The following is a 114869-nucleotide window of genomic DNA, read 5'->3' as shown; positions in this document are numbered from 1 at the left end:
TACGGTCCGGTGATGCCCGCGCCAGCCAGGTCGGTGATGTCGGCGCACTGCCAGTTCACCCGTGAGCGCACCGAACGGGACAGCCGGGCCGCGACCGTGCGGCCCTTGTCGATGCCCACCTGGGAGAAGTCGACGGCGTCGATCTGCCAGCCGTGCGTGGCCAGCCACAGGGCGTGGCGGCCCTCGCCGCAGGCCAGGTCGAGCGCGCGAGGCAGCGCGGGCGGGGTGCCGCCGGGTTCGTCGGGTCGCAGCTGGATCCGGCGATCGAGGCCGTAGACGTACTCGACCACCGTGCTGTTCGGCGGTGCGCCCCAGATCAATTCACTATGGGCATACCTAGCGTCCCATTCCGCCGCGTCCATGCCGCCAGTCTATGGGGGCGGCGCTACAGCCGGGTGCGCATCAGGACGACGTTGTACTGGGTGTGGATGGTCGTCATGAAGTAGAGGTCGCGGCCGGTCTGGTACGGGAAGATCGACGGCGCGTAGGCGGTGGGGAGCTCGCGGGCGTCGATCAGCACCTCCGGCGCGCTCCACGGGCCCTCGGGCGACGACGCGCGGCGCATGACCACGGAGTTGAACGGGTCGGTGGTCAGCGAGACGAACTGGCCGAGGTACTCGTTGTACATCACCGACAGCTCGCCGACGCCGCCCATGATGGGCGCGGCCGCGTTGACGTCGTTGAGCTTCCACCCGCTGCCGTCCCAGTACTCGTACGCGCCCAGATTCTCGATCTGGCCTTCCGGCACGCGGGCGACGAAGGCGTCGTTGTTGCGGCCCGAACGGGTGCCGTACTCGTAGACGAAACCGCCGTCCTTGAGGAAGGCGTTCATCTGGAAGTTGGCGTTGCCGCCCTCGTCGGGGCGACGGGTGTGGCCGAGGTCGGCCCAGGTCTCGCCGTTGTCGGCGGAGGCGGCCAGGCCGGAGAAGCTGGTGGTCCACTCGCCGGGGGCGTCCCAGGTCTTCACCGACATCATCGACAGGTACTGCACGCCGTTGGCCGAGATGCCCGCGGTCGGGATGCGGCTGATCTCCAGGAACGGGATCTTCGGGCTGGGGATGAGATCGCGCGCCTGGCCGACGACATCGCGCACGACGCTGTCGAAGAAGACGCCGCCCGAGGGGTCCTTGGTGTGGCTACGGACCAGGATGTTCGAGCGCCACGCCCAGGTGCTGCCCGCCAGCAGGTTCGGGAAGCCGATGCCGGCGGTGTCGCCGAAGGCGGTCAGCATCTCGCCGCGGCCGTTGTCCCACATGATCCCGAGGTCGGTGCCGAGGACGTTGTAGTTCTGGGTGTTGTTCGGGCTCGCCATGCCGGTGACCTGGAAGACGGCCTGCGTGCGCCCGTGCAGGGCGGGCAGGCCGTTGGTTCCGTTGAGCACCGGGATGGGGTTGATGGCGTTGGGATTCGCCACGGCGGGCGTCGCTCCGCTCACCAGCATGGCCGTGGCTCCGGCGAACGCGGCAAGCAGGATGGAACCGGTCTTCTTCACGGTCGTCGGAGCCTCCGGGTCACGCCGAAAATCGAGCCCGCGCAAGTTCACCTGTGTCGCGGACCACATTTCGACTATTGGGCGAATCGCAGAGATGCTAACAGTCGATCGGAGTGACGTGGGGTACATCGACTAGTGGGTCGGCATGAACAAATGATCAGTTGCCTGCCACTAGCTGCGATTCAGGGCCTTGCGCAGGAGCAATGGCACCTGGGCCGCGCGTTCGGCGGCGAACGTCGCGCGGGAATTCCGCTGCCAGGACCGGTCGAAGAGGCGCTTGGCGGCGGCGACCGCCCGCGGATCGCGGGCCGTGATCCGGTCGGCGAGGGCGGCGGCCGCGGCCTGCGGGTCGTCGGCGACCTCGGTGACCAGGCCGATCCGGGCGGCCTGGGCGGCGTCGATCTGGTCGGCGGTCATGGTCAGCAGCATGGCCTGGTCTATGCCGATGAGCTGCGACAACGTGGCGACGCCCGACATGTCCGGAATCAGGCCGTGGGCGGTCTCCATCACCGAGAACTCCGCCGTCGGCGCGACGATGCGGAAGTCGGCGGCCAGCGCGAGCTGGAGGCCGCCGCCGTAGCAGCGGCCGTGCACCACGGCGATCACCGGCACGTTGAGGCGGCGCCAGGCCCAGCAGGCTTCCTGAAAAGTATTCGTGCCACGCCATGGTCGCGGGAGAAACTCCCGGACGATAGCCAGCGGATCGCGGGTGGCTGCCGCGATATCGAGTCCACTACTGAAACTCGGACCGTTACCGCTGACGATGACGACCCGGGTTTCATTGTGCTCGGCCACTTTTCGCGCCGCGGCGACGAGATCGCGGAGCATTTCCAGCGTCAGTCCGTTGTGTTTGCCCGGCCGGTTCAGGGCGATATATGCGCGGTCGCTCTCGAAGCGGATGGTGATGTGGTCTCCCATGGGCCCACCTTACTCGGGAGTCAGTTCTCAGGTGGGTGGGACGGTGTGGCTCTGACGGCGGCGGTGCGGCATGATCCTCCACGGCTGCGCATCGGCCGATGCGCAGCGATCGAGAGGACTCGAGAGTGCGGATCTGTTTGCTCGCCGCGGCGCTGATCACAGTGCCGGTGCTATCTGCGTGCGGAAGTGGCGACGAGGCGCCCGCGGTCACCCAGGCGGAGCTGTCGAAGTCGTTGCAGGACAAGGGGTTGACCAACCCCGAGCTGGCCGACTGCGCGGCGCAGGTCTTCCTCGATTCGGGGATGTCGCAGGACGGGCTGCGGGTGATGGTGTCCAACGCGCAGTCCGGCGATCCGGCGAAGCTGCTCGGCAAGGACGACGCCGCCAAGGTGGGCGCCGCGCAGTCCGAGATCGCGGAGAACTGCGTGCACCTGGGCCGCTGAGCCGCAGGCCGTAGCGATCGCGGCGATTCGAACCCTCGTCGGGTCCGCACGCCGGTGTTGCACTGGAAACGCCGACGACAGGAGTCGCCATGACAACGGCGAGAATCGCCGACACGAGCTGGTCGCCGTCGAATGTCCGCTCATGTCGATGACAGCGCACTCGAATTGCGTCGGTACCCTTCGGGCGTGATAGGCGGCTCCACTTACACCTGCTCTCGCTGTGCCGAACCGCACGACGGGCCTCCGCTCAGCTACGGCACGCCGGCTCCCGCGTACTGGAACACCGACGCCGCGGATCAGCCCGGCAGTGTGCTCGGTGAAGAACAATGCGTGATCGCGGGATCGCACTTCTTCGTACGGGCACGGCTGGTCATTCCGATCATCGACCTCGACACCGAATTCGACTGGGGCGTCTGGGTATCTGTCAGTGAAGCCGGCTTCGAGAGGATGTCGGCGCTGTGGGACGAGCCCGAGAGAGTCGAGGAGCCACCGTACTTCGGGTGGTTGTCCACGGTGCTGCCGCTGTATGAACCGACCACCTTGAACCTGAAGACCAAGCTGCATACCCAGCCCATCGGCGACCGGCCACTCGTGGAACTGGAACCCACCGATCATCCACTGGCTGTCGAGCAGCGAACCGGGATCACCTCAGCCCGGGTTCAATGGATAGCCGAACAAATCCTGCACACGAACCCGGCGCTGGGGCACGGAGGCCCTTCCTGAGTGCTCGGGCAAGACCGACTGAAACGACGAAAGCCCCCGGTTGACCTGGGGGCTTTCGTGCTGGAGCCGATGACGGGAATCGAACCCGCGCTGTCTGCTTGGGAAGCAGAAGTTCTACCATTGAACTACATCGGCGTGCGTTCATCGAGCGCGTTCGCGACTCTATCAGACCGGTTCGTGTGCCGGTCAACTCTTTGTCGCGGCCGGGTTGGGGCGGGTGGGGCGTCGACCGGTGTTGACGGGTGGGCGGGTGGATCCGGGGCCGGATCGGTGGGGTCGTTCTACAGTGCGTCGACGGGTTCGCACAGTTGGTCAGCGTGTTGTGCGGGGTCGGGCGGGCCGCGGTGCGCGGCGTAACAGGTTCTCCGGTTCGAGGTTTCGGCTCGGTGTCGCCGGGTCGGGTGGGGCCGGGACGACGAAAGGCTGACTGAATGAAGCGGGTTCTGTTCGTTTCGGTGATCGCGGCGCTGGCCGTGCTCGGGGCGGGGTGCTCGGACGACTCCGGGTCCGAGACCGGGACCACCACCAGCAAGGCCACGACGACCACCAGCGCGACGGCGACGACGACCACCGGTTCGGCCGAGCACGCCCCGGGCTACGGCGACCCGGGGCATCAGCCCCCGGCGACGATGCCGCCGAACATGATGCCCAACCCGAACGGGGACGGGACCTGGGTGCCGTGCGAGGGCACGATCTGCACCAACCCGAATCACGGGGCCGGGCCGGACGGGGGCGGCGAGACCACCCCGCCGGTCGAGACCACCAGCCCGGCGCCGCCGAGCGGGCCCGGCGACATCGTCAACCCGACCACCACGCTCCCGCCGACCGGGCCGGGCGACATCGTCAACCCGACGACGCAGGCGCCGCCGAGCGGGCCCGGCGGCATCGTGCAGCCGACGCAGTAGCCCCCGGCGGATACCGGCCGGTGGCCTCGTCGTCAGCAGCGATTCGCCGAGGCCATCGACGCCGGTGGGTGCGGTCCCAAGGGGTGGGGGCGGTCTACCTGCGGCATCAGGCTGCTTAAACTGGGCGCGTGCTGCTCTCCGATCGTGACATCCGGGCCGAGATCGCCGCTGGGCGGCTCGGTGTCGAACCGATGCTGGATTCGATGGTGCAGCCGTCGAGCATCGACGTGCGCCTGGACGGGTTGTTCCGGGTGTTCGACAACAGCCGCTACACCCACATCGACCCGGCCCTGCAGCAGGACGAGCTGACCAGCCTGGTCGAGCCCAAGCCGGGCGAGCCGTTCGTGCTGCACCCGGGGGAGTTCGTGCTCGGGTCGACGCTCGAGGTGTGCTCGCTGCCCGACGATCTGGCCGGGCGGCTGGAGGGCAAGTCGAGCCTGGGCAGGCTCGGGCTGCTCACTCACTCGACGGCGGGGTTCATCGACCCGGGGTTCAGTGGGCACATCACCCTGGAGCTGTCGAACGTGGCGAACCTGCCGATCACGCTGTGGCCGGGCATGAAGATCGGGCAGCTGTGCCTGATCCGGCTGAGCAGCCCGGCCGAGCACCCGTACGGCAGTGCCGCGGCCGGCTCGAAGTATCAGGGGCAGCGCGGGCCGACGCCGTCGCGGTCGTACCTCAACTTCCCGTTGCCGCCCGCCTCGCTCAACGCCGTCGAGACCCGCTGAGGGGTCACCGCCAGGGCGAGGTGCAGCACCAGCGACAGCGGCGGCAGCACGTCGTCGCGGCTGGGCGGACGCACCCAGTGACAGCCCTCGCGGCTCCACCGGCCCAGGCTGGTCGGCAGCATCACCGCGCTGCCGATGCCGGGGATGTCGATATCGAGGCCGGCCAGCTCGGTGACCACCTCGGCCGGCGGCCGGGCGTCGGGTTCGGTGAGCAGGCTCCAGCGGATCTGCCTGGCCAGCACCGGACCGGCCCGGCGTTGCTCCCGTAAGGTCGCGAGCACCGACTCGGCGCGCGTGGTCGGCAGGTGCACCACACAGAGCCGATCGGTGATCGGCAGCATCACGAAGCCACCGCGCTCGCGAACGGGTAGCCCGAATTCGCGCTGGTAGCAAGACACCCAGTCATCGACAGTTCTGGCTTCCACCCTTCCAGGATCGTCGCTTCGCGTGCGCGCGACCACTGCCCCGCACCGCCCTTTCACTGCCTCAGGCAACCGATTCCGCGAAGATGTGGTGTGTCTCACTGTCGCACTCGTACTCTGGAGGCAGTGGTCCGTCGGATGAAGGTGACGCCGTGGTCGGGGAGTGGACAGGCAGAGAGGCCAGAGCTCTTCGCGATGCCAAACGAATGAGCATCCGGGAGTTCGCGGCTCATCTCGGCGTGCACGAACGACTGGTCTCGAAATGGGAGGCCGGTGGCGCGCGGGTGCGCCCGCGGCCGGTGAATCAAGCCGCGCTCGACACGTCGCTGGCTCGGTCCGACGACGTGGTCCGCGCACGTTTCTCTACTCTTTTGGCGCCCACCGGCGCCGACGCCGACCTGCTCGCTTTCGTCGACGCCGGTGCGATCAAAGGCGCTGTGTCCGAGGTGATGTCGGAGAGGGAGTTGATCATGGCGGCTGCGCACGAGGCGAGCGAGCACGCGGCTGCCGCGGAGAGCACCAATGTCGGCGCGACGACGCTGGCCCAGCTCGACGCCGACGTCCGGCGCATCGCCAACGAATACGTGCACGCCGCGCCCGCACCGATGATGGTCGAGATGCTGCGGGTGCGGCGCCGGGTGTACCGACTACTCGACGGGCAGCAGAAGCCCGGAGACACCAGTCACCTGTATCTGCTCGCGGGCACCCTGTCGGGGCTGATGGCCAATGCCAGCACCGACCTGGGGTACCTCGACGCCGCGGGTGAACAGATCAGGGCCGCTTGGGCCTACGCCGAACTCAGTGGGCACAACGGCTTACGCGCGTGGACCCGCGGCATGCACGCGCTGATCGAGAACTGGTCGGACCGGCCGCGCAACGCGGTCCAATTGGCGCGCAGCGGACAGGAATTCGCCGGGCAGGGCCTGGCCCGGGTCCGGCTGCTCAATATCGAGGCCAGGGTGTGGGCGCGGCTGGGCAGCGATACCGAGACCGACCGCTGCCTGCGCGCCGCCGAAGCGGTGGTGAGCGACCGGCGCGACGAGCTGCACGACGAGATCGGCGGCGTGTTCGGCTTCGGCGCGCCGAAGGCCGCGTACTACGCGGGCGCCACCTGCATCCAGCTGGGCCGGGCCGAGCAGGCGCTGGCCGCCACCGAGCGGGCCATCACCCTGTACTCCAGCGGCCCCGCCCTGCAGCGCTCCTACGGCGCCGAATCCCTGGCCCGCGTCGACAACGCCGCGGCCCACCTCATCAACGGCAGCATCGATGGCGCCGCCGATGCCCTGCGCCCGGTCCTGGGGTTGCCCGAGGATCGCCGCATCGCCCAGCTCGGCGAGCGGTTGGTGGGTCTGCGTCGACGCATCGCGGCCCCGACCTATCGCGATGCCGTCGAAGCGCGTGGTCTGGATGAACAGATCGAAGAATTCTGCGTCGCGACCGCCGCGCTCGCCAGTCGCGCCTATCCGTCGTAGCGAAGGGTCCGGCCGGGAATCTCGGGGAGGCGGGGGAGCCCTACCATTGATCGGGTGAGTCCTCAATCGCCGCATGTGCCGCCGCGCGTTCTCGAGCAGTCGAAGAAGCTGCAGGACGTGGTCTACGAGATCCGTGGGCCGGTACACGCACACGCGGCGCGGTTGGAGGCCGAAGGCCACCGCATCCTCAAGCTGAACATCGGCAATCCGGCCCCGTTCGGGTTCGAGGCGCCCGATGTGATCATGCGCGACATGATCGCGGCCCTGCCGTACGCGCAGGGGTATTCCGAGTCCAAGGGCATCCTGTCGGCCCGGCGCGCGATCGTCACCCGCTACGAGCTGGTGCCCGGCTTCCCTGAGCTCGACGTCGACGACGTCTACCTGGGCAACGGCGTCTCCGAGCTGATCACCGTCACCATGCAGGCGCTGCTCGACAACGGCGACGAGGTGCTGATCCCCGCGCCCGACTACCCGCTGTGGACGGCGATGACCAGCCTGGCCGGCGGTACCCCGGTGCACTACCTGTGCGACGAGGCCAACGGCTGGCAGCCCGATATCGCCGACATCGAATCGAAGATCACCGACAAGACCAAGGCGCTGCTGGTGATCAACCCGAACAACCCGACGGGTGCGGTGTACTCGGCGGAGGTGCTGCAGGCGATCGTCGACCTGGCGCGCAAGCATCGCCTGCTGCTGCTGGCCGACGAGATCTACGACAAGATCCTCTACGACGACGCCAAGCACATCTCGCTGGCCTCGCTGGCGCCCGATCTGCTGTGTCTGACGTTCAACGGCCTGTCCAAGGCGTACCGGGTGGCCGGGTACCGCTCCGGCTGGCTGGCCATCACCGGGCCCAAGGAGCACGCGGCCGGCTTCCTCGAGGGCATCGATCTGCTCGCCTCGTCGCGGCTGTGTCCGAACGTGCCCGCCCAGCACGCGATCCAGGTGGCGCTCGGCGGGCACCAGAGCATCGAGGACCTGATCCTGCCCGGTGGGCGGCTGCTCGAGCAGCGCGATGTGGCGTGGGAGCGGCTCAACATGATTCCCGGTGTGTCATGTGTGAAGCCGCGGGGCGCGCTGTACGCGTTCCCGCGTCTGGACCCGAACGTGCACGAGATCCACGACGACGGGAAGCTCGTGCTCGATCTGTTGTTGCAGGAGAAGATCCTGATGGTGCAGGGCACCGGGTTCAACTGGCCCGACAACGATCACCTGCGGATCGTGACCCTGCCCTGGGCACGGGATCTGGCGGTGGCCATCGAGCGGTTCGGCAATTTCCTCGCCAGTTACCGTCAGTGAGTCCTCACCTAGCGGGGCTTTGACCAGTGAGTTCGCGGGGTCTAGGCAACCTGGTCGCCCGTATAGATAGACCAAAACAGACCCGAGGTTCGGAATCTTGGAGTTTTTGAAGAGCTGCTAGTGCAAAAGTCCAACTTTTGTGTACAGTAGTCCTCGGCGCTTCGGCGCCCGGCCCGGTTGTCTACCCCCCCTGGACAACCGAGAGCCTCAGGTCAGCGCGCCTACCCCCCTGGGCGCCTGCCTGCGGGCGGCGGAGACATCCCCCTGCTCTCCGCCGCCCTCTCCCGCCTCCCCGCGATTCTTGGCCGGACTCAGGTGCATGGTTCGCTGCGTTCGCGGCCGGCGGTGATATCGCGGGCTCTGTCAGCCCGTTCCCGGTGAGTTACCCATGTTCTTGCGTGATAGCGGGGTTGCGTGGGGTCGTTCTTGAAAACGACATCCCTTAAGCTTTGCCCGGTGAGCGATCATCATCACCACCATCACCACGATCATTCGGGGCCTATCGCTATCGGGGCTACGGCGGCGAAGGTCGTTGTGGGGTTGCTCGGGGTGATCGGGGTGGTCGTGCTGGTGGCGGCCGCGATGTTGTGGCCGAGTGCGCAGCATGTCGAGATTCCGCTGCCGATGCAGACCATGACGGGTGGGGCGGTGCACACCGAGGCCGGTACCGTCGTGCTGCAGGACATCGGGCCGTGCGGGAGTCCCTCGAACGGGAAGGTGTTCACGGGGCAGCCCATCGAGCCGCGGGCCGCCTCCTACACCTGTCAGCGCAGCGTGATCGACATCCGGTCCGGGCCGGACGAGGGCAAGAAGACACTGTTCGAGATCGCGCCGGGGCCGGGGCAACCCGACCTGCGGGCGGGCGACAACATCCGGATCGTGCGCGCGGCCGACCCGAGCGGCACGACCATGTACGCGTTCGAGGACTACTCGCGCGGGCTGCCGCTGCTGGTGATCGTGCTCGCGTTCGTCATCGTCATCTGCGTGGTCGCGCGGTGGCGGGGGTTCCGGGCGCTGCTCGGGCTGGTGTTCGCGTTCGCCGTCGTCGTCATGTTCCTGCTGCCCGCGCTGCTCGACGGCAAGCCCGCGATCCCCGTCGCGCTGGTCTCGGGTGCGCTGATCCTCTACGTGGTGCTCTACCTCGCGCACGGGGTGAATCTGCGGACCAGTTCCGCGCTGCTCGGCACGCTCGCCTCGATGCTCGTCGCGGCACTGCTGTCCTGGGTGGCGCTCGAGATCACCAACCTCACCGGGCTGTCCGAAGAGCAGAACACCAATGTGGCCACCTACATTCAGCACGTCAGCATCACCGGGCTGCTGCTGGCCGGGTTCATCATCGGCTCGCTCGGTGTGCTCAACGACGTCACCATCACCCAGGCCTCGGCGGCGTTCGAGCTCGCCGCGCTCGACGAAGGCGCGTCCCGCGGGGAGATCTTCACCGCGGCCATGCGGGTCGGGCGCGACCACATCGCCAGCACCGTCTACACCCTGGTGCTCGCCTATGCCGGTGGCGCGCTGCCGCTGCTGCTGCTGTTCAGCATCGCCGGACGGTCCATCTCCGACGTACTCACCGGCGACGCCGTCGCCATCGAGATCGCGCGGTCGGCGGTCGGCGGTATCGCGCTGGCCCTGTCGGTGCCGCTGACCACCCTCATCGCGGTGCTGCTCGCCCGGCCGTTCGGCGCGAAGCAGGTGGTCGCCGCGCCGCCGCAGCGGGCCCGGCACGCCAGGACCTGAGCGCTACTGGCCCGGCGGTGGGAAGCCGGGCAACACCACCGGCGGCAACGTCGGGACGACGATCGGCGGCAGACCCGGCACCACGGTGAAGGTGTTGGGGCCCTGCGGCGGCGAGGTCGAGGTGGTCGGCTGCGCATTCTGCTGGGTCACCGGCGGCGCGGCCACCGTCGCGTGCACCGCGTCGGTGGTCGGGGCGGCTGCCGAAGACGGACCGGCCAGGGTCGGGCGCGGCGCGGTCGACTCGGGCACCGCCTGAGAGCCGTCGCTGGAATTGCCGCGCTCGAGCACTTCGGGGCCGTAACCGAGGCCGAGGCCGATCGCGGCGACCACCACCAGCGAACTCACTGTCAGCACGGCGGCGTTCAGCTCGCGGCGGTTGTTGCCGTTGCGGCTGGTCAGCGCGCTCAGCGGCCGGCGGCGGCGCGCGGGCGCGGTCAGCCAGGCCGGGGTCGCGTCGTCGACGTCGGTCAGCGGGGCAGGCGCGGGACTCGCGGGCGCCTGCTGGACCTGCGCGGGGCGCGCAAGCAGCGCGGCACCACGGGCCAGCGCGGTCTCCGGCTCGGCGGGCACGATCACCGGCACCCCGATCGTGCGTTCCAGCACCCTGGCGACCAACGGGATCCGGGCGCCACCGCCGATCACCAGGACCGCCTGCACCGGATGCTGCGCGCGGATGATGACATCGCGGGTCATCCGCGCCGACGACTCGATCGCCAGCATCATCAGCGCTTCGAAGTTCTCCTGCGTGAGCAGCACCAGGCCCTGCTCGCTGGGCAGCGCGACCGCGTTCTCGCTCGACAGCTGCTCCTTGGCGGCCCGGCACAGGGCGTCCAGCTCGGCCAGGCCCACCGGGTCGGCCGGATGCGCGATCCGGCCCGAGGCGATCTGCTGCTCCCGGATCAGCGAATCCAGGTAGTCGCCGCTGATGTCGCTGATCCGCTCGCACTGATAGACATCGCTGGTGCGGGCGTTGACCACGCTCACCGTCAGACCCGAACTGCCCAGGTCGTAGACCGCCAGCGTGGACACCTCGCGCATATCGGTGGTCGCGTGCGCGAAGTGCACGGCGGCAACCGCTTCGGGAACCAGCTGATAGTTGGTGAGCTGACGCCGCGCCATCGCGGCCCGGATCGCCCTGGCCTGCGGTTCGCTGCGGAAGGTGACCGTGGTGGCCGCGACCTCGGGTGCGGCGGCCAGCGTCGCGGCGATCGCGTCGGCGGCCGATTCCTCGGCCTGGTGCTCCGGCATCGAAATGGTGTGCTGCTCGAACGAATACGGCGGGACGAACCCGTGGGGGCCACCGTGCTGCGGGCGTGCGAGGCGCACTGTGCCGGCCCCCACCGATACTCCCAATACCGCGCTCATCAGCTGCCCATCTCGTTCCCTACTGCACGACATGCGGAGCCTGCACACTGGGATCTCTGCCCGGCAGCCCCCGCTTGGATCGCCACTCTACGGGGTACCGAGTCCGGCGTACACCCATCCGGCGTCGCGCCAGGTAGCGCGGTCCAGGCAATTGCGACCGTCGATGATCGAACGGGAACGTACCACCGGATCCAGATCGGCAGGCGTCAACGCCGTGAATTCGTTCCATTCGGTCAGAACCAGGACCACATCGGCGCGATCGCACGCCTCGGCGACCGAGGTGGCGTAGTTCAGCGTCGGGAACACCCGGCGCGAATTCTCCACGGCCTTCGGGTCGTACACGGTGACGACCGCGCCGTGCAGCTGGATCATCCCCGCGACGTTCAGCGCGGGCGAATCGCGCACATCGTCGGACTCCGGTTTGAACGCCGCGCCGAGGACCGCCACGTTCGCGCCGAGCAGCGAGCCGCCGCAGGCGCGCGCGGCCATGTCGACCACCTTGGTGCGGCGGCGCATGTTGATGTTGTCGACCTCGCGCAGGAACGCCACGGCGTGGTCGGCGCCCAGCTCGCCGGAGCGGGCCATGAACGCGCGGATGTCCTTGGGCAGGCAGCCGCCGCCGAAACCCAGTCCGGCATTGAGGAATCGGCGGCCGATGCGGGCGTCGTAGCCCAGCGCGTCGGCCAGCATCGTCACGTCGGCGCCGGTCGCCTCGCAGACCTCCGAGACCGCGTTGATGAACGAGATCTTGGTCGCCAGAAAGGCATTCGCCGAGACCTTCACCAGTTCGGCGGTGGCGAGATCGGTGAGCAGGAAGGGGATCTCGGCGGCGATCAGGTCGGCGTAGAGCTCGCGGATCCGCTGCTCGACCCAGGCCGACCGCTCGCGCGCGTGGTCGATGCCGAGAACCAGGCGATCCGGGCGCAGGGTGTCCTGCACGGCGAAGCCCTCGCGCAGGAACTCCGGGTTCCAGGCCACCTCGACGTCGACGTTCGCGGCCGCGCGGGCCCGTTCCCCCAGGGCCGCGGCGGTTCCCACCGGCACGGTCGACTTGCCGACGATCATCGCCGGGCGCTCCAGCATCGGGGCGAGGGTGTCGACCACGGCGTGGACGTACTTCAGGTCGGCACCGTACTCGCCTTTCTTCTGCGGCGTGCCGACACCGAGAAAGTGCACGTCGGCGTGGGCCGCGGCGTCCTCGTAGTCGGTGGTGAACCGCAGGCGGCCCGCGGCGAGGTTGCGTTGCAGCACCTCGTCCAGGCCCGGTTCGTAGAACGGCACCACGCCGTCGGCCAGTTTGGCTACCTTGCCGGGATCCACATCCACCCCGACCACATCGTGCCCCAGCTCGGCCATACACGCGGCATGCGTGGCCCCCAGGTACCCCGTTCCGAAGACTGTGCATCGCATAGTTCTGTTGGTAAGCGGCGCGCGTGGCTACGCCGCGTCAGCGAGGCAAGAGCGGGCGCAACATCTGGTGTACAGGGGGAGACATCGATCGACCGACCAGTCGCGCGGGGCCGCTACCTGCGGTGATGGGGTTCGGTGGAGTGCAAGGTTCGGATCGTGGGTGTGCAGAGTGTTCGCGGGTGTGGACGTGTCATCGGGTCGGGTGGGTGGCGCGTCACTAGCATCGAGCCGGTGCGCCGGCTGTGGATTCTCCTCGGTGCGCTGCTGCTCGCGGTACTGGTCGCGGTGGTCGCGCTGTGGCCGGTGTATGTGCGGCCGCGCGTCGACGCACTGATGCCCGCCGACGCGATCCTGGTCCTCGGCGGTGCGCACGACGGTCGCGAACAGCTCGGCTTGAAGCTGGCGGCCGAAGGCTACGCACCCCGCGTCCTGGTCTCCAACCCGTACGAGCACAGTCCGATGGTCAACCGGATCTGCCACGGCGGCTACAGCTTCGAGGTCATCTGCTTCGACCCCAGTCCCCGCACCACCCTCGGCGAAGGCCGTGAACTGGCCCGCCTGGGCACCGACTGGACGCGCGTCATCGTCGTCACCTTCACACCCCATATCTCCCGCGCCCGCTACATCCTCGGCACATGCTGGCCGGGCGAGCTCCTCTTCGTCGACCCGAAACCCCACCTCTCCCCGGCCCGCTGGGCCTGGGACTACACCTACCAATCCGCGGGTTTCGTGAAGGCCTGGTTCGCCGACTGCTGACGCGAATTCAGTTGCCAACTACTTGCCGGTATTGCCCTTTCGGTTGTTGTAGCGGGTATACGCTCGCGCAGCACTCCTGTCGGGGGGAGCGCGGTGGGGCGGTCAGAAGGCCGACCCGACGTCTGCGAGCAGGGGATATCGGAGTATGAATCATGTGACGATGGCCGGGCGACTGGTCGGTGTAGCCACGGTAGTGCTGGTCGGGGCGACGGGCTGTGCTGTCGAGACCGAATCGGGAGCGCGCACCTCGTCGGCTACGGCGCCGCCGACGATAACTGTCACCGCGGTCGGCTCATCGGGGGTCGCGCCGGCGCCGACAACGTCTTCAGCGCCGCTGGCAGTCGTCCCACCGGTGACCACGGTGCCCGCTGCCGCCCCCGCGCCTGCGGCACTGATGCCGGCGGTGGTGTGTATGAATCTGCAAGCAGCGCAGGACACAATCCAGGCTGCGGGTGTCTTCTTCTCCCGGTCCAAAGATGCCAGTGGCCGTGGCCGGGCACAGGTGATGGACCGCAATTGGGTCGTGGTCGCGCAAGAACCGGCGCCCGGGATGCCGGTCGGCGAAGCGGAAGCGGTGCTGTCCGTGGTGAAGAACGACGAATCCAGTCAGTGCTGACGGCTCGCTGAGCCTGCAACGGACCGCGTCTGTCCGAATAGGGGCGTGAGAGCGAGCGAGGCGCGGATTCTGGGGAATCCGCGCCTCGCTCGTGGTTTTCAGTTGTCAGTTCTTGCGGCCCGGGGCCTTCGCGCCCGACTTGAAGCCGAGGCCGCCGGGCTTGGCGGTCGGCGGGGCCACCGGTGGGGTGCCGTTGCCGTTGGTGGGCTCGGCCGGTTCTGCGGCGCTAGCTTCCGGTTCGGTGGCGGCCGGGGCTTCCGGTTCAGCCGGGGCCGCGGGGGCCGGGGCTGCGGCGCCGGGGGCCTTCGGGCCGGGGCGCTTGAAGCCGGACTTCATAGCCAGGCCCTTGGCGGCGACCGTCGGCTTGGTTTCGGTGGGAGCCGAAACCGGGGCCGCGGCGGGAGCTTCGGCGGCCGGGGCCACTTCCGCTGCCGGAACCGGAGCTGGAGCCGGCGCCGGAGCGGCGGGAGCCTTCGCGCCGGGAGCCTTCGCACCCGGAGCCTTGGCAGCGCCCTTGAGACCGAGGCCCTTGACCGGCGGGGCGGCCGGAGCGGGCGTGGTTTCGGCGGGAGCGGCTGCCTCGGCGGGAGCGGCCGGAGCCTTCGCACCGGGGGCCTTCGCGCCACCCTTCATGCCGAGTCCGCCGCCGGGTGCCTTGGCGCCACCCTTCATACCCAGACCCTTGACCGGGGCCGCGGGAGCCGCGGTCTCGGCGGCAGGCGCCGCTTCGGCTGCCTTCGCACCGGGAGCTTTCGCACCGCCCTTCATGCCGAGTCCGCCACCGGGTGCCTTGGCGCCACCCTTCATGCCCAGACCCTTGGCCGGCGCGGCCTCGGCGGGAGCGGCTTCGGCGGCGGGCGCCTGCGCACCCGGAGCCTTGGCGGCACCCTTCATACCGAGTCCGCCACCGGGTGCCTTCGCGGCACCCTTCATGCCCAGACCACCGCCGGGTGCCTTGGCAGCGCCCTTCATGCCCAGACCACCACCGGCCGGCGCGGCCTTCGGGGCAGCCTCCTCGGCCACCTCGGCGACCGGCGCGGGTTCCGGCTCGGGCTCGGGTTCCGGCTCGGCCTTCGGCTCCTGGACGACGAGCAGGTTCGCCGACAGCTCGGCGGCGTCGACGCGGGTGATCGAGTCGAGCATCAGCTGCGCGACGTCGACGACCTCGACACCCTCGCCCTGACCCTGCTCCTGACGCGCGGTGACACCGTCGGTGAGCATGACGCGGCAGAACGGGCAGCCGGTCGCGATCTTGGTCGGGTTGGTGGACAGTGCCTCGTCCACGCGGTCGACGTTGATGCGCTTGCCGAGTTGCTCTTCCATCCACATCCGGGCGCCACCGGCACCACAGCACATGGACCGCTCGCCGTGGCGCGGCATCTCGACCAGGGTCGAACCCGAGGCCTCCATGAGCTCACGCGGCGCGTTGTAGATCTTGTTGTGTCGACCCAGGTAGCAGGGGTCGTGGTAGGTGATGTTCTGCGACACCGAGGCCACCGGCACCAGCTGCTTCTGCCGCACCAGGCGGTTCAGCAGCTGGGTGTGGTGCACCACCTCGTAGGTGCCACCGACCTGCGGGTACTCGTTGTTGAGCGCGTTGAAGCAGTGCGCACAGGTGACGACGATCTTCTTCTTCGACTGCTCGACACCCTCGAACACCGAGTTGATGACCTCGATGTTCTGCATGGCCAGCTGCTGGAAGAGGAACTCGTTGCCCGCGCGGCGAGCCGAGTCACCGGTGCAGGTCTCCTCGGCGCCGAGCACCATGAACTTGGTGCCCGCGGTGGCGAGCAGCTCGGCGACGGCCTTGGTGGTCTTCTTGGCGCGGTCCTCGTAGGCGCCGGCGCAGCCGACCCAGAACAGGTACTCGTAGCCGTCGAAGCTGTCGGCGTCCTTACCGAAGACCGGGATGTCGAAGTCGACTTCCTTGATCCAGTTGAGGCGGTCCTTGGAGTTCTGGCCCCACGGGTTGCCCTTGTTCTCCAGGTTCTTGAACAGCCCGGCCAGCTCGGACGGGAACTCCGACTCGATCAGCACCTGGTAGCGGCGCATGTCGATGATGTGGTCGACGTGCTCGATGTCCACCGGGCACTGCTCGACGCAGGCGCCACAGCTGGTGCAGCTCCACAGCACCTCGGGATCGATGACGCCGTTGACGTCCTCGCCGCCGATCAGCGGGCGCTCGGCCTCGAGGCGGGCGGCCTCGGGGATCTTGGCCAGCGCGGCCTCGTTCGGCTTGCCGTCGGCGTCGACCAGGCCGATCTCGTCGCCGCCGGGGTCCTTGCGGCCACCGGCCAGCAGGTACGGGGCAGCGGCGTAACCGTGGTCGCGCAGCGACATGATCAGCAGCTTGGGCGAGAGCGGCTTACCGGTGTTCCAGGCGGGGCACTGCGACTGGCAGCGACCACACTCGGTGCAGGTGGTGAAGTCCAGCCAGCCCTTCCAGGAGAAGTCCTCCATGCGCCCGACGCCGAGGTTGTCGACATCGGGGTCGACGTTCTCCATGTCGAGGACCTTGCCGTTGGAGATCATCGGCTTGGCCGCGCCCAGGGCGACGCTGCCGTCGGCCTCACGCTTGAAGTAGATGTTGAAGAAGGCCGAGAACCGGTGCCACGCGACACCCCAGTTGACGTTGCGGCTGACCACGACCACCCAGACCAGCGCCGCCATCAGCTTGAAGAAGGCGAAGACGGACACGAGCGTGGCATTGGCGGGCAGCACCGCGGCGAGGTGCATGCTGACGAAGTCGCTGCTGGCGTGGGACTCGCTGGTGTATGCCAGCACCAGGGCCTTCGCGCCGAGCATGCTGATGCCCTCGACGAGCACGATGGTCTCGACGAAGTAGGCGGCGCCGAAATTGGAGCCGGAGAACCGTGACAGTCGCTCCGGGATACGGGGATGGTTCAGCTGGCGGATGGTGATCAGCACCAGCGCGCCGATGATGGTGCCGAGGGCCAGCAGCTCGTCCGCGAGGTGGTAGACGAAGGTGTTACCGACCAGCGGCCAGGTGAACGTGGGGCTGAAGATCTGCCCCTGCGCTTGGAAGACGGTGACGAAGCCGAGCATGAAGCCGACCATCACGAGCCAGTGCGCCCAGCCGACGGTCCGGAACTTCACCATGCGCGTGTGCGCGGCGAATTCCTTGACCATGGTGGTGAATCGCGGCACGAACGGCAGGAAGCGGTCCGGGGCGGCCTGCCCCAGCATGATGGTTCGCACCATCCGCCGCACTGCCAGCCCGAACATAATCCACGCGGGTACACCGATCAGTATGGAGATGATGCCCAATGTCATCGATACAGGGCTCATGCCAGGGCCTTTCGTTCACGTAGCGACGCGGTGCCGCTCGTCCCAGGACGCATCATAGTACGGTCTAAGTTACTTGCCGGTAGAGGTGGGCCTTCCATGTTACTGGCCAGTAACAATGATGCGATACCGGATTGTGTGAACATCCTAACGGTGCTGTTCAGCGGCAGGTTTAGCGGGCGTCCGGCGAGCCGCCGACGAATCGGACGGGCGAGTTCGGGGCGGCGGATCGAGTGTCGTCGCCCAGGGCTGCCGCCGGCTGCGGGCCGTCGTCACCGACTCGCGCGGTCGAGGATTCGTGACCGCCGGGCGTAGTCGGCTGGGTCGATGCCGCGCAGTCGGCAGACCTCGGCGAGCCGGCCTGTCAGCAATACATCGGTGTTCGCCAGGTCGGCCACGGTCGCGGCGCCGAGCAGCATCATCAAGTGCCGGATCCGGGCGGTCCACGTAGTGATCGCCGTGATCAGTGCCGCCACACCCCCTGTTTCCAGGATGGACAGGAAGTGCCCGGACACCCCGGCCGCGTCCGCCCCGAGTGCGAGACTGCGGACCACATCCAGGGGATTGCGGATTCCGCCCGAGGCAAGCAGCGTGATTCCGTTCGACCGGGCGGCCTCGCTCGCCTCGACGAGGCAGGCCGGAGTGGACAGGCCCCAGTCGCCGAGCAGGTCGAAGTCGTCGCCGTGCCGTCGCGCGTTCTCGATCCGCGCGAAGTTGGTTCCGCCGGTCCCGGACACATCGACGTACCGAACACCGAGGTCGGCCAGCTGTGTCACGGTGTCGGCGCTGATGCCGAACCCGACCTCCTTGACGATCACCGGTATGTCCAGCGCCTCCGTCATACGGGCGATATTGCGCGGCCACGCCGAGAAGTCGCGGTCACCCTCGGGCATCACTGTTTCCTGCACCGCGTTGACGTGCACCTGTAGCGCGTCGGCCGCCAGCAGCTCCACCGCGCGCGCTGCCATGCCCGGCGTGGCGTTGGCGTTCACATTGGCGATGACGTAGCCGTCGGGATTCTCGCTCCGCAGCACGCGGTAGGTCTCGGCCACCGCGGGGTCGGCAAGATAGGCGCTCATCGAACCCGACGCGATCGCCACGCCGGTCTCCCTGGCGGCGATCGCCAGGCCACGGTTGATCTCGCCGGTTCGCGCGCTGCCGCCTGTCATAGCGTTGACATATAGTGGCGTGCGCCAAGTCGTGCCCGCGATGTTGGTGTCAAGCGACACAACGCGCTCCGCGGTGCCGCGCAGAGCATGGTGCACGAACTCGATTTCATCGAACTGGCAGGCGCGTCGAGCGTCTGTGAATTCGCGCTGTTGAGCGACTGCCAAGCGGACGTGATCGTCCTTGCGGGTGGCATAGACCATCTGATTTTTCCATTCTTTTCAGGCGCTGGACAAAATGAACAATTCGCGACACCGGCACGCGTGTCGACACCGGCTGAACCGGTGTGTCGAAGGCTGTACGAGTTTCGGATGGGACCCTCCTTTTCGGGGCGCCGGGGGTGATTATGCAGCGACGTCGGACGGCGTGAAATTTGGTCGGTTGTCCAATCTTGGGGTCGCTGCCGGGTGGTGGCCGTTGGCGAGAGGTCGAGGTAGGGCGACCGGATCCGTAATCCTCACTCTGGTTCGGCCTCGCAAGTGAGCTTCTTGCGCCCAGTTCGTCCGAATCATCCTGTTCGACTGTGACTTTCGTCAGTTGCACACCTCTCGGTCTGTGGCGCGAGACCAGGTTTCGGCATACTTCAGCCCGGGGATCGTCCGTCGGATCCCGGGCTCGTGGGTGGCCGACGGTGGCGGATCGAACACTTGCTCGCGAGGGCTCGCTGCGATAGTTTTTTTACGCAGCTCTTGATCTTGGATTTGCAGGCTTGGCTCGAAGGACCGGGGGACTGAGTACGTGAATAATTCATCGAAACCGCCGCGCGTCAAAAAATCGGTGGAAATTGCATCGCTGATAATTGCTGGGTCTCCGAGGTCTGGGGGGGAGGACCAGGCTCATATCGAACGGCTGATGGAAGCGGAATGGCCATTGCCGCCGATTCTCGTCCATCGGCCGACCAATCGGGTCATCGATGGGTTCCATCGTACGAATGCCGCGCTGCGAAAGGGCCTCACCCACATCGACGCGTATCTGGTCGACGGATCCGACGAGCTGGCCTACATTCTCGGCGTCCAGGAGAACGTGACGCACGGTCTGCCCCTGTCCCTCGCGGACCGGCGAGCCGCGGCCGAGCGGATCATCAGCACGCATCCGCACTGGTCGAACCGGTCGATCGCCGCCGCCGCGGGCCTGTCCGCGAAGACGGTGGCGACAATTCGCAGTGGCACCGGGGACAGTTCGCAGGCGAGTCACCGTCTGGGTAGCGATGGCCGGCTTCGCCCCGTCGACACCAACTCGGCCCGGCGCACCGCCGCCGAGCTCATTCTCGCCCGTCCTGATGCTTCCCTGCGCAGCATCGCCAAGGAGGTCGGGCTGTCGCCGTCGACCGTGCGTGATGTGCGCGCCAAGCTGGTCAGCGGTTTGGACCCGCTCGTCCACCCGGAAGACGACAAGACCTCCAGTACGAAGCCGGCATCGGGGGACGTCGAGCCCGCGGAGACCAGCGGGCTCGTCGAGTCCGCACCGCCGAGGAAGCAGGTGGATATCGATGCCCTGCTGGCTGTGCTCTCCCGGGACCCGGCGCTGCGGATGAGCGTCGGCGGCCGCGAGCTACTTCGCTGGCTGCACCAGCATGCCGTCAACGGCAGTGATGCCGCGAAGATCGCCGAGGTCGTGCGGCCCCACTCCTATTACCACGTGATCGAATTCGCTCACCAGTGCGCAGCCAACTGGGCAAACATCGCCCAGGTATTGAATGCCGTGTACAAAGATTCTTTAGACAGCTCGCCGGATGCCCGCTCGGCCTGAGCTCCGCACACTTTCTTCTTTTCCCACGTTCGATGCCCGGAGGATTCTTCATGTCCAAAACAGCGGTTCTGACCAGCGGCCTGCAATACGATATCGTCGGAAAGAATCCGGAGCGTGAAGCGGCTATCGACGCAGCCACTCCGCGGGTCACGGAGTTCTTGTCCGAGATGCGGAAGCGCGGCTGCCCCGTCTTCCATCTGCAGCTCATCAACCAGCCCGACGACCCGCTGGCCGAGCGCTACGACGGCCGGGTGCCCGCCCTGCGTGGGACCCCCGGCGCCGACATTGTCCAGGCGTTTCTCGGCTCGGGTGACGTCGTTCAGGAGCGGAGCAAGGACAGCGGGTTCTATGAGACCGATCTGCACGAACGGCTCCAGGCAGCCGGGATCGAGACCCTCGTGCTCATCGGCCTGCAAACCCAGATCTGTATTCAGACCACGGCCGCCGATGCGTTTTTCCGCGGATATATCGTCGCGGTTCCGAGCGACTGCGTTTTCTCCGCGATGGAGGCCGACCGCCTGCGTGCCCTCGAATGGCTCGAGAGTTATTGCGCCACCGTCGCCGATTCCGCGGAGATTCTCCGGGAGATCGACGAGACCGGCAGCATCGCGCGCAAGGAGACCAAGACGCCATGACGCTGACAATTCAGCAGGTCCAACTCGACCATGGCACCGGCGCGGCGCTGTCCAACGAACTCGTGGCCTTCATCGCGGAGACTCTGGGCGATGTCTACGTGGGTGAGATGGAGGACAGCGCGGTCCTCCCGGCCGAGGGCAGCCGAATCGCCATGACCACCGACAGCTTCGTGGTCGACCCGCCGTTCTTCGGCAACGGCGACATCGGGAAGATCGCGGTCTGCGGAACCGTCAACGACCTGGCCGTGTCCGGGGCGGCGCCCCGCTACCTCACGCTCGGGATGATTCTCGAGGCCGGGCTGCCGCTGGATCGGCTGGCCCGCGTCCTGACGTCCATCCGGGACACCGCACGGGAAGCCGGCGTGCAGATCGTCTGCGGCGACACCAAAGTCGTCCGGGTTGGTGAGGCGGATCAGCTCTACCTCAACACGAGCGGGGTCGGCTTCTTCGCCCGGGATCCGCTGCGGATGGACTCCGTGCGCCCCGGCGATTCGGTGATCGTGTCCGGCCCGCTCGGCAATCACACCGTCCATCTGCTGTCGATCCGGGAGGGCCTCGGGTTCGAAAGCCGGGTCCTCAGCGACTGCGCACCGCTCAACGGCATGATCGACCACGTTTTCGCGGCCGTGCCGGACGGGGCGATCAGGTCGATGCGTGATGTGACCCGGGGTGGACTCGCCGCGGTGCTGCACGAGTACGCGGGCCGGGTGGACAAGGCCATCACGCTCGACGAGCCGGCGCTGCCGATCCAGCATGAAACCGCGATGGCGGCGGACATGCTGGGGATCAACCCGCTGCACTGTGCCAACGAAGGCTGCCTGGCGATCTTCGCCGATCCGGATGCGGTGGACGACATCCTGGCCGCGCTCCACAGGCACGAGTACGGCAGGCACGCGGCGGTGGTCGGCCGGGTGACCGGCCGCGACGGCGCGGCGGTCCTGCTCAGGGACGCCGACGGTCGTGAATCGACACTGCAACCTCTTCGGGGTGCAGAGCTGCCCCGGCTGTGCTGACCGGCCGCCATGACCGGACAGGCAACCTGGCAGATCAGGGTGAACGGCGTCGTACAGGGAGTGGGGTACCGCCCGTTCGTCTACAAGCTGGCGCGCGAACGGCAATTGGTCGGATGGGTCCGCAATGACCCGGCGGGCGTGCTCATCGAAGCGAGCGGCAGCGTCCCCGCGCTGGAACTGTTCACCGCGGAGCTGTCGGATCGGGCCCCCGAGCTGGCCAGAGTCGATCGAGTAGCAGCCCTCAGCAGGTCGGTGGGGCGGTCGTCCGCGACCAGTTTCGACATCGTGCACAGCGAACACACCGGTGCGAAGGTGGCGCTGGTCCCCGCCGACACGCATGTGTGCGCCGACTGTCTGGCCGAATTGCGGGATCCTGCCGACCGGCGATACCGCTATCCCTTCATCAACTGCACGAACTGCGGACCCCGGTACTCGATCATCCGCGCGCTGCCGTACGACCGGACACACACCACCATGCGGTCCTTCATCATGTGCGCGGAATGCGAAGCGGAATACCGAAATCCGATGAGCAGGCGGTTCCATGCCCAACCCAATGCCTGCGCGGACTGTGGGCCTCGGCTGTTCCTCGCCGATCGGCAGGGAACCGTGCACGAGGATCAGGACGCGCTGCGGCGTTGCGTACGGGAGCTGAGCGCAGGGCGCATCGTGGCGATCAAGAGTGTCGGTGGCTTCCATCTCGCCGTCGACGCGACGAACACCGAGGCGGTGGACTCGCTGCGCCGGCGAAAGCGCCGGGATTCCAAGCCCTTCGCCGTCATGGTCCGTGACCTGGACACCGCCCATCTGGTCGTGGAACTGTCCGCCGCGGAGGAAGCGGTACTGCGGTCACCCGCGCGGCCGATTCTGTTGGCCCGCAAACGACCTGGCATCGTCGCCGACGCGGTGGCACCGAGGAATCCGAATCTGGGTGTGATGCTGCCCTCGGCGCCGCATCATCACCTGCTCCTCGACGAAGCCGGCTCCGGCATTCTGGTCATGACGAGCGGCAATATCTCCGGGTATCCGATCGTGCATCGCAACGAGGACGCGCTGCGGCACCTGTTCGAGATCGCGGATGCGATCCTCTATCACGACCGTGAAATCGAATCCAGAGTGGACGATTCCGTCGTCCGGCTTTCGACCCATCCGGAGCTGGACGGACCACTGCAGACCTTTCTGCGGAGGGCGCGCGGGTACGCGCCGTATCCGGTGGAGGTCGCCGGTCCGTTGCGGCCGCTGGTCGCCTACGGTGCCGAACTCAAGACGACGGTGGCACTGTCGGCAGGCTCCCGGGTATACCTCAGTCAGCACATCGGCGACCTGAAGAACGATGAGACCTTCGCCGCGCACCGCCAGACCGCGGCGCACCTGGCCGCGCTCTATGACCTGCGGCCCGCGGCAGGCGTGTACGACATGCATCCGGATTTCCGCACCAGCCAGGCGCACCAGGGGATCGGCGAACCGGGCGCTCCGATCTTCGTGCAGCACCATCACGCGCACATGGCGGCGTGTATGGCGGAGAATCAGCTGTCCGGGCCCACGATCGGTGTGGTCTTCGACGGTGCCGGTTACGGCGCCGACGGCACCATCTGGGGCGGTGAGTTCCTGGTCGGCGACTTCGACGGGTTCGACCGCGTCGCCCACCTGCGGCGTCTCGCGCTGATCGGTGGTGACCAGGCCGTGCGTGAGCCGATCCGGACCGGGGTGGCGATCGCGCTGGATACCTTCGGAGACATCGACGCTGCGGTGCGGGCGTTCCCGGAACTCGGGACGCTCGACCCCGAACGCCGACAGGTCTACGCGACGATGCACGCCCGGAACATCAACTCGCCCGAGGTGTCGAGCATGGGCCGGCTCTTCGACGGAGTCGCCGCCCTGCTCGGCGTCTGCGCCAGGGCCGAGTACGAGGCGCAGGGCCCGATCGAATTGGAAGGCTTGCTCGACCGCGATCTCGACATGCGCACCGGGTACGAATTCGCCTACAGCAGCGGCGAAGTGGACTTCCGGCCCGCGATCCGCGCGTTGGCCGGCGACCTGGCCGCCGGTACGCCGCTGGGCGACATCAGCCGCCGGTTCCACTCCGGTGTGGTCGCCATGGTGCGCAGGCAATGCCGGGAGATCGCCCGTGCCACCGGCATTCGGCAAGTCGTGCTGTCCGGCGGAGTGTTCCTCAATGAATTCTTGCTGGTCAACTGCCTGGTGCAGCTCGCACGCGACGGCCTGGAGGTTTACAGCCACCGTCAGGTCCCGCCCAACGACGGTGGTATCGCCCTCGGCCAGTTGATGGTCGCGAACCGGACTCAACAGGAGTGAATGATGGGTTCCTCGAATTTCGCGGTCGTCCTGCCGTTGGCGCTGGTGCTGGTGATGTTCGGGCTGGGACTGACGCTGACGCCGAAGGACTTTCAGCGGGTGCTCCGGCATCCGAAGGCGGCGTCGATCGCACTGGCCTGTCAGCTGGTACTGCTGCCGGCTGTCTGCCTGCTGCTCGTCGTCCTCTTCGGGCTGACGGGAGTGCTGGCAGTGGGCATGATGCTGCTGGTTGCCTCGCCCGGCGGTACCTCGGCGAATCTGTTCAGCCACCTCGCGGGCGGTGACGTAGCACTGAATATCGTGCTCACCGCGATCAATTCGGTGGTCGCCGCCTTCACGATGCCGATCGTGATCGCGTTGTCGGTCACCGCGTTCATGGACGACGACGCGACGGTTGGGCTGCAAACGGCCAAGTTGGTGCAGGTCACCGTCGTCGTGCTGGTGCCCGTGGCCATCGGGATGTGGACCAGGCACCGGTTCCCCGGCTTCGCCGAACGCATGGGCAAACCGGTGAAGATCGCGTCCATGGCGGTGCTGGTGATGGCGGTCGCCGTGGCGGTAGGGTCCGAATTCGACACGCTGCGTGCGAACTTCGGCCGTCTCGGGTTGATCACCCTGCTGCTCTCGGTCCTGAGCCTGTCGATCGGGTACTTCGTACCGCGCTGGTTCGGCATCGATGTTCGCCAGGCCATCGCCTCGTCCATGGAGATCGGCATCCACAACGCGACGCTTGCCATCGCGGTCGCGGTGTCGGCTCTCGGCAGCGAAGCCATGGCGGTGCCCGCCGCGACCTACGGCATCGTCATGGGCGGCCCGGCCGCAATCGCGGCATTCCTGCTCGCGCGCGCGGCCGAGCCCGCCGCCGAACCGGTGGATTCCCGTACCCGGAGCACCGAACTCCTCGGCTGACGCGCCGTCCGTGGTCCCGGAGCTGTTCACGGCAGACGAGCTGAGTAGGTATCGCCAGGCCGCGCTGGAGTCGATGGAGCGGGCACACCGCTTCGCCGAGGTCGGCCTGGTGCGAACCACCGACGTGCTGCGGCTGGCGTTCGCGGTCACCTTCGCCGACGCCGGGACAGCCACCTACCAGCCACTACCCGGTCAGGATTGCCTGCCGATGCGGGTCGGTGAGCCGATCGATCCCGAGCGCCATCCACGCGTCGGTTCGATGTCGTGAACTAGTCCTGCGTGGCTTCGATGAAGAAGTCCGGAGGTGCTTGCAGGTCATGCGCCCGGAACAGGACGGCGTGCTCGACGCCCATGGCCTTGCCGCTCATCGCGGTGAGCCGCGGGATGAAGTCGGCGGGGGCGGGGTGGCCGGGGAGTGCGGCCAGGTATGCCGCGTGCGCTTCGAGCGAGGTGATGCCGCGGCGCAGTGGCTCGCCCGTGATGTCGACACCGTGGGTCACGGCGGGGCCGGTGAATCCGGGGACGAGGTACCAGCGGGCGGAGTGCGGTTCCAGGCCTTCGTCGTCGATCTGCTCGGGGAAGACCCATCGATTGCCCGCGTCGCGTAGCGCGTCGAGCGTGGCGAGCCCGGACGCGCGGTGGTCGGCTTGGTCGAACCCGAAGGGCGTCTCGATGTCGTAGCCCATGCCCAGCACGACGTCGGGCTTGAACCGGCGGATTTCCCGGCAGATGTCGCGGCGCAGGTCGAGGCCGTAGACGAGCACGCCGTCCGGATGCTCGAGCACGGTCAGGTGGTCGACGCCGACGGCGGCGCAGGCGGCTCGCTGCTCGGCGAGGCGCACCCGCGCGGTCTCGGCGGGCGGGGTGGGCATCCCGGCTTCGCCTCGGGTGAGCAGCAGATAGCCGACTTCGATACCGCTCGCGGTCCAGCGCGCGACGGCCGCGGACGTGCCGTACTCCATGTCGTCCGGGTGCGCGACGACACAGAGCACCCGGCGGAAGGACTCCTCGGGAAGGGCAGGCAATGTCATGCCCGCCATCCTCGACTATTCCGGCCGCTCCGGACAGCCCGACGCTGCGTGCTCACGGAAATCGTTTCGCGATCGCCTCCGCGATCTCGTTCGGCGCGTGCTCCTGGATGAACTGCTGCGCCCGGGGGAGCTCGACCACTTCGACGTCGGTGAAGACCGAACGCATCCGCGGGATGTGCGCCTTCGGGCGGTACACCATGTCGCGCATGCCCCACACCAGCAGTGTCGGTTTGTCGCCGAGGATGGCGGGCACGTCGTGGGACAGCTGGTCCAGCAGGGGCCGGGCGTCCCGGATCTGGCGCGCGATCACACCGAGCCCCCGCCGGGATTCCGCGGTCGGCTGCACTTCGCGGTAGTGGTCGATCTCGGCGGGGCTGAGCGTGCGCCCGAGTTCCGAGAGCAGGACCCGCTCGACGAGGAAGTTCTTCTCGAGCACCCGGCGCTGCATCGGTGGGGTGCGCATCACCCGGCTGAAGATCCGGTTCGCACGCGCTTCGAGCGGCCAGAACAGGGTGTTGCCCAAGACGATTCCCTGTACGCGGTCAGCGCGCGTGGTGATCGCGCCGAGACCGATGGGGCCGCCCCAGTCGTGTCCCATCATGACGAAGCCGTCGAGTTCCAGATGATCGATGAGTTCGCCGAGGATCACGGTGTGTTCGGCGACGGTGTAGCCGTAATCCGTTGGGCGTTCGGACAATCCGAAGCCGAGGTAGTCGATCGCGATGCACCGGTACCGGTGCCGCAGTTCCTTGATGATGTGCCGGTAGAGGAAGCTCCAGGTCGGGACGCCGTGGCAGAACAGGATGGTCGGCCCGGACCCCTCGTCGATGTAGTGGACCCGGCCGGCCGACGAGTCGAACCAGCGGGACTCGAAGGGGTACAGATCCGGGTCGGGAACGAAGTCGATCAGCATGGGAAACCTCTCTGCGAGACAAGACCGCACCTGATATACCCCGCCCCCGCAGAATAGCGCGAATCACCACTGTTCGAGATCGGCGAAGTGTGTTCAACCGGCGAAAGTCGCGGTTGGACAGATATCCGCACACCTCGAATGTCATGTATGGTCGCCTCAGCCGCCACTTCTGCGGCGCGGCCGCAAACGGGGATGCACGCTCGGTGTTTGTGAGGTCCGGGCGTGCACTAATGGAACTGCGCATGACGAGTGGGCTGTGATCGTGACTGGAACAATTTCTAAACCGACGCTCGACGAATTTCTGAACGAATCGGCGGACAAAAGAATTGATTGGGTGAACTCGTCCGATGGGTTCGCCACCAGAATTTCCGAACGCATCGGACTGTTTCTTTCCTTTGCCCGCCCGCGTACCTGCCTGCCTGGAATGCTGGCTTTCTATCTCGGCTGCATGCTGCTGGGGCTGCCGATCGATCTGGATGTCCTCATCGGCTTCCTGATCACCTTTCTGTACAGCGCGGTCGCCAATCTCTTCAACGCCTACTCGGACGTCGCCGAGGACAACCAGAACATCCCGGCCCGGCTGTACCTGCTCGGGTTGTACGGGCGCAAGCGCCTGCTGCGCAGCGCGTACGCGGTGTGCGCGCTCATGCTGGCGGCGGCGGCCGTCGTCGGACCAGTATTCGTCCTGCTCACGGCAGTCTGCATCGTCATCGCCCACCAGTACTCCCTGCCGCCGCTCCGGGGGAAGGCGCGACCGATGACCTCGCTCGGCCTCTTCGCCCTGGACGTCGCCTTCCCGTTCCTCATGGCGCCGGCGATCTCCGCGGACCGGCCCGCTATCGCCGGAAATTGGCCGTTCCTCATCATGGCCGGATATTTGTTCCTGTGGTTCGTGGCCAAGGGACTGGTGAAGAATCTTCCCGATTTCGAGGGAGATCGGGCAGCCGGTCTCGCTACCTCGGCGACAATCAGTGGAACACGGAAGCGGGCGGCGATCGCGGCGTCCGTCGCAACGGCTCTGGTGTACCTGGCGCCGCTTTTCCTGGTGACCGGCGGCCAGTACACGGAGAGATATCTGATCACGCTGGTGTGGTTCCCGGTGGTCTGTGTCCAATGCGCGCGCATGATCATGCGCGACGACAATCAGTCGGCGAACAATATGCTTCGTTTCGACATGATCGTCTCGACCGGTTATCTGTCGACGTGGGTGCTGCTTGCTGATACGTCGTTGGCATCGCTGTTTGTTGTCGCCGGATCGTTGGCGGTGATCTTTCTCATGGATGCGCTGAAACTCGATACACGGAAAAAAGAAGATATCGGGTGACGGTCCGATGGAAAGGGTGGCGGGTGTGCGCAACGTAGTCGCGTTGAACGAATATCGCTCGGGCGAGGAGGCCGAGACCTCGGCGGTCGCGATAGATTTGTCGAACAATGCGCTGCCGTTCGCGCCGTTGCCGAGTGTGCGTGCGGCGATCGCGAACGAGGTGCAGCACGCGGCGGCCTATCCCGCCGCCGCGTACGGACCGCTGCGCAGCGCGATCGCGCGCTTCGCCGGCTGCGGAACCGACCAGGTGGTCGTCGGCCCTGGCAGCGTGGGCGTGCTCGGCTACCTCGTGCGATGGGTGGCCGGGCACGGTGGGCGCGTCGTCTTCGCGATCCCGGCCTTCGACGCCTACGAGCGGGTCGTTGTCGGCGCCGGCGGTGTTCCGGTGCCCGTGCCGGGGACGCCCGGCCGGTGGCAGCCGCTGGCCTCGATGGTGACCGCGGCAGGCGACGACGCGGCCGCGATCCTGATCTGCGCGCCGCACAATCCGACGGGTGAGCACGTCAGCCCCGGCGAAGTCGAGATGGTGCTGGCCCGGGTACCCCGGCACACGGTCGTCATCGTGGACGAGGCCTATATCGAATTCGATCGGAACAATGATCCTTCGGCCGTGCTGCGGATGACGCGGCGATACCCGAATCTGGTTGTGCTGCGGACTTTCTCGAAGGCATATGGCCTCGCGGGTCTGCGGGTCGGATACGCGGTCGGGCACGCGGATGTGATCGGCGCCTGCCGTACCTTGGCGATGCCATTCGGGGTGAATCGGCTGGCGGTGGCGGCCGCCGTCGCGTCGCTGGACGTCGTCGACGAGCTTGCCGGGCAGGTGGATTCGGTCATTCGCGCGAGGTCGGAGTTCACCACCTCGATTCGCGGCCGTGGCGTCGACCTGGCCGATTCGTACGGAAATTTCGTGTGGGTGCCGATGCAATCCCCGGCGCCGCTCGTCGAGCATCTCCGCGCGTCGGGGATCGCGGTGCGGTCGTACCCGGGCTCCGGTGTCCGGATCACCGTTCCTGCCGTCGCGCAGATCGCCGAGGTCGTCGACGTACTCGCGGAGGGATACAGACGAGTGGAGGCTCTGTCATGCAGATGAATACACACCTGGGCGCCGACCTGCTGGGGCGTCCACGGTTCGCGGATGCCCTCGTGGAGCGCCTGATCCGCAACGATGTGCGCTACCTCTTCGGCATGCCGGCCGAATCGGTGAATTGCCTGGTCGACGCCGTCGGGCGACGGTCGGAGATCGATCTGATCGCGGTACGCCACGAAAGCGCGGCGTCCTGGATGGCCGTCGGGTACGCGCAGGGCTCGGGCACGGTCGGCGTCTGCTTCGGAACGGCGGGGCCGGGGGCGACGCATCTGCTGCCCGGTGTCTACGGCGGGTTGTACGACCGGCTCCCGGTGCTGGCCATCTCCGGTCAGGTCGCGCGGGCCGAGATCGGCACGCGCTCGTTTCAGGAGATCGATTCGGCGCGGCTGTTCCGCGACGGGACCTGGCGCTCGTCGGACATCGTCTCGCCCGACCAGATCGCCGTCTTCGACCAGCTGGTGCTGTCGGTGCGACTCGAACAGACTTCCGCGCACGTCGCGGTGCCGTCGGACGTGCTGAATTCACCGATCGACCGGATCGACCAGGTCGGCCCGTATCGGGTGGGTTCCACGACGGCGCCCGAGGTGGACAAGAAGCGCGTCGAGGATCTCGCCGACTATCTCTGCGCGACCCCGACGGCCATCGTGCTCGGCGCGGGCAGCCGGGAGGTCACCGACTGCGCCCACCTGCTCGCCGACGCGCTGGGCGCGCCGCTGGTGGCACTGCCCGAGTCGGGCATCCCGGAATGGTCGGTGGACCCGGCGGATCATGCCGTCTCGCCGGCGGACGCCGAGAGCGTTCTGCTGATCGGCAGGCCGACCGCCGGTGTGGCACGGTTCTTTCCGTCGGCGGATCTCGTGCTGGAGATCACCGATCTCGCCACCTCGGGATTCGACGAAGGCCGCAGGCGGATCGGCGTCGCGGGCGAGATTCCCCTGGTCGTGCAGGCGCTGGCCGCCGCCGTGTGGAGCCGCCGTTCCGGTGGTCCCACCGCGATGGCGGCGAATATGTCCGAGGCGCAGCGGGATTCGGCCGCGCCGGATGGGTGGGTGGTGCTCGCCCGACAGGTGGCGGGCGTGCCGGTCGCCGTCGATCCGGGGACGACCCGGCGGCTCGCCCGGAAGTACCTCGGCGAACACGCGGACATCCGCAGCGCGTGGAATCTCGAGGCCGAGGGTTCGGCCCTGCCGATGTCGATCGGTCTCGCCCTGGCGACGAACGAGCGCAGCTATGCGCTCACCGATCTGGCCGCGCTGGACCAGTACATCTCGGAGCTCTCCACCGCGGCGCGATACGCGGTGCCGATCACGGTCGTGTGCCGGGCCGAGTCGGGGGAGACGGTCCGCGAACTGGCGCGCGCCTTCGGTGTCGCCGGGTACTGGGCGGGCGATCCGGCCGAGCTGCGGGCGCGGCTGGCGGAGGCGGCACGCGGCGACGGACCAGCCCTGATTCTGACGTCGGCACTGGAAACGGCGGCAGACGACCGACCGGCACCCCGGGCGGAGGTCATCGAGTACGTCGGCGACTTGTTCGCGGCCGCCGCGACCAGGGGGATCGGCTCGGCGTACCTGTCCAGGAACAGTCGCGCCGCGCTCGGCGCTACGGCCGGCTCCGATCACGGCGTCGACCTGCGTGTCGTGGCCGATATCCAGGCCGCCGCCATGCGGGCCACCGCGGCCTTCAAAGCCGACGGCGCCACGGCCTGCGTCGTGGTCACCTCCCCGGCGGAACTGCTCGCACAGCTGAACGGGCTCTACGACGCGTCGTTCGACAGCGCGTCCGTGCTGCTGATCTCCGTGGAGACCGACCGCTGGCTGATGAATGCGGCCGATGTACTGGCCGAAGTCGCCGCGATCTCGGTGGTCCTGGACGGCACCGGTAAGGATCCGGCGCGCGTTCGCGACGCACTGGCGACGATCGCCGCCGGCGGCAGGGGCGTCACGCACATCCACGTGTCCCAGGACGCGCTGGCGGCGGGCGACAGCGCGGCCCTCGTCGATCTCGCGCGCACACCGGGAGTTCCGGTTTCGCTGCTCGGTCTTCCCGGCGCGACGACGGCCGCGCCGGAAGAGATTGTGCGGGCAGCGAATCTGATCGCGGGCGCCGAGGAGGTGTCGATCATCGTCGGGCGTGGCGCGGCGGGTGCCCGGCGCGAGCTCGTCGAGTTGGCGGCCCGCCTCGGCAGTCCGCTGTACTGCACCATGGGCGCGCTGGCGGCGAATGTCGTCGGGGAACACTGTGCGGGTCTGGTCGGTACCTCCGGGAACGACGACGCGATGCAGCGGATCCGCACCAGCCGGCTCGTCATCGTCGTCGGGGTGTCCTGGCGCGGTTCCGCGTTCGAGATGGTCGGCCACAACCCGGTCATCTCGGTGAACAGTGATCCGCTGACCTTCCTGCGCCTCCCGCCGGACTCGGTCGGCCTGCTCGGAGATGCCCGCGAGACGCTGGCGGCGCTGGTCGGGCTCATCAGCGAGGGCCGCGCCGTCGACTCCATCGCACCGCCCCCGGCTCGGCGTAGGGGGCCGCGCGAGAGTTCCCGGCGCCTGCGGGCGGCCACGGTGGCGCGGGTCATCGACGGCGAGCTGGCCCGGTCCGAACGGGCTGCCACCCTGAGCGTGGACGTCGGCATCAATACGCTGTGGGCGTACCGCCATGTCCGGTCGGCCCGCCGATATCTGTGGACCGCGTCGTTCGCGACCATGGGATTCGCGGTGCCCGCCGCGGTCGATGTCGCGCAACGCAATCCGGCCGAAGTCTCCGTGGCCATCGTGGGCGACGGCGGGATCGGCATCACGCTGGCCGAGCTCAGGAACGCCGCGGCCGTCGACTCGACCCTGGTGATCGTGGTCTTCAACAACAGCGCGCTCGCGGCCATCAAGTTCGAGAGCTGGATCATGGGCTGGCCGGACCGGTCGTCCGCCTTCGAAGAGGTCGATTTCGCGAGTTTCGCCCGGCATTGCGGCCTGCCCGCGGTCACGGCCCGGACCTCGAAGGAATTCGGCAACGCCTTCCGCGCGGCGCTGGGCGGCAGCGGCCCGATGCTGATCGACGCGCGGGTGCCCGCCGAGGAAGCGCCCGTGCTGGCCGGGCGCGCGCATATCCGGCAGTTCGCCGGTCTGCTGGCGGGGTGGATGCGCGACGGCAAGAGCGCGCGCAGCGGCGCCTGGTCCACCCTGCTGGCCTTCGGCGCCGAGAAGGCCGTCCGGCTCGTCCAGCGCTCGGACGAGCGTCGGTGAACAGCGCAAACACGCGAGGAGAGATCTGAATGGCCGGGACGCGCCCTGCGACACCGCAGGCAATGTTCACGAAAATAGCTCCGCGCTATGACCGGGTCAATTCACTGCTCACCCTGGGCGGTGACAAACGGCTGCGCCGTCGCGCGGTGCGCACACTGCGGCTCCGGTTCGGTGCCGAGGTGCTCGACATCGCCGCGGGAACCGCCGAGATCGGGTCGGCCATCGCGGCGGTGTACGAGGATCCGATCTCCTATTGCGCCGTCGATCTCAACGAGCAGATGCTCGCGGTCGCCGACCGCAAGTTCGCGCGGCTGCGGCGGAAGCGGCCACGCAACGACTGGCGTCTGGCGGTTGGCAGCGCGGAATCCCTGGACTTCGAGTCGTCGAGTTTCGACGCCGTGGTCATGTGTTTCGCGCTCGACGACATGGACGATCCGGCGGCCGCGCTCGCCGAGACGGCCCGGGTACTCCGCGACGACGGCCGGTTCCTGCTGATCGAGCTCGCGATGCCGGACAGCCCGATTCTGCGGGGCGTCCTGAAGTTCCGGCTGCGGCTGATCCGCGCTGTCGCCGCGGTGGTCGGTATGGATTCCGTCGCCCACATGACCCGGGAGGTGGAGCTGGATCGCGGCGCCGAGCACACGGTGGACCGCTGCGAACGTGCCGGATTCGTGGTGGATTCGGCGGACCGGCACCTCGGTGGTCTGGTCCGCGCCTACGTGTTCCGGAAGGCGGCCTGACTCAGCCCGCATCGCCGCGATCGGCGACGAAGACAAATCCCTGACAGTCCACCCGTAAGGGAAAGGTTTGTGATGTCCGAAAAATGCCCGCACGCAACGGCGCAGAAGGTGAAGGCTCCCTCCGTCACCGGAATTACCAGCCGCCGGCTCTCGAATACGCACCTGCCCGGACCGCCCGGCCATCGCGTGATGGGGTCCTACCCCGAGTACGCGAAAGACCGCAACAAGTTCCTGCGTGATGCCGTGCGCCAGTACGGCGATGTCGTCCGGATCAAGCTCCCGCTCCGGGACCTGGTCGTGCTGGGCAACCCCGACGACGCACACCAGGCGATGGGCGACACCTCCGGCGAGTACAGCAAGTTCGGCAACTATCACCCGGCGCTGGCCGAGCGGCAGAACGGGCTGTCGTTCATCGAGGGCGACCTGTTCCGGGAACGGCGCCGGATCCTCAGTCCGCTGGTCACCCGAGGCGGGCTGAAGAGCACCTTCCACGCCAACGCCGAGGCCTACCTCGAGAGCCTCGAGTCGAACATCGCCGCGGCGACGAACGCCGACGGCGTCACCGACCTGCAGGAAGCGATCTTCCAGACGCTGCTGCGCGGCGTGCTGAAGCAGACCTTCACCGAGCCGTTCACCCCGGCGGAGATCCACGACCTGCACGACGGACTCTCGACATTCACGAAGTTCCTCGGATCGACACTGAAGATCGCCGATCCGCCGAATCTGGTGCGTCCGTGGGGCCGGTACAAGATCCGCCCCTGGGCCGTGTACTCGGCGGGCAAGATCGTCAAGGACCGCGTCGTCGAACGCCAGAACTCGCCGTCCCTTGGCACCTACGGCGACGTCCTGGACGGCATGCTCGTCGGGTACAAGAAGCTCAAGAACCCGATCAGCTTCTGGGACCTGTGCTTCGACGTGGCGACGATGACCAGCGCGTCCTACGGCACGACGGCGGGCGCCATCACCCAGACGGTCGTGCGCACCTGCCTCGCCGAGGAGGCGAAGGTGCGGCTGGTCGAGGAGAGCGACACCGTCGACCTCTCCCAGCCCAGCGTCGAGTCGATCCGCACCCTGCGCTGGGTGAAGGCGTGCTTCGAGGAATCGATGCGGATGCAGGGACTCCCGCTGCTGCTCCGGTTCACCGCGACGGGCGCGAGTTTCCAGGGCTACGACATCGCGCCGAACACGATGCTCGGCGTGCCCATTTCGACGATCCACCGCGACGAACGCTGGTGGACCGATCCCGACACGTTCGACCCGACCCGCTTCTACGACCACAGCAAGCGGGTGGACGCGCCGCGCCTGCTGCACTACCTCGCGTGGGGCGCGGGTCCGCATCGCTGCACCGGTGCCCAGCTGGGATATCTGATCGCACCGTACCTGGTCGCGTTGATCTTCAACCGGTACAAGATCGAACTCCCGCCGAATTGGAAGCTGACCGAGGATCCCGGTCTCGCACCGATGATCAAGGGCGGATTCAACGTCCGATTGACTCCCCGATAATTTTGTCCGACGACGAGAAACCTGAGAGATTCGAATGAAATTCGCAGAGCGGTACGATATTGCGGCGCCGATTTACGACCGGACGGCATGGGTGCTTTCCCTGGGTGGCATCGACAAACTGCATCCGGGTCTGGTCGAGGGTCTGGATCTGACCGGCAAGAAGGTCGCCGACCTCGGATGTGGCACCGGCCTTGCCTTTCCGGCGCTGCTCACGGCGGTCGGGCCGACGGGGCATGTTATCGGTGTCGACAACAACGCCGCCATTCTCGCCAAAGCCCAGAAGCGGGTGGACGAGAACAACTGGTCCAATGTCACTCTGGTGACCGAGGATATCGCCGAACTTCCGGTCAACCGGGATGTCGATGTGGTGTTCAGCTGCATCGCCATGAGCTGTGTGCCCCATCCGTCGGAGAAATTGGCCGAGCTGCTCGCCAATCTCGAATCCGGCACCCTCGTGCGGATCATCGACGCGCTGCCCCGCACCACCGGGCTCAGCCGCTACCCGATCAACGGATACAACTTCGTGAAATCCGGCATCGTCGGATCGCATTTCCGGGAACTGCACCCGTTCGCGCAGGTGTTCCGCGATCAGCTGAGCAACGTCGTCATCGACAGCCTGCACGGCGGGATCTACACCCGGCTGACCGGCGTCAAGGCCTAGACAACGGCAGGCACGCGGCGCGCACCGACTCTCGCGGTCGGTGCGCGCGGCCGTCGGTTGCGGAACAACGTGTTGGAGGTGCCGAATTGACCATCTGTGAACTGAAGGTCGATGGCGGAAGTAAGACGTTCGGCGACAACACCGTGCTGGACAACGTGGATATCTCGGTCGACCGTGGCGAGTTCCTCGCCGTCCTCGGTCCCAGCGGCGGCGGGAAGTCGACGCTGCTGCGGGTGCTGGCCGGTCTGGAGCAGCTGACGACCGGCACGATCACCTGGAGTACGGACGGCACCCGGCCGCGCACCGGGGTGGTCTTCCAGCAGGCGCTGTTGCTGCCGTGGCTCACCGTCATCGAGAACATCGCGCTGGCGAGCCGCTTCGCGGCGCACCGCCGCGAATTCGACCCGCGATATCCGGAAACCCTGCTGGCACGGTTCGGGATGGGCGAGCTCGCGCACCGGTTCCCGGGCGAATTGTCCGGCGGGCAGGCACAGCGGGTGGCGGTCCTGCGCGCCGCGGCGACCCGGCCGCGTCTGCTGCTGCTCGACGAACCGTTCAGTGCGCTGGATCCGGCCACCCGCGTCGACCTGCAGCGATGGCTGGCCGAGCTCGTCACCGAACTCGCGGCGACGGTCGTGCTCATCACGCACGACGTGGACGAAGCGATCGGTTTGTCGGACCGGATCGTCCTGCTCGACCGGGGCCGGATTCGCCGGGAGTGGCGTGCGGTGCGCGACGGCGGCGACGCGACACTGCTGCGCGGGGAGATCCTCGGGCAATACCACCCGGATGAGGTCGTGGTGCCGTGAACGATATTTCGAGACGGCACCTGATGACCGGGGCGGCCGGCCTCACCGTCGCGGCCGGGCTCTACGGCTCGGCCGAGCTGGTCCGGAGCGCGGCGAGCGCGGGACAGCGGCGGGAGGACGCCCTGCGCGTCGGCTATCTGCCGATCACCGACGCGGCGCCACTGCTGATCGCGCATTCGGCGCAGCTGTACTCGCCGGGTTCGGTGAGCAGCGGCAAGCCCATCATGTTCCGGAGCTGGTCGGGTGTGGCCGAGGCGTTCGTATCGCGCCAGATCGATGTCGCGCACCTGTTGATGCCGATGGCGATGCAGCTCCAGCACGCGCTGGGGTCCGGTGTGCGGGTGCTGGGCTGGAACCACACCAACGGCTCGGCACTCACCGTCGCTCCCGACATCACCGACCTGGAACAGCTGGTCGGAACCCAGGTCGCCATTCCGTTCTGGTGGTCTATCCACAACATCGTGCTCCAGCAGCTGCTGCGGGCCAGGGGGATCACGCCGGTGGTCCGGCGCAGTGCGTCCCGGTCGCAGCGCACGGTCGAACTCATCGTCATGAGTCCCTCGGACATGGTGCCCGCGCTGGCGAACCGGTCGATTTCGGGATATGTGGTGGCGGATCCGTTCAACGCCATCGCGCAGATCAAGAAGATCGGCCGGATCCATGTGTTCCTGGGCGATGTGTGGCGCGAACACGCCTGCTGTGTGCTGGTCACCAGGGACGATGTGATCGCCGGGCGGCCGCACGCGGTCCAGGAACTCACCGACGCGGTGGTGTCGGCGCAGGCGCGGATCAACAGCGATCGCGGCCGGGCCGCCGAAGCGCTCACCTCCGGCAGTTATCTGCCGCAGCCGTTGCCCGCGGTGCGCACCGCGCTCGCGTATCCGAATCCGCCCTACCAATTACGGCGCCCGGAATGGTCGCCCCAGCTGGTGGGATTTCAGCCGTATCCCTATCCGAGTTTCACCCGGCGCCTTGTCGAAGCGATGCACGACACCGTCGTCGACGGTGATCGGGGTTTCCTGGACAAGCTCGATCCGAGCCGGGCCCACGCGGAACTCGTGGACGACAGCTTCGTGCTGAAATCCCTGGCCTCGCACGGCGGAACACAAGCTTTCGGGCTGCCCGGCGGCCTCGACCGAACCGAACAGGTGCACCTGCTGTGACTATCGCTTCTCCCGTTCGTGCGAAATCGGATATCCCCACCGCATCGCGGTCGGTTGTCGCGAGGCTCTGGCCGCCGGTACTGGCCGTCCTGGTCACCGTCGGCCTGTGGTGGACGGCGACGACGGTGCTCTCGCCCGAACACTCGTTGCTACGGCGGACCGCGCCACAGCATGTCTTTCCCGCGATAGCCGATCTGCATGAGCGCGGCGTGCTCGTCTCCGACGCGGGAATCAGTCTGTGGCGGCTGCTGGTCGGCTTGGCGGTCGCGACGGTGATCGGGGTGCCGGTGGGGCTGCTGATCGGCCTGAGCACGCGGATCGAACAGGCGACCTCGCCCGTGGTGCAGTTCCTGCGGATGATCTCGCCGCTGTCGTGGACGCCGATCGCCATCGCCGTCTTCGGGATCGGCAATCAGCCGGTGTATTTCCTGGTCGCGGCCGCCGCGGTGTGGCCCATCATGTTGAACACGGTGTCCGGGGTCCATGCCATCGACCGCGGGTTCCTCGACGTCGCGCGATCGTTTCATGCGACCCGTGCGGAGCAGTTGCGGGTGGTGATCGTGCCCGCGGTCCGCGACCATATCCGGACCGGTCTGCGGGTCGGCCTCGGTACCGCCTGGATCGTCCTGGTTCCGGCCGAGATGCTGGGCGTGCGATCGGGGCTCGGCTATCAGATTCTCAACGCGCGTGACCAGCTCGCCTACGACCAGGTTGTCGCCGTCATTCTGGTGATCGGCGTCTTGGGCTTCGCGGTCGATCTGCTGGCGAGTCGGCTGCCCGGGCGCACGCTCCACGGCCGTGCGGCCTCATAGCCGCCGCGACCGAGGATGACAACTGTGATGTATATCACCACAAATTTGAGCGCGAACCGCTGTTGTTCGCTGGTGAACGCAGTAATTGGCAGGTCAAACGGGCCCAGGCTGGAATATCGCCCACGAAGTCGACTGAGATTCCTTCTGGCCTCTCAGGTTTCGGTCCATTAGGCTCCAGCTGTTCTGTCTGCTGTGCCGGTCTTCACACTGCTCGGGGAGAAGTAAGGGACACCTCACGGTGCGTCCCTGCTTGACGAGTCTCGCGTGTCGCGGATCGCACGCCGAACCACACCTGATGGATTGGAACCTTAATGAACTTCCGTAGGACCACTGCGGCAGCCGCCTTGGTTATCGGTGCTATGACCGTGTCCATGGGCACCTCGCATGCTGAAGAGGCCCCGCAGGACATCAAGTACTCGGTGAAGCTGGTCGACAAGACCGTTGTCGCCACCCTGCAGAACGGCACCTTCTCGATCGTCGAGCAGGCTGGCGAGACGCCGGAGGCGCCCAAGACCAAGGTCGCCGAGATCAAGGACAGTCGGGGGGCTGTCGTGATCTCGCTGCCGATCGACTACGCGATCAACGGTGTCGACATCCCGATGAAGACCGAGGTCGCGAAGGACAACAAGATCCTGTCGCTGACCCCGGAGAAGCCCGCTGGTGTCGAGATCAGCCAGGAGACGGTCGTTCCGCAGCCGGTTCTCAAGGGCACCGAGATCGCCTCGGTGCAGGAGAACCAGAAGGCGATCAACGACTTCTCCAGCAAGTTCAGCATCGGTACCGCGATCGGCACCTTCGTCGGTACCGCGATCGGCGCCATCGTCGGTTGCGGCCTCGGTCTGATCGCCGTGCTCGCCGGCTGCGTGGTCGGCCTGCCGCTGGGCGCCACCATCGGCGGCATCCTCGGCATGATCGCGATCGGTGGCCCGACCATGGCGGTTGCCGGCTTCGAACTGCTGCAGGTGCTGCAGGCGGCCCCGGACACCTCGGTGTGGGCCGACAAGCCCACCCAGGCGGCCTCGGCTCCGGCGCCGGGTAACTGATCCCGTTCTGCGCGAATAGGTTCACCGCGAAGGCCCCGCTCCGATCCGGAGCGGGGCCTTCCGCGTTTCTCAGTCCAGTGCCAGCACCCCGGACACCGATTCCGCGCCGTCAGCGACCCCGTGGGGGCCGAACGTGCGCTCGGCGATGGTGTAGCGACCGTCCTCGCGAACCAGCAGCACGGTGCTCGCGCGGGTGCCGTGCAGATCGTGGGCGACGAAGCGTGCGGAGACGGACCGTTCGAATTCCAGGGGGATGCCGGTGTGCGGCAGGCGATCGTCGGGCGCCTCGGTGCGGTCGGCGAGCAGGGTGAAGTAGTCGTCGACGGAATCCGGCGCGGTGGCGACGATGTGGTGCAGCCCGGCCAGGCCGCCGCTGACCTTCGGCCACAGCGGCGGGGCGCCCGCGCCGAGGACCGTCGGCGCGGCCTGGGGATCACTGTGGACGGATCCGGGCACGGTCGCCACGTGGGCCGCGTTGGACAGGCCGTGCAGACCCGGCGCCAGCTCGGTGGGGCCGGCACCGCTGCGATTCGACTGCCACCACAGGCTCCGCAGATCGCCGACCAGCAGGTTGTAGCCCACGTAGGCGTCGGGTGGCGCGTCGGTCACCACGGATAGGTACTCGGGCGGGCTGTCGGAGCCACGCAGGTAGTCCATCAACAGCGCCCCGCGCGAGCGCGGGCGCGCCGGGGTGTCGCGGGGATCGCGGACATTGGTGACCGCCGCGAAGCGGGTCTCGTCGGTGCGCAGGCCGAGCCAGGTGCCCACCGCGACCGCGCCCAGATCACGCCCGGCCACCAGCCCGGGCTCCTGCGGCCAGTAGCGCAGCGACTCGGTGGCGCGGGTGTAGAACTCGTCCCGGTTGGCGGCCACGATCAGCCGGTACTCGGGGTGCGCTCGCCAGGCGAGCAGAACCAGACACATGACCCAAGCATGCCCTGGACACCGAAAAGGCCGGTAGCGTGCTGCTACCGGCCTTTCTGGCTGCTCTGTGCCTGCGGGGGACCCGCGATCAGTTGGTGCGGACCGCCAGTCCCGGGTTGTCCGACAGGACGACGCTCAGCGGCTGCGCGAACAGCTGCGGGACGTCACCGGTGATCGCGCCGATGATGTTCGGGATCTCGCAGATCGGGTAGTCGGCGACCGACGACGCGCTGGAGATGCCCAGGGCCAGGCGACCGGTCACGATCGCGCCGCCCGAGTCGCCGGGCAGGGCGCAGATGTTGGCCGAGAAGCTCTGGGTGAGCTGACGGTCGCCGACCTGCACGGTCTGGTCGACGCCGTTGATGATGCCGCAGCTGAAGCCGGTGCGCGCACCCGACTTGCAGACCGGCGCGCCGACCACCGGGGTGGCCACGCCGTCGACCGCGATCGGGGCGTTGCCCGGCACCCGGACCAGGTTGTTCTCGAAGCGGGCGCGAGCGTTGTCGTTGACCCGGATGATCGAGTAGTCCTGCTCGCCGAGCACCGACTTCTGGAAGGTGCCCAGCTGGGCGCCCGCGCGATCACCGTTGAGCTCGTAGACGGCGGCGGCGTTGCCGGTACCGGCCGAGCCGATGTCGGGGTTGCAGTGGCCCGCCGAGATGTTGATGACGTTGCCCGCGCGGTCGGTGCCGTTGAAGCCCAGCGAGCAGCGCAGCGAGCTGCGGCCGACCACCGAGGCGTAGGAGTCGCCGCCGGCCAGGGCGCCGTTGCCGTCGCCCGCGACCGGGGTGGCCGACAGGTCGACGCGCTCGCCCGCCACCGGCGGCGCGGTGACGACGACACGGGACGGGTCGATGAAGCTCGGCAGCGGCAGACCGGCCTGCTCCACACGCACCGCGATCGCGTTGTTCACGGTGTCGATGACGACGCCACGAACCAGGTTGGCGATCTCCGGCGGCGCGGCGGCCAGCCAGGTCTCGAACGCGGTCTTCTCGCCACGCAGCGCGGACTCGGTCTTGGCGACGTTGCGGACCTCGAAACCGGCCGACTGGGCGGCCTCGCGGGCCTGGTCGGCGCCGGGGCCCTGCGCGAGCGCCACGACGGCGTTACCGGCGTCGTTGAGCCAGGCGCCGGCGAAAGCCTGCGGGAACTGGCGCTGCGCGGTGGTGGCGAACGCGGCGACCTGCTGCGCGAGATCGGCGCGGCGCAGGTACTCCTCGGGCGAGATCTTCAGATCCCGGGTGACTGCCTGGATCAGCTGCGCGGGCAGGTCGGCGGCGGGCGCGGGCTGCGCGTCGGCGACTGCCATCGTGGGGCCGAACAGCAGAATCGCCGCCGAAGCGGCGATCACGGACTTCCGAGCTCTTCTCGAGCTTCGCGCGGACGGGGTGCGACCCATACGTGGCAGGAGCATGATCGAACTATATGGGCTGGCGCGGGTTATGCCTACTCGGACCGGGCAAGAGATTTCGCTCACCCGGTCCGGCTCGGCGATTCGTTGTGCGATCAGCCCGCGTTCGGCTTGGTACGCACCGAGATTCCACTACCGAGACCGCCACCGGAGGTGGCCTCGATATCGGCCAGGATCGGCCGGATCGGCACGCCGAGCGAGGCGGTGCCGCCGTACGGGGCCAGCTGGGTGTTGGCCTCGGTGCAGTTGGGCGCCTCGGCGGCGTTGGAGCCGCTGGTGATGCCGAGCGCCAGGGTCCCGGTGACGATCGCGCCGCCGCTGTCGCCGCCCAGGGTGCAGGCGCTGCTGGCGAAGCCGCGGATGGTCTTGCTGACGCCTTCGGCGGTGAACAGCTGGGTCTCCACATGGTCCGCCGAGACGAAACCGCAGGTGAAGGTGGAGGACTGCCCGGTCTTGCAGACCGGGGCGCCGGTGACCGGTTCGGCGGTGCCGGTGATGGACAGCGTCGTCCCGTTCGCGCCGCGCACCCGCGGCTGGTCCATGCCCGCGTTGATCGCGCGCTCGTTCAGCTTGATCACCGAGTAATCCAGCGCGGCGGGTCCGCCGAGCACGGCCTTGGCGAACGAGCCGACCTCGGGGCTGTTCGGGATGTCGCGCACGTTCGGCACGTAGACCGGCGCGCCGACGCCACTATCGACGTTCGGGTTGCAGTGGCCCGCCGAGATGTTGAGCGCGTTCCCGGCGGCGTCGGTGCTGTTGAAACCGAACGAGCACACGTCGACGCCGCGCAGGGTCGTGTCGTGCAGGTCCTTGGTCGCGGTGATGTAGGTGTCGCCGCCCATCGGCTTGTACTCGACCGGACCGCCGCCGCCGGGGGAGAGCACGACCTTGATGGTGGCGATCAGGGTCGGCAGGTTCAGCAGGTGGCCGGGGCCGGTGTTGGCGATGTTGAGCACCAGCTGGCTGTTGAGCGCGTCGATGGCGATGGAGCTGATCGGCGCGGAGATCTCGCGCGGCAGGCTCGAGATCCACTGGGCCAGCTGCACCAGCGCGCCCTCCAGGCCGCCGGCCGAGATCGGGGCGAGGTGGGTCTGGTAGCCGTCGGCCGCGGCGATCTTGCCCGCCTCGGCGTTGGTGACGGCGATGACGGCCTTGCCCTCCGGCGTCATCCAGGCACCGGCGAAGGTGTCGGGGTTCTCGGCGCGGAAGTCGCTCGCGTAATCGCGCAGCTGCTGCGCGCGGGCGGCGCGGTCGAGGTATTCGGTCGGGGTCATCCCGAGGTCGCGCGAGAGGGCCGTGACCAGCTCGGCGGGTAGGGCGTCGGCCGAAAGCTGAAGGGGTGCTGAGGGTTCCGCCGTCGCGATGCCGGGGCCGAACAGTGGTGCCAGGAGAACAGTCGCGGCGAAACCGGCGGAGGCTGCCTTGACTGCGGCGCGACGCGCCACCAACTTGCGCATGAAATCCCTTCGTCGGCACGAGTGATCGAGACCACCGCCGGCGGCTGTGATGTCGATCAGCGCATCACTCTAGGGCACGGGCGCGCGAAGGGCGCGGTTACCGTACCCCCGCACCGGTTCAGTTGTAGCCGGGAATCCGCATGGGCGAGGGGAGATACCCCGGCGGGTACGTCTGGAACGGCAGCAGCGGGCGGGTCGTGCTGCGGCCGGGTGTGGTCGACGGCGCGGTGGTCGTGGGTTCCGGCGTGGTCGTCGGCGGCGCTTCGGTGCTGGTCGATGGCTCCGGTTCGGGCTCGGGCGTCGTGGTGACGACCGGTGCGCGCGTGGGCGACTCGACGACCGGCGGCGGTGGCGGGGCCGGCTCGGGCGTCGGTGACACGGTCAGCGATTCCGGGCGCGCGTCGGAGATCGGCGGCGGCGGGGTGGTCTCGCTGCCACGCAGCACCATCGAGACCGCGACGCCGCCGAGCAGCAATCCGATCAGCGCGGCGACGGCGATCAGCAGCGGCGTCCGGCTGCGCTTGGGTTCCGGCGATTCCACCACCACGACCGGCAGCGCCGTGGTCGGGGTGGCCAGCGCCTTCGTCGGCTGCGCCGTTACCGGCATCGCGGCCGAATACGCCTGCGCGGTCGCCGTCGGCCGGGCCAGCGCGGGGATCACATCGGTGACGACGAGGGAGTTCTCGGTGACGATCGGATCGGGCGGCGTCGCACCCGCCCGGCGTCGCCAGCACCGCGACCAGCGCGGCTTCGGCGGCGGACGTCGCGAACGAGCGGCCGGGATCGATGCCGTCGGCGGGCGGCGGCAGTTCGTCCTCGCCCAGCAACGCCACCGACTTCAGGCCCAGATAGTCCAGGGCCTCGCGCACGCCGCGCACCACCTCGGGGGTCCACTGCGCCGGATGCGTCGCGTAGAACTCGGCGGGGCCGCTGAGATGCTCGGTGGTGAGATCGATGAGGCAGAACATCGCCGTCGCCAGCAGGTCCTCGGCGCGGTAGGCCTCGCCACCGTCGACATCGATACCCGCCGGGTCGCCGATCGCGCGGACGAAGCCGGCGATCGAGTGCGCGTGCCCGGTGGGAGCTGGTCCGCCGAGCGCGGCGTCGCCGTCGTCGGACATGTGCAGCAGCGCGTCGCGCTCGACGATCCGCACCGTACCGTCCTCGGTGACCACCGCGGCGATGCACTCGTCATCGGCGATGCGCAGGCCGACCCCAGTGGCCATCCGGTTTACCTCGCTTCGGGCGTCGATGTCGTCCGCGTCCGAGTCACACAAGCAGTGAACCGTGTCCCATGGCGCGGAGCATTGACAATAATTCCGATCGTGAGCGCGCGCCTATCCGGCGTCGGATTCGCGCGACGTGATGCTCCACGGTCTTGGCGGAAATGTACAGCCGTGCGCCGATCTCCCGATAGGTCAGACCGAGCAGCACCAGCTCGGCAACCTCGCGCTCGCGATCGCTGAGCGTGGCCGTGTCGGGGGGCCGAGGGGCAGGCCCGTCCGACCCGTGGGGCAGGGGCTGCGCCGCCGGTAGGGGCTGTTCCACCGGCTGGGCTCGCGCGCGCACCGAGCGGGCCAACTTGAGCAGCACGGTCGCGGTGGCGGAGTCGCCGACGGCGAGCGCGGCCTCACTGGCCAGGCGGGCGGCGTCCCAGGTGAGGCCGAGCTCGGCCAGCGCCGACACCGCTGCCTGCACCTCGGCGGCAGCGACCTGGCCGCGCAGCACGAGCACCCAGGTGCGGCCCGCGTCGGCCAGCGCGGCGGCCTGCTGGTCGCCGGCGGCCGCGGCGGTCTTGAGCGCGTGGGCGTGCGGGAGCAGATCGCTGGGCGATTCGTCGGCGAGCGCGGCTTGGACGCCGTACCAGTGGAACAGGTTGGTCCAGGCCGGCGCGCGGCCCAGTTTGCGCAGCAGTCCACGCGCCGCGTCGACGAGCGGTTCGATCCGGCGTACATCGCGCAACCGGATGCCGGCCAGCCAGAGTTCGCCGATCGGCAGCAGGCTCAGCAGATCGGCTTCCAGTTCGTCGAACAGCGGGCTGGCGGACTGCCACACGCGCGAGAGCGCCGCGTGGTCACCGCCGCGCCGGGCCAGTCCCACGGCGAGCGCGTGCGCGAGGAGCTGATCGCGCGGTTCGAGTGCGGCGATGTCGACCTCGGCGAGGGTGTTCGCGGCGCGCTGCTCGTCGCCGCCGAGCAGCGCGGCCCAGGCGGTGAGGACGGGTAGCTGACGGCCCGCCCCCCGGCCTGCCGCGCGGCGCAGCGCGTCGCCCGCCCGCCGGGGTTCGCCGGTGCCCAGGCACAACAGGGTGGCGATCGAGACGGCCGAGCATGGGAGATAGCGATCGTCGGTGTCGGTGTTCCCGGCCTGGATCAGCGCGGAAATCGCCGTGGCCGTGCCGGTTCCGTGCGGGTCGAGGGAATCGTGGAGCGCGCCCGCGATGAGCCGCGCGCCCGCGTCGGCCTCGGTCGGCGGCCACAGCTGTGCCGCCGCGGCCATGCGGGTCGCGCCCGCGGTGTCGCCGGCCAGCGTGAGCACCATCGAGGCGGGCGCCCAGTCGGCGCCGACCCGATCGGGCCCCAGCCAGTTGTACAACCCGGCCGCGCGGCTCACCAGGCCGCGCCGGGTGAGCACCGCCGCGCAGATACGCACGGCGGCAACGAGATCGGTGGCGGCGATGCCGTCCTCGGTGAGCAGCGGCTGGGCCAGCCGCAGTGCGGTGTCGGCGTCGCCCGCCCGCGCGGCGGCCTCGGCCCAGCGCAACGCGATCGACTCGACCGGTGTGCCCGCGGCGGCCGCAGCCGCGTAGTAGCGCGCGGGCTGCCCCGACTTCTCCGCTGTGCGGCAGAGGAATTCGGCCAGCCGGGGGTCGACCACGCCCGACTCGGCCAGGATCAGCGCCGTGCAGTCGCGCAGCAGTCCGGCGTCGATCCGCGCGGCGAGCAGGCGGCGCTGCACTTCGACGTAGCGGCGATCGCCGAGCAGGATGCGCAGCGGTCCCACGGCCGGGGTGAGCAGCAGGTCGGCATCGGTGACCAGGGCGCCTGCCCGCGCGCGGTCGATCAGATCGTGGGCGGTGGCGGTGTCGACGCCGAGGACCTCGGTGAGTTCGGTGGCGTCCAAACCGGTTCCGGTGGCGGCGATCACGAAGGTGTCGAGCAGGTCGGGTTCCGCCGCGTCGAGCATCGATCGGGTCCACGCGGTGATCGCCTCGTCGACGGCCGTCACGCAGGTCTCCAGTGACGCCGTGCGGGCGGCGGCCAGGGCCGCGACCACGCCGCCGGGAATGCCCGCCGTGAGCTGGTGGATGCGTTGCGCGAGCGGCTGGGACACCGCCACACCGAGTTCCCTGGCGAACGACGCGGTGTCCGCGCTGCCGAGCGCGCGCAGCTCCACCGTGCGGCCGTGCCGTGACACGATGTCGGACAGGGCGCGAAGTCGGGGATCATGTGGGCGTGGCTGGGTGGCCAGCACCACCGAGCGGCGGCCGGATTCGATGGCCGCGCACAGGTTTCGCAGATCGTTGGAGCTGTAGCGGTGCACGTTGTCGGCGATCAGCACGGACCGTTCGGCCGCGTCGTCGTGCACCGAGTCGGTCGTCGGGATGCCGCGATCGCGCAGATGTGAGCGAACCACGTTGAGCAGCACGGACTTTCCGGTACCGGCACGGCCACGGATCAGCAGCAGCACCGGCTGCTTGTCGGCGGTATCGAATTCGCGGAGGACGGTCCTGGCGTTGGGGAAGGAATCCAAGGCTATGTCAGCCACCGTTTCCTCCGAGGATCTGGCCCGGCAGCTGCGTGCCCGATTCGAGGGTTTCGTCGACCGCGCCACCCACGCCGTCGAGTAGCTCGCCGGGGTTCACTTGGATAGGCGGGATCTGGGGCCTGGTGGGTGCCGGGGCGGGAGCGGGTGCCGGTGCGGGCGCCGGGGCGGGAGCGGGTGCCGGTGCGGGAGCCGGGGCAGGGGCTTGTCCGGCGGGCGGTGCCTGGGCGGGCTGCTGGGTGGCGGGAGCGGGCTGTCCGGCTGCGGGGGCCGGTGCGGTGCTGTCGCCCGTTTGCGCGCCGGTCGGCGCCGGACTGCCTGCGGCGGTGGTGCCCGGTGTTCCGGCCTCGGTGGCGCCCACCGGGCTCGCACCGGTCGGCGCGGTCGTGCCCGGCGCACCGGGTCGGGTCGGGTCGGCGACGGTCGAGTCGGTGCCGCTGGGCGTTCCGGGCGCGCCGCTGCCCGTACTGGTGGAGGCGGAGGCGCCGGGCACGGGGGCCACGCTCGTCGTCGCAGGCCCTGTCGGCGCGGACGGGGTGACACCGCCGAGCGCGAGGGTGCCGGTGGCCAGCGCAGCCATCGTGACTGCGGCTGCCGCGATGATCGCCGCCCGTTTGGCGGTGAACATCCGGGTGGGGGCGGGTTCGGTCGATGGGAGCGCGATGTTCTCGACGACCGGTGCCGCCACCGCGGGCACCGCCACGACGGCGGCGGGGATGGCCTCGGTGGGCACGGAGATCGCCGCCACGTCCAGGGCGATTTCGGCCGCGCCGTGCGCGGTGCAGGAGGCCGGGTCGGCGCAGGCGGCGACCGGCAGCCCGAACTCGGTGGAGATCAGCTCGGCGACCAGTGGGATCGCCCCGCCACCGCCGGTGAGCAGCACCCGGCTGATATCGCCCATGGTGAGTCCGGCGCGGCGCACCGCGTCGTGCAGCAGGTGCATCGAGTCGAGCAGGATCGGGCGCAGCAGATCTTCGAGTTCGCCGCGGGTCAGCCGGACCTGTTCGGTGTGCGCGGCCGCGAGCAGGCCCACCGGGATCACCGTCGCGGTAATTCTGGAGAGCTCTTCTTTCGCATTTCTGCAGCGGGCGCGCAATGCCGACAATTCCGCTTCGACGACGGGGTCGAATGGATCGATATCCTGACCACCCAGTGCGTTTGCCAGAACGTAGCGCATCGTCAGTAGATCGAATTCCGTACCGGCAATCGCCGTGCTGTGCAGGGGTGCGCCGAGCATCCCGGCCTGGTCGCCGGTGCGTAACACGGTGACCGTGAGGCCGCTCGCGCCCAAGTCGTAGACGGCGAGCGCGCCGTCGTCGAGCAGGCCGTTCTCCATCTCGTATCGGCGCACCGCGGCCATCGGCTCGGGCACCAGCGTCACCTCGCGCAGGCCCGCGCGCGCGAGGGCAGCCCGCGTCGTCTCGACGGTCTGCTCCGACCACCACGCCGGGTAGCAGGACACGATCGTCGTCTCGGCGTCGGCGTCGGACAGCTCGGTGACCAGCGCGTGCGTCGCGGCGGCGACCAGATCGGCCGCATCGTGGCTGGAACCGTCTTCTGCCAGCAGGTCTACCGGGTCACCGACCCGCGACAGGTAGTCGTCGACCACCACGCCGCGCGCGTGCTGGGCGGCGTCGGCGAAGCCGGCCGAGCCGTCGGCGCCGAGCAGCAGGGCGCTGTGGTGCGCGCGAACGGTGGTTCCGGACCCGTCGGCCGTGGTGGCCGCGGCGACCGAATTCGCGGCCCCGACGGTAATGCCGAGCGCCAGCCGCTCTGTCATTGGAGAACCCCGTTCGCAGGACTTCCGGCGGACCGGAAATGGTGAGTACAGCGAGATCGCCGGGGTGGTCGGCGTCCCACTCGAACTGTCGGTTGCTAGGGGGCAGCTGTTACCTGTGCCGGGGCAAGTACGGGGAAAGTCCCCTAATCGGTGGTGTCCCCCTAACGGGGGACCCCTTCGTGAACTAGGTATTCGCCCCGTTACCTGTAACGGCGTGCGGACCTAGCGTGAAAGACATTCCGACGACAACGGATCGGGCAGTACCGCCCATGATCTGGAGGAGCTGATCTCGATGACACCCAATGCGATTCTGGAATTCATCCTCAACCTGCTGCGCGACCGTGAGGCCGCCGCGGCCTACTGCGCCAACCCGTGCCAGGCACTGACCGTGGCCGGGCTCGACGTGACGCCCGAGGATATTTCCGCCGTCGCCCCGATGGTGGCGGAATCCGCACTGGTCAGCGGCGGCTCCCAGTTGCAGGCGATCGTGGCGGCCGGTGCCGCGGCGGGCACGAGCGCCGCCCTCGCCTCGACGGCTACCGCGGCCGCCGCCGTGACAGCGGCGACCGCCGCCGATGCCCAGCTCGGCATCGGCCTCGACGTCGGCCTCGGCGCGGCCGCCTCGGCCGTCGCCGGTGCCGCGGCCCAGGTCGGCGCGGGCCTCGAAACCGCCCTGTCGGCCGTCACCGGCGCGAACGTCGACATCGATACCGGCCTCTCCACCGCCATCGGCGCGGACATCGGCCTGGACGCCGCACTGAACGGCGCAGTCGGCGCAGGCGCCGACCTGGCCGCCGGCCTGGGCGGCGCTCTCAACGGTGCGATCGGCGCGGGCGCCGGCCTCGATGCCGCGCTCGGCGCAGGCGCTGATCTCGCCGCGGGTCTGAACGGCGCGCTCGGTGCCGGCCTCAACGGTGCCCTGAACGGCGCAGCCGGCGCAGGCGCCGACCTCGCAGCCGGTCTCGACGGCGCCCTGAACGGTGCCGTGGGTGCGGGCGCCGACCTCGCTGCCGGTGTGGGTGGTGCGTTGAACGGTGCGCTCGGCGCGGGTGCCGGTCTCGACAGTGCCCTGACCGGCGCTGTAGGTGCCGGAACCGGCCTCGCCACCGGATTGGGTGGCGCGTTGAACGGCACGGTCGGTGCCGGTCTCGATGGTGCGCTGACAGGCGCCGCGGGCGCGGGCGCCGACCTTGCCACCGGCCTGGACGGCACGGTAGGTGCCGGTCTCGAAAGTGCGCTCAGTGCGGGTGCGGGCCTTGACAGTGCGCTCAATGGTGCGGTCGATGCCGGCACTGGCATCGCCGCCGGAGCGGGCGGTGCCCTGAATGGCGTGGTCGGAGCGGGTGTCGACGGTGCGCTCGATGCGGGTGCGGGTCTCGACGGAGCCCTTGGCGCAGGCGCGGATCTCGCTACCGGCCTGAGTGGCGAGGTAGGTACGGGTCTCGATGGCGCGTTGACCGGTGCGGTCGGTGCGGGTACCGATCTCGCGGCCGGGCTGAACGGTGCCGTGGACGCGGGCGCCGGTCTCGGCGGTGCGCTGACCGGCGCGGCAGGTGCCGGTGGCGCGCTCGGCGTCGGGCTGGACACGGCCCTGAGCGGGGCCTTCGGTGCCGGTGGTGACCTCACCGCCGGTGTCGATGGACTGGTGGACGGAGCCGCTGGGCTCACCACGGAGGCGGGCGCCCAGCTCGGCGGCGGGCTGAACGCCGGCGTGAGCGGAGCGACCACGGCGGTCGGTGGACTGGGTGCGGCTGCCTCGGCCGGAGCACAGGCGGCGGGCAGCCTCGGCGCGGCCGCGACCACCACGGCGATCACCGGTCTCGACGGTGCCGTCGGTGCGGGCGCGGAATTCGGCACCGGCCTGGAAACCGGGTTCGGCGGTGCCGCGTCGGCCGGTACCGGCCTGATCGGTGGCGTGGACGGCGGCTTCGGGATCGACGGACTGATCACCGGCGGCGGCGAGGTCTCGACGGGGCTGGACACGGCCCTGTCCACGACGACCGGCGCCGGTCTGCAGGGCGGCCTCGACACCGCCGCGACCCTCGGTACCAGCCTGACCGGTTCGGCCGCCACGAATGCCGAGGCCGGATTCGGCGCGGCCGTGGATTCCGGCCTCGGCCTCGCGGGTTCGGCCGCGGGTGGCGCTCAGGCGGGCTTCGACGGTCTGGCCGACGTGGGCGCGGGCCTGTCGGGTTCGGTGGCCGGCGGCGCACAGTCCGGCCTGGAAACCGGTGTCGGCCTTGTGGGTTCGGCCGCGGGTGGCGCTCAGGCGGGCTTCGACGGCCTGGCCGACGCGGGCGCGGGCCTGTCGGGTTCGGTGGCCGGCGGCGCACAGTCCGGCCTGGAAACCGGCCTCGGCCTTGCGGGTTCGACCGCAGGTGACGCACAGGCGGGTCTGGGCGGGGCCGCCGACGCGGGTCTCGGCGGCTTCGCCGACGCGGGCCTGTCCGGCGCGACGAGCAGCAGTTCGCAGCTCGCGGGCGGTCTCGGCGGCACGGTCAGCGGGGCGACCCAGGGCAGCACGGCTGTGACCGGCGATCTCACCGGAACGTCGACGACCCAGACCGACGCGTCGGGCGCGCTCGGTGGCACCGCGCAGGGGGCGGTGACCACCGCCGCGGACACCTGGTCCGCGGTCGATGTGTCCAGTGCGTTCGGCTCCGGCCTGCACGGTTCGACCCTCGGCGGCGGCGACACGTCGCTGTTCGGCGAGTCGAGTACTGTCGCCGAAACAGGTGTGGACACCCACACCGACGGACTGTTCCACTGAGCGAAACGGGCGCTGCGATGGGGACTCTCGCACCGAACGCGGTGCCGCTGGTCGCGACGATCTGGTCGGGCGCCTGGAAACGGTCGCGGTCCGGGTGCGCGATCCGCGGCATCGGATCGTCGTCACCGGCCAGCTCGGCCAGGGCAAGAGCCGGTTCGTGAACGCGCTGCTCGGGCTGGACGTGTGCCGGGTCGGTGACGACACGACCACCGTCCTCCCGCTGCAACTGTCCTACGGTGCGCAGCAGCGCGCGTTCCTGGTCCTCACCGCCCCCGGCGCCGACGAGTCGCGGGTGGAGATCCCGTTCGACGAGATCGGCGAGGTAGATCCGCGCAGCGCACTGGCCCAGGGCAGGCAGGTGGTGCGGATCGAGGCCGAACTGCCCAACCAGCTGCTGGCCGACGGCGTCGTGCTGATCGACACTCCCGGCGTCGGTGGTCACGGAAATGCTTGCGCCGCAGGTGTCCTCGGTATCGCGGCGGCCGCCGACGCGGTGCTCGTGCTCTCGGATGCTTCCACCGAGCTCACCGCGCCCGAGCTCACCTTCATCCGCCAGATCCGCGAATTGTGCCCCACGGTCGCGGTTCTGCTCACCAAGACCGACCTCTACCCGCACTGGCACCAGGTGCTCGAGGCCGATCGCGCGCACCTGACCCGCGCGGAAGCCGATGTCGCCCTGATCCCGGTCTCGGCGTTGCTGCGCGCGCACGCGCTGCGCCTGCAGGACGCGCAGCTCGGCGCGGAGTCCGGCTTCGGTGTGCTGTTCGGATTCTTGCGCGACCGCGTGGTCGCCCGCGACCAGGCCGCGACCCGTCAGGCGGTCGCCCGCGAGTTGTCCTCGGCGGCCGAACATCTGGCGCTCGCGCTGGGCAGCGAGCTGGTCGCGCTGCGTGATCCCGCGCTCGGCTCGGCCGCCGTCACCGAGCTGCAGGCGGCGCGCGCGGCCGCCGAGGATCTGCAGCGGCGCACCGCGAGCTGGCAGCAGACTCTGGCCGACGGCATCACCGATCTCGTCGGCGACGTCGACCATGACCTGCGCGAACGCCTGCGCGGCGTCGCCCGCACCGGCCAGGAGTGGATCGACGAGCACGACCCCGGCCGGCACTGGGGCGCGATCGCCGAATGGCTCACCAGCTCCGTCGACACCGCGCTCGGCGACAACCTCCTGCTCACCCATCGCCGGGCCGAATTGCTCGCCGAACGCATCGCGGGCCATTTCGCCGAAGTCGGCGCCGTCGATCTGCCCGAGGTCCATGCCGGAATGGACGACGAGCGCCAGCTCGCCAGCTCGGGTTCGCTCGCCGACCTCGAGCCGGACATCGGTTTCGCCAGCAAGGTGCTGGTCGGCATGCGTGGTTCCTACGGCGGCGTCTTGATGGTCGGCCTGGCCACCACCTTCGCCGGTCTGGCGATGCTGAACCCGATCTCGCTCGGCGCCGGCCTGATCGTGGGCGGCAAGGCCTATCGCGACGACAAGTCCGCGCGCCTGGCTCGCCGCCGGATCGAGGGCAACGCGGAGGTGCGCCGCTTCCTCGACGACGTGGCGTTCCAGGCGAGCAAAGACACCAAGGATCGCCTGCACCGCATCCATCGCGCCCTGCGTGATCATTTCGCCGGGGTGGCCGAGCGCAGCCTGCGCTCGATCGATGCCTCGCTGCGGGCCGCGCAGGACGCGGCGACGATGGCCGCGACGCACCGCGCCGAGCGCACCGTCGTGCTGGAACGCCAGTTGACCGCCGTCGCGGAGCTACGTCGCTACGCGGATTCCATGCAAGCCGAGCTGGGACGGGCCGACGGTACGGTATCTGGGTGACCCACCGTTTCGACACCGCCGCGCCCCAGGCCCAACCCAGAATCCTGGCCGAAGCGCACGAGCTGGTCGGCGCGGCGGCGCGGATACTCGGCCGGGACGAGTACGCGCGCGCCCTGCTCGCCGAGTGTGAGTACCGTCTGCGGGAGCCGCTGCGCGTCGCACTGGCCGGCTCGATCAAGGCGGGCAAGTCGACGCTGCTGAACGCGCTGGTCGGCCAGGCTGTCGCCCCGACCGATGCCACGGAATGCACCCGCGTGGTCACCTGGTACCGCGACGGCGCCACCCCGACGGTCACCGCGCACGCGGCCGACGGCGCCCGCGCCAATGTGGTCGTGCGCCGCGGCACCGGCGCGCACGGCCTCACGTTCGACTTGACCGCACTGCACTGGGATGTCGGGCGTCCCCGTGAGGTCGATCATCTCGAGGTCGGCTGGCCGTCGGCGGCGCTGGCCCAGACCACGATCATCGATACCCCCGGCACCTCGTCGCTGTCGCGTGAGGTGTCGCTGCGCACCGCGCGGCTCCTCACCCCGGCCGCCGCCGGGACCGACGCGCGCGGGTCGGCCATCGCGGCGCCCGGCGCGGATGCCGTGGTCTACCTGCTGCGCCGCCTCGACGCCACCGACGTGCAGTTCCTCGAACAGATCGGCGCCGGTGCCGGTGGCGCGGGTCCGCTCGGTGTGATCGGGGTGGTGTCGCGCGCCGACGAGATCGGCGCGGGCCGCATCGACGCGCTGCATTCCGCGCGCGATGTCGCGGCCCGCTTCGCCGGCGAGCTCGAACGGACCGGGTTGTGCCAGGCGGTGATTCCGGTGGCGGGCCTGCTCGCGTTCGCCGCGTCCACGCTGCGGCAGCCGGAGTTCGCGGCGTTCGAGGCGCTGGCCACGGTCCCCGCGGAAGATCTCGGTGTCGCTCTGCTCTCGGCGGACCGGTTCGCCCGCGCCGACATCGCGCTGCCCGTGGCGCCGGAACTGCGTGCGCAGCTGGCGGATCGCTTCGGCCTGTTCGGTATCCGCATGGCCACCATGCTGATCCGCCTCGGCGTTCGCGATTCGGCCTCGCTGGCAGCGGAATTGGCCGCACGCAGCGGGATCGATGAGTTGCGCTCGGTGCTCGAGGTCCAGTTCGGCCAGCGCGCCGAGGAATTGAAGGCACATTCGGCGCTGAGTACGCTGGACCGAATCCTCGTCGCCTACTCCGGCACCGAAGCCGACCGGCTGCGGCCCCGGGTCCGCGCCCGGCTCGCCGACGTGCACGGTTTCACCGAGCTGCGGCTGCTCGGCCGGCTGCGCACCGACGAACTCCCGCTGCCCGCACCGGTCCTCGCCGACCTCCACCGCATCCTCGGTGGTGCGGGCGTGGCGGCCCACCTGCGTCTCGGACTGCCCGCCGACGTCGACCTGGAAACCGTGCGCGCCACGGCCTTCAGCGCGGTGCGCACGTGGCGCACCCGAGCCGCGCACCCGCTGGCCGATCAGGCCACTGCCACCGCCTGCCGCGCGGCGGCCCGCAGTGCCGAAGGAATCCTGGCCGAGCTGTCGCGTCCGGTCAGATGAAGTACGCGGTCCCCGAAGAGCTTCCGGTCCCATAGCCGAGGCTCTTGGCGAACTCCCGGATCGCGATCAGCGCGTGCCCGACCGGACCGGGATCACTGCACGACCCACCGACCGACGAGAACGTGCACCCGTCATCGGCCACCGCGACCACCGGCGCACTCTCCGCCGCCGCCACCCCGGCACCCCCGAAAACCACCGCACCACTCACGAGCAACCCACAGATCCCACGCTTCAGCATCCTCCGAAACTATCCCACCGAGTCACCCACCGCCCTGCCCCCAATCCCGGGGGCCTGCCTCAGGCGGCGTGCACGCTCAGTTCGATGTGCATCCCGGCGGCCACCATGTTCACCAGTGCGTCCAAGCTGAAGAGGCCGATCTTTCCCCGCGTCAGATCGGATACCCGCGGCTGTGTCACGCCCAGCCGTTCCGCCGCCACGGCCTGCGTCCACCCCGCCGCTTCGATGTGTTCGGTCAGCGCGCTCATCATTCGGTCAGCGTGCTCATCAGTCGTGACCGCAGCCGCATGTTCTCAACGGTCGGAGTCGTCCCGGAGTAGGGCTCGTCCTCGGCGGCGAGGTCGAGAATGTCGAGCGCTTCGTCGGTCTCCGGGCGGTCACGATGTGGCGTCGGGTGCTGCGGTTGAGCGAGGTCGGCGCAAGAATGGCCCGGGGTCGGGAAGTTTTTTCGGGCGGCGGGAATGAATCGCCGCAGCTGCTGGTTGTGCAGATCGACAACATTGAGCGTGTGTGACTCAAGTCCAGGTTGACTCGCGAGGGATCTCGGGGGCAGGATTGAGCCCACCACGCTCAGTGTTACTGAGACTGTTGCCCCTAAGTTCGTCAAACAGGAGGAATCACTATGGCTCGTGCGGTCGGAATCGACCTCGGGACCACGAACTCTGTCGTCTCCGTTCTCGAAGGCGGCGAGCCGGTCGTCGTCGCGAACTCGGAAGGCTCGCGCACCACCCCGTCGATCGTCGCGTTCGCGAAGAACGGTGAGGTACTCGTCGGTCAGCCTGCCAAGAACCAGGCCGTCACCAACGTCGACCGCACCATCCGCTCGGTCAAGCGCCACATCGGCACCGACTGGAACGTAGAGATCGACGGCAAGAAGTACACCCCGCAGGAAATCTCCGCGCGCACGCTGATGAAGCTGAAGCGCGACGCCGAGGCCTACCTCGGTGAGGAGATCACCGACGCGGTCATCACCGTCCCGGCCTACTTCGAAGACGCCCAGCGTCAGGCCACCAAGGAAGCCGGCCAGATCGCCGGTCTGAACGTGCTGCGCATCGTCAACGAGCCCACCGCGGCCGCGCTCGCGTACGGCCTGGACAAGGGCGACAAAGAGCAGACCATCCTGGTCTTCGACCTCGGTGGCGGCACCTTCGACGTCTCGCTGCTGGAAATCGGCGAGGGCGTCGTCGAGGTCCGCGCGACCTCCGGTGACAACCACCTCGGTGGCGACGACTGGGACGAGCGCGTCGTGTCCTGGCTGGTCGACAAGTTCAAGGCGTCCTCGGGCATCGACCTGACCAAGGACAAGATGGCCATGCAGCGTCTGCGCGAGGCTGCCGAGAAGGCGAAGATCGAGCTGTCGTCGAGCCAGTCGACCTCGATCAACCTGCCCTACATCACCGTCGACGCGGACAAGAACCCGCTGTTCCTCGACGAGCAGCTCACCCGCGCCGAGTTCCAGAAGATCACCTCCGATCTGCTGGACCGCACCCGCGCGCCGTTCCAGTCCGTCATCAAGGACGCCGGCATCAACGTGGCCGACATCGACCACGTCGTGCTCGTCGGTGGCTCCACCCGTATGCCCGCCGTCTCCGACCTGGTCAAGGAACTGACCGGTGGCCGTGAGCCGAACAAGGGCGTGAACCCGGACGAGGTCGTCGCCGTCGGCGCCGCCCTGCAGGCCGGTGTGCTCAAGGGTGAGGTCAAGGACGTCCTGCTGCTCGATGTCACCCCGCTGTCGCTGGGCATCGAGACCAAGGGTGGCGTGATGACCAAGCTCATCGAGCGCAACACCACCATCCCGACCAAGCGCTCGGAGACCTTCACCACGGCCGACGACAACCAGCCGTCCGTGCAGATCCAGGTGTTCCAGGGTGAGCGCGAGATCGCCTCGCACAACAAGCTGCTCGGCTCCTTCGAGCTGACCGGCCTGCCCCCGGCTCCGCGTGGCGTGCCGCAGATCGAGGTCACCTTCGACATCGACGCCAACGGCATCGTGCACGTGACCGCCAAGGACAAGGGCACCGGCAAGGAAAACAAGATCAAGATCCAGGACGGCTCCGGCCTGTCCAAGGAAGAGATCGACCGGATGGTCAAGGACGCCGAGGCGCACGCCGCCGAGGACAAGGCCCGCCGCGAGGAGGCCGAGACCCGCAACCAGGCCGAGTCGCTGGTGCACCAGACCGAGAAGTTCATCAAGGACAACGAGGACAAGGTCCCGGCCGACATCAAGTCGAAGGTCGAAGAGGCCATCGCCGAGGCCAACACCGCGCTGGCCGGCACCGACATCGCGGCCGTGAAGACCGCGGTGGAGAAGCTGGCGACCGAGTCGCAGGCCCTGGGCCAGGCGCTCTACGAGTCGCAGGCCGCCGACGCCGCCGCCGGAGGCAACGGTGCGGGCCCTGTCGATGACGACGGCGTCGTCGATGCCGAGGTCGTGGACGAGCCGGTCGACACGGAGAAGAAGTGACCGAGGCCAACTCCGAACAGGAGCTGATCGAAGACATCGTCACCGATGCCGACTCCGCCGCCGACGCGGCGGCGGAGCCGTCCACCGACGGCGAGGCCGAGGCGCCGGTCAGCGACGAGCTGGCCGAGCGCACCGCCGACCTGCAGCGGTTGACCGCGGAATACGCGAACTACCGCCGCCGGGTGGAGCGGGATCGTCAGGCCAACATCGACGCGGCCAAGGCCGCGGTGGTGACCGAGTTGCTCGGTGTGCTCGACGATCTGGACCGGGCCAGGGCGCACGGCGACCTGGAGACCGGCCCGCTCAAGGCCGTCGCCGACAAGCTCGAGACCGCGCTGACCAAGCAGGGTCTCGTCGAATTCGGTGGCGTCGGTGACCCGTTCGACCCGACGCTGCACGAGGCCGTGCAGCACGAGGGTTCGGGCGCGGATCCGGTGATCGGCCTGGTCATGCGCAAGGGCTATCGGTTCGGCGACCGGGTGCTTCGGCACGCGCTGGTCGGGGTAACCGATGCCGAGGCCGTGGGGGCATCGGATTCGGATGCCGACGGCGACACTCGATAACAACGCGCCGCGAACGACGGGCCCGAAGGCGGTAGCGGAGCGTGACCACGTAGGGCCCCGAGAGCGGCGCCATACAACACGGAGAGGAGGAGATGCCCGGTGAGCCAACGGGAGTGGATCGAGAAGGACTTCTACAAGGAGCTGGGTGTCTCCTCCGGCGCCTCGCAGGACGAGATCAAGAAGGCCTACCGCAAGCTCGCCCGCGACCTGCACCCGGACTCCAACCCAGGTGACAGCAAGGCCGAGGAGCGGTTCAAGGTGGTCAGCGAGGCCAATGCCGTGCTGTCGGATCCGGCCAAGCGCAAGGAGTACGACGAGACGCGCCGCCTGTTCGCGGGCGGCGGCGGTCGCGGCTACGGCGGCGGCGGGTTCACTCCCGGTGCGGGCGGCGGCTTCTCGCAGGACTTCAACATCGGTGACATCTTCGGCCAGGCCGGTGGCGCGGGCGCCGCGGGTGACGGCGGGCTCGGCGATCTGCTGGGCGGGCTGTTCAACCGGGGCGGCGCACGCGGCGCGAGCCGTCCGCGCCGGGGTTCCGACGTGGAGACCGAGACGACGCTGGGCTTCCGCGAGGCCGCCCAGGGCGTCACCGTCCCGCTGCGGATGACCAGTCCGTCGCCGTGCACGACGTGTCACGGCAGCGGCGCCAAGCCGGGCACCAGCCCGCGAGTGTGTCCGCACTGCAACGGTTCCGGTGTGGTCAGCCGTAATCAGGGCGCGTTCGGTTTCAGCGAGCCCTGCGACGACTGCCGCGGCACCGGGTCGATCATCGACGATCCGTGCACCGATTGCTCGGGCACCGGCATCCAGAACCGCACCCGCACGATCACTGTCCGGATTCCGCCCGGTGTCAGTGACGGGCAGAAGATCCGGTTGGCCGGGCAGGGCGAAGCGGGCCTGCGTGGGGCGCCCTCGGGCGATCTCTACGTGACCGTGCACGTCAGCCAGGACAAGGTGTTCGGCCGCCAGGGCGACGACCTCACCCTGGTGCTCCCGGTGAGCTACAGCGAATTGGTACTGGGGACAACTGTTTCCGTGCCGACGCTGGACGGCCGGGTCGGTGTGAAGGTGCCGCCGGGCACCGCCGACGGGCGTATCCTGCGGGTACGCGGTCGTGGTGTGCCCAAGCGCGGCGCTGCGGGCGGCGCCGGTGACCTGCTGGTCACGGTGAAGGTCGCGGTTCCGCAGAACCTGGATTCCGATGCCACCGATGCGCTCAAGCGCTATCAGGAGGCGGAGAAGTCGGGTGGCTTCGATCCGCGTGCGGGATGGGCGGGTGCTTGATGGCCCCGCGCATCGAGCTCAGCGCCCGGAGGAGGTAGCGCAGCGTGACCATGGAGGGCGTCGGGAGAGGCGCAGATCAGGATCCGGCTCCGAAGTCCGCGTCGGGTGGGACCTCGCGTGCCGAGTTCTTCATGATCTCGGTGGCGGCTCAGCTGGCGGGTATGCACGCGCAGACGTTGCGCACCTATGACCGGCTGGGTTTGGTCACACCCCAACGCACTTCGGGTGGCGGACGCCGGTACTCGGCCCGCGACGTCGAGCTGCTGCGCGAAGTGCAGCGGCTGTCGCAGGACGAGGGCGTCAACCTCGCCGGCATCAAGCGCATCATCGAGCTCACCAACCAGGTGGAGGCGCTGCAGCAGCGCGTCGAGGAGATGAGCGCCGAGCTGGAGCAGTTGCGGGCGGGCTACCGGCCCGACCTGTCGCCGCCCCAGCGCAGCACCGCGCTCGTGGTGTGGCAGCCACGGCATCGGCGCTGAGTTCCACGTTTCGGTCGAGCCCCCGGCTCGCGATCCGCTACCGCGGTCGCGGACCGGGGGCTCGTCCGTTGGCCGGTCAACCCCCGGCGACCGGCTGGTGATTCTCCAGCAACCTCTTTATTCGTGAGCTTGCTGGTGCCACTGCCGGCCGTAACGCTGTGAGGTGGGGATATATCTCGGAACCATTACAGGAGTTTGCTGTAAGGATGCTGAATTCGGACCATTCGGAACCTGTTTCCGCAGGAGGATCGCGGCACCCCGACACACCCTCCCCGCGTGTCGCGGCACGGCGCGTCGGGTTTCGGGGTCCCGGATTCGTAGCGGAAGAGTCGCTCTACCAGGCACATTGGTGCGCGATCGATGCTTTCCCTGACAAGATCAGCAAAGCGTGAGGTAGTGTTCACCCCACTTTAACGATCTTGGGGTATGTTTTCAGGTGATACTGATGAGTACCATCTGGTTTTTAGAGAATTACATGCGTGATGTTTAAGAGTACGATTCCGAAGCTGGCAAACCTCGCCTAGACTTCTCGCATCGGCTGCTGACGAGTGTCCTCCCAGCCCGTCACTCGCCGGCGCGGCTAGCGTTCGATGGCGAAACGAGGTTGTGACACATATGGATTCGCGGACTGTCGCTTTGATCCGGACTACGTTCAAGGCGGTTGCTGCGGAAGACGGTGGGCACGAGAAGCTAGCCAGGTCGTTCTATTCGATCCTGTTCACGGACTATCCCGGAATCCGTGACTACTTCCCGGCAGCCATGGACTCCCAGCGTGACCGGCTCGTCAAGGCGATCTCCTACGCGCTCGACCGGTTGGAAGAACCGGACAAGCTGCTCCCCTTCCTGGCCCAGCTCGGGCGCGATCACCGCAAGTACGGTGTGCAGCCCGCGCACTACGTCGCGGTCGCCAACTCGCTGAAGTCGGCCATGCGCCAGTTCGCGGGCACCGAGATGTGGACCGACGAGGTCGCCAGCGCCTGGGACGAGGGCCTGGCCACCATCAGCGGCGCGATGATCAGCGCCGCCGACAAGGAGTCGACCCCCGCCGCCTGGAGCGCGACCGTGGTCGAACGCCGGGAAGTGCTGCGCAATCTCGCGGTCATCCGGGTCCAGCTCGACCAGCCGATGCAGTACGCGGCGGGCCAGTACCTCAGCGTCCAGGTGCCCGCGCGGCCCCGGATGTGGCGCTACCTCTCCCCGGCCAACCCGGCGAACGCCAACGGCGAGATCGAGTTCCACGTGCGCAGCGTGCTCGGTGGCTGGGTGAGCCCGGCCATGGTCTCGCACACCACCGTCGGCGACCAGTGGCTGCTCGGTTCGCCGCTCGGCGGACTCGGCGTCCCGCGCAACACCAAGCGCAAGATGCTGATGGTCGGCTGCGGCACCGGCGTCGCGCCGCTGCGCGCGCAGATCATGTCGATGGCGCAGCGCCGGGTGAACCCGAAGGTCCACCTGTTCGTCGGCGGCCACCACCCCTGCGACCTCTACGACCTGCAGGTACTGAGCCAGCTGGCCGTCGCCAACAAGTGGCTCTCCGTCACCCCCGTCAGCGAGAGCGACGAGAACCCCTGGTGGTTCTACGATTCCGGCGACCCCCAGGCCGACCTACCCGGCCTGGAACCCCGGATGACCGGCCAGATCGGCAAGGTCGTCGCCAGCTACGGCCCCTGGGCCGACCGCGACGTCCAGATAGTCGGCTCCCCCTCCATGGTCCAAACCACCAAGTTTCGCCTGATGGCCGCCGGCACCCAGGCCAAGTCGATCCGCCACGACCCGTTGTTCTAAGCCCGAGGTTCGCTCGGACGGGTGAACCTGCGGGGTCGATGGCCGGGATCTGCAGCGCTCGCGACGGATACCGGTGTCCGGTAGCGTCGCACCACATGAGTACTCCTGGGGGGAGCGACGGTCAGTCGTTGTCGGTGGTTCCCGACGAAGTCCGCGATGTCGGTCGGTATGTCTACGGCATCGCTGATGCGCTGCGTACGGCATTGGATTCAGCGAGCCGCGAGGTCGAGACCCTGCTCACCGGCGGCTGGACCGGGGATCTGGCCGATGACTTCAGGACCGGCTGGACCGAAACCAACGATGGCGGAACCCAGATCTGCACCGCTCTGACCAGTATGGCCGAGAAGCTGGGTATCACCGCCGACAACTTCCAGAACCAGGACACCGCAACGTCTTACAGCCTCAATATGGCTGGCCTCGATCTGACGGAGTCGTGATGGGTTCGGAGTTCTCTGTCGATATGGATCAGCTCGATCAGATCGTGGCGCGCTTGGCTGGGCTCGCCGGCTTCGTCGCCGATCATCTCGACGACATCGATGATCATGTCGCGACGCTGAAGGGCACCACCTGGGAAGGTCTCGCGGCGGACGCCTATCAAGTCGCCCATCAGCAGTGGATAGTCGGGGCGCGGGAGTTCGCCGAGGGGATACAGGACATGAGCACGGCCGCAAGGTCTGCCCACGGCCGCTATTCGACTGCGGCCGAGACCAACAAGCGGATGCTACAAGGCGGATAGCCAGGTGTCCTGGACCATTGATTCCGGCATGTACTACGACGCCGGAAAGAAGTGCCATCTGCTCGCCGACGACATCAGCCTCGCCCTGGGGCCGCTGAACTCCACCCTGCAGAACGAGTGCGGCGGGATGGCCGGCGACCACGAGAAATGCACTGACTGGACCACTACCTACGACCGGCACGCAGCGGACATCGTCACCTTGACAGCCACATTGGCCAATGCCCTGCGTCGGTACGGTGATGTGCTGGAAGCGTGCGGCTACAACTGGTGGCATTCGAACCGAGCCACCGCAAGCGGTCCCGAACCAGCGCGTCCCTCGGTGTCGGAACCGCTGTACGACTCCGGGATGGCGCTTCCCGTCACGGCGAGAGGTGACAACGGGGCGGGGTTGGACGAGGGTGCCGTTGTCGGGCTGTTGGAGAAAGTCGGCAAGATTCCCAACGGTGACGCGACCAAGCTCGTCAAAGCGCGCGATGCGTGGAAAGCGTTCGCCGACAGTGGCTATATCACCGGTGCCGCCGACCGGGTCAAAGGGGTCAACGCCAAATTCACCGGCAGCACGGACCCGAACATCATCGATGTCGAGGAGAAGCTCAACACCCTCGAACAGGCCGCGAAGTTGGTGGCCGATGCCGCCAAGGGCATGGTCACTCCGGTCTCCGAACATCACACCGCGCTCACCGACATGCGCACCGAGATTCAGTCCGCTGTCGCCCAAGCCGGTATCGAGATCGCCGCGGCGATCGGCATCACCATCGCTGTCGTCGCGGTCACCGCGGTGTTCACAGCCGGACTCGCCTCCGGCGGCGCCGCTGCGGGTGGTGCTGTCATCACGGTCGAGATTGTCGAGAGCACCGCCTTGATCATCAAGAACACGGTGACCGCCAGCCGCCTCCTCGTCATCTTCGGTACTGTCGTCGCGGCCGGCACAGCTACCGGTGGGTTCACGGCGGTCCCTGACCTCACCAACGCGGGTGTCAGCGCGGCGGTCGCGGCGATCGCGGGCTTGGCCGTCTACATCGCCGCTGACGATGCGCCGGACGCGACCGCAGGCGGCGGTGGTGCTGCGGCCGCCGGACCAGCAAACGCTGAGGAGGTCAAGGAACTTCTCGAATCGGCCACGCGGCCTGGTAATACCAAACCGCATCGTGAACTGGATACCGACGAAGAGATTCGAGAACTGTACGATCAGATCACTCGAAAGGGGGAGCCGATGGATGTCGGTAGCTACCCGGGCCGCGGTTCCCGTCTGCCGGATGGAACAGAGGTTCGTATCAGGGACACCAGTGATTCGGGAGGCGTCACCATCGATGTCAAGTATCCCGGAAGTGGTAAGCCAGTGAAGGTGCATCTACCGAAATGATGAATACTAAGCTAGAGAACTTTCTGCTGTATGCGATCGATGACGACTGGGCGCCGATCGCCGAATTCGATGCCGACGTGCAGAAAATCACGCCCGGAGAGTACTCCCGACGCCGTGTTCTGGAGGTGATCCAGGATCTGGCCACGCGAGGGTACATTCAACTCGGGGCGTTTCCAGGAGGCGGGCGATCGTGGGAGCCATGGACGGTTCCCGTCGAGGATGGGATTCGCCGAATCGCGGAAGGGTTCAACAATTCGACCGGGTATCTCGAGATTTCCGACACTGAAATTGGATCGAGCGAAGTCTTTCGTGCGGCGATCACGTCGGCTGGTCGCAAGCGCCTGAACGAGCTGGGTGACCCGTATGAAATATACGGGGATCCATGGTCCGACGACCCCCTTCTGCGGGCAGATTAGAACGAAACCGGTGTAATTCTTCACTGGGTATTCTTGGAATCTGCCAGGTGACACGTTCGGGCAGGTGCCAGGGTAGTGGCCTCTGTTCTATGCCCCCTCGGCGATGATGTTCGTCGGGGGAGTGCCGGTGTCGATGAGGCGGTCGACCGTGGTGCGGACCATGGCGGGGGAGCCGCAGACCAGGACCTGGTGCTGATCGAACGGGCCGTGCGCGGCGGCCACGTCGGCGAGGGTGCCGTGCAGCATCTCGGCGGGGGCGAAGCCGATGTCGACGCGGGAGTGCTCGTGCCATTCGTCGCGGATCGGCGGATCGTCGGGGGTCTCGACCACGGGAATTACCGTCAGCCAGGGCAATTCGCCGGACAGCAGGAACAGCATGTCCGCGGCGTAGAGGTCGCGTGGGGAGCGGCCACCGTAGAAAAGGTATGTGCGCGGCGGGTTCTCGCGTCGGGCCAGGTCGAGGATCTGGGCGCGCATCGGCGCCAGACCGGTGCCGCCCGCGATCATCACCACCTCGGTGGCCTCGGGATCGACGTGGAAAACGCCGTAGGGCGCGTTGATTCGCCACTGATCGCCGGGCTTGGTGTCGGCGACGATCGAACTCGAGCACCAGCCGCCGGGCACCGTGCGCACATGGAATTCCAGCTTGCCGTCGAGCGAGGGCGGCAGCGCGGGGGAGAGCCTGCGCCGGACGCCGGGGTGCTGGGGCACCTCCACCTCCACCGAGCCACCCGCCGCGAACGGCACGAAGTCGCCGATCAGCCGGATCACGGCGATGTCGTTGCGCAGGCGGTGATGGCCGACGACGGTGGCCGTCCAGGCCGGATCGGGAATCTCGCTCATCGGTCTCTTTCGCGAAACGGGTGGTGCGGGACGGGTTCTCAGCCGACCGGGTCGGCGGCGATGATCTGCGGCGGGGTACCGGCCCGGATCAGGGCGCGGCGGGTGTCGGCGATCATCCGCGGTGAGCCGGCGACCTGGATCTGCCGATCGGCCCACGAGCCGAAGCTGGTCACCACCGCTCCCAGATTACCGACCAGGCGACGGTACATGCCGCTCGGCGCGGACGCGGGCCGCTGCGGATACCACCACGGATCGTCGCGTTCCTCGCACACCGGCACCACGGTCAGCCACGGGTTGGACTGGGAGAGCTGCCACATATTGTCGACATCGTAGAGGTCGCCGGGGAAGCGCCCGCCGACGAAGAAGTGCACGCGCGGATTGATGCCACGCTGACTCATCTCGATCAGCTGCGCGCGCAGCGGCGCGATCCCGGTGCCGGAGCCGATGAACAGCACATCGCGCCCGGACTCCCGGTCGACGTGCAGGCCGCCGAGCGGACCGGCGATCTTCCACCGATCACCGACCTTGGTGTCGTTGACGATCGCGGGGCTCACCCAGCCGCCGCTGATCCGGCGCACGTGGAACTCGATCTCGCCATAGGGGTTCGCGGGGATCGCGGGGGAGAAGTAGCGCCACATGTTCGGCCGCTGCGGGACCTGCACCGGCACGTACTGGCCCGCCTTGAACGGGATCGGCCCGTCGGCCTGCAGCCGCACGATCGCCAGATCGTCGAGCACCTTGCGATGCCCGACCACCGTCGCGCCCCAGAACGGCTGCGACTTGTCCTCGTTGGCGCCGATCGCCATCGAGGCCGAGACGAGGATGGTGATATCGCTCCAGCCCTCGTGCAGTTCCCTGGTCCACCGGTTGCCGTGGAAGGAGCGCAGGGCCGAGAGCAACGCCCGGCCCGCCATGTCGTAGTGGTCCGCCTCGACCCCGTATTTCCGGTGGTCGCGGGCCAGTTGCTCGAGGAACTTCTGTGCGCGCTCGAAGTCCTCCAGATTGTCCAGGACATACTGCAGCGCCGTGATCAGACGCTTGGGCATCATGTCCATCGCGGGTGGGAACAGCTCCCGTAACGCCGGGTTCTGCGCGAACAGGTGACCGTAGAAAGCGCTGATCAGCCGCTCGGGACCACCGGGTGTCTCCGACACCCCGCGGAAATCGGCGCGGACCAGCGCAAGCGAACGCGCATCCACGTCGTCAAGCTCCCTTTCCCTGAAATTGCTGCGATGTGGCCCCGCCTCACGACGGGCGCCTCCTCAAGTATCCCCCGAAACCAGCCGCTGGGTGCAGGGATGCTCGTCACGGTCCCATTCGCCGGACGGATCGTAAGCCGTCGTCGGCGGGGTTGGCACGATGGCGCCGTCATCGATACGGGTCGGTGATCTTGCTCGTCCCGAATCTTCGGTCCACCGCCGCCCGGCGCGAGCCCTAGCCGCACATAGCATCGCTTGCTATCCTTGCCGATATGACCAGGATGATTACCCAAGCTGAGCTGCGCAACGGCAGCGCCGGGGTGATGGATGCCCTCGAGGCCGGTGATGACTTCATCATCACCCGCAACGGTCATCCGGTCGGCGAGCTGCGCCCGATCCGCCCGCAGCGCGACATCGGTACGGCCGAGTTGAAGGCGCGTCTCGCGCGTTTTGCCGACGCCGGCACCGCGGCGGAAGAACGTGCGGAGATCGACGCGGCGTTCGGCGCCGAGCGTCTCGATGACTGACGCTCCGATGCGGCACCCGGTCGGCCTGCTGGATACGTGCGTACTCATTGATCTCCCGCGAATCGATGACGCGAAACTTCCGATCCGTTCGCGAATCAGCACGGTCACCCTGGTCGAACTGGGGATCGGGATCGCGTTGGCGACGGAGCCGAAAACGCTTGCCCTCCGGACCGAGCGGATGCTGGAAGTAGAGCATGCTTTCGACGCTTTGCCGCTGTGTTCCGCGGCGGCGCGCCGGTTCGCGACAATGGCCAAACTCGTCATCGCCGGCGGTCGAAATCCCAAGCCGCGCAAGATGGATCTGATGATCGCCGCGATAGCCTCCGCGAACGATCTGCCGCTCTACACGAGCAATATCGATGATTTCCGCGGCCTGGATCCGGTGCTCACCCTGGTAGCGGTGTGAACGGACGGGCCTGACGAGACGGCGGAACGCCCGTCGATGATGTAGGTCATCTCGGAGTCGTGCGCTGTTCTGGTTCGGTGTGGTAGGGATCGGTGATCCGCCGGAGTTCGATCAGGGTGTTCCGCAGGTCGGTGGCGGCGGGTCGCCCCAGATGGGTGACCCACTCTGCCTCTACCTTCGATGCTGTCCGATTCGCCAGTTCCACGGCACGTCTGCCCTTCTCGGCCAGGCGCAACTGCCGGGCACGTCCGTCGCTGGGGTCGGGATGCCGTTCGAGGTATCCGTTGCGAACGAGCTGATCGACGAGCACCTTCGCGGTCTGCTTGGTGATCTGCGCCTGGGCGGCCAGTTCGGTCAGGCGCGATCCCTCCGGTCCGATCCGCGCGACCAGGCGCGCCTGCGCCGGGGTGAGCTCGTCGAACCCTCCCTCGACCAGGGCGACGAGTACCCGCCGTTCCATCTCCCGATAGGGAACGAAGAGGAGAACTCCGAGGTTGAGTGCGTCGTCGCTCATCCCACTCCTTGATCCGGTCAGTTTTACTGACTATATTAGTCAGAAAGGCTGACGAATTGGAGGCCGTGGTCATGGATGTCGATCAGCACTGGCGGATCATCGCCGAGCAGCGCCGCGCCATCGCGCACCTGCTCACCACCCTCACCCCCGCGGAGCTGGACACTCCTTCCCTCTGTGACGGCTGGCGCATCCGCGACGTCGCCGCGCACGTGGCCCTGGCCCCACAACCACCCGGTCCCCTCGGCATGCTCCGCGAAGCCGCCCGCGCCCGCGGCAGCTTCCACCGCCTCAACCACGACCTCGCCGTCCGCCACGCCGACGCCACCCCCGACCTCGCCGCCGAACTGTCGGCCGTCGCCGACTCCCGCCGTCTGCCCGCGGTCACCAACTACCGCAACATCCATTTCGACGTCATCGTGCATGCCCAGGACATCGCCCGCCCCCTCGGCCGCACTGTCGCTGTCGACCCGGCCGCGGCAGCCGTTGCCGCCCAACGGGTCTGGACCATGGGCTGGCCGTTCTGGGCCAAGCGCCGCCTCGCCGACGTCACCCTGGTCGCCGAGGACTCGCCCTGGACCGTCGGCTCCGGCCCCGAACTCCGCGGCACCACCCTCGAGCTGCTGCTACTCCTCACCGGCCGCGAGGTCACCGGCCTCGTCCGCCGCTGAGTCAGCCGGCGACCAACCGCACCGCCGCCTGCCGCGCGACCTCCCCGATCTCGAACTTCTTGCCGACGATGTGCTGGACCAATGCGGGCTCGTGCCATCCCGTACTTGCGCAGGTGACGCAGGACCGCCCCCGGCTACACGAACACCCCGTTGGTGTGGAAGTTCAACGGCACATCCCGAATCTGCGCGTCGAAGTCGTCGGTGTCCTAGCTGTGTGAGCTCGAAACCACCGGCGCGTGCGTGAGATAGGCGAGCGCTCGATCGCGGATCCGTGGGTCCGGACCGGGTCGGTTCACCACCGGTTTGCCCTCGGGATCGCGCCCGTCGAACGGGCTGGAAAGTCGAAGTCCACTCATGGTCGATCGACCTACGCGGCCGGGCTCAACCACCCTTTCCCATGCTAATGTCCCAGGTCAGAGCAGTGGACGGCGAGAAGGGGTGGGGATTGAAACGCGCAGGTACAGCAGTGATCGTGGCGGGCCTTGCGGTGGTCGGGCTGGCCGGGTGCGACTCGGGGGAGACCTCGTCGAAGGGGGCGACCACTACGGCGAAGCCGGTGTTGTGGAATCCGTGCACGGAGATTTCCGATGATGCGCTGAAGGCGGCGGGGGTGGATCCGGCATCCGAGGAAAAGGGTGTTGCCGGTGTTCCGCAGTCGGGGTGGGAGATCTGTGGATGGGATGGCCCGACCTTCGCCGTGACCGTCTACGCCACGAACAAGACTGTGGATCAGTTCAAGTCCAAGCCCGGCAACGTCGACTTCCGCGCGGTCACGATCGCCAGCCGAGCCGGGGAAGAGTTCCGCGTCGAAGGCGCTTCGAAGAAGCTCGACTGCAACGCCGTGTTCCCGGTCGCGCAGGGCGTCGTGCAGCTGCAGATCCTGAACCGCGCGAGCTTGGACGGACTGACGGATCCGTGTGTGTCATTGGCGCGAGTGGGGGAGACCCTCGTGCCGACATTCCCGAAATGAGGGGGCGGAACGGACATGGCTGAATCCCCGTATTCGGACCTGCTCGGAAAGACTCGCGCGGGCGAGGTCTATCTGAACGACGAGGCCGCCGCATACCACATGTACAAGGCTTGCGATAAGCGGCTCACAGATCTGGATTCACTTCGCGCCGTGGCTGTGCGAGCGCAGGCCGTCAGCGGCTTCGGTGACTTCGACATGGCGAGGCAGCTCGAGAAGCAGTTCCTTCGGCAAGCGACCGGCGACGACAATTCCGTCGACGCCGTCATCCTCAAAGACATCGAAGCTGTCAAACAACTGCGCGAAGTCTTCTCCCTCTCGTTCAAACGCCTCACCGGCCAGGACATCGAAACCGCCAATGCCCTCGACTACACCACCGAGCAGGTGAAGTAGATGCAACCCAACATCGCGGGACTCGACCTCCTCGGCGGCCTTCGCAACTTCGTCCTGTCCCCGTTCGGCGACGACGGTGAGCTCGATGCCGCCGATATCGCGGACATCCAGGATCGATACAACGACCAGCGCACGACCAACCGCCAGAGGGCTGCCGAACTCGGATTCGACGGTGAATACCGCCCCAACATGGTGACGAAAACCGACGCCTTCGAGGGGACTGTCGCTCAACTGCGGGCCAAGGTGGACAAGATCGACCTCGATGCCGTCAACGACCTGATCGGCGCGTGGAACGAGATCTCGACCCGCAACAGCACCTCGCTCGACGAGTTCCGCAAGCAGATCACTCGCGGCACGGCGCCCGATATCTGGTCCGGTGCGGCCGCGACCGCGGCAGCGGAAACCGTCGCGGCATACGACGCCACGGGCAAGAAGGTCACCACCGCTGCCGCGCTCACCAGAAGCAAGCTCGACGAACTCCGCACCGGCCTCGAACCGACCAAGCGCCTCGTTCCGTACGAGCCCGAGCATCGCAGTGGCCTGGACAACTTCGGCGGTCTCTTCACCGGCCGCGCCTGGCGCAATGACGATGTCGCACAGGAGAATGCGCGAGTCGAAGCGGTCCGCGTCCTGAAGTCTGTCTATGCTCCGGTGATTATCGAATCCGATACCGAGGTTCCGGTCATTCCCATCCCGAAGACGGTCGAGAACGGCGGCGGGGACCCGGATTACAACGGTGGATCGACCAAACCCAATTCGAACAACCCGAATTCGTCCACCTCGGGCACCGATCAACCGGCGACCGACCCGGCGTCCACGACTCCGGCGTCGACGACTCCGTCCGATGGTGACACCGCCGACGACGAGACCACCACCGGCGACGACACGACGACCGACGACGACACGACCGCGCCGCAGTCGACCGACCCCGGGGCGACCACGCCGGCATCCACCACGCCGAGTGGCACCGCACCGGGCGCGGGATCGCCATCCGGATCACCCGGTGGCGCAGGAACTCCCGGCTCCGGATCGCCGGGTTCGCCGGCCCCGGGCAGCGCGGTACCCGGTGGTGGCGCGACCGCGGGCACCACGGCCGCGGGCGCCCGGGCCGCGGGCGCGGGCAGCGGTACGGCAGGCCGGGCGGGCATGCCGGGCATGGGCGCTCCCGGTGCGCGGGGCGGCGGCAAGGACGACGAATCAACCAAGGGCATTCCCGACTACCTGATCACCCAGGAACACGGTGACGAACTCACCGGTCTGGACAACTTGCCCAAGCTGGTTCCGCCCGTCATCGGCGCCGACTGAATCGCGAAACCTGATGGAACAGAGTAGATCTCCCGTGCGTACCTGGCATCTCACCGCTCTAGACTTCCGCACCCTGTGGGAGGCGGCGGGCCGCGACGTCCTGCCGTACCCCTTGCATCACCGCCACATCGGCGTCGAATCCCAAGCGGAGATCCTCCGGCTGCGCAGCAAGGCCGCCGAGAGCATGATGGCCGAGTTCGACAGCGACCTCGACGCCGCCATGGCCGCGCTGCTGGCTCCCCATGCCCGAGTCGAGGTAGCGGGCGCTTCCGGCAGCACGAGAACGATCCGCGCGCACGGCGGAACCCGAGACACCTACGCCGCCTTGGCTGTTCAGGCTCCCGGTGACGATTCCGACCCGGGCGATGTCACCCTGCACCTGATGGCCCCCGAGGCCCTGGCCGCAGCGGTCCTGTCCACCCTCCCCAAGGTCGGACCCGGCAACGGTCGCGAAATCAAAGTTACCGCAGCTGAACTCGCGGCCCCTCGCCCCCACGTGCGCGACCGATGGAACCCCACCCCCGAGAACAACTCGAAACCTTCCTCGCCAAACCCACCGACACCCTCACCCACATCGGCGTCTACGCACACGCCAGCGTCGACAATCGCCACACCGAGGGTCGCGACGACTTCCAGCTCCACGACCTCACCAACGACGGCCGCTACGTCTTCTACGGCGAATCGACCTTCATCGCCAAACCCACCACTCCCACCCGCCTCCACTCCACCCTCGCCTCGATCCTCACCACTACCGCAACCAAGGCCCGCACTGGCGCATACCGCGCCCCGTGACCGCAGCGGTCCTCAACTCGCGAGCGCCGCCAGTTCCCCGGCCTCGCCACCCAGTAATCGACGCGCCCGCACCAAAAATGGTCTGCGGCCGCGATGATTCGGTCGTACCGCGTGGTGGTGTCCGGAATCCCGTAGTGCTCCGCGAACCCGGCCGCCTCCGTCTGCCCGACGGCACTGATGACGGCCGATGCCAGCGAGTCCGCATCGCGATGCACGTGCAGCACAGGGGTGGCGCGCGGCCCGAACTCCGGTGTCGTGTCGTCGAGCCCGGCCTCGTACAGCGCATCGAGCTCGTCATCGGTGGGCGTGTGATCGAGTACCAGCGTGAACTCGTGGTGACTCATGTCGATTCCTTTGTGTCGGTGTGCTGCCGCGCGAACCGTCGGATGGCATCAGCGTGTCACCGGTTGCTCGATGACGGACTACACCCCAGCGGTGCCCACGGTGTGACCGGCGAGGGGTGGCTGGGGGTCAGATGGCCAGGACGGTTTTGCCGCGGGCGCTGCCTGCGCCGAGGACGGCGGGGACGGCTTCCAGGGGGACGGTCGCTTCGATGGGGACCACCACGTCGCCCGAGGCGACGCGGGCGAGCAGGCGGCTCAGTTCCGGTCCGCGGCCTTTGGATTCGAAGTTGCCGCCGGTGATGTCGCGCTCGCGCAGGGCGATCTCGTCGGCGGCCCAGACGGTGGAGTAGGCGCGGCCGCCGCGGCGGACGAGGGTGGCGTGATCGGCGAAGTCGGTGGGGCTGCTGACCAGGTCGAAGAGGACGTCGATGCCGTCGGGGTGGGTGAAGCGGACGGCGCCGGTGACGCTTCGAGTCACGGTGGGTGGCGGGGTCGGGGTCGACGACGTTGGGGTCGGCGGGGCGGATCTTGGTGTAGTCGATGGTTTCCGCGGCGCCGAGGCGGGCGACCTGGTCGGCGGCATCGCCGCGGGCAGTGGCGATGACGTGGGCGCCCGCGATATTGGCGAGCTGGACCAGGAAGGAGCCGACGCCGCCGGTCGCGCCGACGATCAGTACCGTCTGGCCGGGCCGGATCTGCGCGGTGTCGACGAGGTCCTGGGCGGTGACGCCCGCGACCGGCAGCGCCGCGGCCGTGACGGAGGTGACGCCCTCGGGAATCGGCACCAGCGTGGCGTCCTCGGGCAGGGTCGCGTACTGCGCCCAGCTGCCGTGCCCGGCGGGTGCGGTCAGGAACTTGCCGACCACCCGGTCGCCGACGGCGAACGAGCGCACGCCTGCGCCGACCGCCGAAATCGTGCCCGCGCCGTCGACGCCGAGGATCATCGGGAAATCGATGGGCATCTTGCCCTCGAGGATGCCGTCGGCCATCTTCAGGTCGAAGGGATTGACCCCCGCGGCGTCCAGCGCGACCTGCACCTCCCCGCGCGCGGGCTCCGGCACCGGCACCTCGGCCAGTTCGGGAGTGGCACCGAACTTCTGAACCACGATCGCGCGCATCGGTCGGCTCCTCTTGTCGGGTGGTCCGGGCACCGCAATCCTAGGCGGACAGCCTTGCGACGTGCGGTGATTGATCGTCTTCGGTGGTGTCGCGGCGTAGCGTGAACACCGATTCGGTGCCCGCCGGAAAAAGTTGGAGTTGAGCGGAACAGACTCAACTTTGTGAGCGTTGAACCAGTCGATACCTGACCTACCCGAGGAGATCCGTGGACTCGTTCAATCCCACCACCAAGACCCAGGCGGCGCTGACCGCCGCCCTCCAGGCCGCTTCGGCGGCAGGCAACCCGGAGATCCGTCCGGCGCACTTGCTGGTGGCGTTGCTGGATCAGACCGATGGCATCGCCGCCCCGCTGCTGAAGGCGATCGGTGTCGACCCGGCGACAGTCGAGCGCGAAGCGGGCGACATCGCCGACCGGCTGCCGCGCGCGACCGGTGCGACCACCACACCGCAGCTCGGCCGCGAGGCGCTGGCCGCCCTGGCCGCCGCGCAGCGACTGGCCACCGAGCTCGGCGACGAGTACGTCTCGACCGAGAATCTGCTGGTCGGCCTGGCCGACGGCGACTCCGAGGTGGCCAAGCTGCTGCACCGGCACGGCGCGAGCCCCGAGGCGCTGCGTGATGCCTTCACCACGGTGCGCGGCAGCGCGCGGGTCACCAATCCCGACCCGGAAGCCAGCTACCAGGCCCTGGAGAAGTACTCCACCGACCTCACCGAGCTTGCCCGCGCGGGCAAGCTCGACCCGGTGATCGGTCGCGACACCGAGATCCGCCGCGTGGTGCAGGTGCTGTCGCGGCGCACCAAGAACAACCCGGTGCTCATCGGCGAGCCCGGCGTCGGCAAGACCGCCATCGTGGAGGGTCTGGCGCGCCGGATCATCGAGGGCGATGTCCCGGAGTCGTTGCGCAACAAGAAGGTCGTCTCGCTCGACCTGGGCGCGATGGTCGCCGGCGCGAAGTATCGCGGTGAGTTCGAGGAGCGGCTCAAGGCCGTGCTCGACGACATCAAGAACAGCGCGGGCGAGATCATCACCTTCATCGACGAGCTGCACACCATCGTCGGCGCCGGCGGCACCGGTGACTCGGCGATGGACGCGGGCAACATGATCAAGCCGCTGCTCGCGCGCGGTGAACTGCGCCTGGTCGGCGCGACCACGCTCGACGAGTACCGCAAGTACATCGAGAAGGACGCGGCACTCGAGCGCCGGTTCCAGCAGGTCATCGTCGGTGAGCCGTCGGTGGCCGACACCATCGGCATCCTGCGCGGCATCAAGGAGCGCTACGAGGTGCACCACGGCGTGCGGATCACCGATTCCGCGCTGGTGGCGGCCGCGACGCTGTCGGACCGCTACATCACCTCCCGGTTCCTGCCCGACAAGGCGATCGACCTGATCGACGAGTCGGCCTCACGGCTGCGGATGGAGATCGACTCCCGCCCGGTCGAGATCGACGAGGTGGAGCGGGCCGTGCGCCGCCTCGAGATCGAGGAGGTCGCGCTGGAGAAGGAGACCGACGAGGGCTCCAAGCAGCGGCTGGAGAAGCTGCGCTCCGAACTCGCCGACGACCGCGAGAAGCTCAGCCAGCTCACCACGCGCTGGCAGAACGAGAAGAACGCGATCGACTCGGTGCGCGGGCTCAAGGAGCAGCTCGAGGCGCTGCGCGGTGAGTCCGAGCGCGCCGAGCGCGACGGTGACCTGGGCAAGGCCGCCGAGCTGCGCTACGGCCGGATCCCCGCGCTGGAGAAGGAGCTCGCCACGGCCGAGCAGGTCAGCGGCGCGGCGCCGGACGGTGACATGATGCTGAACGAGGAGGTCACGCCCGACGACATCGCCGATGTGGTGTCGTCGTGGACGGGTGTGCCGGTCGGCCGGATGCTCGAGGGCGAGACCGCCAAGCTGCTGCGGATGGAGACCGAGGTCGCCGGGCGCGTCGTCGGGCAGGAAGAAGCGGTGCGGGCGGTGTCCGACGCGGTGCGCCGGGCGCGGGCCGGGGTCGCCGACCCCAACCGCCCGACCGGATCGTTCCTGTTCGTCGGGCCGACCGGTGTCGGCAAGACCGAGCTGGCGAAGTCGCTGGCGGACTTCCTGTTCGCCGACGAGCGCGCCATGGTCCGCATCGACATGAGCGAGTACAGCGAGAAGCACTCGGTGGCTCGCCTGGTCGGCGCGCCGCCCGGGTATGTCGGCTACGACCAGGGCGGTCAGCTCACCGAGGCGGTGCGCAGGCGGCCGTACTCGGTGGTCCTGTTCGACGAGATCGAGAAGGCGCACCCGGATGTCTTCGACATCCTGTTGCAGGTTCTCGACGAGGGCAGGCTGACCGACAGCCAGGGCCGCACGGTCGACTTCCGCAACACGATCCTCATCCTCACCTCCAACCTGGGTGCGGGCGGCGATCGTGAGCACGTGATGGAAGCGGTGCGGCGGGCGTTCAAGCCGGAGTTCCTCAACCGGCTCGACGACGTCGTGATGTTCCACTCGCTCGACGCCGAGCAGTTGGAGTCGATCGTCGACATCAACCTGCGTCAGCTGCAGAAGCGGCTCGCGCAGCGGCGGCTGACCCTCGATGTCACCGACGAGGCCAAGCAGTGGCTGGCGGTGCGCGGTTACGATCCGGCCTACGGCGCGCGGCCGCTGCGCAGGCTGATCCAGCAGGCCATCGGCGACAGCCTGGCCAAGGAACTGCTCTCCGGCGCGGTCGTCGACGGCGACACGGTGCGGGTGAGCGTGGACGACGCCACCGACAAGCTGGTCGTCGGTCGCGAGGCTGTCCACAGCTCGTGAAATATCCACAGCGCGGTGCGTAGGGACCTCCCAACGCACCGCGCTGACCTACGCTGGAGCTCATGACGAACCCGAACGATCCGTGGGGGCAACGCCCGGAGGATTCGCCGACCGAACGGTTGGGTTCGCCGGGCATGGATTCGACCAAGCCGTACGGAGGCGGTGGATTCGACGAGTGGGGGCAGCCGTCGAACCCGACGCAGGCATTACCTCCGCACGACGCGCAGTGGGGCGCCTACGAAAGTGGTTATCCCGCAGCGCAACCGCCACCGCACCAGCCGCCCCCCGGCTACGACCAGGGCTATCCGGCCGCGCCGCCACCGGGCTACCCGCCCCGGCCGCAGGACGGTGACCAGGGCGAACCACCGAAGCGGCACACCGGTCTGTGGATCGCGCTCGGCCTCGGCGTGCTCGCGTTGATCGCGGTCGGCGGCGTGCTCGCCGGCCTGGTGCTGAGCGGCAACACATCCGATGACGACAACACCGCCTCGGGGCTGACGACCAGCCAGGTGGTGGTGCCGCCGACCAACAGGCAGACCACTCCGGTCGTGCCGCCCAGCGCGAGTGGCCTGCCCGGGCTGCCCGGCCTCGGCGGTGGCGACGATCTCGGCGCCACGATGGGCAGCATCACCGCCAACACCGGCACCGAGATCACCATGAGCACCCTCGGCGGGTCGACGGTTCGGGTGCTGATCGACGATGCCACCCAGGTGATCTCGCTGACCAGCACGAAGGCGAGCGAGCTGCCCGTCGGCGACATGGTTATGGTGCAGGGCGACAAGAACCCAGACGGGTCGATCCACGCCAAGATCATCATCAGTACGGCGTTGCCGGGCGGCCCCCGATGAGCGACCCGCGCGTCGAAAGCCCGGCACTGCCGGGCGATCACGGCGACGGCTGGATAGGCTAGGCGACGATGACGGCTATGTGGTTCGGGTTAGCGGCGATCGCACTCGTGGGTGCGGTCGTACTGCTGTATTTCGATCGGGTCCAGCGACAGCGGACCGGGCACGCCCGCCAGGTGTGGGCGAAGTCCCAGGGCTATACCTATGTTTCGGTCGAGCCGGCGCTCGCCTCGACCTGGCGTCGTGGCGCGCTGGCCAAGCTCGGCTATCTCTCCGCGGTCGACGTGGTCTCCGGCATCCGCAAGGGCGAGAAGTTCGTGCTCTTCGACCTGGAAGACGCGGCGACCCTGGTGGCGGTGCGCAGGCAGATCGGTTCCGAGATCGACGTCGACATGCGGCTCAAGACCGCGTCGCCGCCGAAGGACCACGATCTGGAACTGCTCGGCGCGATCGGTGACCGGGTCGTCTTCGCGACCGATCCCGAGATCGCCAGGCACGCGGTCGATCAGCGGATGGTCGGCTTCATCGAGTCGCTGACCGACACCGTGCAGATGCTGTGGAGTGAGGGCAACTGGACCCTCGGCATGCTGCCCGTCGGCAGCGGCGCCAAGGACTGGGAGACCGCGATCGACGCGGTGCTGCGCCTGTCCGGCCTACTGCACGTGCTGCCGCCGGTCGCCGAACCGAGCGAGTTCACCCGTCCGCGCAGCAATGCCGACCAGCCGCTGAGCGCGGGCCCGCGGCCGGTCTACGACGAGGACGACTTCGACGACGACCCCGCGCCGAGCGAATTCGCGCCCGGCCGCCCGGTCACCGAGGACTACTCCGACCACGGCCGCACCCGGTTCCCCGGGCCGGACGACGATCTCGACACCGACGACCGCTACCGCGACGAGCCGGGCTTCGGCCCCCGCGGCGCCGCCCCGCAGACCGCCGCCGAGCCCGACGACTACGGCCGTCGCCCGGCGGGCAGGCCCGCCTACACCGCCGACGATTACGACCCCGATCTCGACGATCCCGACTTCGAGGATCAGCCGGCTCCCGGCCGCCGTCCGCTCGGCGAGCCGCCCAAGCGCCCGTCGCTGGCCGTCGTCCCCGAACCGCGTCCGCGCGTCGAACCGCCGCTGCCGCACGCCGAGGAGTCCGAAGCGGGGCAGCCCGGCGGACCGTTCCATCCCGGTTTCCGCCCGTACCAGGGGCCGGTACCGAAGTGACCGATAGCCCCGTGCGCCTGCCCGGCGTGCACCGTCCCGTCGCCATGATCACCGGACCGACGTCCGGGATCGGCCAGGGTTTCGCCCACCGTCTCGCCAGCCTCGGCTACGACCTGGTGCTCGTCGCCAGGAACGAGGAGCGGCTGCGCGCGCTCGCCGACGAGCTCGGCCGCCGCTACGCCACCTCCGCCGAGGTGCTGGTCGCCGACCTCGCCGACGACGAGGACCGCGCCCGGGTCGCCGACCGCGCCGCCCAGGGTCTCGAATTCCTCGTCAACAACGCGGGTTTCGCGCACTCGGGGGAGTTCTGGACCATCGAGCCCGCCGAGCTGCAGGCCCAGCTCGACGTCAACGTCACCTCGGTACTGCAGCTGTGCAGGGCCGCGCTGCCCGCGATGATCGCCGCGGCCTCCGGGTCGATCGTCAATGTCGCGAGTGTGGCCGGACTGATCCCCGGACGGGGGTCGACCTACTCGGCCTCCAAGGCCTACGTCGTATCCTTCTCGGAGGGGCTGGCGGGTGGATTGACGGGCACCGGTGTCCGCGTCCAGGCGCTGTGCCCCGGGTTCGTGCACACCGAGTTCCACGAGCGCGCGGGCATCGAGATGGGTTCGCTGCCGCAGCGCCTGTGGCTCGACGTCGACCAGGTCGTCGACGGGTGCCTGCACGACTTGGAATCAGGCAAGGTCATCAGCGTGCCCGGTGTGCAGTACAAGGTGCTCACCGCGGTGGCGGGTTTCGTCCCGCGAACCCTGGTGACCCGCCTCAATCGCGGACTCTTCAACGCGCGCGGACGGACCTAGGGCATGAGCGCTGGGCCGACAAGCAGCGCGTAGCGTTATCACCGGCCCGGCTCATGACCGAAAGGACACGCAAACGATGATCGACCAGGCACGTCAGGCGCTCACCGAGGCGGATCGCGACCAGCTGGCCGCGCTCGTGCGCGAGCTCGCGGTCGTGCACGGCAAGGTGACGCTGTCCTCGGGCAAGGAGGCCGACTACTACGTCGACTTGCGCCGCGCGACGTTGCACCACCAGGCCGCCCCGCTGATCGGTTCGCTGCTGCGCGAACTGGTCGCCGACTGGGACTTCGACGCCGTCGGTGGACTCACCATGGGCGCCGATCCGGTCGCGATGGCGGTCATGCACGCGCCGGGTCGCCCGATCGACGCGTTCGTCGTCCGCAAGGCGGCCAAGGCGCACGGTATGCAGCGCCAGATCGAGGGCCCCGACATCGTCGGCAAGCGCGTGCTGGTCGTCGAGGACACCACCACCACCGGCAACTCGCCGCTGACCGCGGTCCGCGCGCTGCGCGACGCGGGCGCGATCGTGGTCGGCGTCGCCACCGTCGTCGACCGGGAAACCGGTGCTGACCAGGTCATCGCCGCGGAGGGACTGGAGTATCGATCCATCCTCGGTCTCGATGACCTTGCTCTGGGCTAGCCTGAACAACGCCAAACCTGGATGACGATGTGGTCGTCCGGTAAGTCTGAAGGACGTGTGAGTCACCTGTGGTGAGCATTGCAGTTAACAAGAGTCGTGACAACGTTGCGATGCTCGGGATCGGTGCGTACCGACCGCAGCGCATCGTCAGCAATGCTGAAGTGTGCGAACAGCTCGACTCGACGCCCGAGTGGATCTTCGAGCGCACCGGTATCCACAACCGCCGCTGGATCAGTGGGGACGAGACCATCCGGTCGATCGCCGCTGCCGCCGGTGACCGCGCGCTGAAGAACTCTCCGATCGAGCGCACCCAGATCGGCGCGGTCATCCTGTGCACCTCGAGCTGGCTCAAGCTCACCCCGCACGGCGCGCCGTCGGTGGCCTCCGACCTCGGCCTCAACGGCGTGCCCGCCTTCGATCTCACGTCCGGCTGCGGCGGCTTCGGGTACGGCCTCGGTGTCGCCGCCGACCTGATCCGGGCCGGTTCGGCCGATTACGTGCTGGTGATCGGTGCCGAGACGATGACCGTCGGTCTCGACCCGACCGACCGCGGCACCGCGATGATCTTCGGTGACGGCGCGGGCGCCGTGGTGGTCGGCCCGGCCGAGGAGAACGGCATCTCGCCGACCGTGTGGGGCAGCGACGGCGAGAACGCCGAAGCCATCGCCCAGGACGTCGACTTCCTCGCGTACATGAACAAGGCCCAGGCCATGCAGGGCGCCGACCCCGAGGTCGAGCCGATCGGCCGGATGTCGCTGCGCATGGCGGGCCCCAAGGTCTTCCGCTGGGCCGCGGTGACGCTGCCGCGCGCGCTGTCGGCGGCACTGGACGCCTCCGGCGTGGCCAAGGAGGACATCGAGGTGTTCATCCCGCACCAGGCCAACGCGCGGATCAACGAACTGATGAAGAAGAACCTCGGCTTGGCCGAGGGCATCCCGATGGCCAACGACATCGAGAACACCGGCAACACCTCGGCCGCCTCGATCCCGCTGGCGATGGAGGAGATGCTGGTCACCGGCAAGGCGAAGGGTGGTCAGCTGGCACTGCTGCTCGCCTTCGGCGCCGGGTTGAGCTACGCGGGCCAGGTCGTCACCCTGCCGCCCGCCCCGAAGGAAACGAGCTTCTGACGTGCGAGCGCTGCGCGCCGGATATCTCGCGGCGGCGGCGGTCACCGTCTTCGGTGCCGTCACCGGTCGCGAACGGCTGCAATGGCTGACCAAGCCGCTGCTGATGCCGCTGCTGGCGGCCGACACCGTCACCAGCGGTGTCGAGCTCGACCCGGCCGAACGCCGGATCCTGCTCGGTTCGCTGGCCGCGGCCACCGTCGGTGACGTGCTGCTGATCGACCCGGACGACGACAAGCGCCTGATCGCGGGCGCGTCCTCGTTCGCCGTCATGCAGACCGGCTACTCGCTGCTGTGGTGGCGGCGCGGCGCCAGGCCGCGGGCCGCGATCGCCGCGCCCCGGCTGGTGGCCTGGGCGGGCGCGGCCGGATTGCTGAAGGCCAAGGCCCCGGTGCTCGCCGTGCCGTTGACCGCCTACGGTGCCACGCTCGGCACCGCCGCGACGCTGGCCTCCGACCCCGCGCTCGCGCCGGGCGCGCGGAACATCGCCGGGCTGAACATCCCCAACGGCGACCCACGCAGCAGGCTGGGCGTCGGCGCGCTGCTGTTCACGGTCTCGGACGGTCTGATCGTGCTGCGTCGCCTGTTCGCGCAAGACGACCGGACCCGCCGGATCAGCGAGGGCGTCATCCTGGCGACCTATGCGGCGGCGCAGTATCTGCTGACCGATCCGGCGGTGGGCACGCCTCGGCGCGGTGCCTGATACTCCCTGTCACACAGCGCTTACCTGGGTGTCCTCCGGCGGCAACACCCGCCGCGCACGCTTCGAAGATGACCGGGGAAGTGCAGTTCATCGAGGTGCACGGCTATCGCCGCGCGTTCCGGATGGCGGGGTCGGGGCCACCGCTGTTGCTCATCCACGGCATCTCCGATAGCTCGGGGACGTGGTTGCCGGTGTTCGACGCGCTCGCCGAACACTTCACCGTGCTCGCGCCCGACCTGCTCGGCCACGGTGAATCGGACAAGCCGCGCGCCGACTACGCCGTGGCCGCCTACGCGAACGGCATGCGTGACCTGCTCAGCGTGCTCGGCATCGAGCGGGTCACCGTGGTCGGGCACTCGCTCGGCGGTGGGGTGGCGATGCAGTTCGCCTACCAGTTCCCGGAGAAGGTGGAGCGGCTCGCGCTGGTCTGTCCGGCGGGGATGGGCGCGGGGGTGCATCCCGCGTTCCGGCTGGCCACCCTGCCCGGCGCGGGTCCCGGGCTGATGGCGGTGACCAGCTGGCCGGTGCGCACCGTCGTGCGCGCGGCGATTCCGGTGGTCAACGGACTGGGCGGGCTCGGTCTCGGCCCGGACGTCGACTACGTGCTCGGCCTCTACGGCCAGCTGTCCGACACCGACGCGCGCAACGCGTTCTTACGCACGATCCGCGCTGCCGCCGACCGGCGCGGCCAGTCCATCACCATGCTCGACCGCGGCTACCTGGCCGCCCACCTGCCGACACTCATCATCGGCGGCACCCGCGACACCGTCATCCCCTCCGGCCACGCCGAACGCGCACACCGCGCGTTCCCCGGCTCGATGCTCGAGATCTTCGACGGCGCAGGACATTTCCCGCACCACTACGACCCGGACCGTTTCGTGAAACTGATCCGTGCCTTCATCGACAGCACCGAGCCTGCCGTCTTCGACCCCCAACGCTGGCAGCGAACCCTGCGTCGCGGAAAGCCGATCGTCGGTTTGCCGGCGCTGGACGCGGCTCCTGGCTGATCGGCAACGCCACAACCCGGCGGGCACGGGCTGACCCGTCCGCACGCCGACGGGCAGCCGCCTGCTCAGCCGGCCATCCTAGGTCTGGCCGGAACCGCGGGGAGGCGGCAGCAGCATGATGCGGTCCCGGTTCGCCGGGTCGACGCGGATCGGGATGGTCTGCCCGATCGTCATCCGCGGTTTGTCCACCGGCATCACGTCGACCACGATCTTTCCGTGATAGGTGTCGGACCCTGGCACGGTCAGCTCCACATCGAATTCGGTGAGCTCGCTGGAATGGTCGGTGCGCGCCAGCGAACGCATGCCGTCGATGCGCGCCCAGCCCTCCAGCCCGTGCCTGCGCAGCCTGCGGTCGGCCCTGGTCGGCATCGAGGCGATCGCCATGGCGATGCCCGCGCCGGAACCGAACAACCCGACCATGATGAGGACCTGATAGGGCATCGTCCCCGGCGGCGTGTGCGGGGCGAGCCAGCCGAGCCAGACCGCGAGCGCGACGAGATACATCGCGACGACGCAGCTCAGCGCCTGAACAATGCGCGTGTGCTCCATACCGACAACCACCCGTGAGCCCTACGCCTCCAGGATAGGTCGCGTCACCGCCCGGTTCGGGGCGTCCGCGATTACGATTCGCGCATGAGTACTCCGCCCCCGCCCCAGGGATATCCCGGCTACGGGCCGCCGCCGGATCATCCGCAGGCGACGACAGTGCTGATCCTCGGCATCCTCGGCCTCGCGCTGTGCGGCGTTCTCGCGCCGTTCGCCTGGGCGAAGGGCCGCACCGTGCTCGGCGAGATCGACGCGTCGCAGGGCCGGGTCGGTGGCCGTTCGCAGGCCTACGCCGGCTACATCATGGGGATCGTCGGTTCCGTGGTGCTCGCGGTGTCGCTGCTCATCGGTGTGGCCAGTGTGGTGGTGCTCGTCATCGTGGGGGCAGCCGAATCTTCGGCGTAGCCGGGGCCCACCTAGCATTCTCCGGGTGAACGAGTCAGTGCCATCGCCCGAGGTCGAGGTCGCCGGTCCGACCGAATGGGGCGAGCATCCGCACGGGCTCGGGCCCTGGGAGCAGGAATACGGCACCCCGGTGCCCACCGACGAGCGCTACGACCCGGTGCTGCTCGCCGAGGGTGACCGGCGCAATGTCGTCGACGCGTACCGCTACTGGACCCGCGAGGCGATCGTTGCCGACATCGACGCGCGCCGCTTCCCCTTCCACGTGGCCATCGAGAACTTCGGCCACGACGCCAATATCGGCACCGTGGTCCGTACCGCCAACGCCTTCGCCGCGGCCGCGGTGCACATCGTCGGCCGGGCGGCGGTGGAACCGGCGCGGCGCCATGGTCACCGACCGCTATCAGCACCTGGTGCACCACAGCGACCTGGCCGAGCTGCGCGAATTCGCCGCCGCCGAGGGACTGACCGTCGTCGCGGTCGACAACGTGCCCGGCGCGGTCCCGTTGGAGACCGCGCAACTGCCCCGCGACTGCCTGCTGCTGTTCGGACAGGAAGGCCCCGGGGTCAGCGACGACGCGAAAGACGCTGCGGCGCTGACGGTCTCGATCGCCCAGTTCGGTTCGACGCGCAGCATCAACGCCGGCGTCGCCGCCGGGATCGCCATGCACGCCTGGATCCGGCAGCACGCCGACCTCTCGCTGGCCTGGTAGCGGTCGGTTCCTGACCGTCATGATGTGTGCATCGGCCCGGTTGTGATCGAATCAGCCTCGAATCGGTAACAGAACGGGCGCGGAAACCGGGCGGCAACTGGCACCATGGTCCTATGACCTCGCGCAGCGGCCGGCGCCCACAGCCCACTGATCGCGCCGGAACCGTGCCGACACCGGCGTTGTGGTCCGAGCGTGCCGACATGGCCGAGTCCGCGATCCTCTCGCGGCATCTGCGCATGCTGTGGGGTTGTCCCGGAACGGAATTGGGTGTCGTCGGCTGGCCGGCCACCCGGCGCGAACGCGCCTTCGCCGGCTGGCACTTCTGGTGGCAGGCCCATCTGCTCGACATCGCGGTCGACGCCGCCAACCGGGTGCCCACCCCCGCGCGGCGCAGGCGGATCGGCGCGATCGCCCGGGCCATCCGCCTGCGCAACATCACCGGCTGGACCAACCGCTACTACGACGACATGGCCTGGCTCGCGATCGCGCTGGAACGCGCCGAGCGCACCCAGGAGCTGACCACGGCCCGCCGCGGCCTGGTCGCGCTGGAACAACAGCTCTACGGCGCCTGGGACCCGGACACCGGCGGCGGCATCCCGTGGCGGGTCCGCTCGGACTTCTTCAACGCGCCCGCCAACGGCCCGGCGGGCATCGCGCTGCTGCGTCTGGGCCGGGTCGAGCGCGCACAGGAGATGGCCGACTGGATCGACGCCACTCTGCGCGATCCCGAGTCCGGCCTGATCCTCGACGGCATCCACCTGCCGTCCGGGGAGATCGAGCGGCCGGTGTTCAGCTACTGCCAGGGCGTCGTGCTCGGTTTGGAGACCGAGCTGGCCGTGCACATCGACGACGACGAGCGGCACATCGCGCGGGTCAGCCGCCTGCTGGCCGCCGTCGAGGAGCACATGACCACCCGCCTGGTGATCTCCGGTGGTGGTGGTGGCGACGGTGGTCTGTTCAACGGCATCCTCGCCCGCTACCTGGCGGTCGTCGCCCTGATGCTGCCCGGCGAGGGCAAGCAGCAGGAGATCGATCGGCGTACCGCGGCGGCCATCGTGAAGGCGTCGGCCACCGCGGCCTGGGCCAACCGCCTCGATGTCGAGGGGGAGCCGCTGTTCGGCCACGACTGGAGCAAGCCCGCGCGCTTACCCGGCGGCACGGCCGGTGCGGGCAAGTTCACGGCGGGCGGTTCCGTGACGGCCTCGGTCGTGCCGGAACGCGACCTGTCGGTGCAGCTGTCCGGCTGGATGCTGATGGAAGCCGCCTACCAGGTCACCGCGGCCGGGTTGTGAGCGTCAGCGCTCGGCCTCGCCGACGGCGCTGGGCGCCAGGTCGACATCGAAGTCCTCGGCCGGCTTGGCCATCTCCTGCCGGTAGTGGCGCAGGCCCAGGATCGTGCCGATGATCAGGCCGACGATCATCGTGCCGATCACCGCGGGCATCAGCCACGGCACCTGCTCGAGGAACTCGCCCGCGTAGTAGCCGATCAGCAGCAGCACCGGTGCCCAGATAATCGCGCCGAGGGTGCTGGCGACGGTGTAGCGGCGGTGATCCATCTTCGCCGCGCCCGCCACCATCGGGCACAGCGTGCGGACCCAGGGAATCCAGCGCGCCACCAGCACGGCGAAGAACCCGTGTTTCTCCAGCAGCGCGGTGACCTTGGCCAGATTCCTGGTGTTGATATAGCGGCCGTTCTTGCGCGCGACCAGATGGTGCCCGGTGCGCTGCCCCACGACATAGCCCACCTGATTACCCGCGATCGCGGCCATCATGGTGCCCACCGACAGCGCCCAGACCTGGGCTTCGCCGTTGGCGTGCGAGGCCATCACGATGCCTGCGGTGATCAGCATGGAGTCACCGGGCAGGAACAGCCCGATGATGAAGGCGCATTCGAGGAAGACGAAGACGAGTACAACCGTCCAGACCACGGCGGGGCCTGCCGAGATCAGTGGGTCGAAGCTGCCCAGAGCCAGGGTCGACGGTACTGCGGTCACTTGCTCAGCGGATCTCGTTCGCCGAAGCGGCCAGCTCGGCGGCGGGCGCGTCCTCGGTGGGCGCGGTACCGCGACGCTTGTCGAGCACCTTCTTACCGACGGTGATGATCGCGGGCAGGATCGAGACGAACACGATCAGCAGGAAGATGCCCTCGATGTGGTCGCGGATGAAGGGCACGTTGCCGAGGAAGTAGCCCAGCACCGTGACGCCGCCACCCCACAGCACCGCGCCGACGATGTCGAACGCCACGTACTTGCGGTAGCTCATCTTCGACACACCTGCCAGCACCGGCATGAACGTGCGCACGATCGGCACGAACCTGGCCAGGATGATGGTCTTGGGGCCGTGCTTCTCGAAGAACTCGTGCGTCTCGGTGATGTACTGCTTCTTGAAGAAGCGGCTGTCCTCCTTGCGGAAGATCGCCGGTCCGATCCGGCGGCCGATCCAGTACGCGCACTGATCGCCGGCGAACGCGGTCAGGATCACCAGGGGCACGAGCACCCAGATGGAGACCGGCGGGTCCGGCTGCGCGGCGAGCATGCCGCCGGTGAACAGCAGCGAGTCACCGGGCAGCAACGGGAACAGCAGACCGGTCTCGATGAAGACGATCGCCAGGATGGCGGGTAGAACCGCGTTCTTGAGCCAGGTCTCCTGGAGCAGATACATCGGGTCCAGCAACTGGGTCAACGCAAGGTTGTTCGTCACCGCATCGGATACCGCCAGCAAAGTCACGGCCCCCACAGTACCGGGCGAATCTGTGACATGAGTGGCCCACAGTAGGCTGACGCCTGACAGAATTGGTTTTTCGCTCCCCCACACACGGAGGTCACTGCTGTGCCTATCGCGACTCCGGAGGTCTACGCCGAGATGCTCGGCCGGGCCAAGGCGCATTCGTTCGCATTCCCGGCTATCAACTGCACTTCGTCGGAGACGATCAACGCCGCCATCAAGGGCTTCGCGGACGCGGGCAGCGACGGCATCATCCAGTTCTCGACCGGTGGCGCCGAGTTCGGCTCCGGTCTGGGCGTGAAGGACATGGTCACCGGCGCGGTGGCGCTGGCCGAGTTCGCGCACGTGGTCGCCGCGAAGTACGACGTGACGATCGCGCTGCACACCGACCACTGCCCCAAGGACAAGCTGGACACCTACGTGCGTCCGCTGATCGCGATCTCGCAGGACCGCGTGAACGCCGGCCTGAATCCGCTGTTCCAGTCGCACATGTGGGACGGCTCGGCCATCGCGATCGACGAGAACCTCGAGATCGCCCAGGAGCTGCTGAAGGCCTGTAAGTCGGCCAACATCATCCTCGAGGTCGAGATCGGCGTCGTCGGCGGCGAAGAGGACGGCGTCGAGGCCGAGATCAACGACAAGCTCTACACCTCGCCCGAGGACTTCGAGAAGACCATCGCGGCGCTCGGCGCGGGCGAGAACGGCCAGTACCTGCTGGCCGCCACCTTCGGCAACGTGCACGGTGTGTACAAGCCGGGCAACGTGGTGCTCAAGCCCGAGGTGCTGGCCGAGGGCCAGCGCGTCGCGGCCGCCAAGCTGGGTCTGCCCGAGGGCTCGCAGCCGTTCGACTTCGTCTTCCACGGTGGTTCGGGCTCGCTGAAGTCCGAGATCGAGGACTCGCTGCGCTACGGCGTCGTGAAGATGAACGTCGACACCGACACCCAGTACGCCTTCACCCGCCCGGTCGCCGGTCACATGTTCGCCAACTACGACGGCGTGCTGAAGATCGACGGTGAGGTCGGCAACAAGAAGGTCTACGACCCGCGCAGCTACCTGAAGAAGGCCGAGACCTCGATGGCCGCGCGCGTCGTCGAGGCCTGCAACGACCTGAAGTCGGCCGGTCGTTCCGTCAGCGGTTCCTGATCGGCCTTTCGCGACAATCAAACGGGGCCCGAGCTCATGAGTCTTGATGTCCGTGTGCTCGGGCCCGTTCGACTGCTGGTCGGCGGTGAGCCGGTGGCGGTCGGCGGGCCCAAGCCGCGCGCTCTGCTAGCCGCGCTCACCGTCAACCGACGGCGCGCGGTGTCTTCTGCCGTGCTGGCCGAGATGGTCTGGAACGAGGATCCGCCGGACTCCTACGCCGCCAGCCTGCAGGTGTTCGTCTCGAACATCCGCAAGGCCCTGCGCAACGCGGGCATCGACTCGGCTCAGGTCCTGCGCACCGAGGGCGCGGGCTATCGGCTCGAAATCCCGGACACCGCCTGCGATCTCGGTCGGTTCGAGAACGCGCGCGAGGCCGGGTCCCGCTGCCTGGAAGTGGGCGATCACCCGGGCGCGGCCAACCTGTTCGGCGTCGCGCTGCGGGAGTGGTCCGGACGCGCGCTGGCCGACCTGGCCGGTCTGCAGTTCGCCGACGGTTTCGCCACGGCGATGGACGAGGAGCGGCTGCTGGCCGTCTCCGCCCGTGTCGACGCCGAAATCGCCTGTGGGCGGGCGTCTTCGGTGATCGGTGAGCTGGTCTCGATGACCAACGAGCACCCGCTGCGCGAGCCGCTGTGGGGTCAGCTGATCACCGCGCTCTACCTGTCCGGCCGCCAGGCCGACGCGCTGGAGGCCTGCCGCCGGGTGCGCAATGTGCTGGCCGAGGAACTCGGCATCGATCCCGGTGCCGCGCTGATCGAGCTGGAACAGCGGGTGCTGCGGCAGGAGCCGCTGAATGTGGTGGAGGCCAAGCGCTCCGAGCAGCTCGCGGCGGCGATGACCGAGACGGTCACCGAGGTGCCGCGTTCGATCCGCAACGGCAACCTGCGCTTCGCCGACGGCCGCACCATCCCGATTCCCCACGGGGGCTTGCGGATCGGGCGGATGACCGACAACGAGCTGGTCCTCGACGACCCGAAGGCCAGCCGCTACCACGCCCACATCATGCCCAGCCGCGCCGGCCTGCTGATCAAGGACCTGCACTCGGCCAACGGCGTCTATGTCAACGAGGTACCGATCGACAGCGGCGCGCTACTCGCCGACGGCGACCTCATCCGCATCGGCGCGACAATACTGACCTTCATCGCCGTCTCGTAAAAGCCCGGCGAACTACCCACGTATCTCGCAAGCACATGGGTAACTCGCCGGGAACGGGCTAGCTCATCCCCGCACGTACCGCCGGCCGCCAGCCCAGGACGACACCCACCTGAGCCCGGCCAGAATTCGCGGGGAGGTGGTTATGTCAGGCGGACTTCGGCGACCGCGCGGCCGAAGAGCTTGCGGCCCTCGGAGACTCCGCTCAGCAGGATGGTGGCGCCACGTCGCTCCGGATCGACCGACTTGACCTTGCCGGAGAACTCGATGACGCCCGCCGCGGCAGGCGGTACCGGGACGAAACCGGAGAAACGCACGGCCAGCTTCGCGATGGCGGTCGGGTCGCCGAGCCAGTCGCTCAGGTACTGGGCGGCCAGGCCCATGGTGAGCAGGCCGTGGGCCACGACCGTCGGCAGGCCGGCCAGTTCGGCGGCGCGATCGCTGAAGTGGATCGGGTTCGGGTCGCCGGAGACACCGGCGTAGTTGGCCAGGTCGCCGCGGGTCACCTTGGCGGTGCCTGCGGGCAGTTCGTCGCCCTTGGCCACCGAGCCGAACTCGGGGACGGTGTTGACCGGTGCGAACTCGCGTTCCGGGGTGGCGGGCGCGGGGCCGGTGTGGCGGATCAGGATGTCGTCGGTCTCGACGCCGGCGATAGTGGCCGGGCGCGCGTGCATGCTGATGTTCTCGACGGCCTCGACGATGTTCGGGTCCACCTCGACACCGCGGCGGGCCACGATGGTGGTGGTGCCCTGCACCGCGATCTCGTCGTCCTGGTTGATCAGCTTGAAACCGACATTGACGAAGTCGTTGTCGGCGAACTGGCGGATCGACTCGATCTCGATCTCGGTCCTGATCCGGTCGCCGGCCAGCATCGGCCGGTAGATCTCGAAGACCTGGTCGGTCTGCAGCACCTGGGAGAGGTCGTACTCGGTGAGCACGCTGTCGAGCAGCGCCCTGGTGGCGCTCATGCCGATCACCGAGGCGAAGGTCGGTGGCGCGATGATGCCGTCGTAACCGAGCTTGCGCGCGTCGACTTCCTGGTGGTGGGCGGGGTGCGTGTTCTGCACGGCCCTGGCGAATTCTCGGATCTTCTCGCGGCCGACCTCGTAGTGATCGCGGAAACCGAAGCGCTGGCCGACCAGCGACGCATCCGGGACCACAGCTTCGGTGCCCGGCTGCGACACTGTCTGTTCCCTGCTCATGATCCGGAAAATGTTACTCGAGTACCCAACCGGATGACCAGTTATGTGTGACCCGTCATAGCGGTCACGAACTGCCGCTACGACGGGTCGACACCGCTGCTACGGGGTCCCCGCGGGGTCGCAGACCTTCCAGCTGCCGTCGGTGCGCTGCAGGTCGAAGGTCCGCGCGGTCCGCTTCGACGGATCCGCCGTGGTGTAGACGGTCGCCTCGGCCAGCGCGGTCTCGCCTGTGATGCGCACCGCATCCACGCTCGCGACGACCGGGATGGAACCGCGCTCGGTCGAGAGCTGATGCACGCCGTTGAATTGTTCGGTGGTGATGCCCTGATAGAAGTCGTGCAGCTGGCCGCAGGTGCTCGATCGCAGGTTGTCCAGGTCGCCGCTGCGCAGTGCGTCGGCGTAGTCACCGATCGCGGTGCGAACCTGGCCCTCCGGCGAATTGTCCCCGCCGGTCATCAGGGCGACCACGGTCGCGATCAGCGCGATGACCAGCACCGCCGCCCCGCCCGCGGCCAGCAACCAGCGCTTCGAGCGCGCCGGCTTGTCGGCGGGCGCTTCCCGCGGAGGCTCGATCCGCTGGGGTGGCGCGACCGGTCGCGGCGCGTCCGGCGGCGCCACCTGGCGCTTGCCCTCGGCCAGCTGCTGTGCGGGCCGTGTCGGCTGGATATCGGCCGGCGACGGCGCCGACGCGGGCTTGGGCTGCGCGATCGGCCCACGCGGCGGCGACGGCTGCGTCTCCTCGATCCCCGGCCCGTGCGGCCCGGCGGGCCCCTGATGCCCCGCCTGCCGTGGCCCCGCGGGCCCGCGGGGCGTATTCGGCGGCGGCGACATCGGCCTGCCACCCGCGGGCGGTACCACCCGATCCGTCCCCTGCGGCCGCTGCACCGGCATAGCGGTGGTCGGCGCGTCCGCCGGATTCACGATCCGCATCGCGATGGTCTGATCCTCCGACCCGGGCACCTCACCCTTCTGCAACGAAGCCGCGCCCGCCGCCGCGGCGCCCGCCGCCGCCGCACCTGGCAGCCGACCCGCGTGACCGGCATCCGCACCGGACTTGCCACCCGGTCCCTGCGCGCCCTTCGCCCCGGAACCAGCTCCGGTCTGGAACTTCTCGGTCGCATCGGCATCCACCGTGCCGCTTGTGGAAGTCGTGCTGCTTGCCGAAGTTGTGCCGCTTGTGGAAGTCGTGCCGTTCGCCGAAGCCGCGTCGCTCGCCGAAGCCGCGTCAGCCGGGTGCGCAGTGGCGGGGTCCGCTGTGGCGCCAGCTGCTGCCGAGTCGACACTTCCGGCGGAGGAGCTGGATCCACCCGCCGCGGCACCGGCGCCTGCCGGCGTGCCTGCGGCGGCATCGGTCGCCGTCGTGGCGTCAGCGTCTGGTGCGCCACCGCTCTGGGTCGCCTCGGGCTCGATCGTGGTGCGTTGCTTCGACGTCGCGTCCGAAGTCGCGGCATCGGCGCCAGTGGTTTCTGCGGCTGCGGTGCCGCTGCCCGCCTGCGCCGAGCCTTCGGGTGCGTTGGCGTCGGTGGACGCATCCGTTGCCTGGTCCGTGTTGGATGCTCGTGCGCCCGCGGCGACGGCTCCAGCGACGGCTGCGCCTGCGGCGGCGCCTGCCGCTGCGGCGGTTGCCTTGCCGGACTTCGCCTCCGGCTTCGACGGCCGATCCGCCTGGTTCATCTCGGCGGTCGAAATGTCCGCCTGGGCGGCCTTGGACTGCGCGCTCGACACCTTGACGGTGTGGTCGTCGGCCGAATCACCCTTGGCGGTAGTCGGTTTCCGGCCCGGGATCGACATCGCCGTGGTCGGTGCGTCCGGTCCGGCGAGATCACGCGGGTGCTCGGTGCCCCGGCCTGCGGCTTGCGCGCCGGTCTGATCCGCGCGATCGCCGCCCGGCAGGCCCTGCGAGAGTCCGGCCAGCGGAGAAGCTCCGGCATTCGAGTCCCGGTGCGGCGCGGCACTTTGCACGCCGCCGCCCGCTACGGAGCCGGCGCGCGACTGCTGCCCAGGGGCGCCCCCGGCGTTGCCCGAACCCGAAATGGATTGTCCGCCAGGTGCATTGCCCGGTCGGCTGCCCGACTGCGCGCCCAGACCTGCGGGGCGCCGTCCATCGGGGGCGTTGCTCGGGCCGGTGCCCTGCTGTCCGCCGGGGCCCGAGCCCGGCTGGCCGCCGCGGTCGGAGGAGCGGTCCGTACCGGGTGCGTTACTGGAGCCATGGCCCTGCTGTCCGCCGGGGCGCTGTCCACCCAGCGTGTTGCCGGGGCCGGAGGCCTGCTGCCCGCCGAGGCCCCCGGGACGTTGTCCGCCGGGATGGCCCGCGAGCGGCGGTGTGCCGGGACCGCCGGGAACTCGTGGCCCGCCGGGGGCTGAATTCTGTTGGCCGCCAGGAACACTGCCCGGCCTGCCGATGGGCGCACCGGGCCCACCCTGGGCGCTCGCGCTGCCGGGAGCGCTGCCCGGACGGCCGGTGGGCCCGTCGGTGGGACGGCTCGTCGGCACGCCGGGTCCACCCTGCGGGCGAGGTCCGAGGGGTTGGTTACCCGGTCCGCCGGGGCGACCGCCGGGGCCCGAAGGCTGCTGTCCGGCAGCCGGATTCGCCGATCGTCCGACCGGCTGAGCCCGGCGTGGGGGAGGTGCGGCAGGTCCACCCTGTGGACGCGGACCGCCGGGAGCGCCGACGGGACGCCCGGACTGTGGCCCGGCCGATGGGTTGCCCGGACCCGAAGGCCGCTGTCCGCCAGGCGCGTTGCCGGGCACGGAGGGCGCGCCGACAGGCCGTCCAGACGGTCCGTTGGAGCCGTCGACCGGTCGCCCGGACGCCTGCTGGCCACCGGGTGCGTTCGCGGGGCGTTCGGACGGCGATGGTCCGCCGGGTGCGCTCGTATGTCGCTCGGTCGACTGATCGCCGGAGCCGGAAGGCTGCTGTCCGCCGGACGCATTGCGGGGCCCGGCCGACGGGGTGCCGGCCGGGTTGCCGGGGCCGGACGAAGGACTGCCCGGCGCGTTGCCGGGGCCCGACGAAGGGCCGCCCGGCGCATTGCCTGGCCCGGACGAAGGGCCGCCCAGCGCATTGCCGGGGTTCGACGAAGGGCCGCCGGCCGCGTCGACAGGCCGTCCGGACGAGGCCGACTGACCAGCCGCACCGGGACCGTTCCCGGCAGGCCCCGGCAGATCACCACGCCGGATGACAACAGTCTCCGCGGTGCCGGGGGGAACGGTCGGCCTGCCCGGTTCGGTGACCGCTTCGGGGGTCGACTTGGGCGCGCCGGTCGACGGCGCGGTGCTCGACGAATCGGCGCCGCGCTGGGCGGTCGCGCCGGGGGCGGCAGATTCTGCTGCCGCGTTGTTCTCGTCGGTCGGGTCGGACACCTAGTACCCCTCGCTCAGGCTCGAACGTTCCACTCGCGCCTCAGCCTAGTGCGCGCCGCGCCGAGGGGTTCGCCGATCGCCGCGCGGCGGGCCGGGCGACGTCGTCTGGGGCCTCGGTGCACAATGAACCCATGACCTCCTTCGGTGACCTGCTCGGACCGCAGCCGGTCCTCCTTCCCGAACTGATCGACGCCGAAGACGCCATCGCGGCGGGGGCCGACCCCGTCCAGGTCGCCGCCGATCATCCGGCCGCGTCGATCGCGTGGGCGCAGCTGGCCGAGGCGTCGCTCGAGCGCGCGGGCGACGAGGTCAACCACGACACCGTCGCCGCTTACGCCTTCGCCCGCACCGGCTACCACCGCGGCCTCGACCTGCTGCGCCGCAACGGCTGGAAGGGTTTCGGCCCCGTCCCGTGGAACCATGAGCCGAACCAGGGCTTCCTGCGCAGCGTCGGCGCGCTGGCCAGGGCCGCCAAGACGATCGGTGAGACCGAGGAATACGCCCGCTGCCTGGACCTGCTCGAGGACTGCGATCCGCGCGCTGCGGCCGAACTCGGCCTGGACTGAGCCCGCGGCCGGATCCGAGTCGTAGGTGAGCGATCCCCATCCCGTCGTCGCCGCGGCAACCCCGGTCGTAGCCGCCGCCAAGGACAGCACCGTCGATCGCATGAAGGCGTCGGCGCAGCGGCTGCGCCTGTCGACGATCCCGATCATCCAGTGCTCGCTGGGCGCGGCGCTGGCCTGGTTCATCGCGCACAACGTCATCGGGCATCCCGAGCCGTTCTTCGCGCCGACCGCCGCGATCGTCTCCATCGGTATCTCCTTCGGTGCCCGGCTCCGCCGCTCGGTGGAGCTGGTGGTCGGCGTCGCCGTCGGGATCGGGATCGGTGACCTGTTCATCGCCCAGGTCGGCACCGGTGTCTGGCAGGTGGGCCTGGTGGTCGCCGCCGCGATGGCGTGTTCGGTGTTCCTCGACGGCGGCTCGATCATCACCATCCAGGCGGCGGGTTCGGCCGTGCTGGTCTCGACGCTGAGTCAGTCCGCGGGCGCGGGCCCGAGCCGGATGATCGACGCCCTGGTGGGTGGGCTGGTCGGCGTGCTCATGGTCGGGCTGATCCCACTGCATCCGGTGCGCCGGGCTCGCGAGCACGCGGCCGACGTGCTGTCGGTGATGAGCAAGTCGATGATCACCTGTGCCGATGGCCTGCTCGAACAGGACTCGGACAAGGTGCACGAGGCCCTGACGGCAGTGCGCGCCACCCAGAAGCAGATCGACGCCCTGCGCTCGGCGCTGGAGGGTGGTCGCGAGATCAGCCGGATCTCGCCGCTGTACTGGAACTCCCGCAAACGCCTCGCCCGCATCCATTCGGCGGCCGACCCACTCGACAACGCCGTCCGCAATACCCGTGTGCTGCTGCGCCGGTCACTGACCCTGGTCCGCGACGACGAGGTGCTCGACCCGCGCCTGATCGACCTGGTCGACCAGCTGGGCAACGCCACGGACGTGGTCCGCAAGATGATGCTGGCCGATCCGGGTGAGCAGCCCGATCAGGCCGAGGCCACCCGCGCGCTGCGCAGCGTCGCCAAGCACGCCCGCCCCGAACTCGTCGTCGGGGCGGGTCTTTCGGCGCACGTGGTGTTCGCGCAGATCCGGTCGATCGTGGTGGATCTGATGGTGGTGTGCGGGATGCAGCGCATCTCGGCGATGGCGCTGCTCCCGCCCACCGTGCCCAATCCGTATGTGACGCCGGAGGAATGAGGGCTCAGTCGCCGACGGGGGAGACCCTGGGACGGCCGGGCCGCAGCGAGAACCGCTTGCGGTCGAAGTCCCACACCCGGTAGATCGGCCACTGCGAGGTGTGCATCACCCAGGCGCCGGTGATCACGGCGCGGTGGAAGCCCACCACGTTGTAGCCCTGGTTGGCGATGGTCTGCAGGCCGCGCAGCTGGTACTTCCACCAGACGCTCGGCGGGGTCTTGCGCCGGCGCGCCGAGATCTCCGCGCGCAGCTGCGGCAGCTGGTCGATGCGCAGCTTCGCCTTGGTCAGGCAGAGCGCGAGGTCGAGATCTTCGTGCAGGTCACGACGGGTGGTGGTGGCTTCGTGCACCTGCTCCCACGCGGTCCGCCGGATCGCCATATTGGCGCCGTGCACATTGCCGACGGGCTGGTGCTTGATCAGGCCGAGGCGTTCCTGGCTGCCGATCGCGGCGGCGAGGAAGAAGCCGATCGGGGAGTCGTGGTAGGTGCTGATGCCGGTCACCGCCATGGTGTCCGGATGCGCGTCGAGATGCGCGCGCACGGTGGCGCCCCAGTCGGGTGCGACGAGGGTGTCGGCGTCGATGCGGCCGAGGTAGTCGCCGCGCGCCTTGTCGAAGCCGGTGTTGCGGGCATGGGCGACGCCGGGATTCGGCTCCTCGATCAGTTCGATCTTCGGATGTCGGGCGGCGAGTTCGGCGACGATCTCCCGGGTGCGATCGGTGCTGCCGTTGTCGACGACGACGATCTCGTCGATGGCGTCCTGGCCGACCAGCCGGTCTAGGCAGGCGGCGATGACCGAGGCTTCGTCGAGTGCCGGGATGACGACAGAGAGAACTACGGGCGGTTCAGTGGTGCCCATTCGCGTTTCCGTTCCTGAGTCGAGGGTGACCCGCGACAGGCTATCAACGCCAAAAGCGGGTCAGGTGGCTACCGTAGGCGGCCCACCCGTCAGGTACCCCGGAAAGTTCGAACAAAGCGTAAACAGCGTCGAAAAACACCCGGCTCAGTGGTGTGAAGAAGATGACGGCGAAAAGGACGAGCATGCCGTAGGGCTTGATCTGGTCGAGTGCCCGCCGGGTCTCGTAACTCAGCGAGGGCTCGATGATCCCGAATCCGTCCAGGCCGGGCACCGGCAGGATGTTCAGCAGGAACGCCGTGATCTGCAGGAACGCCAGGAAGCTGAGCCCGCACCAGAACGCGGCGTGCTCCTGCATCGTCCCGAACGCGCGCACCACCACGAGCAGCACCACCGCGCACAGCAGATTGGACGCCGGGCCGACCGCGCTGACCAGACGCTGCACCGCCGACCGGAAACGCGTGGTGTCCACATACACGGCGCCACCGGGTAATCCGATACCGCCGAGCGCGATGAAAACCAGCGGCAATCCGATCGACAGGACCGGGTGGCTGTATTTCAGCGGATTCAGGGTGAGATATCCCCGGATTTCCACTTCATGATCACCGGCCCGCCACGCGACATAGGCGTGCGCGAATTCGTGCAGGCACAGGCTGATGATCCAGCCGAACACCACGAGCACGAACACGCCGACCTTGGCGCGCACCGACTCGATGTCGGCGTCCCAGGCCAGCGCGCCGCCGAGCACGGTGATCAGCACGATGAGCAGGAAGACCGGGCTCGGGCGGACGGCGCTGTGGCCGGTCCGCCTGCCGGTCGGGAAGGAAGACGTCATCGCACCAGGAGCCAGGGTTGTTCGAAGCGGTAGAAGGTCGAGCGGGGCACCTTGCGTTCGGTGGTGATCCCGTCGCGGGTGACGATCGCGCCCGGCGTGCCGAGCTGCGCGGCGCGCCCGGACACCCAGGTGCGCTTGCGCAGGCCCTTGCGGACGCGGGCGCGGACGCCGGGCATCGTCATGGTCGGCGAGATCAGCATCGTCGTCACGGTGCCGGTGAACAGCAGGGTGTCGTCGACATAGGCCTCGCCCTCGAGCTTGGCGCCGTCGAGGCCGGTGATACTGGCCCGGCCGACGAGCACGGTGCCGGTGTCGTCGCGGATCAGCGGGGTCTCGATGGCCCGGCCCTCGAGCGCGATCCTCGCGGCGGCGTTGCCGGTCGCGGTCTGATAGACCCGCGAGGCGTAGGTCGTCTCGACCGGGACGAAACCGACCTCGACGTGCAGGCGTTCGGTGCGCATCAGATGGGTGAGCACGGTAGCCAGGGCGGCGTCGGAGCCGAGCACGATCAGGCGCGGCAGGCTGTCGGCGGCCAGCACCGGCAGCAGTTCATCGATCACGGCGGTATCGGGCTGCGGACCGGTCTGCGTGGTCGGCTGCGAGGCCAGCGCGATCGGGACCGGCATGTCACCACATCGGAGAACGTGGGTACTCAAACTGCGGTACACCCTCCTCGGTCGGGTCGACGGTTTGTCGCCCTCGAACACGGCAAACCCCCTGCCGGCAAGTAACCGTAACCGATCGTGGCGCCCGGAGCGGCCGGGGGTCGGCGTGCTCGGACAGGGCAGGTCGGAGGGTCCTGATCAGGCGTCGGCTAGACTGTGTCTCCGGCCACCGCCTCAATTCGGCAGGTAGCTGCAGTACATCGTGTGCTGCCGTCGATCTGTAGGAGACGCGAAATGCCGGCAATCGTCCTCATCGGCGCCCAGTGGGGCGACGAGGGTAAGGGCAAAGCTACCGACCTGCTCGGTGAGCGGTTGCAGTGGGTCGTTCGTTACCAGGGCGGCAACAACGCAGGCCACACGGTGGTGCTCCCCAACGGCGACAAGTTCGCGCTGCACCTGATCCCGTCCGGCATCCTCACCCCCGGTGTGCGCAACGTCATCGGCAACGGCGTCGTGGTCGATCCCGGTGTGCTGCTCGACGAGCTCGCCGGTCTGGAAGAGCGCGGTGTGGACACCTCCGGCCTGCTGCTCTCGGCCGACGCGCATCTGATCATGCCGTACCACGTGGCCATCGATAAGGTCGCCGAGCGCTTCCTCGGCAGCCGCAAGATCGGCACCACCGGCCGTGGCATCGGCCCCTGCTACCAGGACAAGGTCGCCCGTGTCGGCGTCCGCGTGGCCGATGTGCTCGACGAGAAGATCCTCACCCAGAAGGTCGAGGCCGCCCTGGAGTTCAAGAACCAGGTGCTGGTGAAGATCTACAACCGCCGCGCGCTGGACCCGCAGCAGGTGGTGGACGAGGTGCTCGGCCAGGCCGAGTCGTTCAAGCACCGCATCTCCGACACCCGCCTCGAGCTGAACCTGGCGCTCGAGCGCGGCGACACGATCCTGCTGGAAGGCTCGCAGGGCACCCTGCTCGACGTCGACCACGGCACCTACCCGTTCGTCACCTCGTCGAACCCGACCTCGGGTGGCGCGGCGGTCGGTTCCGGCATCGGCCCGAACAAGATCGACACGGTGCTCGGCATCCTCAAGTGCTACACCACCCGCGTCGGCTCCGGCCCGTTCCCGACCGAGCTGTTCGACAACTTCGGCGAGTTCCTGGCCAAGAACGGCGGCGAGGTGGGCGTCACCACCGGTCGTGCCCGTCGCTGTGGCTGGTTCGACGCGGTCATCAGCCGCTACGCCACCCGCGTCAACGGCGTCACCGACTACTTCCTCACCAAGCTCGACGTGCTGTCGGGTCTGGACACCGTGCCGATCTGCGTCGCCTACGAGATCGACGGCGAGCGGGTCGAGCAGATGCCGACCACCCAGACCGAGTTCCACCACGCCAAGCCGATCTACGAGGAGATGCCCGGCTGGTGGGAGGACATCTCGCAGGCCCGCACCTTCGAGGAGCTGCCCGCCACCGCGCAGGCGTATGTGCTGCGGCTGGAAGAGCTTTCGGGCGCTCGGATCTCGTGCATCGGCGTCGGTCCCGGCCGCGATCAGACGATCGTGCGCCACGACGTGCTGGGTTAGTTGGAGCGCTGGCGCGCTCGAGGTCGCGGCCCCTCCTGTCCCGTCGATCAGGCGCCGTTGCTTGCTCCTTCGTCGCTTGCGCAACGGCGCCTGATCGACGGGACGGCCGCGACCGCCGCTTCGCGGCGACCCCTCCTCAGGGTCGGGGTGTCCGTGGCGGGTGTGCTGTCGTCGTAGGTCAGGCACCGGTGCTTGCTCCTTCGTCGCTTGCGCGCCGGCGTCTGATCGACGGGACGGCCGCGACCGCCGCTGCGCGGCGTCCCCTCCTCGGGGTCGGGGTGTTCTGGGTGGGAGTGCTGTCGCCGCAGGTCAGTGCGACACGCGCGAGTGATGTCGACTCGCTATCGATTTGACAGCATCCGCTCGGCTACCGCTATCGTCGCTGCGCGGAGCGCGGGGACGTGCCGCGGTGTGTCGAGTGTGTGAGTGGGTGTTCGGCGTGATCCGTCGGTCCGATGATGTGAACTATTCGACGGCGCGGCGGGTCGCCCGTCCGCTCGTCGGCGTGCTGCCGATGGCGCTGGCTGTGGCTTGCGCGGGCGTCGCGATCGCGGTGCCGCAGCCGGGGATCAACCCCGAGCAGCCGGGCGTCAACACGCCGGCGCCCGCCGAAGAGAGCCGTTCCGACCTGGCGAAGTTCGACGCTCCCGACACGCTGGAGCGCCTCGCTCCCGAACGCCCGGAATCGCGCCCGGTGCCCGAATACACCGCCCCGCCCCCGCCGATCGTCATCGAGGAGCTGCACCTCCCCGAGCCGGTCGAGCCGGTCGCCCCCATCGCCCCGCCCCCGCGCACCCTGCGCGTCGGCGATTTCACCAGCCCCGTCCCCGACGAAGTTCCGGGCGAGGTCCTCGACGGCGTGAACAACTCCGCCGCCGGCGTCGAAGCCGCCATCGCCACCCAGGGCCGCTCCATCGGCATCAACCCCAGCCGCTCCGACAAGATCGCCGCGGCCACCGCGGCGGGTGCTCTCGGCGGCGCCGCGCTGTTCGGTGTCCCGGCCGCTGTCGCCGGTGGCGTCGTCGGTGGTGCCGCGGGTGCGGCAGTCGGCGGAGCGATCGGATTCGGTGTCGGCGTGGCGGGTTCGGCTGCCGCGACCGCCGGTGTCGCCGCGCTGGCGGCGGCCGCTACCGGCCCCGGTGCACCTGTGACCTTCCCCGTGACCTGGGCAGCCGAGTCGCCACTGATCATCGCGGCGGGTGCGGGAGCCGCCGGTGCCGGCGCCCTTATCGGTGCGGGTGTCGGTGCCGTCGGCGGTGCGGCGCTCCTCGGTGTCCCCGCTGCGGTAGCGGGTGGCGTTCTCGGTGGCGCCGCCGGTGCCACCTACGGCGCCACGCTGTGAACCGGGCCCGACCGCTCCGCGCGGTCGCCTGGGCAGGCCGGACCCCTCGGTAGTACCGTCGAGTCGGGTTGCGGACGGAGGTGACGGATGACGGTGCGCGCGGGTCTGGCCTTGTCAGCGCTGCTGGCGCTCGCCGTTGTGCCGGGCTGCTCGTCGCCGAGCGAAACTACCCCGCCACCCGGCCCCGCGCCGGTGAGTTCGGTGCTCCCACCCGCACAGACCCTCGCTCCTTCGCAACAACGCAACGAGCGCATCCGGGGAATGCTGTACACGGCGGGCTGCACCAGCAACGCCTGCGTCCAGACCTACTTCGCCTGTATGGACGGTTACCTCACGGGCGAACCGTGCCAGTTCTACCGAGACCATCCACCTCCGCCCTGATCAGCACGCTGTGGTGCAGGCGCGCTCTCGCGCGACACCACACCAGAGCGAGTGGTCCAGCTCAGGGGCTGGTGGTGAGGAAGTCGCCGATGGCGGGGGCGAGGATCGAGATCTTCGGGTTGTGGCTCACGCCGGGGAGTTCGGCGAAGGTCGCGGTGGGCAGCGCCGCGGCGGCGGCCTTGGCGCCCCTGGTGAGCATGGGGGCCGTGCGGTCGCCGGCCAGGACGAGCACCGGGACCCGCACGTCGCTCCACTCGGCGGGATCGAGCGACTTGCCGCGCATGTACGGCTGCATCACCGCCCAGTCGTGGGCCGTCGAATTCGAGGTCGCGGCAAGGTTTTTCCAGAACGGGGTCAGCCGCATGGCGGAGACCATCAACCACGGCATGCCCATCGCCTTGGTCATGTAGTACCGCACCGTCTTGTTGCGCTTGCCCGCGGCGATCATCGGATGCAGCTTGTCCGCCAGATCCTTCGGCGGCACATGGTCTTTCGGGTCGACGATGAACGGCGGCTCGAACGCGACCACATCGGTCACCCCCGGCACCGCGCGCGCGGCCAGCAGTGCCAGCGCGGCGCCGGACGACCAGCCGAACAGCGCCGCCTTTCCGCCCGCGGCCTCGACCAGCGCGGCGATGTCGGCGATCTCGTTGGCCACGTCGTATGTGCCAGGGGAGTCGGCACTGTCACCGCGACCGCGCCGGTCGTAGTTGAGCACCGTCAGGTCGTAGTCGGCCGCCAGCGTCTGCGCGAGCTCGACCATGGTCGGGTACTCGCGGAAGCTGAACGCGCCGCCGATCAGGATGACGGTGCCCGCCGTTCCGTCCCCGACCCGGTCGTAGGCAATCGTGGTGCCGTCGGCCGACGTCACAGTCTGCATTGTCGTTCCTCTCGCATTCGGGCCGTGTGACCACCGGGCTCGACGGTACGCGATCGCGTCCATCGCAGGTCGGCACGGGTTTCCCGCGGTGCCGACCGCCGCGGCACCGATCATGAAGACGGCCGGGCACCCGGAAACTCATCGGTGCGCTGGCGCCGGCGATTCAGAACAGCATCGGCTCGCCGAAACCGGGCGTGCGCTCGATCTCCAGCAGGCGGGCCTTGGTGCCGATGCCGCCGGGCGCGGAGAAACCGTGCAACGCGTGGTCGGCGGCGAGCACCCGGTGACAGGGGATGATCAGCGGAATGGGATTGCGGCCCAGCGCCTGTCCGACGGCCTGGGCCGAGCCGGGCGCGCCGAGGCGGGTGGCGATGTCGCCGTAGCTGAGGGTGTGACCGGGGTCGATATCGCGGGTGATGGCGTAGACGCCCCGGTAGAACTCGGGTAGTCCGCCCAGGTCGACGTCGATCCATCGCAGGGCGTCCAGGGTGCCCGCCAGGTGCGCGCGGACACCCGTGATCGCCGCGGTGATCACGGGTCCTGGCTCATCCTCGGCGACGGGCGCGCCGGCCAGTGGTCTGGTGATCCGGGCGAGCGTCTCCTCCTCGCTCGCCTCGGGCAGCTGGAACCGTACGACGGTGTCGCCGTGCCAGGCGATGGCGCACAGGCCGATCGCGGTGTCGAACAGTGCCGCGGCAACCGGTTCGGTCCGGGTTCCGGAACTCATGATCACAGTGTGCGCCGACCCGGTGACAGATTCGGGTCTGCCCCCGATCACGCGGCGAGTGGCCCGCGCTCATCGGAGGGGAGCAGACCAGTTTTCGGTAACTGGACTGGACTGCCGCCGGTGGCCTCGGTCGCTGCGGCGACCGGCTCCTCCTCGTGCACGCGCGCGGCGTCGAGGTCGCGGAAAAGTCGCTGTTCATCGTAGGTGCTGAAGGCCCGGTCGTGCGGCAGATACTGGAAGGGCCAGAACGGCAGTTCCCCCCGTTTCGGGGAGAAGTGGTAGACCGCGTACCCGAAGGCGGCGGCGACGGCGAGGGCGAGGAAAGCGGTCATGGCCTAAGAATCCTCCGACTGGCCTTGCCTACAAATATCCACTTACGGAATACTGGACTTCATGGCGACAAGAGTGATCGGCGCGTCCGGACTGGCCCGCGACCTCGGCCGGTGGCGTGACCCCGAAACCGACGGCGATTCGCCCGAGCGCCGTCCGCACCGACCCGCCTATCTGGCCCTGGCCGAGGCCATCCGGCTGCTGATCCACGACGGTCGCGCCCCGCTCGGCGTCGCGCTGCCCAGCGAGCGGGATCTGGCCGCCACCCTGGGCGTCAGCCGCACGACCATCACCTCCACCTACTCGCTGCTGCGCGAGCACGGCTACCTGATCAGCCGCCAGGGTTCGCGCAGCACGGTGGCGCTGCCGCCGGCCATCCAGCACGACGGCGCCAAGCCGACCCGCGGCATCATGGCCCTGATGGCGCAGCCCGTACTGCCGACCATCGACATGACCTACGCGGCGATGTCCGCGCCACCGGAACTGCACGACGCGTATTCGGCCGCGCTGCAAGGTATCCCGGCCTACCTCGGCACGCACGGCATGGACCCGGTCGGTGTGCTGGCGCTGCGCGAGGCGCTGGCCCGCCGCTACACCGCCCGCGGCCTGCCCACCGAGCCCGAGCAGATCCTGGTGACCCTCGGCGCCCAGCACGGCCTGCGGCTGCTGCTCAACGTGCTCACCTCGCCCGCCGCGCGCGTGCTGATCGAGCACCCAAGCTACCCGAACGCCATCGAGGCGATCCGCGATGTCGGCGCCCGTCCGATCCCGGTGCCGCTGCGGCCCGAATTGCCGCACGCCGGTTGGGATCTCGACGGTCTGCGCAGCACCGCCCGGCAGACCGCGGCCACGCTGGCCTACCTGGTCCCCGACTTCAACAACCCCACCGGCCTGCTGCTCGACGCCGACGGCCGCGCCGAACTGGCCGCCATCGCCCGCGACACCAGGATGACCATCGTCGTCGACGAATCGATGAGCGAGCTGAACCTGTCCGACGACACCATGCCGCCGCCGGTCGCCGCGTTCGCGAAGGGCTCGGAGATCATCACCATCGGTTCGGCGTCGAAGTCGTTCTGGGGTGGTCTGCGGGTCGGCTGGATCCGCACCAACCAGGCGCTGATCACCAAGCTGCTCGGCATCCGCGCCACCGTCGACCTCGGCACGCCGGTGATGGACCAGCTGGCCACCATCCACCTGCTCGAGCACGCGGGACCGATCCTGGAGCGCCGCCGCGAACAACTGCGCGCCCAGCGCACCGCCCTGCTCGACGCCGTCGCCGAGGACCTTCCCGGCTGGCACATCGGGCCCGGCGCCGGCGGCATGTCGGTGTGGGCGCAGCTGCCGAGCCCGGTCTCCACGGCCTTGGCCGCCACCGCGCCCAATCACGGGGTATTGCTCGCCGCCGGACCGCGTTTCGGCGTCCAGGGCGCGTTCGAGCGGTTCCTGCGCCTGCCCTTCACCCACCCCGAGGCCGACCTGCGCCTGGCCGTGAAATCCATCGCCGCCGCCTACGACGCGCTGACCCCGCGCGCCGCCGATCCGTTGCAGCCGCTCACCTGCTACTGAGTCAGCCGAATCCGCACGAGTGGTACGTGGCCGGGTGCGGCCGCACGGTCTCGTACCCGGCGCCGAGCATGAACAGCGTCGAGATCACGATGGCCGCCGTCGTGAGCGGCACGGCGGCGCCGCGCGCGGACGGGTAGCGGAACAGCAGCACCAGCAGGCACACCAGCGCGATGGTGGTGGCCGCCAGCAGCCCGGCCGCGAGGCCGTTGAGCAGGCTGGCCGTGATCGGGACCGGTATGTCACTGCGGCAACGGGATCCGGCGAGTTGTGCCTGACGATCGTCGAGCAGTCCCTCGGCCACCGTGAAGGCGAGCAGCGCGGCGCCGAAGGTGGTGACCGCGATCAACGCGGTGAGCACCTTCGGTGGCCGGTGGCCGGTTCGGATCCGTGGCCTGTCGTCGATAGTCGGTGAGACTACCGACGACAGGCCGGAAAATCAGTCAGCCCAGACCGATTCGATCGGTGTCGTCTCCGACGGCGGCGGGGTGGGCACGCCGCCGGGGGTGCGGGAGAAGCGCGGCGCGGGCGCGTGCTGGACGACGCCCTCGATCTCGATCAGGCCGGTACGGGCCGCGATGTGCGGATTCTCGGTGGCCTCGGTGAAGGTCAGCACCGGGGTGGTGCAGGCGTCGGTGCCGTCGAAGATCGCGGCCCACTCGTCGCGGGTCTTGGTCTTGAACTTGTCCGCGAACAGCTTGCGCAGCTGGTCCTGCCCGTTCGGGTCGAGCTGCATCGGCAGCCCCTCCGCGTCGATCTCCAGCCCGGCCAGCAGCTGGGCGTAGAACTGCGGCTCGATCGCGCCGACGGCCATGTACTTGCCGTCGGAGGTCTCGTAGGTGTCGTAGAACGCCATGCCGGTGTCGAGCAGGTTGGTACCGCGCTCGTCGGACCACAGGCCGACCCCGCGCATGCCCCACATCATGTGCGAAAGGGCAAGCGCGCCATCGATCATCGCGGCGTCGATGACCTGGCCCTTGCCGGAGCTCTGCCGCTCGACCAGCGCGGCGAGCACGCCGAACACCAGGAACATCGAGCCGCCACCGAAGTCGCCGACCATGTTCAGCGGCGGCACCGGCCGCTCACCCTTGCGGCCGATGGCGTTGAGCACACCGGTCAGCGAGATGTAGTTGATGTCGTGGCCCGCGCGATCGGCCAGCGGGCCGTACTGGCCCCAGCCGGTCATCCGACCGTAGACCAGGCGCGGGTTGCGGGCCAGCGCGTCGTCGGGGCCGAGGCCCATGCGCTCGGTGACGCCGGGACGGAAGCCCTCCAGCAGCACATCGGCCCGCTCGACCAGGTCGAGGATCTTGGCGACGTCGGCGGGATCCTTCAGATTCGCCTCGACGATGGTGCGGCCGCGCCACTGCGGGCGCTCCATGTGTCCGGGCATCATGCCGGGACGCTGTACGCGGACCACATCGGCGCCGAGGTCGGCCAGCAGTAGCGCGGCATGGGGGCCAGGCCCGATGCCGGCCAGCTCGATGACCTTGATACCCGCGAGGGGCCCCTGCTTGGCGGTGGACTCGCTCACACCTGACCTCTGTTCATCGTCGAACGGTATTGACACTCCGACAATAGCGTCGGGATGGCGAGCCGGGTAGGGCATGGGTCAGAATTCCGGGTGGCGCGACTCGGCGCCACAATGGGAGGAACCCGGTAGTGAGCGTGTGGGGTGAGGTCATCGTAGGCCTCGTCATTCTGGTCGGCCTAATCGGTGTGATCGTTCCGATCCTGCCCGGCGTCATCCTGATCTTCGCCGCAATCGCGGTGTGGGCCTTCATGACCGGCGGCAGCGCCGCGTGGACGGTGCTCGCGGTCGCCACGGTCGCGCTGGTCATCTCCGCCGTCGTGAAGTACACCTGGCCCGGCAGGCGGATGCGCGAGGCGGGGGTGTCGAACCGGGCACTGCTGTTCGGCGCGATTCTCGGCGTCGTCGGGTTCTTCGTCATCCCGATCGTCGGCCTGTTCATCGGCTTCGTGCTCGGCGTGTACCTGGCCGAGCTGTACCGGCTGAAGACCAACGATCTGGCCTGGCCCGCGACGCTGCACGCGCTCAAAGGCGTCGGCCTGTCGATGCTGGTCGAGCTGTTCGGCGCGCTGATCGCGGCCGGTGTGTGGTTCACCGGCGCGATCCTGGCCTGAGCTACTCGATGACCGGCAGCGGGCGGGTGCGCTCGCCCGCGCCGGGCAGTTCGTCACGGGGGATCGGCACCGTCGGATTGTCGGTGCGCGGGATCGGCCTGGTCGGCAGCGGATCGGCCGTGGGCCGGTCCGCCACCGGCAGCCGGTAGAACTCCCTGGCGTTGTCCTCCAGCACCGCGTGCAGGTCGGCCCCGACCACCTGCCAGATCAGCTCGACGTCGGTGTCCTCGAACGGCCTGCCCGCCCTGGTGCCGGGCAGGTCGGTGCCGAACATCAGCGCGCCCGGGTTGACCGCGTGGATCCGGCGCAGCGTCTCGGCCACGTCCATGTCGACCCGGCCGAAACCGGTGGCCTTCACCCTGGCGCCCCGATCGACCAGATCCAGCAGATAGGGCAGGCCCTCCTCGGACATGCCGAGGTGGTCGATCGAGAGCGCGGGCAGTTTCGAGATCACCGGTTGCAGCGAGGCCAGCATCTGGCCGTCGATGTAGAGCTCCACGTGCCAGCCGGCCAGCTCGTGCGCGCGCAGCGCCTGCAACGTCATCTCGGTGATGTCGGCGGCGGCGCGCTTGAGGTTGAACCGCAGCGCGCGCACGCCGGCGCGATCCAGCTCGATGATCTCGTCGTCGGTGGCGTCGAGATCCAATCGGGTGACCCCGACCCAGTCCTCACCGAGGGCCGCCAGCGCGGCCTTCAGATACGACTGGTCGGACCCCTGGAACGACGCGCTGACCACCGCACCACCGCGAACATGGAAGTGCTCCATACGCTTTCGATAGTCCGCGATGGTGTAGGGGTCGGGTAGGTAGCCTTCGTTCTCGATCAGCGGGAACCGCGGATCGATGATGTGGACGTGGGCATCGAACACTTGTACAGAATGCCTCGAGTTCGGCGGAATGGAACAGTTCGGGCCCGACGTCCGAGGCTTAGACCTTGTTCGGCTCGGACGCGCGCAGCATGTCCTCGCGCTCGACGACCTTCACCCGCTCACGGCCTTCCGGCTCGCCGAGGGCGCGCTCGTGCGCGTCGAGGCGATACCAGCCGGCCCACGTGGTGAACGGGATGCCCTTGCTCTCGAGGAACGTGGTGACCGCGTCCAGCTCGGGCTGCGGCGCGGGCGCGAAGTCCTTGGCGTCGTCGAGCAGGCAGGCGATGGTCTCGTTGGCGTCGCCCTTGGTGTGGCCGATGAGGCCGACCGGGCCGCGCTTGATCCAGCCGGTGACGTAGGTGGCGGGCATGAAGCGGGCCGAGCCCTCGGCGGTCTCGTCGGAGATCACGCGGCCGGCCTCGTTCGGCACGGTGCCAGCCTGGTCGTCGAACGGCAGCTGGGTGATGTTCTGCGACAGGTAGCCCACGGCGCGGTAGATGGCCTGGACGTCCCACTGCTTGAACTCGCCGGTGCCCTTGACGTTGCCGGTGCCGTCGAGCTGGGTGCGCTCGGTCTTGAGACCGACGACCTTGCCGTCCTCGCCGATGACCTCGGCCGGGGACTCGAAGAAGTGCAGGAACAGCTTGTGCGGGCGGTTGCCCTGGTCGCGGATCGCCCACTGCTCGAGGGTGTTGGCGACCATGTCGACCTGCTTGGAGTTGCGGCGGGCGGCTTCGGAGCCCTCGTCGTAGTCGATGTCCTCGGGATCGACGATGACCTCGATCGTCGGCGAGTGGTCGAGCTCGCGCAGCTCGAGCGGGGTGAACTTGGCCTGGGCGGGGCCGCGGCGTCCGAAGACGTGGACCTCGACGGCCTTGTTGGCCTTCAAACCCTTGTAGACGTTCGGCGGGATCTCGGTCGGCAGCAGCTCGTCACCGGTCTTGGCCAGCACACGGGCCACGTCGAGGGCGACGTTGCCGACGCCGAGCACGGCGACCTTCTCCGCCTCCAGCGGCCACGACCGCGGCACGTCGGGGTGCCCGTCGTACCAGGAGACGAAGTCGGCGGCACCGTAGGAGCCGTCGAGGTCGATGCCGGGGATGGGCAGGGCGCGGTCGGCGTTGGCGCCGGTGGAGAAGATGACCGCGTCGTAGAACTGGCGCAGGTCGTCGAGGGTGATGTCGGTGCCGTAGTCGATGTTGCCGAGCAGGCGCACCTGGTCCTTGTCGAGGACCTTGTGCAGGGCGGTGATGATGCCCTTGATGCGCGGGTGATCGGGGGCGACGCCGTAGCGGATCAGACCGAAGGGCGCGGGCATGCGCTCGTAGAGGTCGATGCTGACATCGGCATCGGACTTCATCAATGCGTCGGCGGCGTAGATACCGGCCGGTCCTGCGCCCACGATCGCAATGCGGAGCGGGCGGGTCGCTGCACTCTGTTCGGTCATTTTCTACGCGCACCCTTTGGTCGAGAACTGTTGACGGCGTCTATTTAGCCTAGGCTAAGTTGACGATCCGGCTGCTGGCAGCTGCCTTCGAGGTCGGCAGCGCACCGCATTCTGGCGATTCTATCTGCGGCGTTGTGTCCACCCGGCGTGCGGTGTGGTTGCCCGCACCGGGTCTGTCAGGATTAGAGCATGAACGAGGAGCAGACAAGCTCGGAAGACCAGCCCATCGTGGTGGATCAGACCGACAAGCGTTCCATCGTCCCGTTCGTCGCGGCCGCGGTGATCGCGATCATCGTGCTCATCGGCATCGTGCTCGGCGGGCTGCTCTCGCCCGCTGAGAAAAATGTCACAGAGGCCGATCGCCTCGCGGCCGCTGTCACCAACTATATCGACGCGCGCTCCCGCAGCGAGCTGCGTCCGCCGCCCGGTGTCGCCTGCCCCGGCTTCGACGAGGAGAAGTCCGGCCTGTCGGAACGGCTCGGCGGCCCGAAATCGGCAGTGACGATCGACAAGAAGGGTTTCGACAAGGCGACCGTCAACGGCGATCGGGCCAAGATCGACGCCACCGTGCAGATCGGCGACACGCCGTCCACCAGTACCTGGAACCTGACCAGGGTGGACGGCAACTGGCTGGTCTGCACGCCGTAGCACTGTTTGACACGGTGGCCTGTGCCGGGGCAATCTCGAATCGCAAGGTCATGAGTGCCAGCGCCAAGCCCCGGCTCGCTGGTCGGCAACCCTCCTCCGCGGTGGGGTGCTCCGGGTGACGACCTGGCCGTGTGCCCGGAGAACCGGCACGGCAAGAGCGGATTCACGCAGGAGGTTCGACATGACTTACGCCGGCGACATCACCCCTGAGAAGGCGTGGGAGATCCTGGCCGAGCACCCGGGCGCGGTGCTGGTCGACGTGCGCACCGAAGGCGAGTGGGCACAGGTCGGCATCCCCGACACCAGCTCGATCGAGCGCCCGGCCCACTTCATCGAGTGGGTCGACGGCACCGGGACCCGCAATCCGAACTTCGGCGCGCAGCTCGAGCAGGCGCTGGCCGGTCGTCCGGACGACGCGCCCGTGGTGTTCCTGTGTCGCTCCGGGCAGCGCTCCATCGGCGCCGCGACCGTGGCGACCGCGGCGGGCATCGCCCCGTCCTACAACGTGCTCGACGGTTTCGAAGGCGGCCCCGACGCGTTCGGGCAGCGCGGCAGCGTCGGTTGGCGCGCGGTCGGCCTGCCGTGGCGTCAGGCATAAGGAGAACAGCATGATCACCGGTGGTTCGTTCGACAAGCCACTGCCCGAGGGCGTCGGCCCGGCCACCCTCGGCGTCCGCGGCGGCCTGCGCCGCTCCGGCTTCGAGGAGACCTCCGAGGCGCTGTACCTGACCTCGGGTTTCGTCTACGAGAGCGCCGAGGCCGCCGAGGCGTCCTTCACCGGTGAGGTCGAGCACTTCGTCTACTCCCGCTACGGCAACCCGACGGTGGCCATGTTCGAGGAGCGCATCCGGCTGCTCGACGGCGCCGAGGCCGCGTTCGCGACCGCGTCCGGCATGTCCGCGGTGTTCACCGCGCTCGGCGCGCTGCTGAAGGCGGGCGATCGCCTCGTCGCGGCGCGCAGCCTGTTCGGCTCCTGCTTCGTGGTGTGCAACGAGATCCTGCCGCGCTGGGGCGTGGAGACCGTCTTCGTCGACGGTGACGACCTCGAGCAGTGGGAGCAGGCGCTCTCGGTGCCCACCCAGGCCGTGTTCTTCGAGACCCCGGCCAACCCGATGCAGACCCTCGTCGACGTCCGCAAGGTCACCGAGCTCGCGCACGCCGCGGGCGCGAAGGTGGTGCTGGACAACGTCTTCGCCACCCCGCTGCTACAGCGCGGCTTCGAACTCGGCGCCGACGTGGTGGTGTACTCCGGCACCAAGCACATCGACGGCCAGGGCCGCGTGCTCGGTGGCGCGATCCTCGGCGCCCAGGACTACATCGACGGCCCGGTCAAGAACCTGATGCGCCACACCGGCCCCGCGCTGAGCCCGTTCAACGCCTGGACCCTGCTCAAGGGCCTGGAGACCATGCCGCTGCGCGTGCGCCAGTCCACCGAGTCGGCGCTGAAGGTCGCCCAGTTCCTGGAGGCGAACAAGTCGGTCAACTGGGTGAAATACCCCTTCCTGGAATCGCATCCGCAGCACGCCCTCGCCACCGCCCAGATGTCCGGCGGCGGCACCGTCGTCACCTTCGAACTGGCTGGCGACGACGGCAAGAAGCGCGCCTTCGAGGTCCTCAACCGCCTCCGCATCATCGACATCTCCAACAACCTCGGTGACGCGAAGACGCTGATCACCCACCCCGCCACGACGACCCACCGCGCGATGGGCCCCGAAGGCCGCTCCTCCATCGGCCTGTCCGACGGCGTGGTCCGCATCTCGGTCGGCCTCGAGGACATCGAAGACCTCCTCGGCGACCTCGACCACGCCCTGAGCTGAGCCCCGAAAGCGCCGACCCTGTCGTCGGCGCGCTACGCAGCCTGTCTGGCCCGCGCCGACTGGGCGTGTCGCTGAACACGGTCGAACGCATTGCCCGTGCGCGCGAGCCGGAACGTCCACGGCGACCACCGCAGTACCGGCCCTGCCTGGTCGACCCCTACCGAGACCACCTTCGCGCGCGCCGCGCCGCCGACCCGGGAGTGCCGCCGCGTGCGCGGAAATGACCGCCCTGGTCAGCCTGGTCCGCTACTCCGACACCGAATCCTGTTGGCATAGACCAAGGCGCGCTACCACCGAAATCGAGACAGAGCCAAGGTTCTGACACTCCCGCCATACGGGGCATCCTGCGTGCTGCGTGGCGTTCAGGGGTCACTGAAAGTACAGAGAGTCACCGCGGGTTGCGCTGTGTTGTCGCTGGGGGCGAATGGCATCTGGGTTGGGGAATTGCGGCCCTGTCCGAGAACGTGCGGTTCACGTTGTCTGGTGGTGAAGAGCCGATTGTCAGCAGGCTGGGTTCGGGAAGGAGAGGGTGTGGCCGGACCGAATTCGATGGTGGGGCGGTGGTCACAACGGGTCGCCGGGTGGGTGGAGCCGGTGCTGGTGGCGGTGACTGTCGCCATGCTGATGTTCGGGCTGCTTGCGTGGCTGTTCGGGCTGCACGGGGTGGCTGAGGGCGCCTGGATCGCGGCGACGGTGGTGGCGATCGTGCCCGCGGTGTGGTGGATGGTCGCCACGCTGCTGCAGGGTAGGACCGGAGTCGATGTGATCGCGGTGTTGTCGCTGGTGGGCACGTTGCTGGTGCACGAGTACTTGGCTGGTGCGTTGATCGCGGTGATGTTGGCGACCGGTCGTGCGCTGGACGCGGCGGCCGAGCGACGCGCCTCCCACGATCTGCGAGCCCTGCTCGAGCACGCGCCACGCTCGGCTCGCCGCCGTCTCGGCACAGAGGTGAGCGTGATCGGCTTGGATGAGGTCGCCGTCGGCGATGTGCTGGTAGTGGTACCGGGTGAGGTGGTGCCAGTCGACGGGCGAGTTCTCGACACCGTGGCCGTGCTGGACGAGTCGGTGCTGACCGGAGAACCGATGCAGGTCGAGCGCGGGATCGGGGAACCAGTGCGCAGCGGCGTCGTCAACGTCGGCGCCTCCTTCGAGATCCGTGCGACCGCGACCGCCGCGGAGAGCACCTACGCCGGAATCGTACGGCTCGCTCGAGAAGCCGGCGCCGAGAACGCGCCCGTGGTCCGGTTGGCCGATCGGTACGCGGCCTGGTTTCTGCCCCTGACACTGCTGGTGGCCGGGGTGGCATGGCTGGTCAGCGGGTCACTGGTGCGCGCGGTCGCGGTTCTGGTGGTGGCCACCCCGTGTCCGCTGCTGTTGGCCGCGCCGGTAGCTATCGTGTCCGGACTGTCGCGGGCCTCCCGCCAAGGAGTCGTGGTCCGCAGCGGCGGCGCGCTGGAAGACCTCGGTCGCGCGACCACCCTTGTGATGGACAAAACCGGGACTCTCACCGCGGGCCGACCCGCGGTCGTGGAGGTCATCGCCGCCCCCGGCCAGGATGCTGCCGAGGCATTGCGCCTGGCCGCGTCCGTGGACCAGCTGTCGCCTCATGTGCTGGCCGAGGCGATCGTCACCGAAGCGCTGGCCCGCGACTCGGCGCTGTCGCTGCCCACCGCGGTGATCGAACAGCCTGGCCGCGGCGTATCCGGCACCGTCGACGGCCGCCATGTCGAGGTGGGCAAACTGCCCGATACGGCGACCGGATCCCAGTGGGCGCGTGCGGTGGACAGCCGAGCGCGGTTGGACTCGGCGGCGATCGCGTGGATCGTCGTCGACGAGGTACTCCTCGGGGCGGTTCTGCTGCGGGATCGGTTGCGTCGGCACGCGCCGCGCACGATACGAAGACTGCGTGAGGCGGGGCTGAACCGGCTGGTGATGCTGACCGGTGACCGTCTCGAACCGGCCCGTGAGGTCGGCGCCGTGCTCGGCCTGGACCAGGTGTATGCGGGGCAGAGCCCTGCGGACAAGGTCGCCGCTGTGCGTAGCGAGCGTGAGCGCGCGGTGACGGTCATGGTCGGTGACGGTGTCAACGATGCTCCCGCCTTGGCCGCCGCCAGCGTCGGTGTGGCGATGGGCGCACGCGGGTCCACTGCCTCGTCGGAGGCCGCCGATATCGTGCTCACCACCGACCGGCTCGACCGGCTCGCCGACGCCATGGACACCGCCCGCTGGTCGCGCCGGATCGCCGTGCAAAGCGCTGTCGTAGGGATGAGCCTGTCGTTGCTGGCGATGATCGTGGCCGCCGCCGGGCTGCTCCTGCCCGCCGCCGGGGCCCTGCTGCAAGAGGGCATCGATGTGGCAGTGATCCTCAACGCGCTGCGTGCGCTGCGGGGCAATCCGGCCACCCGCACCGAAATGCCCGCGACAACCGAGAAACTCCTGCACCGCTTCGCAGGCGAACACGACACCTTGCGCGAGATGCTCACGCTGCTGCGTTCCGCCGCCGACCAGCTCGCCGATACCAACGATCCCGCGGCCCTGGCCGCCGTCGAGGACGCCCACCACTTCCTCGTGACCGATCTGCTGCCCCACGAACTGGCCGAGGAAACCCTGCTGTATCCGGCGCTGGCCGGCCCGCTCGGCGGCGCCGAGGCCACCGCGACGATGAGCCGCGCCCACGCCGAGATCCAACGGCTGGTCACCCGCATCGGCGCCCACCTCGACCGCGCCCACACCGCAGGCGCGATCACCGACGACCAGACCGATGACCTGCTCGCCTGCCTCTACGGCCTGCACACCTTGCTGCAACTGCACTTTCTGCAAGAAGAGGAGAACTACTTCAGCCTCACCGACGACGACGAACCCGAAAACGCCGCAACCTCCGTGCGCCCTCACCCATACGAACCCTCGAGCGGCTAGCCTCGCCGGGCGAGGAAGCACCGAGACGGTCAGCGACGCCTGCTGCAGCGGTACTTCTGCCCAATGTTGTCGGTAGCTGTGACAAGCGGCCCTTCTCTCGTCGTGCTGCTGCCCACGACGCTGGGGGGATGAGCCGACACGGTCGCATTGGTCCGGAGTTCACGGAATTCTCGGATATCGAACCCGGCACCAGGTAGTGGAATAGCCGATCGGCATC

107 protein-coding genes, 1 tRNA gene, 3 pseudogenes and 1 riboswitch (2 of these 112 cut by a window edge) are annotated in these 114869 nt (G+C 68.7%); of the genes and pseudogenes, 70 read left to right on the top strand and 41 right to left on the bottom strand.

Annotated features, from left to right (window positions below; all coding sequences use genetic code 11):
- The 3 genes from NV348_RS14180 to NV348_RS14170 form a co-directional block, all read right to left on the bottom strand.
- On the bottom strand, window positions 1-362 hold the 5' portion of the coding sequence (locus NV348_RS14180; protein ID WP_447147362.1) for a class I SAM-dependent methyltransferase. Its footprint begins 328 nt before the window's first position; the window shows 362 of its 690 coding nt (coding positions 1-362); the start codon lies at window positions 360-362; its stop codon lies off the left edge, out of view.
- Between the two features lie 23 nt (window positions 363-385).
- Entirely contained in the window at window positions 386-1492 is a 1107-nt protein-coding gene (locus NV348_RS14175) for a glycoside hydrolase family 183 protein (RefSeq protein WP_447147361.1), read from the bottom strand.
- A gap of 171 nt (window positions 1493-1663) precedes the next feature.
- Window positions 1664-2410, bottom strand: coding sequence for a crotonase/enoyl-CoA hydratase family protein (locus tag NV348_RS14170; RefSeq protein WP_447147360.1), 747 nt, complete (start codon window positions 2408-2410; stop codon window positions 1664-1666).
- 125 nt (window positions 2411-2535) lie between these two features.
- Between NV348_RS14170 and NV348_RS14165 the strand changes: the two genes are divergently transcribed.
- Window positions 2536-2853 (top strand): hypothetical protein, encoded by a 318-nt coding sequence (locus NV348_RS14165; protein WP_447147359.1) that lies wholly within the window; start codon window positions 2536-2538, stop codon window positions 2851-2853.
- 132 nt (window positions 2854-2985) lie between these two features.
- On the top strand, window positions 2986-3576 hold the full coding sequence (locus NV348_RS14160) for a DUF2199 domain-containing protein (protein ID WP_447147358.1): 591 nt from the start codon (window positions 2986-2988) through the stop codon (window positions 3574-3576).
- A 61-nt stretch (window positions 3577-3637) separates the two neighbouring features.
- Here NV348_RS14160 and NV348_RS14155 read toward each other — a convergent pair.
- Window positions 3638-3711, bottom strand: a tRNA-Gly gene (locus NV348_RS14155).
- A 296-nt stretch (window positions 3712-4007) separates the two neighbouring features.
- Between NV348_RS14155 and NV348_RS14150 the strand changes: the two genes are divergently transcribed.
- Window positions 4008-4481 carry a hypothetical protein gene (locus tag NV348_RS14150; protein WP_447147357.1) on the top strand — a complete coding sequence of 158 codons (474 nt, stop codon included), beginning with the start codon at window positions 4008-4010 and terminating at the stop codon, window positions 4479-4481.
- A 128-nt stretch (window positions 4482-4609) separates the two neighbouring features.
- Window positions 4610-5209 (top strand): dCTP deaminase, encoded by a 600-nt coding sequence (gene dcd, locus NV348_RS14145; protein WP_447147356.1) that lies wholly within the window; start codon window positions 4610-4612, stop codon window positions 5207-5209.
- On the opposite strand, the gene NV348_RS14140 is transcribed toward dcd, so the two are convergent.
- Window positions 5122-5634 carry a hypothetical protein gene (locus NV348_RS14140; RefSeq protein ID WP_447147355.1) on the bottom strand — a complete coding sequence of 171 codons (513 nt, stop codon included), beginning with the start codon at window positions 5632-5634 and terminating at the stop codon, window positions 5122-5124. The two genes, dcd and NV348_RS14140, sit on opposite strands and share 88 nt — an antisense overlap.
- 203 nt (window positions 5635-5837) lie before the next feature.
- Here NV348_RS14140 and NV348_RS14135 point away from each other — a divergent pair, with 203 nt between their 5' ends.
- The 3 genes from NV348_RS14135 to NV348_RS14125 all read left to right on the top strand — a co-directional run bounded on the left by NV348_RS14135 (window position 5838) and on the right by NV348_RS14125 (window position 10139).
- Entirely contained in the window at window positions 5838-7103 is a 1266-nt protein-coding gene (locus tag NV348_RS14135) for a helix-turn-helix domain-containing protein (protein WP_447147354.1), read from the top strand.
- A 45-nt stretch (window positions 7104-7148) separates the two neighbouring features.
- A complete protein-coding gene (locus tag NV348_RS14130; protein ID WP_447151034.1) occupies window positions 7149-8402 on the top strand; it encodes a pyridoxal phosphate-dependent aminotransferase in 1254 nt (417 codons plus the stop codon).
- Between the two features lie 456 nt (window positions 8403-8858).
- A complete protein-coding gene (locus tag NV348_RS14125; protein WP_447147353.1) occupies window positions 8859-10139 on the top strand; it encodes a YibE/F family protein in 1281 nt (426 codons plus the stop codon).
- A 3-nt stretch (window positions 10140-10142) separates the two neighbouring features.
- Here NV348_RS14125 and NV348_RS14120 read toward each other — a convergent pair whose 3' ends face one another.
- Both NV348_RS14120 and NV348_RS14115 read right to left on the bottom strand, forming a co-directional pair.
- Window positions 10143-11504: a DUF7159 family protein gene (locus NV348_RS14120; protein WP_447147352.1), complete on the bottom strand. Its 1362-nt coding sequence runs from the start codon at window positions 11502-11504 to the stop codon at window positions 10143-10145.
- A gap of 87 nt (window positions 11505-11591) precedes the next feature.
- The gene (locus tag NV348_RS14115; RefSeq protein WP_447147351.1) at window positions 11592-12914 is read right to left on the bottom strand and encodes a UDP-glucose dehydrogenase family protein; all 1323 of its coding nucleotides are present in this window, start codon (window positions 12912-12914) and stop codon (window positions 11592-11594) included.
- A 231-nt stretch (window positions 12915-13145) separates the two neighbouring features.
- Between NV348_RS14115 and NV348_RS14110 the strand changes: the two genes are divergently transcribed.
- Window positions 13146-13670, top strand: a complete 525-nt coding sequence (locus NV348_RS14110) for a YdcF family protein (protein ID WP_447147350.1) — start codon at window positions 13146-13148, stop codon at window positions 13668-13670.
- A gap of 160 nt (window positions 13671-13830) precedes the next feature.
- On the top strand, window positions 13831-14286 hold the full coding sequence (locus tag NV348_RS14105) for a PASTA domain-containing protein (RefSeq protein WP_447147349.1): 456 nt from the start codon (window positions 13831-13833) through the stop codon (window positions 14284-14286).
- Between the two features lie 105 nt (window positions 14287-14391).
- On the opposite strand, the gene NV348_RS14100 is transcribed toward NV348_RS14105, so the two are convergent.
- Complete coding sequence (locus NV348_RS14100) at window positions 14392-17595, bottom strand: (Fe-S)-binding protein (protein ID WP_447147348.1); 3204 nt, start codon at window positions 17593-17595, stop codon at window positions 14392-14394.
- Between the two features lie 269 nt (window positions 17596-17864).
- Entirely contained in the window at window positions 17865-18962 is a 1098-nt protein-coding gene (gene fni / locus NV348_RS14095) for a type 2 isopentenyl-diphosphate Delta-isomerase (protein WP_447147347.1), read from the bottom strand.
- A gap of 649 nt (window positions 18963-19611) precedes the next feature.
- On the opposite strand from fni, the gene NV348_RS14090 reads away from it, so the two are divergent.
- Genes NV348_RS14090 through NV348_RS14065 form a run of 6 tightly spaced genes read left to right on the top strand, consistent with a single transcriptional unit; the run spans window position 19612 to window position 25646 of the window.
- Window positions 19612-20508 carry a ParB/RepB/Spo0J family partition protein gene (locus tag NV348_RS14090; protein ID WP_447147346.1) on the top strand — a complete coding sequence of 299 codons (897 nt, stop codon included), beginning with the start codon at window positions 19612-19614 and terminating at the stop codon, window positions 20506-20508.
- A gap of 50 nt (window positions 20509-20558) precedes the next feature.
- A complete protein-coding gene (locus tag NV348_RS14085; protein WP_447147345.1) occupies window positions 20559-21143 on the top strand; it encodes a cysteine hydrolase family protein in 585 nt (194 codons plus the stop codon).
- Complete coding sequence (hypE, locus tag NV348_RS14080) at window positions 21140-22156, top strand: hydrogenase expression/formation protein HypE (protein ID WP_447147344.1); 1017 nt, start codon at window positions 21140-21142, stop codon at window positions 22154-22156. The genes NV348_RS14085 and hypE overlap by 4 nt, the downstream gene beginning before the upstream one ends.
- Window positions 22157-22165: 9 nt before the next feature.
- Complete coding sequence (hypF, locus tag NV348_RS14075; protein ID WP_447147343.1) at window positions 22166-24469, top strand: carbamoyltransferase HypF; 2304 nt, start codon at window positions 22166-22168, stop codon at window positions 24467-24469.
- Between the two features lie 3 nt (window positions 24470-24472).
- On the top strand, window positions 24473-25378 hold the full coding sequence (locus NV348_RS14070; protein ID WP_447147342.1) for a bile acid:sodium symporter family protein: 906 nt from the start codon (window positions 24473-24475) through the stop codon (window positions 25376-25378).
- 10 nt (window positions 25379-25388) lie between these two features.
- A complete protein-coding gene (locus NV348_RS14065; protein WP_447147341.1) occupies window positions 25389-25646 on the top strand; it encodes a hypothetical protein in 258 nt (85 codons plus the stop codon).
- A gap of 1 nt (window position 25647) precedes the next feature.
- Here the strand turns inward: NV348_RS14065 and NV348_RS14060 are convergent, their stop codons facing one another.
- Together NV348_RS14060 and NV348_RS14055 are read right to left on the bottom strand one after the other, a co-directional pair.
- The gene (locus tag NV348_RS14060) at window positions 25648-26409 is read right to left on the bottom strand and encodes a PIG-L deacetylase family protein (protein WP_447147340.1); all 762 of its coding nucleotides are present in this window, start codon (window positions 26407-26409) and stop codon (window positions 25648-25650) included.
- A gap of 52 nt (window positions 26410-26461) precedes the next feature.
- On the bottom strand, window positions 26462-27322 hold the full coding sequence (locus tag NV348_RS14055; RefSeq protein WP_447147339.1) for a haloalkane dehalogenase: 861 nt from the start codon (window positions 27320-27322) through the stop codon (window positions 26462-26464).
- Between the two features lie 256 nt (window positions 27323-27578).
- On the opposite strand from NV348_RS14055, the gene NV348_RS14050 reads away from it, so the two are divergent.
- The 10 genes from NV348_RS14050 to NV348_RS14005 all read left to right on the top strand — a co-directional run bounded on the left by NV348_RS14050 (window position 27579) and on the right by NV348_RS14005 (window position 39706).
- The gene (locus tag NV348_RS14050; protein ID WP_447147338.1) at window positions 27579-28646 is read left to right on the top strand and encodes a UbiA family prenyltransferase; all 1068 of its coding nucleotides are present in this window, start codon (window positions 27579-27581) and stop codon (window positions 28644-28646) included.
- Between the two features lie 25 nt (window positions 28647-28671).
- Complete coding sequence (locus NV348_RS14045; RefSeq protein WP_447147337.1) at window positions 28672-29739, top strand: aminotransferase class I/II-fold pyridoxal phosphate-dependent enzyme; 1068 nt, start codon at window positions 28672-28674, stop codon at window positions 29737-29739.
- Complete coding sequence (locus NV348_RS14040; RefSeq protein ID WP_447147336.1) at window positions 29730-32975, top strand: thiamine pyrophosphate-dependent enzyme; 3246 nt, start codon at window positions 29730-29732, stop codon at window positions 32973-32975. Before NV348_RS14045 ends, NV348_RS14040 begins: the two co-directional genes overlap by 10 nt.
- A gap of 62 nt (window positions 32976-33037) precedes the next feature.
- Window positions 33038-33715 (top strand): class I SAM-dependent methyltransferase, encoded by a 678-nt coding sequence (locus NV348_RS14035; protein ID WP_447147335.1) that lies wholly within the window; start codon window positions 33038-33040, stop codon window positions 33713-33715.
- A gap of 108 nt (window positions 33716-33823) precedes the next feature.
- Window positions 33824-35218, top strand: a complete 1395-nt coding sequence (locus NV348_RS14030; protein WP_447147334.1) for a cytochrome P450 — start codon at window positions 33824-33826, stop codon at window positions 35216-35218.
- Window positions 35219-35252: 34 nt separating this feature from the next.
- Window positions 35253-35879, top strand: a complete 627-nt coding sequence (locus tag NV348_RS14025) for a class I SAM-dependent methyltransferase (protein WP_447147333.1) — start codon at window positions 35253-35255, stop codon at window positions 35877-35879.
- A gap of 143 nt (window positions 35880-36022) precedes the next feature.
- Complete coding sequence (locus NV348_RS14020; RefSeq protein WP_447151033.1) at window positions 36023-36688, top strand: ABC transporter ATP-binding protein; 666 nt, start codon at window positions 36023-36025, stop codon at window positions 36686-36688.
- Between the two features lie 23 nt (window positions 36689-36711).
- Complete coding sequence (locus tag NV348_RS14015) at window positions 36712-37851, top strand: ABC transporter substrate-binding protein (RefSeq protein ID WP_447147332.1); 1140 nt, start codon at window positions 36712-36714, stop codon at window positions 37849-37851.
- 2 nt (window positions 37852-37853) lie between these two features.
- A complete protein-coding gene (locus tag NV348_RS14010; RefSeq protein WP_447151032.1) occupies window positions 37854-38663 on the top strand; it encodes an ABC transporter permease in 810 nt (269 codons plus the stop codon).
- Between the two features lie 371 nt (window positions 38664-39034).
- Window positions 39035-39706, top strand: a complete 672-nt coding sequence (locus NV348_RS14005) for a DUF8020 domain-containing protein (protein ID WP_447147331.1) — start codon at window positions 39035-39037, stop codon at window positions 39704-39706.
- Window positions 39707-39775: 69 nt separating this feature from the next.
- Here NV348_RS14005 and NV348_RS14000 read toward each other — a convergent pair whose 3' ends face one another.
- From NV348_RS14000 to NV348_RS13975, 6 genes are all read right to left on the bottom strand, one after another.
- Window positions 39776-40630, bottom strand: a complete 855-nt coding sequence (locus NV348_RS14000) for an NRDE family protein (protein ID WP_447147330.1) — start codon at window positions 40628-40630, stop codon at window positions 39776-39778.
- Window positions 40631-40718: 88 nt separating this feature from the next.
- Window positions 40719-41981 (bottom strand): S1 family peptidase, encoded by a 1263-nt coding sequence (locus tag NV348_RS13995; RefSeq protein WP_447147329.1) that lies wholly within the window; start codon window positions 41979-41981, stop codon window positions 40719-40721.
- A gap of 155 nt (window positions 41982-42136) precedes the next feature.
- The gene (locus tag NV348_RS13990; RefSeq protein ID WP_447147328.1) at window positions 42137-43498 is read right to left on the bottom strand and encodes a S1 family peptidase; all 1362 of its coding nucleotides are present in this window, start codon (window positions 43496-43498) and stop codon (window positions 42137-42139) included.
- A 56-nt stretch (window positions 43499-43554) separates the two neighbouring features.
- Entirely contained in the window at window positions 43555-44724 is a 1170-nt protein-coding gene (locus NV348_RS13985) for a hypothetical protein (RefSeq protein ID WP_447147327.1), read from the bottom strand.
- A gap of 43 nt (window positions 44725-44767) precedes the next feature.
- Window positions 44768-47266: a LuxR C-terminal-related transcriptional regulator gene (locus NV348_RS13980; protein ID WP_447147326.1), complete on the bottom strand. Its 2499-nt coding sequence runs from the start codon at window positions 47264-47266 to the stop codon at window positions 44768-44770.
- On the bottom strand, window positions 47259-49043 hold the full coding sequence (locus NV348_RS13975; protein ID WP_447147325.1) for an Hsp70 family protein: 1785 nt from the start codon (window positions 49041-49043) through the stop codon (window positions 47259-47261). Before NV348_RS13975 ends, NV348_RS13980 begins: the two co-directional genes overlap by 8 nt.
- Before the next feature lie 292 nt (window positions 49044-49335).
- On the opposite strand from NV348_RS13975, the gene NV348_RS13970 reads away from it, so the two are divergent.
- The 3 genes from NV348_RS13970 to NV348_RS13960 all read left to right on the top strand — a co-directional run bounded on the left by NV348_RS13970 (window position 49336) and on the right by NV348_RS13960 (window position 55182).
- On the top strand, window positions 49336-51813 hold the full coding sequence (locus tag NV348_RS13970; RefSeq protein ID WP_447147324.1) for an IniB N-terminal domain-containing protein: 2478 nt from the start codon (window positions 49336-49338) through the stop codon (window positions 51811-51813).
- Between the two features lie 94 nt (window positions 51814-51907).
- Window positions 51908-53626: a dynamin family protein gene (locus NV348_RS13965; protein WP_447147323.1), complete on the top strand. Its 1719-nt coding sequence runs from the start codon at window positions 51908-51910 to the stop codon at window positions 53624-53626.
- Entirely contained in the window at window positions 53623-55182 is a 1560-nt protein-coding gene (locus NV348_RS13960; protein ID WP_447147322.1) for a dynamin family protein, read from the top strand. Before NV348_RS13965 ends, NV348_RS13960 begins: the two co-directional genes overlap by 4 nt.
- On the opposite strand, the gene NV348_RS13955 is transcribed toward NV348_RS13960, so the two are convergent.
- The 3 genes from NV348_RS13955 to NV348_RS13945 are packed head-to-tail and all read right to left on the bottom strand — an operon-like array spanning window position 55175 to window position 55985.
- Window positions 55175-55420: a hypothetical protein gene (locus tag NV348_RS13955; RefSeq protein WP_447147321.1), complete on the bottom strand. Its 246-nt coding sequence runs from the start codon at window positions 55418-55420 to the stop codon at window positions 55175-55177. The genes NV348_RS13960 and NV348_RS13955 overlap by 8 nt on opposite strands.
- A 59-nt stretch (window positions 55421-55479) precedes the next feature.
- Window positions 55480-55671, bottom strand: a complete 192-nt coding sequence (locus NV348_RS13950; RefSeq protein WP_447147320.1) for a helix-turn-helix domain-containing protein — start codon at window positions 55669-55671, stop codon at window positions 55480-55482.
- A complete protein-coding gene (locus tag NV348_RS13945; protein ID WP_447147319.1) occupies window positions 55668-55985 on the bottom strand; it encodes a hypothetical protein in 318 nt (105 codons plus the stop codon). Before NV348_RS13945 ends, NV348_RS13950 begins: the two co-directional genes overlap by 4 nt.
- A gap of 57 nt (window positions 55986-56042) precedes the next feature.
- Here NV348_RS13945 and dnaK point away from each other — a divergent pair, with 57 nt between their 5' ends.
- The 9 genes from dnaK to NV348_RS13900 all read left to right on the top strand — a co-directional run bounded on the left by dnaK (window position 56043) and on the right by NV348_RS13900 (window position 64513).
- Entirely contained in the window at window positions 56043-57887 is a 1845-nt protein-coding gene (gene dnaK / locus NV348_RS13940) for a molecular chaperone DnaK (protein ID WP_447147318.1), read from the top strand.
- Window positions 57884-58450, top strand: a complete 567-nt coding sequence (grpE, locus tag NV348_RS13935) for a nucleotide exchange factor GrpE (protein ID WP_447147317.1) — start codon at window positions 57884-57886, stop codon at window positions 58448-58450. The genes dnaK and grpE overlap by 4 nt, the downstream gene beginning before the upstream one ends.
- A 99-nt stretch (window positions 58451-58549) precedes the next feature.
- Window positions 58550-59734 carry a molecular chaperone DnaJ gene (gene dnaJ / locus NV348_RS13930; protein WP_447147316.1) on the top strand — a complete coding sequence of 395 codons (1185 nt, stop codon included), beginning with the start codon at window positions 58550-58552 and terminating at the stop codon, window positions 59732-59734.
- A gap of 131 nt (window positions 59735-59865) precedes the next feature.
- Window positions 59866-60213, top strand: a complete 348-nt coding sequence (locus NV348_RS13925) for a heat shock protein transcriptional repressor HspR (RefSeq protein WP_378825622.1) — start codon at window positions 59866-59868, stop codon at window positions 60211-60213.
- A 615-nt stretch (window positions 60214-60828) separates the two neighbouring features.
- On the top strand, window positions 60829-61998 hold the full coding sequence (locus NV348_RS13920) for a globin domain-containing protein (protein ID WP_447147315.1): 1170 nt from the start codon (window positions 60829-60831) through the stop codon (window positions 61996-61998).
- A 134-nt stretch (window positions 61999-62132) separates the two neighbouring features.
- Complete coding sequence (locus NV348_RS13915) at window positions 62133-62435, top strand: WXG100 family type VII secretion target (protein ID WP_447151031.1); 303 nt, start codon at window positions 62133-62135, stop codon at window positions 62433-62435.
- A complete protein-coding gene (locus NV348_RS13910; protein ID WP_402648746.1) occupies window positions 62435-62734 on the top strand; it encodes a WXG100 family type VII secretion target in 300 nt (99 codons plus the stop codon). Before NV348_RS13915 ends, NV348_RS13910 begins: the two co-directional genes overlap by 1 nt.
- Before the next feature lie 4 nt (window positions 62735-62738).
- Entirely contained in the window at window positions 62739-64097 is a 1359-nt protein-coding gene (locus NV348_RS13905) for a hypothetical protein (RefSeq protein ID WP_447147314.1), read from the top strand.
- A complete protein-coding gene (locus NV348_RS13900; RefSeq protein WP_447147313.1) occupies window positions 64094-64513 on the top strand; it encodes a hypothetical protein in 420 nt (139 codons plus the stop codon). Before NV348_RS13905 ends, NV348_RS13900 begins: the two co-directional genes overlap by 4 nt.
- Before the next feature lie 87 nt (window positions 64514-64600).
- On the opposite strand, the gene NV348_RS13895 is transcribed toward NV348_RS13900, so the two are convergent.
- Both NV348_RS13895 and NV348_RS13890 read right to left on the bottom strand, forming a co-directional pair.
- Complete coding sequence (locus NV348_RS13895) at window positions 64601-65356, bottom strand: FAD-binding oxidoreductase (protein ID WP_447147312.1); 756 nt, start codon at window positions 65354-65356, stop codon at window positions 64601-64603.
- A gap of 38 nt (window positions 65357-65394) precedes the next feature.
- Entirely contained in the window at window positions 65395-66555 is a 1161-nt protein-coding gene (locus NV348_RS13890; RefSeq protein ID WP_447147311.1) for an FAD-binding oxidoreductase, read from the bottom strand.
- A 272-nt stretch (window positions 66556-66827) separates the two neighbouring features.
- Here NV348_RS13890 and NV348_RS13885 point away from each other — a divergent pair, with 272 nt between their 5' ends.
- Complete coding sequence (locus tag NV348_RS13885; RefSeq protein WP_387161076.1) at window positions 66828-67082, top strand: type II toxin-antitoxin system Phd/YefM family antitoxin; 255 nt, start codon at window positions 66828-66830, stop codon at window positions 67080-67082.
- On the top strand, window positions 67075-67488 hold the full coding sequence (locus NV348_RS13880) for a type II toxin-antitoxin system VapC family toxin (RefSeq protein ID WP_447147310.1): 414 nt from the start codon (window positions 67075-67077) through the stop codon (window positions 67486-67488). The genes NV348_RS13885 and NV348_RS13880 overlap by 8 nt, the downstream gene beginning before the upstream one ends.
- Window positions 67489-67534: 46 nt before the next feature.
- On the opposite strand, the gene NV348_RS13875 is transcribed toward NV348_RS13880, so the two are convergent.
- A complete protein-coding gene (locus NV348_RS13875; RefSeq protein WP_447147309.1) occupies window positions 67535-68002 on the bottom strand; it encodes a MarR family winged helix-turn-helix transcriptional regulator in 468 nt (155 codons plus the stop codon).
- Window positions 68003-68073: 71 nt separating this feature from the next.
- Between NV348_RS13875 and NV348_RS13870 the strand changes: the two genes are divergently transcribed.
- The 6 genes and pseudogenes from NV348_RS13870 to NV348_RS13845 all read left to right on the top strand — a co-directional run bounded on the left by NV348_RS13870 (window position 68074) and on the right by NV348_RS13845 (window position 72127).
- Window positions 68074-68670, top strand: a complete 597-nt coding sequence (locus NV348_RS13870) for a maleylpyruvate isomerase family mycothiol-dependent enzyme (protein WP_447147308.1) — start codon at window positions 68074-68076, stop codon at window positions 68668-68670.
- 421 nt (window positions 68671-69091) lie between these two features.
- On the top strand, window positions 69092-69640 hold the full coding sequence (locus NV348_RS13865) for a DUF3558 domain-containing protein (RefSeq protein WP_447147307.1): 549 nt from the start codon (window positions 69092-69094) through the stop codon (window positions 69638-69640).
- Window positions 69641-69655: 15 nt separating this feature from the next.
- A complete protein-coding gene (locus NV348_RS13860; RefSeq protein ID WP_447147306.1) occupies window positions 69656-70030 on the top strand; it encodes a hypothetical protein in 375 nt (124 codons plus the stop codon).
- A complete protein-coding gene (locus tag NV348_RS13855; protein ID WP_447147305.1) occupies window positions 70031-71335 on the top strand; it encodes a hypothetical protein in 1305 nt (434 codons plus the stop codon). It begins immediately after the preceding gene.
- A 13-nt stretch (window positions 71336-71348) separates the two neighbouring features.
- Window positions 71349-71801: pseudogene (locus NV348_RS13850) on the top strand (ESX secretion-associated protein EspG); the annotation flags it as partial.
- Between the two features lie 41 nt (window positions 71802-71842).
- Window positions 71843-72127, top strand: a complete 285-nt coding sequence (locus NV348_RS13845) for a hypothetical protein (protein ID WP_447151226.1) — start codon at window positions 71843-71845, stop codon at window positions 72125-72127.
- Window positions 72128-72598: 471 nt separating this feature from the next.
- On the opposite strand, the gene NV348_RS13840 is transcribed toward NV348_RS13845, so the two are convergent.
- Both NV348_RS13840 and NV348_RS13835 read right to left on the bottom strand, forming a co-directional pair.
- Window positions 72599-72949, bottom strand: a complete 351-nt coding sequence (locus NV348_RS13840; protein WP_447147304.1) for a zinc-binding dehydrogenase — start codon at window positions 72947-72949, stop codon at window positions 72599-72601.
- 352 nt (window positions 72950-73301) lie between these two features.
- Window positions 73302-73460 (bottom strand): annotated as a pseudogene (locus NV348_RS13835) (alcohol dehydrogenase catalytic domain-containing protein); the annotation flags it as partial.
- Between the two features lie 335 nt (window positions 73461-73795).
- Between NV348_RS13835 and clpB the strand changes: the two are divergent.
- From clpB to NV348_RS13795, 8 genes are all read left to right on the top strand, one after another.
- Window positions 73796-76369 carry an ATP-dependent chaperone ClpB gene (gene clpB / locus NV348_RS13830; RefSeq protein WP_447147303.1) on the top strand — a complete coding sequence of 858 codons (2574 nt, stop codon included), beginning with the start codon at window positions 73796-73798 and terminating at the stop codon, window positions 76367-76369.
- Between the two features lie 62 nt (window positions 76370-76431).
- Entirely contained in the window at window positions 76432-77217 is a 786-nt protein-coding gene (locus NV348_RS13825) for a DUF5666 domain-containing protein (protein ID WP_447147302.1), read from the top strand.
- A gap of 77 nt (window positions 77218-77294) precedes the next feature.
- Window positions 77295-78428 carry a TtfA family protein gene (locus tag NV348_RS13820; RefSeq protein WP_447147301.1) on the top strand — a complete coding sequence of 378 codons (1134 nt, stop codon included), beginning with the start codon at window positions 77295-77297 and terminating at the stop codon, window positions 78426-78428.
- Between the two features lie 44 nt (window positions 78429-78472).
- Window positions 78473-79231: an SDR family NAD(P)-dependent oxidoreductase gene (locus NV348_RS13815; RefSeq protein ID WP_447151030.1), complete on the top strand. Its 759-nt coding sequence runs from the start codon at window positions 78473-78475 to the stop codon at window positions 79229-79231.
- A gap of 76 nt (window positions 79232-79307) precedes the next feature.
- Window positions 79308-79871 (top strand): orotate phosphoribosyltransferase, encoded by a 564-nt coding sequence (gene pyrE / locus NV348_RS13810; protein WP_019049751.1) that lies wholly within the window; start codon window positions 79308-79310, stop codon window positions 79869-79871.
- 68 nt (window positions 79872-79939) lie between these two features.
- On the top strand, window positions 79940-80998 hold the full coding sequence (locus tag NV348_RS13805) for a beta-ketoacyl-ACP synthase 3 (protein WP_447147300.1): 1059 nt from the start codon (window positions 79940-79942) through the stop codon (window positions 80996-80998).
- A 1-nt stretch (window position 80999) separates the two neighbouring features.
- The gene (locus NV348_RS13800; RefSeq protein WP_447147299.1) at window positions 81000-81698 is read left to right on the top strand and encodes a lysoplasmalogenase family protein; all 699 of its coding nucleotides are present in this window, start codon (window positions 81000-81002) and stop codon (window positions 81696-81698) included.
- A gap of 68 nt (window positions 81699-81766) precedes the next feature.
- Complete coding sequence (locus NV348_RS13795) at window positions 81767-82705, top strand: alpha/beta fold hydrolase (protein WP_447147298.1); 939 nt, start codon at window positions 81767-81769, stop codon at window positions 82703-82705.
- A gap of 78 nt (window positions 82706-82783) precedes the next feature.
- Here NV348_RS13795 and NV348_RS13790 read toward each other — a convergent pair whose 3' ends face one another.
- Complete coding sequence (locus tag NV348_RS13790) at window positions 82784-83254, bottom strand: hypothetical protein (RefSeq protein WP_447147297.1); 471 nt, start codon at window positions 83252-83254, stop codon at window positions 82784-82786.
- 84 nt (window positions 83255-83338) lie between these two features.
- On the opposite strand from NV348_RS13790, the gene NV348_RS13785 reads away from it, so the two are divergent.
- The 3 genes and pseudogenes from NV348_RS13785 to NV348_RS13775 all read left to right on the top strand — a co-directional run bounded on the left by NV348_RS13785 (window position 83339) and on the right by NV348_RS13775 (window position 85658).
- Complete coding sequence (locus NV348_RS13785; protein WP_447147296.1) at window positions 83339-83656, top strand: DUF4190 domain-containing protein; 318 nt, start codon at window positions 83339-83341, stop codon at window positions 83654-83656.
- A gap of 25 nt (window positions 83657-83681) precedes the next feature.
- A pseudogene (locus NV348_RS13780) lies at window positions 83682-84366 on the top strand (TrmH family RNA methyltransferase).
- Window positions 84367-84566: 200 nt separating this feature from the next.
- Window positions 84567-85658 (top strand): glycoside hydrolase family 76 protein, encoded by a 1092-nt coding sequence (locus tag NV348_RS13775; RefSeq protein ID WP_447151029.1) that lies wholly within the window; start codon window positions 84567-84569, stop codon window positions 85656-85658.
- A gap of 3 nt (window positions 85659-85661) precedes the next feature.
- On the opposite strand, the gene NV348_RS13770 is transcribed toward NV348_RS13775, so the two are convergent.
- Window positions 85662-86360, bottom strand: coding sequence for a DedA family protein (locus NV348_RS13770; protein ID WP_447147295.1), 699 nt, complete (start codon window positions 86358-86360; stop codon window positions 85662-85664).
- 4 nt (window positions 86361-86364) lie between these two features.
- Window positions 86365-87027: a DedA family protein gene (locus NV348_RS13765; RefSeq protein WP_447151028.1), complete on the bottom strand. Its 663-nt coding sequence runs from the start codon at window positions 87025-87027 to the stop codon at window positions 86365-86367.
- Between the two features lie 168 nt (window positions 87028-87195).
- Between NV348_RS13765 and fbaA the strand changes: the two genes are divergently transcribed.
- Window positions 87196-88233 (top strand): class II fructose-bisphosphate aldolase, encoded by a 1038-nt coding sequence (fbaA, locus tag NV348_RS13760; RefSeq protein WP_447147294.1) that lies wholly within the window; start codon window positions 87196-87198, stop codon window positions 88231-88233.
- Between the two features lie 36 nt (window positions 88234-88269).
- On the top strand, window positions 88270-89388 hold the full coding sequence (locus NV348_RS13755; RefSeq protein WP_447147293.1) for a BTAD domain-containing putative transcriptional regulator: 1119 nt from the start codon (window positions 88270-88272) through the stop codon (window positions 89386-89388).
- A 140-nt stretch (window positions 89389-89528) separates the two neighbouring features.
- On the opposite strand, the gene NV348_RS13750 is transcribed toward NV348_RS13755, so the two are convergent.
- Window positions 89529-90587 carry a fused (3R)-hydroxyacyl-ACP dehydratase subunits HadA/HadB gene (locus NV348_RS13750; RefSeq protein WP_447147292.1) on the bottom strand — a complete coding sequence of 353 codons (1059 nt, stop codon included), beginning with the start codon at window positions 90585-90587 and terminating at the stop codon, window positions 89529-89531.
- 99 nt (window positions 90588-90686) lie between these two features.
- Window positions 90687-93080, bottom strand: coding sequence for an Rv0361 family membrane protein (locus tag NV348_RS13745; protein WP_447147291.1), 2394 nt, complete (start codon window positions 93078-93080; stop codon window positions 90687-90689).
- A 685-nt stretch (window positions 93081-93765) separates the two neighbouring features.
- On the opposite strand from NV348_RS13745, the gene NV348_RS13740 reads away from it, so the two are divergent.
- From NV348_RS13740 to NV348_RS13730, 3 genes are all read left to right on the top strand, one after another.
- Complete coding sequence (locus tag NV348_RS13740) at window positions 93766-93954, top strand: hypothetical protein (RefSeq protein ID WP_447147290.1); 189 nt, start codon at window positions 93766-93768, stop codon at window positions 93952-93954.
- 127 nt (window positions 93955-94081) lie between these two features.
- Complete coding sequence (locus NV348_RS13735; protein WP_447147289.1) at window positions 94082-94516, top strand: DUF3151 domain-containing protein; 435 nt, start codon at window positions 94082-94084, stop codon at window positions 94514-94516.
- Between the two features lie 100 nt (window positions 94517-94616).
- Window positions 94617-95708, top strand: a complete 1092-nt coding sequence (locus NV348_RS13730) for an FUSC family protein (RefSeq protein ID WP_447151027.1) — start codon at window positions 94617-94619, stop codon at window positions 95706-95708.
- Between the two features lie 4 nt (window positions 95709-95712).
- Here the strand turns inward: NV348_RS13730 and NV348_RS13725 are convergent, their stop codons facing one another.
- The 3 genes from NV348_RS13725 to NV348_RS13715 are packed head-to-tail and all read right to left on the bottom strand — an operon-like array spanning window position 95713 to window position 98025.
- A complete protein-coding gene (locus NV348_RS13725) occupies window positions 95713-96567 on the bottom strand; it encodes a glycosyltransferase family 2 protein (protein ID WP_447147288.1) in 855 nt (284 codons plus the stop codon).
- A 43-nt stretch (window positions 96568-96610) separates the two neighbouring features.
- A complete protein-coding gene (locus tag NV348_RS13720; RefSeq protein ID WP_447147287.1) occupies window positions 96611-97399 on the bottom strand; it encodes a site-2 protease family protein in 789 nt (262 codons plus the stop codon).
- Window positions 97396-98025 (bottom strand): hypothetical protein, encoded by a 630-nt coding sequence (locus NV348_RS13715; protein WP_447147286.1) that lies wholly within the window; start codon window positions 98023-98025, stop codon window positions 97396-97398. The genes NV348_RS13720 and NV348_RS13715 overlap by 4 nt, the downstream gene beginning before the upstream one ends.
- 273 nt (window positions 98026-98298) lie before the next feature.
- Here NV348_RS13715 and NV348_RS13710 point away from each other — a divergent pair, with 273 nt between their 5' ends.
- From NV348_RS13710 to NV348_RS13700, 3 genes are all read left to right on the top strand, one after another.
- Window positions 98299-99588, top strand: a complete 1290-nt coding sequence (locus NV348_RS13710) for an adenylosuccinate synthase (protein ID WP_447147285.1) — start codon at window positions 98299-98301, stop codon at window positions 99586-99588.
- A 439-nt stretch (window positions 99589-100027) separates the two neighbouring features.
- Window positions 100028-100930, top strand: coding sequence for a hypothetical protein (locus tag NV348_RS13705; protein ID WP_447147284.1), 903 nt, complete (start codon window positions 100028-100030; stop codon window positions 100928-100930).
- A gap of 87 nt (window positions 100931-101017) precedes the next feature.
- Window positions 101018-101311: a hypothetical protein gene (locus tag NV348_RS13700; protein ID WP_447147283.1), complete on the top strand. Its 294-nt coding sequence runs from the start codon at window positions 101018-101020 to the stop codon at window positions 101309-101311.
- Between the two features lie 61 nt (window positions 101312-101372).
- On the opposite strand, the gene NV348_RS13695 is transcribed toward NV348_RS13700, so the two are convergent.
- The 3 genes from NV348_RS13695 to NV348_RS13685 form a co-directional block, all read right to left on the bottom strand.
- Window positions 101373-102191, bottom strand: a complete 819-nt coding sequence (locus NV348_RS13695) for an alpha/beta hydrolase (RefSeq protein WP_447147282.1) — start codon at window positions 102189-102191, stop codon at window positions 101373-101375.
- A 163-nt stretch (window positions 102192-102354) separates the two neighbouring features.
- Window positions 102355-102918: a methylated-DNA--[protein]-cysteine S-methyltransferase gene (locus NV348_RS13690; RefSeq protein WP_447147281.1), complete on the bottom strand. Its 564-nt coding sequence runs from the start codon at window positions 102916-102918 to the stop codon at window positions 102355-102357.
- 47 nt (window positions 102919-102965) lie between these two features.
- Window positions 102966-103250, bottom strand: coding sequence for a hypothetical protein (locus NV348_RS13685; protein WP_447147280.1), 285 nt, complete (start codon window positions 103248-103250; stop codon window positions 102966-102968).
- A 61-nt stretch (window positions 103251-103311) separates the two neighbouring features.
- Here NV348_RS13685 and yczR point away from each other — a divergent pair, with 61 nt between their 5' ends.
- Window positions 103312-104814 carry a MocR-like transcription factor YczR gene (gene yczR, locus NV348_RS13680; protein WP_447147279.1) on the top strand — a complete coding sequence of 501 codons (1503 nt, stop codon included), beginning with the start codon at window positions 103312-103314 and terminating at the stop codon, window positions 104812-104814.
- 1 nt (window position 104815) lies between these two features.
- Here the strand turns inward: yczR and NV348_RS13675 are convergent, their stop codons facing one another.
- Window positions 104816-105160, bottom strand: a complete 345-nt coding sequence (locus tag NV348_RS13675) for a hypothetical protein (RefSeq protein ID WP_447147278.1) — start codon at window positions 105158-105160, stop codon at window positions 104816-104818.
- A gap of 90 nt (window positions 105161-105250) precedes the next feature.
- Window positions 105251-106345, bottom strand: coding sequence for a CaiB/BaiF CoA transferase family protein (locus tag NV348_RS13670; protein ID WP_447147277.1), 1095 nt, complete (start codon window positions 106343-106345; stop codon window positions 105251-105253).
- 128 nt (window positions 106346-106473) lie between these two features.
- Between NV348_RS13670 and NV348_RS13665 the strand changes: the two genes are divergently transcribed.
- Window positions 106474-106956 (top strand): DUF456 domain-containing protein, encoded by a 483-nt coding sequence (locus NV348_RS13665; protein ID WP_447147276.1) that lies wholly within the window; start codon window positions 106474-106476, stop codon window positions 106954-106956.
- A 1-nt stretch (window position 106957) separates the two neighbouring features.
- Here NV348_RS13665 and NV348_RS13660 read toward each other — a convergent pair whose 3' ends face one another.
- Entirely contained in the window at window positions 106958-107824 is an 867-nt protein-coding gene (locus NV348_RS13660; protein WP_447147275.1) for an amidohydrolase family protein, read from the bottom strand.
- A gap of 58 nt (window positions 107825-107882) precedes the next feature.
- Window positions 107883-109271, bottom strand: a complete 1389-nt coding sequence (locus NV348_RS13655; RefSeq protein WP_447147274.1) for an FAD-dependent oxidoreductase — start codon at window positions 109269-109271, stop codon at window positions 107883-107885.
- A gap of 189 nt (window positions 109272-109460) precedes the next feature.
- Between NV348_RS13655 and NV348_RS13650 the strand changes: the two genes are divergently transcribed.
- The 4 genes from NV348_RS13650 to NV348_RS13635 all read left to right on the top strand — a co-directional run bounded on the left by NV348_RS13650 (window position 109461) and on the right by NV348_RS13635 (window position 114652).
- Window positions 109461-109919 carry an Rv0361 family membrane protein gene (locus NV348_RS13650; protein ID WP_447147273.1) on the top strand — a complete coding sequence of 153 codons (459 nt, stop codon included), beginning with the start codon at window positions 109461-109463 and terminating at the stop codon, window positions 109917-109919.
- Window positions 109920-109965: 46 nt separating this feature from the next.
- Window positions 109966-110083, top strand: a riboswitch (SAM riboswitch).
- Window positions 110084-110100: 17 nt separating this feature from the next.
- Window positions 110101-110517 carry a rhodanese-like domain-containing protein gene (locus NV348_RS13645; RefSeq protein WP_447147272.1) on the top strand — a complete coding sequence of 139 codons (417 nt, stop codon included), beginning with the start codon at window positions 110101-110103 and terminating at the stop codon, window positions 110515-110517.
- A gap of 10 nt (window positions 110518-110527) precedes the next feature.
- Complete coding sequence (locus NV348_RS13640) at window positions 110528-111736, top strand: O-succinylhomoserine sulfhydrylase (RefSeq protein WP_447147271.1); 1209 nt, start codon at window positions 110528-110530, stop codon at window positions 111734-111736.
- A gap of 549 nt (window positions 111737-112285) precedes the next feature.
- Window positions 112286-114652, top strand: a complete 2367-nt coding sequence (locus tag NV348_RS13635; RefSeq protein ID WP_447151026.1) for a heavy metal translocating P-type ATPase — start codon at window positions 112286-112288, stop codon at window positions 114650-114652.
- 215 nt (window positions 114653-114867) lie between these two features.
- On the opposite strand, the gene NV348_RS13630 is transcribed toward NV348_RS13635, so the two are convergent.
- Window positions 114868-114869 carry a 2-nt sliver of a hypothetical protein gene (locus NV348_RS13630; RefSeq protein ID WP_447147270.1) on the bottom strand. Its footprint extends 346 nt past the window's final position, so just 2 of its 348 coding nucleotides fall inside the window; the start codon falls outside the window, past its right edge; the stop codon is cut by the window's right edge — 2 of its three bases fall inside, at window positions 114868-114869.

This window comes from Nocardia fodinahabitans (assembly GCF_052983615.1).
Note: the sequence above shows the minus strand (reverse complement) of the source record. Positions and strands in the feature narration are given on the sequence as shown.

What these genes read in the sequence shown, in the direction of transcription:
- NV348_RS13955 (WP_447147321.1), bottom strand. Translation starts at nt 55,420, where the DNA reads ATGCTGAAGCGTGGGATCTGTGGGTTGCTCGTGAGTGGTGCGGTGGTT.
- NV348_RS13740 (WP_447147290.1), top strand. Translation starts at nt 93,766, where the DNA reads ATGACAACAGTCTCCGCGGTGCCGGGGGGAACGGTCGGCCTGCCCGGT.
- NV348_RS13730 (WP_447151027.1), top strand. Translation starts at nt 94,617, where the DNA reads ATGAAGGCGTCGGCGCAGCGGCTGCGCCTGTCGACGATCCCGATCATC.
- NV348_RS13750 (WP_447147292.1), bottom strand. Translation starts at nt 90,587, where the DNA reads ATGAGCAGGGAACAGACAGTGTCGCAGCCGGGCACCGAAGCTGTGGTC.
- NV348_RS13900 (WP_447147313.1), top strand. Translation starts at nt 64,094, where the DNA reads ATGATGAATACTAAGCTAGAGAACTTTCTGCTGTATGCGATCGATGAC.
- NV348_RS13815 (WP_447151030.1), top strand. Translation starts at nt 78,473, where the DNA reads ATGATCACCGGACCGACGTCCGGGATCGGCCAGGGTTTCGCCCACCGT.
- NV348_RS13715 (WP_447147286.1), bottom strand. Translation starts at nt 98,025, where the DNA reads ATGCCGGTCCCGATCGCGCTGGCCTCGCAGCCGACCACGCAGACCGGT.
- NV348_RS13710 (WP_447147285.1), top strand. Translation starts at nt 98,299, where the DNA reads ATGCCGGCAATCGTCCTCATCGGCGCCCAGTGGGGCGACGAGGGTAAG.
- NV348_RS14055 (WP_447147339.1), bottom strand. Translation starts at nt 27,322, where the DNA reads ATGCTGATCGACTTCGTTCCCGACCCGGATCTGTACCCCTTCGAGTCC.
- NV348_RS13870 (WP_447147308.1), top strand. Translation starts at nt 68,074, where the DNA reads ATGGATGTCGATCAGCACTGGCGGATCATCGCCGAGCAGCGCCGCGCC.
- NV348_RS14115 (WP_447147351.1), bottom strand. Translation starts at nt 12,914, where the DNA reads ATGCGATGCACAGTCTTCGGAACGGGGTACCTGGGGGCCACGCATGCC.
- NV348_RS13920 (WP_447147315.1), top strand. Translation starts at nt 60,829, where the DNA reads ATGGATTCGCGGACTGTCGCTTTGATCCGGACTACGTTCAAGGCGGTT.
- NV348_RS13725 (WP_447147288.1), bottom strand. Translation starts at nt 96,567, where the DNA reads ATGGGCACCACTGAACCGCCCGTAGTTCTCTCTGTCGTCATCCCGGCA.
- NV348_RS13975 (WP_447147325.1), bottom strand. Translation starts at nt 49,043, where the DNA reads ATGACAGAGCGGCTGGCGCTCGGCATTACCGTCGGGGCCGCGAATTCG.
- NV348_RS14085 (WP_447147345.1), top strand. Translation starts at nt 20,559, where the DNA reads ATGTCCAAAACAGCGGTTCTGACCAGCGGCCTGCAATACGATATCGTC.
- NV348_RS13885 (WP_387161076.1), top strand. Translation starts at nt 66,828, where the DNA reads ATGACCAGGATGATTACCCAAGCTGAGCTGCGCAACGGCAGCGCCGGG.
- NV348_RS13755 (WP_447147293.1), top strand. Translation starts at nt 88,270, where the DNA reads ATGAGTCTTGATGTCCGTGTGCTCGGGCCCGTTCGACTGCTGGTCGGC.
- NV348_RS13735 (WP_447147289.1), top strand. Translation starts at nt 94,082, where the DNA reads ATGACCTCCTTCGGTGACCTGCTCGGACCGCAGCCGGTCCTCCTTCCC.
- NV348_RS14070 (WP_447147342.1), top strand. Translation starts at nt 24,473, where the DNA reads ATGGGTTCCTCGAATTTCGCGGTCGTCCTGCCGTTGGCGCTGGTGCTG.
- NV348_RS14100 (WP_447147348.1), bottom strand. Translation starts at nt 17,595, where the DNA reads ATGAGCCCTGTATCGATGACATTGGGCATCATCTCCATACTGATCGGT.
- NV348_RS14170 (WP_447147360.1), bottom strand. Translation starts at nt 2,410, where the DNA reads ATGGGAGACCACATCACCATCCGCTTCGAGAGCGACCGCGCATATATC.
- NV348_RS13765 (WP_447151028.1), bottom strand. Translation starts at nt 87,027, where the DNA reads ATGTATCTGCTCCAGGAGACCTGGCTCAAGAACGCGGTTCTACCCGCC.
- NV348_RS13785 (WP_447147296.1), top strand. Translation starts at nt 83,339, where the DNA reads ATGAGTACTCCGCCCCCGCCCCAGGGATATCCCGGCTACGGGCCGCCG.
- NV348_RS13845 (WP_447151226.1), top strand. Translation starts at nt 71,843, where the DNA reads ATGGAACCCCACCCCCGAGAACAACTCGAAACCTTCCTCGCCAAACCC.
- NV348_RS13695 (WP_447147282.1), bottom strand. Translation starts at nt 102,191, where the DNA reads ATGCAGACTGTGACGTCGGCCGACGGCACCACGATTGCCTACGACCGG.
- NV348_RS13910 (WP_402648746.1), top strand. Translation starts at nt 62,435, where the DNA reads ATGGGTTCGGAGTTCTCTGTCGATATGGATCAGCTCGATCAGATCGTG.
- NV348_RS13855 (WP_447147305.1), top strand. Translation starts at nt 70,031, where the DNA reads ATGCAACCCAACATCGCGGGACTCGACCTCCTCGGCGGCCTTCGCAAC.
- NV348_RS13795 (WP_447147298.1), top strand. Translation starts at nt 81,767, where the DNA reads ATGACCGGGGAAGTGCAGTTCATCGAGGTGCACGGCTATCGCCGCGCG.
- NV348_RS14160 (WP_447147358.1), top strand. Translation starts at nt 2,986, where the DNA reads ATGTCCGCTCATGTCGATGACAGCGCACTCGAATTGCGTCGGTACCCT.
- NV348_RS13825 (WP_447147302.1), top strand. Translation starts at nt 76,432, where the DNA reads ATGACGAACCCGAACGATCCGTGGGGGCAACGCCCGGAGGATTCGCCG.
- NV348_RS13685 (WP_447147280.1), bottom strand. Translation starts at nt 103,250, where the DNA reads ATGACCGCTTTCCTCGCCCTCGCCGTCGCCGCCGCCTTCGGGTACGCG.
- NV348_RS14060 (WP_447147340.1), bottom strand. Translation starts at nt 26,409, where the DNA reads ATGACATTGCCTGCCCTTCCCGAGGAGTCCTTCCGCCGGGTGCTCTGT.
- NV348_RS14135 (WP_447147354.1), top strand. Translation starts at nt 5,838, where the DNA reads ATGAGCATCCGGGAGTTCGCGGCTCATCTCGGCGTGCACGAACGACTG.
- NV348_RS14035 (WP_447147335.1), top strand. Translation starts at nt 33,038, where the DNA reads ATGTTCACGAAAATAGCTCCGCGCTATGACCGGGTCAATTCACTGCTC.
- NV348_RS13860 (WP_447147306.1), top strand. Translation starts at nt 69,656, where the DNA reads ATGGCTGAATCCCCGTATTCGGACCTGCTCGGAAAGACTCGCGCGGGC.
- NV348_RS13700 (WP_447147283.1), top strand. Translation starts at nt 101,018, where the DNA reads ATGACGGTGCGCGCGGGTCTGGCCTTGTCAGCGCTGCTGGCGCTCGCC.
- NV348_RS13880 (WP_447147310.1), top strand. Translation starts at nt 67,075, where the DNA reads ATGACTGACGCTCCGATGCGGCACCCGGTCGGCCTGCTGGATACGTGC.
- NV348_RS14120 (WP_447147352.1), bottom strand. Translation starts at nt 11,504, where the DNA reads ATGAGCGCGGTATTGGGAGTATCGGTGGGGGCCGGCACAGTGCGCCTC.
- fni (WP_447147347.1), bottom strand. Translation starts at nt 18,962, where the DNA reads ATGGTCTATGCCACCCGCAAGGACGATCACGTCCGCTTGGCAGTCGCT.
- NV348_RS13650 (WP_447147273.1), top strand. Translation starts at nt 109,461, where the DNA reads ATGAACGAGGAGCAGACAAGCTCGGAAGACCAGCCCATCGTGGTGGAT.
- NV348_RS14015 (WP_447147332.1), top strand. Translation starts at nt 36,712, where the DNA reads ATGACCGGGGCGGCCGGCCTCACCGTCGCGGCCGGGCTCTACGGCTCG.
- NV348_RS13875 (WP_447147309.1), bottom strand. Translation starts at nt 68,002, where the DNA reads ATGAGCGACGACGCACTCAACCTCGGAGTTCTCCTCTTCGTTCCCTAT.
- NV348_RS13690 (WP_447147281.1), bottom strand. Translation starts at nt 102,918, where the DNA reads ATGAGTTCCGGAACCCGGACCGAACCGGTTGCCGCGGCACTGTTCGAC.
- NV348_RS13925 (WP_378825622.1), top strand. Translation starts at nt 59,866, where the DNA reads ATGATCTCGGTGGCGGCTCAGCTGGCGGGTATGCACGCGCAGACGTTG.
- NV348_RS13820 (WP_447147301.1), top strand. Translation starts at nt 77,295, where the DNA reads ATGTGGTTCGGGTTAGCGGCGATCGCACTCGTGGGTGCGGTCGTACTG.
- NV348_RS13950 (WP_447147320.1), bottom strand. Translation starts at nt 55,671, where the DNA reads ATGATGAGCGCGCTGACCGAACACATCGAAGCGGCGGGGTGGACGCAG.
- NV348_RS14040 (WP_447147336.1), top strand. Translation starts at nt 29,730, where the DNA reads ATGCAGATGAATACACACCTGGGCGCCGACCTGCTGGGGCGTCCACGG.
- hypE (WP_447147344.1), top strand. Translation starts at nt 21,140, where the DNA reads ATGACGCTGACAATTCAGCAGGTCCAACTCGACCATGGCACCGGCGCG.
- dnaK (WP_447147318.1), top strand. Translation starts at nt 56,043, where the DNA reads ATGGCTCGTGCGGTCGGAATCGACCTCGGGACCACGAACTCTGTCGTC.
- NV348_RS13645 (WP_447147272.1), top strand. Translation starts at nt 110,101, where the DNA reads ATGACTTACGCCGGCGACATCACCCCTGAGAAGGCGTGGGAGATCCTG.
- NV348_RS13985 (WP_447147327.1), bottom strand. Translation starts at nt 44,724, where the DNA reads ATGGCCACTGGGGTCGGCCTGCGCATCGCCGATGACGAGTGCATCGCC.
- NV348_RS13720 (WP_447147287.1), bottom strand. Translation starts at nt 97,399, where the DNA reads ATGACGTCTTCCTTCCCGACCGGCAGGCGGACCGGCCACAGCGCCGTC.
- NV348_RS14150 (WP_447147357.1), top strand. Translation starts at nt 4,008, where the DNA reads ATGAAGCGGGTTCTGTTCGTTTCGGTGATCGCGGCGCTGGCCGTGCTC.
- NV348_RS13970 (WP_447147324.1), top strand. Translation starts at nt 49,336, where the DNA reads ATGACACCCAATGCGATTCTGGAATTCATCCTCAACCTGCTGCGCGAC.
- NV348_RS13655 (WP_447147274.1), bottom strand. Translation starts at nt 109,271, where the DNA reads ATGACCGAACAGAGTGCAGCGACCCGCCCGCTCCGCATTGCGATCGTG.
- NV348_RS13790 (WP_447147297.1), bottom strand. Translation starts at nt 83,254, where the DNA reads ATGGAGCACACGCGCATTGTTCAGGCGCTGAGCTGCGTCGTCGCGATG.
- yczR (WP_447147279.1), top strand. Translation starts at nt 103,312, where the DNA reads ATGGCGACAAGAGTGATCGGCGCGTCCGGACTGGCCCGCGACCTCGGC.
- NV348_RS14105 (WP_447147349.1), top strand. Translation starts at nt 13,831, where the DNA reads ATGGCCGGGCGACTGGTCGGTGTAGCCACGGTAGTGCTGGTCGGGGCG.
- NV348_RS14005 (WP_447147331.1), top strand. Translation starts at nt 39,035, where the DNA reads ATGGGCACCTCGCATGCTGAAGAGGCCCCGCAGGACATCAAGTACTCG.
- NV348_RS13990 (WP_447147328.1), bottom strand. Translation starts at nt 43,498, where the DNA reads ATGCGCAAGTTGGTGGCGCGTCGCGCCGCAGTCAAGGCAGCCTCCGCC.
- pyrE (WP_019049751.1), top strand. Translation starts at nt 79,308, where the DNA reads ATGATCGACCAGGCACGTCAGGCGCTCACCGAGGCGGATCGCGACCAG.
- NV348_RS14000 (WP_447147330.1), bottom strand. Translation starts at nt 40,630, where the DNA reads ATGTGTCTGGTTCTGCTCGCCTGGCGAGCGCACCCCGAGTACCGGCTG.
- NV348_RS14025 (WP_447147333.1), top strand. Translation starts at nt 35,253, where the DNA reads ATGAAATTCGCAGAGCGGTACGATATTGCGGCGCCGATTTACGACCGG.
- hypF (WP_447147343.1), top strand. Translation starts at nt 22,166, where the DNA reads ATGACCGGACAGGCAACCTGGCAGATCAGGGTGAACGGCGTCGTACAG.
- NV348_RS13775 (WP_447151029.1), top strand. Translation starts at nt 84,567, where the DNA reads ATGGCCGAGTCCGCGATCCTCTCGCGGCATCTGCGCATGCTGTGGGGT.
- NV348_RS13895 (WP_447147312.1), bottom strand. Translation starts at nt 65,356, where the DNA reads ATGAGCGAGATTCCCGATCCGGCCTGGACGGCCACCGTCGTCGGCCAT.
- NV348_RS13640 (WP_447147271.1), top strand. Translation starts at nt 110,528, where the DNA reads ATGATCACCGGTGGTTCGTTCGACAAGCCACTGCCCGAGGGCGTCGGC.
- NV348_RS13635 (WP_447151026.1), top strand. Translation starts at nt 112,286, where the DNA reads ATGGTGGGGCGGTGGTCACAACGGGTCGCCGGGTGGGTGGAGCCGGTG.
- NV348_RS14090 (WP_447147346.1), top strand. Translation starts at nt 19,612, where the DNA reads ATGGAAGCGGAATGGCCATTGCCGCCGATTCTCGTCCATCGGCCGACC.